Source organism: Borreliella spielmanii (assembly GCF_014201705.1).
Taxonomy (GTDB): Bacteria; Spirochaetota; Spirochaetia; order Borreliales; family Borreliaceae; genus Borreliella; species Borreliella spielmanii.
The window spans coordinates 288,357-403,699 of record NZ_JACHFA010000001.1 but is presented as its reverse complement, the minus strand read 5'-3'; the positions used below and the strand labels follow the sequence as shown (position 1 = coordinate 403,699).

Here is a 115,343-nt window from a genome sequence, read left to right as displayed (position 1 = left end):
TTTAAGGTTCATAAGAGAGCAAATAAAAAAGAGGTTGGTGCAGCAATAAAAGAACTTTTCAATGTTACTCCAGTATCGTGTAATTTGCTTAATATTAAAAGTAAAGCCAAGGTTGTGGTGTCTCGAAGAGGATATCCTATAGGTAAAGGGAAAACTTCTTCATGGAAGAAGGCATATGTTTATCTCAAAAAGGAAGATAAAATAGATATTTTTTAGTGGTTTTGGAGAAAAAGAAATATGGGTATTAAGACTTATAAGCCAAAAACTTCTTCTTTGCGCTATAAGACGACTTTATCTTTTGATGATTTGAGTAAAGGTAATGATCCTTTGAAATCTTTAACAAAAGGTAAAAAATTTAAGTCGGGTAGAGATTCTTCTGGTAGGATTAGTGTTAGAAGAAGAGGTGGTGGGCATAAGAGAAAGTATAGGGTAATTGATTTTAATCGAAGAGATAAATTTAGCATTCCCGCTCGAGTTGCTTCTATTGAATATGATCCTAATAGAAGCGCTAATATAGCTTTGCTTGTTTATAAAGATGGAGAAAAAAGGTATATTATTTCTCCTAAAGGCATTAAGGTTGGGGATGTTTTGGAAAGTGGTCCGAATTCACCAATTAAAATTGGTAATGCTTTGCCCCTTGAAAATATTCCTATTGGAAGAACTGTTCATAATATAGAGCTTAATGTAGGAAAGGGTGGACAGCTTGTAAGAAGTGCTGGGGGGTATGCTATGATACTTGCTTCTGACGGGAATTATGTCACTGTAAAATTATCGTCTGGTGAAGTGAGGTTAATTTTCAAAAAATGCATTGCAACAATTGGTGAAATTGGGAATGAAGATTATGTCAATGTTTCTATAGGAAAAGCCGGTAAAAGTAGGTGGCTTGGTAGAAGACCTAAGGTTAGAGGTGTTGCCATGAATCCTGTTGACCATCCGCATGGTGGTGGTGAAGGAAAAACTTCTGGAGGTCGTCATCCTGTGTCTCCTTGGGGACAGCCTACTAAAGGCTATAAGACTCGTAAGAAGAAAAGATATTCAGATAAGTTTATTATTAAAAGAAGAAATAAGTAGGAGAGTGTAGTGGCAAGATCTATTAAAAAAGGACCTTTTATAGAAAAGAGTCTTTATCAAAAAGTTTTATCGTCTTTTGGAAGTGAGAAGAGGGTTGTTATTAAAACTTACTCCAGATCTTCAACAATAATTCCTGAAATGGTAAGTCTTACTATATCTGTTTACAATGGGAAGACTTTTATACCGATTTATATTACTGAGGATCTTGTGGGGCATAAGCTTGGGGAGTTTTCACCTACAAGGATTTTTAGAGGGCATGCTAAGTCAGATAAAAAGGGAAGGAAGTAGAGTAGTTATGTTAGTAAATAGAAGATATACAGCAAAGGGCAAAAATTTACCCTCTTCTCCAAAAAAAGTTAGGCCAGTAGCTGACAATATACGGGGGAAGTCTTATGTTAAGGCTATTGCAGTGCTTTGTTCTATGCCTAATAAAGGAGCTAAGCTTTTAGAAAAAGTTGTTAAATCGGCAGCATCAAATGCTATGTATCACAATAAAAATCTTTCCGAGGATATGATATTTGTTAAAGTAGTTATGGTTGATGATGGGCGTCGTCGTAAAAAGATTTGGCCTAGGGCTAGAGGTAGAGCTGATAGGCTTGTTAATAGAAATTGCCATATTTTTGTTGAAGTTGATGAAAAAAAAGATATTAAAGGATAAAGCATGGGCCAAAAAGTACATCCATATAGCTTAAGAGTAAAAATTAATAAGGATTGGAAATCAAAATGGTATTTTGATAAAAAATTGTATTCTACAATTCTTCATGAAGACTTTTTAATAAGGCTTGAAATTATGAAGTTTCTTAAGGGGATTAAATTTGATATTTCTAATATAGAAATAATTAGAAATAATCCTCAAAAAGTAACAGTAGTAATTGTTACTCCAAGGCCTGGTTCTGTGATAGGGCTTAAAGGCGCTAATCTTGAAAAGATTGGTCAACTGTTAACTAAAAAAATTTTTAAAAAGATTAGCATTAAGATTAAAGAGGTTAAAAGGCCAGAGCTTGATGCTCAAATTATTGCTAATGGAATTGCAAAGCAAGTAGAAAATAGAGTGTCTTATAGGAAAGTTTTAAAATCAGCTCTTTCTACTTCTATGTTAAAAGGTGCTCAAGGACTAAAAATTAAGATTGCTGGGAGACTTGGTGGTGCTGAGATTGCAAGAAGCTTTGAAGTTAAGGAAGGTCGAGTTCCGTTGCATACTCTTAGAGCCAATATAGATTATGGGTTTTCTGAAGCTCAAACTACTTATGGAATTATTGGAGTTAAAGTTTGGTTATTTAAAGGTGAGGTTTTGGGTAGACAAACCAATTCTGATGCTGGTCAGGTAATAAATAAAAAGTCTTTTAGGGAAAGAGGCGATGCTGTTAAAAATTTTGATAAAATTTTAAATAGCAAAGAGAAAGCTAATGAAAAGCAGTCCAGGGTTTCAAAAAATAAGAAAGATGGATTGTCTAAAGACGAAGCAGGTTTTTTAAATAAACCCAGTTTGTCTTTTCCCAAAGAAAGAGTTGATTCTAATGAGCAGAATATTGGAGGATAATTAGATGTTAAGTCCAAAAAAGGTTAAATATAGAAAAAAGCAGAGGGGAAGATTATCTGGAGAGGCTCAGAAGGGCAATAAAATTTCTTTTGGGGAGTATGGACTTGTTTCTTTGGAAACAAATTTTATTACTGCTCGCCAAATTGAGGCTGCTCGTATTGCAATGACTCGTAAAATAAAAAGAGGCGGAAGAGTTTGGATAAGAATATTTCCTGATATCCCTTATACTAAAAAACCAGCTGAAACTAGAATGGGTAAGGGTAAAGGGGGTGTTGATCATTGGAATGCCCCTGTTAAACTTGGCACTGTTATGTTTGAAATGGCTGGAGTTGTGGAAGAGCTTGCTCAAGAGGCTATGTCGCTTGCGAGTTCTAAGCTTCCAGTAAAAACCATGTTTGTTGTAAGGCGAGATTTGAGGTAATTATGTTAAAAAATTTTAAGAATTTTACTCTTGAGGATATGAAAGCTAAAAGGCTAGAATTAAAGAAAGAATATTTAGATTTAAGATTTAAATCCGTTGTTGGTCATGTTGAAAATCCTTTGAAAAAAAGAGAGATTAGACGTGATATTGCAAGGCTTAACACAATGATTTGTGAATATAAATTAGGCATTAGAAAGGTTTAAATATGGCAAGAGAAAATAAAAAAGAATTAATTGGTAAAGTTGTTAGTGACAAGATGTCTAAGACCATAGTAGTAGAGATTGTTCAAAGAAAGATGCATCCAATCTATCATAAATATTTAAAGGTTAGCAAGAAAGTTAAAGCACATGATGAAAAAGAAGTTTCAAAGGTTGGCGATAAGGTAAAAATTATTGAAGTTAGACCTATTAGTAAAGATAAAAGATGGTCTCTTGTTGAGGTTTTAGAAAAATTAAAATAGTTTTGATTTTTCTAAAGGAGGTTTATTATGATTCAGATGCAAACCTATTTAACAATTGCTGATAATACTGGTGGCAAGGTGGCTCAATGTATTAAAGTACTTGGTGGTAGTAAAAGGCGTTATGCCAAAATTGGGGATATAATAACTATTGTAGTAAAACAAGCGATTCCTAATTCTTCTGTTAAAAAAGGAGATGTTTGTAAAGCTGTAATTGTTAGGACCTCTAAAGAGGTAAGACGTAAGAACGGGACTTATGTTAGGTTTGATGATAATGCTTGTGTTATACTTGATGCTAATTTGAGCCCTAGGGGTAAAAGGGTGTTTGGGCCTGTTGCAAGAGAACTTAGGGATGCTAATTTTATGAAAGTAGTATCATTGGCTTCAGAGGTGATATAGCAAAAGGGGGTTTTGTGAAGACAAAGTTGAAGATAGGTGATAGTGTAAAAATTATTTCTGGAAAAGATAAGGGAAGAATAGGTAAAATTGCTAGTATAAACAGAAAAAAAAATAAAGTTATTGTTGAATCTTGTAATATGGTTAAAAAAGTTATTAAGGCTAGGACACCCCAAGAAAAAGGTAAAATAATAGATAAGGAGGCTGCTATAGATATTTCAAATGTGATGATATTTATCAAAGGAACTTCTTCAAGATTAGGTATTAGATTTGAAAATAATGAAAAAATAAGATATCTTAAAAAAAATGGACAGAGGATATAGAGTTTATGAGTTATGTTCCTGAATTGAAGAAATATTATAAAGATAGTGTTATAAAAGAGCTTGTTAAAGAATTTGAATATAAATCTATAATGCAAGTTCCCAAGCTTGAGAAAATAGTAGTTTCTATAGGTGTTGGTGAGGCTGTTAAGAATAAGAAGTTATTAGATTCTGCAGTTTTAGAGCTTGCTCAGATTACCGGTCAAAAAGTTGTAAAAACAAAAGCAAAAAAAGCAATAGCTGGGTTTAAAATTAGACAAGGGCAAGAAATAGGTGCTAAAGTTACACTTAGAGGCAATGCAATGTATGAATTTTTGTATAAGCTTATTCATTTGGCATTGCCAAGGGTTAAGGATTTTAGGGGAATAAATGGGAATGCTTTTGATGGCAAAGGAAATTATTCTTTTGGAATATCGGAACAAATAATATTTTCTGAGATAGACTATGATAAAATAGAGAGAATATCTGGTTTGAATATTACAATTGTGACAACAGCTTCAAATGATAAAGAAAGCAAAGCTTTGCTTTTGAAATTTGGAATGCCGTTTAGTAATTAAAGGGATTTATAAGGTATATGGCTAAAAAATCAATGATTATTAAGGCTTTAAGAAAGCCTAAGTATAAAACAAGGCAGAATAATAGATGTAAGTTATGTGGTCGTCCAAGAGGATATTTGAGAGATTTTTGTATGTGTCGAATATGTTTTAGAAAGTATGCGTCTGAAGGATTAATTCCTGGCGTTTCAAAATCAAGTTGGTAAAGGGGAATTTATGGCGATTACTCATTCAGTAGGAGATATGCTAACTAAATTAAGAAATGCAAGTAGAGTTAAGCATGGGTCTGTAGATTTAAAAATGTCTAATATGAATAAATCAATATTAAATATTCTTAAAGAAGAGGGTTATATCAAGGATTTTAATTTTTTAGAAAAAGAAGGAATTGCTTTTATTAGAGTTTTGTTAAAGTATGACAACAAAAGAAATCCTGTTATAAGTAAAATAGATGCCATTTCTACTCCCGGTAGAAAAATTTATTCTTCATATAAAAAGATGCCAAGAATAAAGAATGGATATGGGATATTAATCATATCTTCTTCTCAAGGTGTTATTACCGGCAAAGAGGCTAAAGATAAAAAAATAGGTGGTGAATTGATTTGCTCAGTTTGGTAGCTTAATAGGGGGATGTATGTCACGTATTGGAAGACTTCCGATAAAAATTCCAGATACTGTTAAGATTGATGTTAAAGACAATTTAATAATAGTTGAAGGTGTTCGGGGAAGATTGGTTCAAAATATAAAAGACAGTATTAATATTAAAGTTGAAAATGGTAGCGTTATTGTTGATCGAGTTTTTAATGATAAAAAAGCAAAAGCTTATCACGGTCTTTACAGAAGTTTAATTTTTAACATGATAAAAGGGGTAACTGAAGGATTTTCTAAGTCTCTTACTATAAATGGCATAGGGTATAGAGTAGAGCAACAAGGAAATAGCCTTTTTTTAAGCCTTGGCTATTCAACTCAGTTTGAGTATGTTATTCCAGATGGTGTTAGTGTAAAGCTTGATGGGAATACTAAAATTTCTGTTGAAGGAATAGATAAGTTTAGGGTTGGTCAGGTTGCTGCGGAGATTAGAAGTTTGAAAAAACCAGAGCCATATAAAGGAAAAGGCATTAAGTATGATAATGAAGTTATTAGAAGAAAAGTCGGAAAATCTGGTGTAAAAAAATAAATTTTAGGTTAATAGTTATGAAAAAAATAAAAGAAGCAGAACAGAGAAAACTTAAGCGTAAAAAAAGAATAAAGAATAAAATAGGGCGTGGAGTAGCTACTAGGCCGCGAATTACTATATTTAAATCTAATAGGTATTTTTATGCGCAAGTTATAGATGATAGTAAGGGGCATACGGTTGCAAGCATTTCTACTATTGAAAAAAGTCTTAATTTAAGCAAAAATATTAATGATGTAAAAAAACTTGGAGAAGTTCTTGCTAAAAGACTTAAGGAGAAAAATATAAATAGTCTTATTTTTGATAGAAATGGTTATAAGTATCATGGGCTTATTGCAAGTTTTGCAACTTCTTTAAGGGAGTTTGGTATTAATATTTAAGGGAGTATATCTATGGTAGATGTTCAGACTCAGAGAAAGCAGATAGAAAAATTAATATCGCTCAACAGAGTTACTAAAGTTGTTAAGGGTGGAAGAAGATTCTCTTTTGCTGCTTTTATGGTTGTTGGAGATGGCGAAGGACATGTTGGTTGGGGCTTTGGTAAAGCCAATGATGCTAGTGATGCAATAAAAAAGAGCTTAACAAGTGCTAGGAAAAATTTAAGATTTGTTCCTATTAGGAAGGGAACATTACCCCATGAGGTTACTGGTTGCTTTAAAAAAGCTAAAATTTTAATCAAGCCAGCTACTCATGGTACTGGTGTTATTGCGGGAGGCCCTGTTCGCGCTGTAATGGAGGCTTTAGGGGTGCACGATATTTTGAGTAAATCTCTTGGTTCTAATAATTCTATGAATGTAGTAAAGGCAACTTTTAAAGCATTTGATTTAGTTTTAAATGCTGAGAAAGTGGCAGAGATGCGCGGGAAAACTTTGAAAACTTTATGGGGTTAATATATGATTAAAAGGAAATTAAGATTACAACTAAAGAAAGCTAGGTTTAATTCCTCAAGGTCCAGATCTAAGAATAAATGTTTTATTAGAAGAATGGAAAAGAATAGGGAAATTATTTCTAAAAGCAATATTAATGTACAAGTTTCTCTTGTACGAAGTCTTATTGGAAAATTAAATAAAAAGGTTAAAGTTTTAAAAGCATTGGGTTTAAATAAAATAGGCGATAAAAAGGTCCATTTTTTAAATGGACCTATTAAAGGTATGCTTAACGAGACTATTAATATGATTTTATTAAGCGAGGTAAGTAATGTTTAGTCTATTAAAGCCCAAGGGAGCGGCTAAGCGACGTAAAATTGTTGGCAGAGGTCCAGGGTCAGGGCTTGGTAAAACTTCTGGTAGAGGGCAGAAGGGGCAAAAGGCAAGAAATACTTCGCCAAGACTTGGATTTGAAGGTGGACAGACTCCTCTTTATAGAAGATTGCCAAGGAAAGGTTTTTCTAATAATGATTATAAATTGAAATATGTAATTGTTAATCTTGGAGATATAGATAAAAAATTTAATGATGGACAAGTAGTTAACTATGATACTTTGCTTGAAAATAAACTTATAAGAAAGAGAAATAAAAAAATTAAGATTTTATCTAATGGCAAGCTTACAAAAAAAGTTTCCTTGGAGGTTTCTAAAATTTCTAAATCGGCTGAAAGTCTTGTAATGGAAATTGGTGGTACTATTAAATTAGTTTAATAGTTTAATAGTTTAAAGTGGAATAAAAATGAAAGAATTGTTTTTAAGTTTATTTACTGTTAAGGATTTGAGAAATAAGTTCTTGTTTACTTTATTTATTCTTTTTCTTTTTAGAGTTGGATCGTATTTGCCGATACCAGGAATAGATTCTGTAGCTCTTAAAAGTTATTTCAAGTCACAATCAGATTTTTCAATTGCTAATTATTTTGATTTTTTTTCAGGTGGGGCTTTTAGTAATTTTTCTATATTTATGCTTAGCATAGGGCCCTATATTTCAGCATCTATTATTATTCAGCTTCTTGTTTATTCTTTTCCTTCTTTAAAAAAAATGCAAGAGGGTGATGGCGGGAGGCAAAAGACTAAAAAATATACAAAATATTTAACAATAGTTGCAGCTGTAATTCAAGGGTATGCGACAAGTCTTTATGCTAAGGGCATTCCGGGCGCTGTTACTATTCCTTTTTATAGATACATATTTATTGCTATTTTAACAGTTACCACGGGGACGTTTATTCTTTTGTGGTTTGGAGAGCAGATTAATCAAAGAGGTGTTGGTAATGGAACATCTTTGATAATTTTTTCCGGGATAGTAGTTAGACTTCAAGCAGCTTTGTTTAACTTATTCCAAAGCATGCAGGATCCTTCTCAAAATGTTAATCCCGTTTTTGTGATACTTGTTATAAGTATATTTATTTTAGTTGTTCTTTTAATTATATATGAATATAAAGCTCAAATGAGAATTGCTATTCATTATGCTAGGGCAAATTCTAATAGTACGGTTAGTTCATATTTGCCAATCAAGTTGAATCCGTCGGGCGTTTTACCGGTTATTTTTGCCTCTGTTTTGATTACTTTACCTTTGCAAATTTTAAGTGGGTTTGCGGAAACTTCTTCTATAGCTAGGCAAATTTTATCTTATTTAAGGCCTAATGGGTTTTATTATACTTTTTTGAATGTAATTTTGATAATCGGATTTACTTATTTTTATTCTAAGATTCAGTTAAGTCCCAAGGATATAAGTAATAATATTCGTAAGAATGGAGGCACTATTCCTGGAATAAAGTCTGATGAAATGGAAAAATATTTAGATGAAATTATGAATAAAACTTTGTTTTCAGGATCTATTTTTTTGTCAATTATTGCAATTATTCCATTTTTAGTGCAAAATATTTTTAGATTTCCGCACGATGTTTCTAGAATAATGGGGGGATCTTCTTTGCTTATTATGGTAGGAGTTGCACTTGATACGTTGATTCATATTGATGCTTATTTGAAAACGCAAGGATTTTCTAATAGAAATAAAAAGGATTATGCATTTTTGCAAAAAATTTAGGAGTGTTTGGTTATGAAAGTTAGAGCAAGTGTAAAGCCAATTTGTGAAAAGTGTAAAGTTATAAAAAGAAAAGGTGTATTAAGAATTATTTGTGATAATTTGAAGCATAAACAAAGACAAAAGTAAAAAAGTAAAAATTAGAGGAAATAAGATGGCTAGAATATCGGGAATAGATTTACCAAGTAGTAAACAATTAAGAATAGCGCTTACTTCTATTTATGGTATAGGTAGAACAAGAGCTTTGGAAGTTTGCAATAGAGCAAGTATTTCTCCAAGTAAAATTGCTAAAGACCTGGATAATGACGAGGTTAATCGACTTAGGAAGGTAATTGAGAGTGATTATGTTGTGGAAGGGAAACTTAGAAGTGAGGTTGCTATGTCTATTAAAAGACTTATGGATATAGCGTGTTATAGGGGCGTTAGACATAGAAAAGGATTGCCTTTGAGAGGACAAAGAACCAAAACAAATGCAAGAACTAGAAAAGGAAAAAGAAAGACTGTAGCTAATAAGAAAATAGCTAGCAAGTAAAATAGTTTTTAAGATTTGGAGGATAAGTTGAGCGCAAAATTATCAACTAATAGTAAAAAAAAAATTAAAAGAAATATAGGAGAAGGAAACGTTTATATACAAGCTACTTTTAATAATACCATAGTTACTGTATCTGATATAAAGGGAAATGCTTTAGCTTGGGCAAGTGCTGGTGGGATGGGTTTTAAAGGGGCTAAAAAGTCAACCCCATATGCTGCTCAAATAACAGCGGAATCTGCTTTAAATAAAGTGAGAGATTTTGGAATTAATTATGTTCATGTGTATATAAAAGGACCAGGTATTGGTAGAGAATCCGCAATAAGAGCTATTGGTTCGATTGGAATGACTGTAAAATCAATTTCAGATATTACCCCTATCCCTCATAATGGATGCAGACCGAAAAAAACCAGACGGGTTTAGTTAAAAGGAGTTATAATGCCTGTGGAAAAATTTTTGAAAGATTTCACTATACCTGAAAAAATTGAATTTTTGAAAAGTCAAGATGATGGATCTTATGGTAAATTTACGATATATCCTTTTGAAAGAGGTTTTGGGGTTACTATAGGTAATACTTTAAGGCGTGTGTTACTTTCTTCTATTGAAGGGTATGCGATTACTACTATGAGAGTTCAATCTAACAATAAAGACTCTTCGTCAAAGGTCGTTTCAAGTGAATTTGATTTGATTCCTGGAGTTTCTGAAGATACTCTTGAAGTTATTGCTAATATTAAAAATATTCATTTGAAACTTAGAGAGGGAGAGCAAAGAAAGATAATAAGTTTCAGTGTTAGCGGTAAGGATACTAATGTTTTAAAAGCTTCTCATTTTGAAATGGATGGAGTTGAGGTTTTTAATAAAGATTTAGTTATAGCTACTTTATCACATGATGCTAATTTAGATTTTGAATTTCAAATTAATTATGGTAGAGGTTATGTGTCTTCTGAGCAAAATTCCAAATATTTAGAAGAAGTTAATGTTATTGCTTTAGATTCCATATTTTCGCCTATAGAGAAAGTTTCATATACTGTAGAAGATACTAGAGTTGGTCAAAGATCAGATTATGATAAGCTTGTAATGGAAATTTGGACTACAGGTGTGATTTCTGCTAAAGACGCAATAAAAAAGGCTGCATTAATAGTAAGAGAATTTTTATTTCCTCTTGTAGATTTTGAAGATAGTGTTAATACGTCTGTTGATAAGTCAAAATCAGAAAATTCTAACTTGCTTGATATGGGTATTGAGAAATTGGACTTATCAGTTAGATCTTTAAATTGTTTAGCCAAAGAAAATGTTAAAACTTTAGGGGAGCTTATTAGTAAAAATGCAGACGAGCTTTCTAAGGCTAGAAATTTTGGTAAAAAAAGTTTGGAAGAGATAATCGAAAAACTTGGTTCTTATCGATTGTTTTTAGGAATGTCTAAAGAGGATGCTTTATCTGTATTAAGTAAGAATGTTAAAATATCTGAATAAAAGGAGAGTTTAGGTTGTTTCATGAAAACAAAATTAGGTTTTAATAGATTAAGTAGGAAATCTAGTCACAGGAGAGCACTTTTAAAAAATATGGTAATTTCTTTTTTAAAATACGAAAAAATTTCTTCTACTAAGGCAAAATTGTTTGAAGTTAGAAGATTTGCTGAAAGAGTAATTACAAAGGCAAAAGTTGATACTGTACATAATAGGCGAGAATTATCAAAATTTATACACGATAAATATATTTTAAATAAACTGTTTACCAAAATTTCTCCTGTTTTTAGACAAAGAAGTGGTGGGTATACTCGGATAATTAAATTAGGTAAAAGATATGGAGATGCGGCTGAAATGGCTATTCTAGAATTAGTTGAAAAGCCTTTAAAAGTTGAATAATTAATAAATTTGAGCACACTGTTTTAAAGATCAAAGTTTAAATTGCTTTTAAACAGCATAGGAGTTAAATGATATGATATATATTATTTTTTCTTCTATTTTTGCTGGCTTTATATTAGGATTTTTAGTAAGAGTTTTTTTAGGTAGATTATCTTTATTAGATTTAGAAAAAAAACTGACAAAAATAAGGGTAGAATCACAATTAGAGATAGAAAATGAAAGAAGGCAAATTATTGCTAATACAAAATCTCAAATGCTTAAAGAAAAAAACCAGCAAGATAGGGATATAAGGGATAGGAAAAATGAGATTGCTAATCTGGAAAAAAGATTATTACAAAGAGAAGAAACCTTAGATAAGAGAATATCAGCTCTTGATAAACAGCAGTCTAGAGTTGATTTTAAAATTAAAGAGTTTGAACAAAAAGAAAAAGTAATAAGAGAAAAAGAGGTCGATCTTGTCAAAAGATTGGAGAATGTTTCTGGTCTTACAAGAGAAGACGCAAGAAAAATTGTAATTGAGAAAGTTGAGCATGAGTCTAGAAGAGATGCTCAAGTTATTATTAATAAAAGTGAGCAGGAGGCTCAGTTATTAGCGGATAAAGTAGCAAAAGATATTTTAGTATCTACTATGCAGCGTATTGTTACTGAGGTAAGCTCAGAGTTTACAGTAGCTTCTGTTGAATTACCCAATGACGAGATGAAAGGGAGGATTATAGGTAAAGAAGGGCGCAATATTAGGGCCCTTGAGACTTTAATAGGGGCTGATATTATTATTGATGATACTCCCGAAGCTGTTGTTATATCTTGCTTTGATCCAATAAGAAAAGAACTTGCCAAGAGGACTTTAGAAAGACTTGTTACAGATGGCAGGATTCATCCTGCTAGGATTGAAGAAGTTGTATATAACGTTACTAACGAGATAAATAGCATTATTCAAGAAGAAGGTGAGAAAGTAGTTTTTGATCTTAATATACATGGACTTGATAAGAGACTTATTAGAGGGTTGGGGAGGCTTTATTTTAGAAGTAGTTATGGACAAAATGTTTTAAGTCACTCTAAAGAAACTGCTATAATAGGAGAAATTTTAGCTAAAGAGATGAAATTAGACCCTATTGTAGTGAAAAGAGCATGTCTTTTACATGATATTGGGAAAGGTATGGAAAGTATTTCTGATAATAGCGAAGGACATGCTATTACTGGCGCTGAACTTGCTCAAAGTTGCGGAGAGAGTGAAATTGTTGTTAATGCTATTGCTGCGCATCATAATGAAGTTAAGCCCGAGAGCCTTGAGGCTATTGTTGTTCAAATAGCAGATGCCATCTCAGCATCTCGTCCTGGAGCAAGGCGGGAAAGTTTAAATAACTATATAAATAGACTTAAAAGACTTGAAGATATTGCTTATAGTTTTGAAGGTGTTCAAAAATGTTATGCGATTCAAGCTGGTCGTGAAGTTAGAATTATTGTTGACAATGTATTGGTTAATGATGAAAAATCAATTTTACTTGCAAGAAACATTGCTAAGAAGATAGAAGCTGAAATGAGATATCCTGGAAAAATTAAAGTTACAATTATTCGTGAAACTAGAGTTATTGAATATGCAAGATAACATTATTAAAACCTTGATAATTGGGGATATAATAGGCGAGAGTGGATTAAAAAAAGTTTTTTTTAATCTTAAAAATATAAAAAACAAATATAGAATAGATTTGGTAATTGCTAATGGAGAAAATTCTTCAAATGGTTTTGGAATAACCCCAGAAATAGCAAATAATCTTTTTAGATCGGGTGTTAATGTTATTACCACTGGTAATCATGTGTATTCTAATTACAAAATAAATGCTTATCTAAATAAGCAAACGTATATCTTAAGGCCAAATAATTTTTCAGATTTGTTAGATGGACATGGTTATTGTTTTTTTACTATTAGAGATGAGAAGGTTGCTATTATTAATGTTCAAGGGGTTTTAAATATGAATTTTATTGTTAAAAATCCTTTTGATAATACAAAAAAATTGGTTAATATGCTTAGTAATAAGGCTAGAACCATTTTTGTAGATTTTCATTCTGAGAGTAATTATGAAAAAGAAAGTTTTGGCTATTTTTTAAATGGTTTTGTAACAGGTGTGGTTGGTACTCATACGCATATTATGACTCAAGATGAAAGAATATTGTCAAAAGGGACAGCCTATATTAGTGATATTGGAATGACAGGGGGATTGAATTCTGTAATAGGATTTAATCCCGACATTTCTCTTAAAGGATTACTTGAATATATCTCTTTAAGAGCTGAAATTGTGGAAGATGACATAATTTTACAAGGAGTTATTATTACTTCTAATCTAAAGACAGGCCGTGCTTTAAAAATTGAAAGGATTCAGAAATAATTTATTAAACATACTTTGTAAAAGGTATCCAGAAAAAACACGAAAAGAATTAATGGTTTTGATTTTAACAGGTAATATATATGTAAATTCTCATAAAGAAAAAAATCCTAAAATGTTAATAAATAAAACAAGTAAAATAGATTTGGTTGATAATACTTGCCAAGTATTTGTATCAAGGGGAGGCTACAAGCTTTTAGAAGCTCTTAAAGGTTTTAAACTCGAAGTTAAAAATAAAATTTGTGTTGATGTTGGCTCTTCAACTGGTGGCTTTACTGATTGTCTTTTGCAGTGTGGTGCCAATTTTGTTTATTCAATTGATGTAGGCATTAATCAACTTTCTTATAAATTAAGAGTTGATCCAAGAGTTAAAGTTTTAGAAAGAACTAATATTTTTGATGTTACGGAATTTAAAATTATGCCTAATTTTGCCGTTGTAGATGTTTCTTTTAGATCATCAATAAGTATATGCGCAAATTTAATAGACAAACTTTCTGATAATTTTATTATAGTTTTAATCAAGCCTCAGTTTGAGGTTAAAAGTTTAAATTTGGATATAAAAAACTTTAATGGTGTTGTGAATGCTAAGTATTTGAAGATAATTTTGCAAGGCGTAATTGAAAAATTATATAAAAATAAATTACAAGTTAAAAATATATTAAAGTTAAAAACCAAAGGTAAAAAGGGTAATCAAGAATTTATGTTTTTAGTTGTTAGGTCAAGTGTTTACAATATTACAAGTTCTATGCAATTGCTTAACAATATTGAATTTTAATATTTGTCTAAAGTCTTTTTATTTAATATTCCCGAGAAGTTTAAGTTTAATTCTTCAAGTATTATTGGATTATTTTCTATTGTTAAAATTATTCCAGCAATTCCTTTAATTTCAAGGCATGTTAAGGTTATTTGAGCGATTTGATTAATTATACCTTCAATTCCGAAGCTATTTTCATAAAATTCTTTAGATAAATTTATTTTAGCAATTCCTTCGCTTAGGCTTAAGTTTAACAGTTTAGTTTTTATAGGAATTAAACTTAAAAAATTATTTTTTAGTTCGTATTCATTTGGACCTTTAATTAAAGATTTTAGTGTTTCTTCAAGAATATTTTTGTCGTAATATATAGCTCTTTTTACAGTTTGTCTTAAAAAATAGCCTTCTGGGGTGACTTTTATAAAATAAAGCTTAATAAATTTTTTGTTTTTAAGGTTATTATTTCTTTGGTTTTGTTTGAGTTCTTCTTCAAGTTTTTTTATTTCTGGTGGTTGAATTAAAAAATTTTCATTTTTAAGTATTTTTATATTTGTATTTTTATTAGTGACTTTTTTAGCTTCAATTAATCTGTTATCTTGTGTTTGATTTGATTCAAATAAACTGTTATCGTAATTTTTTTCCTTAAAAATATGCATAATAAGCGAATTTTTGATTATTAATAGTGCACTAATTATTGTTAAAATAATAGCAATTAAAATTAAAAGCATGTCTGATTTGGTTGGACTTGAACTTTTTTTTCTTTTCAATATAAACACTCATGCATAATTGGCATAAATACTAATATTTGATATTATAATGGAAATATCGGAATAAATAAAGAGGTGTATTTGCTTTGCTTAGTTATAAAAAGGTTCTTATTGTTGGTAGACCGAATGTTGGAAAATCTGCTTTATTTAATCGACTTTTAGATACAAAAAGGAGTATTACTGAGAGTACTTACGGTGTTACTAGAGATTTAGTTGAAGAGGTTTGTAAGGTTGATTCTTTTAAGTTTAAATTAATTGATACTGGTGGGTTTACGATCTTAAAAGATGAGATTAGCAAAATTGTTGTGCAAAAAGTTTTAAGCTCTTTAGAAAAAGTTGATTTAATTTTATTGGTTTTAGATGTTAATGAAATTTTACTTGAAGACTATCAGATTATTGAAAAACTTAGAAAATATAGCAGTAAGGTAATTTTGGTTTTAAACAAAGTAGATACTAAAGATAAGGAATTTTTAGCTCATGAATTTCATAATTTGGGGTTTAAACGCTATTTTCTAGTTAGCGCAGTTCATTGTCGAGGCATTGCTAAGCTTAGGGATTTTTTAAAAGTAGAAGTTGGTGAAGCTAATATTGAGGATGAAGTTAATATTAAAGTTGGGATTATAGGTAAGCCTAATTCAGGTAAGTCTACTCTTATTAATCATTTATCTGGAAATGAAATTTCAATTATTTCAGATCAACCTGGTACTACTAGGGATTTTATTAAAACTAAGGTAACTAGAAATGGAAAAGTTTTTGAGATTATTGATACAGCTGGGATAAGGCGAAGAGCTAGAGTAAATGAAATTGTTGAATATTATTCTGTTAATAGGGCATTAAAAGTAATTGACATGGTGGATATTGTGTTTTTATTGATTGATGTTAAAGAAGAATTGACTTTTCAGGATAAAAAGATTGCTCATTATGTTGTTAAAAAAGGGAAAGGAATTATTATTGTGTTTAGTAAGTGGGACTTAGTGGAGGAATCCAAGGGTTATTTTGAAGCCCTAAAGAGTCGTGTAAAATTTTTTTTCCCTGTTTTAAATTTTGCTCCTATATTTAGAATTTCTGTTCATAAAAAGATAGGTTTAAATTCTATTTTTAAAGAAGCGGTTAAATTAAAAGATCAACTTGAGTTTAAAACCAGTACCCCAGATCTAAATAAAATGTTAAATTTATGGATTAAAGACTACCATTTAAATATTTCTCATAAAATAAAGTATATTACACAAGTTAGTGCTAATCCTGTCAGGTTTATTCTTTTTGCAAATAAAATAAAGAATTTCCCAAATTCTTACTATAATTATTTAGTAAATAATTTACGTAAAATTGGATATAAAAATATTCCAATTTTGGTAGAATTGAGGGAAAAAATAAGAGATTTGAAGTGAAATATATATTTTTATTCTTAATAATTAAGAGTCTAAATCTTTTTGCATTTGAGAGTTTGTTTTATGATTTTGACATAAGGACTAAGTATTCAAAATATTTTAATTCAAGCTATGTACACAAAAAAATAAGTCCAATAAAGCACTTTATTACCGAAAATTATTACATTGAAGTTTCAAGTGTGGTTTCTTCCGAGTATGTTTACTATTCTTTTTTTAATAAAAAAAAGAATGTGGATTATATTTTTCCAGGGTCTTATGTGATTAAAGTGGGCAAAGATGGCATTGAACAGATAAAAATATTTTTTATAAACAGGGGGGATACGTTTATTAGAATAAAGTCTGCAAAATTTTCTTCTAATGCTGATTTTTATTTAATAAATACTTTGATTTATAAAGATGTTAAATTGCCTTTTAATATTAAAGACATTGCAGTAATTTCTCTTGGCAATATAATGAATTATATTGCCAAGGTTATTGATTTTAGGTATTTTATTCCTGAATATTTTGATATTTATAAAAATATTTCTAATATGGCAATTAGCTTAAGGAAGGCTCTTGCATCTTTTCCTATTACTGAGGTTGTTGATGGTGCAATGGATGAGTATGGCAAAATGGTGTATATAGAAACTGGTTTGTTGCAAAAAGATCCTGTAGGGTTTAATTGTTCAGGATTTGTTAAATGGGTTGCAGATTCGATTTATAAATCAATGACAGGGCGACTTTTAAGGATTGACGATCTTAAGCTTAGGCATATTGGTGTTAGAGGTGGTGTTTTTACTAAAAATCAAGAATTTAATAAGGATCCTTTTTTTGGCCTTGATTGGATTCGCAATATTGCCTATAGGATAAATAATGTTAATGTGGATTTAAATTTATCTAAAGTTAAGGAAAATGATGTCAATAATATTAAGTTTTTTGATTATATTGACAATCGTGGCTATAAAATTGAAAATTTAGAATTTTTATTATATAGTCTAGCTTTAGATGAGCCTGGATATATTTATTTTGGATCTATTAGCACGGGTGTTAACAATTTGTCAAGTATGATGCTTCATAAGCATGTTGTTTTGTTTATTCCATTTCTTGATGAAAATAGGATTTTTAGAGTTTCTGTTAATGAAGTTAATGCTGAAACTTCAATCAAGTCTCTTCAAAAAAGATATCCAAAATCTTATATTCATTTAGTTAGAGTTAAGGTTCCTGAAAATTTACCAATAGTACCTATACCTATAAAGGCAAATAATCAATTATCATGATTAAAGCTGTAATATTTGATTTAGATGGCACATTATATCCTGAGATGGATAGAAATAAATTAATGTTTTTTGAATTTTTAACCAATGTCAAGTTTTTTTTAGCTTTTAAAAAGATTAGGAAAAAAATACGGATTTTGCAAACCAATCAATGTTCGCCTTCAAATAGAGATGAATTACTTTCCCTTCAGGTTAAAATGCTTTCTGAGTATTTAAATCTTGATGAGAGTAGGTGTGCTTTTTTATTAAATAAAATATATTATAGTCAGAGTTTTAGTGATAAATTCAAAAAACTCAAACCATATTTTGGAGTTCAAGATTTAATCTATTGGCTTAAATTTAAGGAAATAAAATTAGGGGTAATGTCAGACTTTCCTATTTTAGATCGTGTAAAAAATTTATTAGGGATTCAAGACGATTTTTGGGATATTCTTTATTCTTCAGAAGATACTGGATATTTAAAGCCACATAAAGCACCTTTTTTAAAAATCATTGAGGATTTGAATTTAAGTAGTAATAATATTTTGTATGTGGGGAATTCTTATGAATATGACATTTTGGGTGCTAAAAATGTTTCAATGAAAGCAGCTTTTTTTTCGAAAAGGAATATAAATTTCAAAGGGTCAATTGATTTTATTTTTCATGATTATAAGGACTTGAGGGAATATATAAGTATTAATATATAGAATATGGGTAAAATATTTTATGATAGATTTTGCGACTATTTTAGTTAACCTTTTTTTGGTTTCAATAGTTTTGTTTATTTATAGGCAATATGATAAACGTTCTAGAGCGTTAGATAAAATTAAAAAATTTATTGACCTTACAAAGGTTAATCTTGAAGATTTTATTGAAGATAAAACAAAAGAGATTAATGATCTTGCTGTTGATATGGAAGCTTATCAAAGATCTAGTATAGAAATAATAAAAAAGATTGAGGAAGTTCAGCAAAAGATTAAGAACAAAAGCAACGATTTTGCAGAGGTTGAAAAAAAGATAGCTTATCATGATTCTATGCTTAAGGATCTTGATGAAATGACCTTTAAAGTCCAAGAGAATATACAAAGATTACAAGTTGATGGAAAAATAGTAGATAAACTTTCAAAAACTTTAAAAGGATTTAATACTCAGATTGATTCGATTGAATCAAATTTGAATTCAGTGTTAGAAAAATTTGATAAGACTAATAAAGAAAATCTAGAGTCTATTAAAATTGCTAGTTGGGAAAAGTTTGATACTAATATTAAAGACCTTGTTTTTAAAATGGACAATTTAAATAAAGAGGTTAATCTTTATGAAAAAGATTTAGCAAATATTGAAGAGAGAAAAAAGGATATTTTAGTTAAGGGTAATGAAAAATTAGATTTAGAATTTAACAATTTTATTGAAAAAGTTGAATTTAATATTGGCAAATATAGCAAAGAGATAGAAAGTTCTTTTGTTTTTTATGAAAACAAATATAAGTTAATAGAGGATTCTATACAGCTTATTATGGAGAGTGTAAAGAATAAAATTAATGAGAAAGAAGATTTTATTTTAAATAGACTCAATGAGGAATTGCAAAATAAATTTAAAGATATTTTTACATATGTTGATGATCGTTCTAAGGAAATTCAAGATAATCTTGAGGATAAATTGATTTTAGTGGATGATGAAATTTCTTCTATGAGTTCTTCTTTTAAGGACAATGTTTATTCAAGAATTAATTCACTTGAGGAGTTAATACGAATAGAGATGGGAAAATATGAGGAGCAGGTTGACGATGTTTTTGACAAATTTAGATCTCAAGTTGAGTTGAATCTTAAAAATATTTATAAGGATTATGAGGATAAAATAAGTCAGGTTGATAAGAATATTAAAGAAAGAGTAGATCTTAGTTTGTTAGATTTGAATTCTAAAATGGAAAGTGTTCAAGTAGGTGCTATTGATCTTATGAAAAGGCTTGAGGATGATTCTAATGGAATATATCTTGAATTTAAAAATAAGTTTGAGTCAGATATTAAAGTATTTAGTGGAAGTTTTAAAGATGATATTAATCAGCTTAAAGTTCAATTAGAATCTCAACTTTTAGATGTTGATTCAAATATTCAAGACAAGCTTATTAAGCTTAATGATAATTTGATTTCTAATTTTGAAGAAATTGGTGGCAGATTTAATAATAATTATTCAAATTTAAGTGATAATATAAATGCCAAGTACACAGCTCTTTTTGAATCTTTGGATTCTAGTAGTTCTAAATTTGAAGATCAAATGGAATCTAAATATAAAGTCTTTACAGATAAATTGACGTCGGAAATGGATGAGTTTTCTTTAATTTATGGTGAGAAATTTAACACACTCTCTCAGGAATCGACTAATAATTATCAAGAATTTCAAGATTTAAACAAAAAGTTAGAAAATGAAATTGGATCTTTGTGTAATCTTTTAGAAGAAAACCAAGAAGTTTTAAAGCGAGATTTTAATACTAGTTTAATTAACATTAAAGATGAAATTAGTAAAAATATAGTAGAGTTTAAAGATCGTTATTACGATGAGGTAAATATTTTTGTTAGTCAGCTAGAAGAAAGTAAGCTTCAATATTCAAAGTGGCAAGGTGAAATGGACTTTAATTTAAAAAATATTGAATCTCAAATAAATAAAACAAATGAAGAATTTTTAAGTTTAATTCAGATTCAAAAAGATAAAGGAATAGAGCTTAGTGAGAGTGTTTTTAATGATCTGTCAGATCATATTCAAAAAAAAGCTATTGATATGCATGGTAGTTGGAAAGATGAGCTTATTGCTTTAAATAAATCATTGCTTGATATTAAGATTTCTAGTGAAGAGCTACTTTCATCTGCTACTTTAAAAATAGAAAATCTAGAAAGAGATGTTAATGATAGAATGGAATATGTTTTATTAAAAACGGGCGATATTGAGAGTTTAGTTATAGAAAAATATAAAGAATTAAAAGATATGTCATACTCACAAAGTGATGGGGCTATATTAGAAATTAAAGAATTTATTAATAGACAAGCAGAAATAGTTAAAGATAAAAGTGTATTTATGCTTGAGGATTTGAACAAAAAATTTGATGATAAGAATAATTTTATTATAAGTAAAATTGAAGAATGCGATTATAAATTAAAAGATTTCAAGATTGAATCAGAAGATATTTTAAATAATTTTAAATCTGATCTTAATGAATTTATTGAATCAAAACTACAAATTGTCTCTAATATAAAATCAGACAATCAAAAGCAAATTGATGATTTTTTAGATAAAATTTCTAAAGATATTTTAAATAGGAAAGATTCAATTAATAATGAAGTAGACAGCAAACTTAGTGATTGGCAAAGCAAATTAAATGAAATAACTGTTAAAATTGAGAATTTATTATCCTCAGGTAAGGTGGATTTAGATTTAATAGATTCTGAAGTAACCACAAAAATCAAAGAGCTTAAATTTTCCATAGAAAGTCTTGAGAGTTATTATCTTGAGAAAATAGATGAATTTAGAAACCAGGGTGCTATATATTCTGATGAGCTTTTACAGGATATAATGAACCATTTTAATAAAGAGACTAGAGAACTTGAGGAAAATTTGTCGAAAAAGTTTGCTGTAGTTTTAAATAATTCAGAGGAATTTGTTAAAGAGGTTGATAGTTTATTGCAGGATAAAAGAACCGATATTGCTTCTTTTCAGGCTAATATAGATATTACTCTTGATTCTCTTAGTGTAAAGTTTAATGATATAAACAAAGAAATTAATGAAAAATATAATGAGGTGATATCTAATTATAGAGGGTATTCAGAAAATATTTCTAGTAAACTTGAAAATGAAATAATGCATGAGATTGAAAATTTAAATAGAAGATTAACAGGTAGAATAGATAGTCTTAGCAAAGGTATGGATGAAAATCTTCAAAAACTTAAGGAGTCTTTTGATGTATCAAAATATCAGGTTGAAAAATTTGAATTGAAAGTTAAAGATCTAACAGATGATGGAGAGACAAAAATTAGTGAGTTTGTTAAAGAGATCGAACAGTATTATAAATCCAGATTAGAGGAAGCAATTGATTATAGGAGAACGATTGATAGTGATATTATGCAGGCAAAAGAGAGATTTGGAGAGATAACAAATGAGCTTAAAAATAATATTGAGAGTAAGTCTGATTTTTTAAACGATCTTTACAAGGAAAGATTTAAACTTATTGAGAGTAATTTTGAAGAGAGATATTCTACATTTTTAATTGAAAGTGAGGGGGCTATTTCAAAAATTAGAGATGAGATTTATAAAACACTTACAATAAATGATGAAAATTTGCAGATTAAGATTGCTGAAATGGATCATAATTTTGAGATAATAGAACAAAGATCAAAAGATATTTTAGAGTTTGAAAAAGAATTGCGGGATAAAATTAAAGATTGTTACGGTGTTATAAATTCTCAATTCGGAGAGATTACAGTAAGTGTTGAAGAGAATATAAAAAATCATTTTGAAGTTTGTATAAAAAAGGCAAATACCTTGATTGATAATGACATTGTAAAGTATGAAAATGAAATTCATAAGAGAATTGAATCTTTAAAATCAATTGAAAATACTTTTGATAGCATAGAGAAAAATTTAAATGACAAAGTGAATAGATGTATTGATAAAATAGATAATGATTTTAATCTTAAGTATATTGAACTTGAAGAAAGGTGTAATGAAGGGCAATTGAGTTTGGAGAGTAAAATTGATAACAAAATTAAAGCTATTGATAATTTAGCTTTAAGTCAATATGGTGAGCTTGAGAAAAAGTATACTAATATGTACGATGAGTTTTTAGAGAGATTAAATTCTTATATTACGACTTTAAGTGAAGATTTTAAGCATTCAAATAAAGAAATGATTTTTGAACTTGAATCTCAACTAAAAAATCTTAAAAATCTTGAATCTGATTTAAATAATGTTGAAAAGGATGTTATTAGATTAAAAGAAGAGTCTTATCATAATGTTTCATCACATCTTAAACTATTAGAAGAAGATTTTTTTAAAGATTTGAAAATTAGAGGTGAAGAGCTTAAATATTCTTTGGAAAACTTTGTTGCTTCATATAATGATAAAATCCAAAATTTAGAATATGATTTGTCTAAAAATTTGGAAAACAAAACAGAACTTATTCAAAGTTTTCGCTTAGATATTGAACAAAAAATGAAAAATGATAAAGAAAATTTTTATTTAGATTTTACTAAAGAATTTTCTTCTAAAAAAAAGGATATGGAGAGTGAGATAGCTTTAATGGAAACCAATATTACTGGAAGAGTGGATGAATTTATTGATTTTGTAAATAATAGGCAAAATATTATTGATTCTTGGTTTTTAAATATTAAAGATGATGTAAAAAATTGGCAAGAAAAATCTTATAGTACAATAGAAAATAGAATAAATCTTGCTGAACTTGGAATTAAATCATTTGAGAATGATATTCTTAATGTTAAGATTGGTTTAGAATCTTTTAAAGATGATTTTGAAGTTAAGGCTGAAGAGATTTTTGGCAATTTGCAAAGCGAGGCTAAAAAATTTGAACAATCAGTTCATCTTGATTTTAAAAATATTGGTGAATCATTAAATCTTAAAGTTTTAGATCTTGAAAAAATTGTTGATTTTAAAGTAGAAAAGATAGACGAAAAGGTTAATAAGAAAACCGAGGACATCTTAATTCAGGCGGAAATGAAATTTTTAACTCAGCAAAAGGATCTTGAAGATAAAATTTTTGAGTTTAATCAAAAATTGGATCAAGAATTTACAGTTTTATCTTCTAATCTTGATAAAGTAAGACGGGAAATGGTTGATGTAATTTCTAGTGATAAAGAAAGCTTTGAAGGGCAAATTGAATTAATGCATAAAAATATTTCAGAATTTTCTGAAAAAATTAGTTTATACAGGAATAATATTGAGACATCAATTGAGAATGAATATAATTCGTTTTCTAAATCTATAAAATCAGAGTTTGGATTACTTGAGGATGAGCTTAAAAAAAGCTTAAAACATTCAAAGTTGGAGATTGAGACTGTAAAGAATGACTTACAAGAACAGATTGATAAATTTGAGGTTGAATTCAAAAAAAATCATAAAGAATTATTAAAAGAAGTTGATACTAATGTTTTAGAACTTGAATCTAAAATATTAAATTGTGATATTACATTTAATAAATTTATTAGTGAGATTAAAGACAATTTGGTTGAATATAAATCTGATTTGAGAAAAGAGTTTGAAGATAGTTATGATAAATTAAATTTTCAAATTGAAAATTTTAAAAAACTAGATGCTGAGCTTGAAAAAAATAATTCAATATTTTTGGAAGCTTATTCTCTTAAGGACAAGTTAGAAAATTTATGGAGAACTTTAAAAAATGAGATAGATCTTGCTCAGGAATATAAAAATAATTTTGAAAACGTTAACAAAGAATTCTATAATATTCAAAAAGAAACATTAGGTGTTATTCAAACCTTTAATGAGTTAAAGTTAGAACAGGAATCTATTAAATCTATTAAGAATGATTTTAATAGATTTTTTGAATTTTATTCTTCGTTTGATAGTAGATATAAGAGTTTGGTTGAATCTTATGATGAAATACAAATTTATAAAGCTAAAATAAAAGAGATATCTGTTGAGCAGAGAACCATTCTTGATAATTATGAAAGAATTAGCAACAAAGAGAGTATATTAAAGAGTACTATAGAGTCCGTTGATAAAAACTTTGATTTAATAAATGAAGTGGAGAAAAGATTTAATACTTTGAGTAAAGAGAGCACTAAGTTTCAGAACAATCTCAAAGACATGGAAAATGTTGTTTCAAATCTTTTATTAAACAAAGGGTTGTCTGAAGAAGTGTTGATTAATGCTCAGAATTTAAAGGAAATGCTTTTAGATATTGAAAATAGATTGAAAAACACTTTAGCTATGAGAGAGAAGGTGGTGAAATCTGAGACAAGGTTGGAGAATTTAAATATTGCAGCAGAAGAGAGAATAAAAACTCTTGGCATTCTTGTCAAAACAGATTCTAAATATCAAGATAATGTTGGTCTTAATAATGAAACTGTTAGGAATTCTGTAATAAAATTAATGAGGCAAGGATGGAGTGCTGAAGAAATTTCTAGAGCTACTAAATTATCTATTGGAGAAGTTGAGCTTATTTTAGAGCTTGGTATAAGCAATAAGGGTGATTAAAGGTTATATTTATGAAGGCAGATTTAAATTTAATAAAAACATTACATCCTCTTGAGATTAAAGTTATTTTAAATAATAAAGAAGAAGATGATATTTCTGCTTCAATTATTATTGAAAAATTGGGGTTTAATGAAGGTCAGGCAAATAAAACAATTGAGTGGTTAAATTCTAAAAGGATTATTAAAGAGACTTATAGGAAATTAAATGTATTTTATAAAGCAACAGAAAGAGGCCTTAGTGTTTTAAAAGATGGGTTTATTGAGGATAAAATAATAAATCTAGTATCTCGAAAGGCAGTGTTGGCTTCAAATCTAGCTTTAGAGCTTGATCTTGATGTTAAAGAAGTTAGAAAAGCGTTTGGCAATTTATTAAAAGAGGGCATTCTTTCTATTGATTTAAATAAACAGATTATTATAAATTATTCAGATGGCATAGAGGCTAATTATCAAAAAATACGTATCTTGTTAGAAAGAGCAAAAAGTAGTGATCTTCTTAGAGAAAGTTTGGCAGCTGAAGAGCTTTTATTAATATCAAATTTTGCCAAGAAAAAAGGGGCAGATTCTGTATTTTTTAAAATAATAGAAAAGCTTGATTTAAAGTTTAAATTATCTGATTTTGGCCTAGAAGTAAAAAATTTTTTGATGAAAATCAAATTGACAGGAGATGAGCTTACTAAGCTTACTCCCGAAATTTTAAAAAATAAAACGTATGAGAATAAAAAATTTAGAGCTTATAATATTCATATTCCATCAGCTAAAACTTTTATTGGGCGCTTTAATTCTTATTTAGATTATATTTCTAAAATTAAAGACAAATTAGTGGGTCTTGGTTTTGAAGAGTTTGATGGGCCTTTAGTAGAAACAGAATTTTTCAACAATGATGCTCTTTTTATGCCTCAATTTCATCCTTCTCGCGATATTAAGGATGTTTATTACATTTCAGATCCCAGCATACAAAAATCTTTACCCGAACCTTACTTTTCTAATGTAAAATTAGCTCATGAAGCAGGATATGCAACAGGTTCAAGAGGTTGGAGATATAGTTTTAGTGAAGATCTTTCTAAGAGGTTAGTTTTAAGAACACAAGGCACTGTTCTTTCTGCAAAACAATTGATTAATGCTAAAAACCCAAGCAGATATTTTGGAGTTCTTAGATGTTTTAGATATGATCAAGTAGATGCAACTCACGGAGTCGATTTTTATCAAACTGAGGGGATTGTTATTGAGGATAATGTTAATATTAAAACTTTGTTGGGCCTTCTTGAAATTTTTGCCAAAGAGTTTGCAGGTGCTTCGGAAGTTAAATATGTTCCCTCATATTTTCCCTTTACTGAACCTTCGATTGAAATACATGTAAAACATCCTGTTCTTGGTTGGTTTGAACTTGGAGGAAGTGGAATTTTTAGGCCAGAAGTTACAAAGCCTTTGGGCATTGATCTTCCTGTTATTGCTTGGGGAATTGGAATAGATAGAATGGCTTTAATGCACTTGGGTCTAAATGATTTAAGAGATCTTTTTACTTATGATATTGGTGATGTTATTCTAAGGCGAGGAAATATAAGATGCCAAAGGTAGAAATTTACAAAAATCTTTTTTTAGATAAAGTAGGAAAAAATTTTACAAATTTAGAGATTTCAGAATTACTCGAACCATTTAAAGCGGAATTTGATGGGTTTGATGAAAATTCGGGAAAAATCAAAATAGAATTTAATGATACAAATAGACCAGATTTGTGGTCCTATACTGGACTTGCTCGTCAAATAAAAACGTATTTTTTTGGAGAAATGCCTTATTATGATTTTTTTTCAAAAAAAGGAGATTTTAAAAAGTGCTATGGTGAAATTTTAGTAGATAATAAAATGTCTAAAATCAGACCGTTTATTTTTGGATTTTTAGCAAAGGGATTGATTATTAATGATAGAATGCTTGAGGCATTAATTCAATTTCAAGAAAAACTTTGTCAAAGTTATGGACAAAAGAGAAGAAGAGTTGCAATGGGGATGTATAATTCTAATTTTATTAAATTTCCAATAACTTATGTTGCTTCATCTCCTAATCATAAGTTTGTTCCTTTAGGAATGGATTGTGAGCTTTCGCTTTTAGAAATAAATGAAAAGCATCCCAAAGGATTAGAATATTCCCATATTATCAAAAATTTTGATAAATATCCATTATTATTGGATAATAATAATAATGTAGTCTCTTATCCTCCAATAATTAATTCTAATAATATTGGATCTTTAAAGGTTGGTGATACAGATTTATTTGTTGAGGTTACGGGTATCGATTTTGAAGCAACTTTGTTAGCGCTATCTGTAGTAGCATGTGATTTTTATGATATGGGTTTTGAAATTTTACCTGTAAAAACTGTATTTAGAAAGCCTTTTGGTTTAGATTTTGAAGAATTAGTATGTCCTTATTATTTTCAAGAAGAAGTAGAGTTTAATGTTAGAAATGTTAATAGGCTACTTGGAAATAATTTAACATTAGAACGTATTTGTCTTAGTTTAAAAAAAATGGGTGTAAACTCTTATTCTAGAGATTTAAAAAATTATATTATCCCACCTTTTTATAGAAACGACTTTCTTCATGAGGTTGATGTAATTGAAGATATAATGATAGGAGAAGGTCTTGCAAGTTTTTATCCAGAGCTTCCCAAGGCTTTTTCAGTGGGAAGGCTTAGTGCTATAGAAGAGTTGTCAAGAGATATTAGAAATTTAATGGTAGGTATGGGATTTCAAGAAATGATTTATAATTATATGGGTTCTAAGAAAGATTTTATTGATAGAATGAATATTGATGATCAAAATTTTTTAAAAGTATCTAATCCAATGACAGAGAATTATGAATATATTAGGGCATCAATAATTCCTAATTTATTAAAATCAGAAAGTGTTAGTTCTAATTTTCCTTATCCACATAAAATTTTTGAGGTTGGAAAGGTAGCTTTAAAGAATTTGGATACTATTGAAGGAACAAGCACTTTTACCAATTTAGCTTTTTTAATGGCTGGCAAAGAAATTTCTTTTAATGAGATTAATTCAATTGTTGCAACGCTTTTTTATTATTTAAATATTGAGATTAATTTAAGAGAATCACAAGCTGCTTTTTATATTAATGGTAGGGGAGCGGATATTTTGCTTGAAGGTCTTAATATAGGTAATTTTGGTGAAATTTCGCCTTATGTTTTAAATAATTTTGGTATTTTTATTCCATGCTCTGTTTTTGAGGTTAATATCAATAAACTTATGGGTCGATCTTAAGTATTTAATATGAATTTTATCAATACTAAGATTTACATTAAAATTTTTAAGAGAGGCTTGAAATTTAGATATGTTAGAATTTGAAACCATTGATATAAAGCTGACCAAAAAGGAAAATTTCTTTCAAAAAGAGGTAGAATTTCTTGAAGATGTAATAATTGTAGGATCTGGTCCGGCTGGATTAACAGCTGGAATTTATTCTGTTATGAGTAATTATAAAGCTGCTATTTTAGAAGGCCCTGAACCTGGAGGACAGCTTACTACAACCACAGAGGTTTACAATTATCCTGGTTTTAAAAATGGAATAAGTGGTAGAGATTTGATGTTAAATATGAAAGAGCAAGCAGTAAATCTTGGAGCTAAAACTTTTCCCGAAACTGTTTTTTCTATAAAAAAAAGGAATAGTATTTTTTACCTTTATACAGAAAATTATATTTATAAAAGTAAAGCTGTGATTGTTGCTGTGGGATCAAAACCCAAAAAACTTGAAACTCTTAAAAATTCGGATTTATTTTGGAATAAGGGTATTTCGGTTTGCGCTATTTGTGATGGACATCTTTATAAAGGGAAAAAGGTTGCAGTAATTGGTGGAGGAAATACTGCCCTTTCAGAAGCAATTTATTTAAGCAAATTAGCGGATAAGGTTTATATTATTGTAAGAAAAGATTACCTTAGAGCTATTGCTATGTTAAGAGATAGTGTTACAAAGTTGCCGAATATTGAAATTTTGTATAATTCAGAGGCCACAGAAGTAGATGGAAAATCTTTTATTTCTTCGGTTAAGATTTTTAATAAAAAAGATAATGGTTTTTATAAATTAGAAGTGAATGCTGTATTTATGGCTGTTGGTTATAAGCCGAATACAGAATTTTTAAAGGGATTTTTAGATTTGGATGAAGAGGGGTTTATTATAACTAAAGATGTTGTTAAAACAAGTGTTGATGGTGTTTTTTCGTGTGGAGATGTTAGTAATAAACTTTACGCTCAAGCCATTACCGCTGCTGCTGAGGGATTTATTGCATCTGTTGAGTTGGGAAATTTTTTAAAATAGTTCTTTTTACGATATTGTTTGTTTTGAAATGAAGTTTCAATTTAATTTAATTTAATGTTTTAGAGTAGATTTAATTGCCTTTTGATTTCAAAGATTAAAATGCCCGTGGACACAGAAACATTAAGTGAATCTATTTTGCCGCTAGTTGGGATTCTTATTAAAAAATCGGAATTTTGTTTTATTAGCTTGTGCACACCTTTTCCCTCATTTCCTAAAATAAGTGCAATTTTTTTGTCGTTTATTTTGATTTTGTTTATATCTTGTCCTTTAATATCACCAGTGTATATCCAAAAGCCATGTTTTTTTAAAAAAATTATTGTGTTATTTATGTTTGCCACTGTTATTTTTTTTACATATTGACTTGCACCAGAGCTAGTGCGCAAAACCGTTGAATTGTCTTTTGCGCTACGTTTTTGGGTAGTAATTACAAGATCTATACTAAACTGTTCTGCTGTTCTAAGGATTGCTCCCAAATTTTGGGGGTCTTCTATTTCGTCTAGAAGTAAAATGAAAGCATTTTCTTTTTTTTTAAATGTTTCTAGTAGGTTTTCAAAATCTTTGGTTTGTGTTTTTACATTTTTATTTTTTTCAAGTTTTAATTTTAATGCAAAGCCCCTGTGGCCTTTGGTTTTTAGAATTTTGTCAAGCTCATTTATACTTATTCTTAGTATTTTTATATTTTGTGTTTTAGCCAGCTTTTCAATTTCTTTAGTTTTTGAACTTTTTTTTGATATATAAAGTTCAAATCCTTTATTATTTTTTATGCTTTCAATTATTGAATTGGCATGGGTTATATACATATTATACTTTGAGTAAATCTATTTCATCAGCATCTTTTAATTCTTTGCTCAAGTTTTCAAAAAGTTTGATGGCATTAGAATTTAAATTTTTAGGTGTTTTTATTTTAGTGATTAATATTAGGTTTCCAAACTTTTCGGTTTGAAGAATTGGCATTCCTGAGTTTTTAATTAAAATTTGTTCTTCATTTTCTATTCCTTTTGGAATTTGTATTTTAATCTCTTTTGAAGCGATTGTTTTTATTCTTACTTCTTTTCCAAGGGCTGCTTGAGTAAAGCTTATTGGAAGCATTGCGTAGAGATCTTTACCATTTCTTTTAAATATTTTATGAGATCTTATTAATATTTTTACATAAAGATCACCATATTCTTGGTTGTCTGGATTAACATTTCCTTTACCTTTCATTTTTATTTGTTGGTTGTTATCAATGCCTGAAGGGATGTTTAGTTGAATAGTTTCTTGTTTTGTAATGCTTCCTTTTCCTTTACAAGATTTACAAGGGTTTGATATTATTTTACCTTCACCGTAGCATTTAGAACATGTTGTTGTAACCCTGAAAAATCCTCCGCCTTGAACTACTCTGCCACTACCGTTACACATGTTACATATCGAAGGACTTGTACCTTTTTCGGATTTTTTTCCCAAACAAGAATGACAGAGTATTTGTCTTGTTATGTTTATATTATTTTTGTAACCAAAGTATGCATTTTCAAGAGATATTTCTATGTTATATCCTACGTCTTCACCTTTTGCGTGTTTTCTGTTTTTTTCTTGTCCTTTGTTTCCGGTGAAAAATGAATCAAAAATATCACCAAAGTCTTCAAAGATGTCTGAAAATCCGCTAAATCCACCCGAGAATCCTTCAAATCCTCCTCCTTCGAAAGCGGAGTGTCCAAATCTATCGTATTTGGCTTTTTTATTGTCATCTATTAAAACTTCGTAAGCTTGAGTAGCTTCTTTAAAGATAGAAGCGGCCTCTTCGTTTCCTTGATTTCTATCAGGGTGATATTTAATTGCTATTTTTCTATAAGCTTTTTTTATTTCATCTTTTGAGGCTCCTTTTGAGAGCCCCAAAATTTCATAATAATCTTTTTTCACTATTTTTTATCCTCGTCAACAACTTCGTAATCGGCTTCTTTGCCTTCTTCGCTTGTATTGCTTTGGGTACCATTTTCTTTTTGGTTGCTTGCATTTTGCTGGGAAGAATCTTTGTACATCATTTCAGCTATTTTGTAAGAAGCTTTTTGAAGTTCTTCTGTTCTAGATTTTATAAGTGAAATATCTTCTTTTTCAAGACTTTCTTTTAATTCTTTTATTTTATTTTCAATAGCTTCTTTATCTTCGCTTGAAATTTTTTCAGAATATTCTTTTAATGATTTTTCTGTTTGATAAATTAAAGAATTAGCTGTATTTTTTGTTTCAATGTTTTCTTTTAATTTTTTATCTTCTTCCGCATGAGCTTCTGCATCTTTTACCATGCGATCTATTTCTGATTCAGAGAGTCCTGATGATGATTCAATTCTAATTTTTTGTTCTTTTCCTGTTCCCATATCTTTTGCAGACACATGAACTATTCCATTAGCGTCAATGTCAAAGCTAACTTCAATTTGAGGTACCCCTCTTGGTGCTGCTGGTATTCCATCAAGTATGAAATTACCAAGTATTCTATTTTGTGCTGCCATTTCACGTTCACCTTGAAGGACTTTAATATCAACAGAAGTTTGATTGTCAGCAGCTGTTGAGAATACTTGACTTTTTTTTGTAGGAATTGTAGTGTTTCGCTCAATAAGTTTAGTCATTACACCACCTAGCGTTTCTATTCCTAGTGAGAGTGGAGTAACGTCAAGGAGTACCATATCTTTAGTTTCTCCGGTTAAAATACCACCCTGAATAGCAGCTCCAATTGCTACAGCTTCATCTGGATTTACTCCTTTGTTGGGATCTTGTCCAAATATATCTTTTACAATTTTTTGAATAGCAGGAATTCTTGTTGATCCGCCTACAAGTATTACTTCATTAATATCAGAAGCTTTAAGCCCAGCATCTTTAATAGCTTTAAGGCATGGTTCTTTTGTTTTTTGAACCAAATGGTCTACCATTTGTTCGAATTTTGCTCTTGTTAGGGTATGTTGCAAGTGTTTTGGACCGTTTGCATCTGCTGTAATAAATGGAAGATTTATTGAGGCTTCTTGAGCGCCTGAAAGTTCTATTTTAGCTTTTTCAGCGGCCTCTTTTAGTCTTTGAAGAGCCATTTTGTCGTTTGATAAATCAATAGCGCTTTCTTTTTTGAATTCTGAAATTAAATGCTTTATTATCTCATCATCAAAATTGTCACCCCCAAGATGCGTGTCTCCATTGGTTGACTTTACTTCAAAAACACCATCTCCAAGCTCCAATATTGAAATGTCAAATGTTCCCCCACCAAGATCGTAAACAGCAACAATCTCTTCGTGTTTTTTTTCAATTCCATAAGCAAGGGCAGCGGCAGTTGGTTCGTTAACAATTCTTTTAACTTCAAGGCCTGCTATTTTGCCGGCATCTTTTGTAGCTTGTCTTTGAGCATCGTTAAAGTAAGCAGGAACTGTAATGACAGCTTCTGTAACTTTTTCACCCAAGTAAGCTTCTGCTGTTTCTTTCATTTTTGTAAGAGTTGCTGCTGAGATTTCAGGCGGCGACATTTGCTTTTTTATATTAGAAATGTTTACTCGTGCATCGCCATTTAGTCCTTTTTCTATTTTATAAGGAACCATTTTTATTTCGCTTGCAACTTCTTCAAATCTTCTTCCCATAAATCTTTTAATAGAATAAATTGTGTTTTCGGGATTTGTAACCATTTGGTTTTTTGCGACTTGTCCCACAAGCCTTTCGCCTTTATTTGTGTAGGCAACAATAGATGGAGTAGTTCTTCCTCCCTCTGAATTTTGTATTACAACTGGTTTTCCATGCTCCATTATAGCTACGCATGAGTTTGTTGTTCCTAGGTCAATACCTATTATTTTGCCCATATTATAACCTCCTATTTTCTAATTAATTTTTACTTTGAGCAACTTTAACTTTTGCTGTTCTTAATATTCTGTCGTTGTAGCAATATCCTTTTTGATATACTTCTACTATTTCTGGATTTTTAAGATCTTCTTTTTCTTCAATACTTATTGCTTCATGACGACTTGGATCAAAATTTTCGCCATTTTCTCCAAATTTTTTTAAATTATATTTTTTATCAAAGATTGATAGTATTTCATTTTCAATCATACTAATACCTGTTAATAGGTTGTCAAAATCTTTAGATTTTTTTGAAGAGTTGATGGCTCTCTCTAGGTTGTCAAGAAAATTGACAACATCTTTCATTATGGTTTCATTTGCAAATTTAACAAAATTGTCTTTTTCTTTTTCTAATCTTTTTCTGAAGTTTTCAAATTCTGCTTGTTTTCTTAAATACAAATCTTTGAGATTGGAGATTTCATTTTCAAGTTCGGTAATTTTTTTATCATAATTTGCCGAAGTTAAGTTTTCTTTTTTTTGAGATTTTGTATTTTTGTTATCTTGCTTGTTGATTTTTTCAGGTTCGGTTTTAGTTTCTTTTTTTTCCATTTTTCCTCCTTTGATAAAGCATTTTATCTTTAAAAAAAATATTTTACAAATTTTTTTCTTTCTTGAAATTTATTAAAATTGATTCATTTTGAGCATTTGCAAGATATATATTTTTCTTAAGCTGTCAGCAATAGTGTTGTATTGATACATATTATTATTTAGCAAAATGTTGGTGTGTATTTTTTTGTCAAAATAAAAAAATTTTATTTTTTTTATTTATCATAATATTTTCAATATCATTTTTTGATTTTGTTTGTTTTAGTGGGTCTAAGATGCCCTTAATTTTAGGGTATTATTAAAATATGGATGAGTATTGGTTGCAAAGCTGTTAAATTTTTTTTTGTTGTAATTTGGTGTATTATTAATTATTATTTATCTATGAAAATAAGCATTGCTCAAACAAAATATAGAGTTTTAGATTTTGACAAATGCGTTGATGATTTTAAAATTAATTATAATGAAGCCTTGCTAAGGGGATCAGATGTTTTAGTTTTCCCTTTCATGTTTTTAGGCTATACCAGGTGTGGTGAGTTGTTTGGGTATTCTAAATATTCTCAAAATATATGTAAGTGCATTGACTTTATGAGAGAACGGGTTAATGATAGCACTTTAATTGTTTTTGGGTACAGTGTTTATAAGGATGGTAAATTTGTAGATATTATTTCTGTCATCAGCAATCATGAAGTTATTTTAACTGTAACACAATGCAATTCACCCGAGTTTTTTACTTATAAGGACAATGTATTTGCTGTATTAAATTTTGAGGATGATTTGTTGTTTAAAGAATCAAGTCCCAAATTTGGTGAGAATTTAAAGAAGGCACGGTATTTAATAATACCATCCAAATCTTATTTCACTAAGGAAAAGAATAATCTTAGGTTAAAACTCTTTGAAAGAGTTGCTATTGAGAATGAGCTTGATGTTATTTATTCAAATTTTTATGGAGTTGAAGATTCTGCAGTTTATGATGGGCATAGTTTTTTTATTAATAGTTCTGGTAAGCTAAAACAAGCTAAAGGATTTGAATTTGATTTCATATCTAATGACGCATTTCAAGATTTAAAATTTGATACATGTAATGAACTTTTTGAAAAAATTATTTTAGCAATATCTCTTGTATTAAGAGAATATGTTGGTTTTTTGGGATTTTCTAAAGTGCATTTAGGGGTATCTGGGGGCATTGATTCTGCTCTTGTTGCGTGTCTTGCATGTTTTGCTTTGGGAGCTGAGAATGTTGTTGGAATTTCTATGCCTAGTAAATTTTCATCAGAAGGTTCTATTTCTGATGCTAAAGAGCTTTCTAGAAAATTAGGGTTTAAATTAATTGAAATGCCAATAAAAGACTTGTTTGAGGTGAGTAGCAGGTCTTTTGAAAATCATTTTGATGTTAAAGGTGTTACTGGGGAAAATTTACAAGCTCGGTTAAGGGGACTTTTGTTAATGTCTTATAGTAATTCTCAAAATTCTTTACTTTTAAATACTGGCAATAAAAGCGAGATTGCAGTTGGTTATTGCACCCTTTATGGGGATACTTGTGGGGGGCTTGCTTTGATTGGAGATCTTTTTAAGACAGAAGTTTATGATCTTGCAAAATATATTAATGCAAAGTTCGATCAATGTATTATTCCTGTTAATATTATTTTAAAGGAGCCTTCGGCTGAGTTAAGGTTTGACCAAAAAGATAGTGATTCTCTTCCAAAATATGAAGTTCTTGATATTATTTTAAATAGATATTTAATTGACAATGAATCTATAGATTCAATTTATCTTCATTTTGAAAAAGGTATAGTTGATAAAGTTTTAAATCTTTATTTTAAAAATGAATACAAAAGAAGACAAGGAGCTCCTATAGTTAAAGTTTCTAAAAAAACTTTTGGTTTTGAACTCTCAATTCCTATTTTAAATAATATGGTTAATATGGTTTAAAATTGCGCGTAGGGCTTAGTTTTTTAAATTATTTTTTTTAAAATTTTGTTGATAATGTTTTTATGGGGAAAATTAGAGATTTAATGTTATTTAATATGTTTGAGAATAAAAAAAAATACAATTCAAAAAGTAATAAAATTTAAATTCTAAAATGTATGTTATTTATATTAAAAAATTAGAGAGTATTTAATTTTTAAAAGATATATTATTAATATTTCAAATATTTTTGGATTTCTTGAAAGGACCTTTAAAATATTTTGATTGAGTTTTTAAAAGTGTCAAAATTATTTAAGGAGCTATTTCTCTTCCTTTAAGCGGTGAGTTTTTTATATTACTTATAAAGATAGGTATTTTATGCTAAAAAAGCATTGGTAGCTATTCTTGAGAAAGGATTTTAATACGGGTGTTTTTGCCAATTCTGAACCCCATAATATCCAAAGTTTGTTTGCAGTTTCAAAGTCTATTGTAAGGTCATTTAATTTTAATTTTTCTTTGCACATTCATATTAATGGCTTTAGTGTCTATTCTTTTGCCAAACTTTTATAGGTTCTTATAAGGTCTATTTTTCTTTTGTAGGACTTTGGGATATTGCAGCGTGTTTAACTATTAGGAATAAATTGGGTATGGTTGGTGAATTTTATTGTGGCAATAAATGACATTAGATATATTAGATTCAATGTACATTTTAGAGCCCAATAATCATAAAAGATGATTCTTGAAAGATTTTTTTATTTATTCTAATAATAAATCAACAATAGACATTGTAAGAAAAGTAGCTAATAAAAAAATTAATAAGTAAGAGATTTAAAAAGAATTTGAAAGTTATTATTTATGTTTTGCAGTTTTATTGTTATTAGATTCAATGTCGAGCGTTTTGATTAGTTTGTTTAAGGTCCAGCTTGAAAATTTTATGTAAAGCATTTTAATTGGATTTTTTGTATTTTTTTTTAGCACTTTTAAGGATTCTATGTTCATTAAAGCTATTATTTCTTTTAGTGTTTTTGGCAAATTGTTGAAAATTTTAGAACCAATCTTGTGTCCTTCTAAAATAAAATTTTGAAGAGTTATTTGATCTTTTTTTTGTAGGCGTCTCATATATAACTTTAAAATACGTTCTTGTGATTTCATAATTTCTGAATTAATTTGTTCTTGTTTTTTAGTAATTTTTTTCTTGTTTTCAATAATAGGTTTTTTAGGTAGAGACTTATAAGGATTTGTTCCTGGAATATAATTTTTTGGAATTTTCATACACTTTGCTCCTATTCAACTAGCCAACCTATACATTTTATTATTTTTTTTGTTTTTATGCAATCAATATTGATATTTTGATTTTTTATGATTAGAATCATCATATGAAGGGGTTTTTAAGGGCAGTAGCTTTTAATTTATTACTTGGTATCTTAATATTATTTGTTGTTATTTTTTTACAATTTAGGAATTTAAACTTAAATATCTTTTTTTTAAAAGATGTAAAATTAGAAGTAAATAATAAGGTTGAAAATAGTGAATATATTTTAAATGATATTATTGTTAATGTTAGAGGACTTAGGATACTTTTATCCAAACTTAATCCACTTATTGTTTTAGAAACAGAGTTAAATCTTTTCCCCATCTCTTATAAAGTTCAAGAAGCAGGTATTTATGTTTATTTTGAGAATAATATTTTTCTAGGATTTTTGTTTGATTCGGAAAATAATTTTAGCATTGAATCAAATCTTTCTAAGAGTTTTTTGTTAAGCTATGAAGTTGAAGATTATTATGAAGTTTTATTAGACGAGCCTAATATTTCAATAAGACAAGGGGGGAATTTAGAGTATAAAGTCTTTTTAGGAGAAAATGTAAAAATAAGAGAAAAAGATATTTTAATTTCTCCTCAAGCAACATTTAGAATTGGCAATGCTATTTATATCGATTCACCAAAGAAAAGTATTTCAAATTCCATTATAGAGGGCAATCAAAGCAATATCTTAGATTATTCTATTATGAATTCAAAAATTAAAGAGATAGATAATAAAATTTTTAATGATACTTTAAATAATTTTAGACAAAGTGCTTATGATTCTTGGAATAATCCCGTTAATTTTAATGTTTCAAAGGGGGGATGGCTTAAATATGGTACTTATAGTTTTGATGAAAATCTAATGGTTTGCTTTTTAGCAGAATCTTTAATTAGAGGAAATCACGAGTCAATATTTTTAAGATTAGATTCTTTATTGGTTAAAAATGAACATAAACTTACTTATTTAAGTTTAAATTATTATGCTAATTCAGATCAAATTGATAAATTTTTTTCTTATTTATCAAGAAATAAAACTTTTATTGATTCTCTTGAGAAAGACAGACTTATGGTTTATTTAAAGGAAGATCCCCGTCTTTTGGAAAAAATTTTTTTATCAGAAAACGGGTCTAAATTAAATCATGCTTTAAATCTTTTAAAAGATCCTAAAAAAATATTAAGTTCTAATTTTGATTTTAACCAAACCTATAACATTCTTTCTAATTATCTTACTTTTCTTAAGATTAGTAATGATGATTCTGTTTATTTAAGCTTTAAAAAGGAGCTTTATAAATTTGTATTTACTTTATTTAGTGTTACAGATGAAGGAAAAGTGTATATTTTAAATAATAATAATTTAACTGATGTTGTTGAGTATGCATTAAAGATTTCTGGGGTTCTTAAAAGAATAGCATCTTATTTAAAAGATAATTTAATATTAAAGCTTTCATTTAATGTGATTTATCATTTTTTAATGAGTGATTATGTCAAAGGAATTCCTTATGAAAGCTATTATTTTGATATTATTGATAATCAATACATGCCTCAATTTATTTTCATTTTTAACAATGGATCTATCAGGTGGATATATTCTGCTTCTAGGGCTTTAAATAGTGAAATTACTGATACTAGGGTTGCAATTAATTTTGATCAGGAGATTAATTATTCAAGCTATATGTTTTTTGGAAATATTTTAAATCCAACTTTAGTTAGATTTAGGGAAATTGATTGGTTTACAGATTATAAGTTTTACATATATTCTGATGGTTGGAAGTATTATCCTTTGAGTAAAATTTTAGTTATTAAAGCAACACCCAAAAAAAAGAAGACCCTTAATATTTTATTAAGATTTGACAAAATTACAAAAAGAATAAATATTTATGAATAAGTCTTTATTATCAGAATTGATAATTGATATTGGAAATACTAGCATTGCTTTTGCCCTGTTTAAAAACAATAAAATTAATTTATTTGTTAAAATGAAAACAAATCTCATGTTAAGGTATGATGAGATTTATAAGTTTTTTGAAAAAAATTTTTATTTTAATGTAAATCAAGTTTTTATAAGTAGTGTTGTTCCCGTTCTTAATGAAATATTTGAAAATGTCATTTTTTCTTTTTTTAAGATAAAACCATTGTTTATTAGTTTTGATTTAAATTATGATTTATCATTTAATCCTTACAAAAGTGATAAATTTTTGTTAGGTTCAGATGTTTTTGCTAATCTTGTTGCGGCCGTTGAAAATTATTCATTTGAAAATGTTTTGGTAGTAGATTTAGGAACAGCTTGCACTATTTTTGCTGTTAGTAGGCAGGATGGAATACTTGGTGGTCTTATTAATTCTGGCCCTTTGGTAAATTTTAATTCTTTATTAGACAGTGCCTATCTTTTGAAGAAATTTCCTATTAGCACCCCAAGTAATCTTTTAGAGAGAACTACGCCTGGGAGTGTAAATAGTGGTTTGTTTTATCAATATAAGTATTTAATAGAAGGTGTTTATCGCGATATTAAAAAGATTTATAAAAAAAAATTTAATTTAATGATTGCCGGGGGTAATGCAAACTTACTTTTACCATTAATTGAGATAGAATTTATTTTTAATATTCATTTAACTGTAGAAGGCATTAGAATTCTAGGAAATTCTATTGTTTTTTAAGCTTGTTAATTGAATTCTTTATTTTTATAAAGTTTTAAATTTTTTTGTTAAATAAATTTGGGAAATTTTTTGTTTGCTTATTAAATTTATCTAAAATTAATGTAATTTCTTTATATACTTCATCATTGATTTCTGCTTTAAATGAATTCAAGTTTGATTCTACATAGCTTTCTTTGCTGAAACCCACTATAAATCCACTTAATTTTGTTTTTTTAAGCCATGAATATGTTAATTCTAAAATTGTTAAGTTATTTCTCTTTGCTATCTTTTCAAGTTTATTTATGGTTTTTAAAGTATAAGGCCAAAGTTCTTTTTTAAAAAGTATCAATTTTTCTGTTATGGTATCGGTAAATTTGCTTTTGTCTTTTATATTGCCTTTGGATAAAAGTCCTTGAGCAATTGTTGAATATGATATGGTGGCAATATTATTATCTTCACAGTAGGGAATTACATCTTTTTCTTTATTTCTAAATAAGGGATTGTATCCTATTTGGTTTACGTCAATTTTGCAAACGCTTTTTACACTTTCCATGTGTGATATTTCAAAATTACTAACACCCACATATTTTATTTTTTCTTTTGCTTTCATTTCTTCAAGAAATGATGCTATTGGTCTTAAATCAAAATCGTTTTTAGGCCAATGTATATAGTAAATATCTATATAATCAGTTTTTAAATTTTTAAGGCTTTCATTAAAATTCTTTTTATATTCTGAAAGTTCCATTGGGTAGCATTTACTTGCAATTAAAATATTTTCTCTTATTGTTGGATCCTTTGATATTATTTCGCCAATTATTTTTTCTGAAATTCCATTTCCATAAGCTTTTGCGGTATCAATATTTCTAATCCCGTGACTATATGCTTTTTTTAATATTTTTTTAGCGGTTTCTTTTTCAACCTGTTTAAAATATCCTCCTCCAAATTGCCAAGATCCCAAAATTAGTTTACTATAAGCATTTATTTTTTCTTTAAGATTGTTCATAGATTCTCCTTTTTATTTTATGATAAATTAGTGTTTTTGTTTTAATGATTTAAGTATTTATTATTTTAAAGGTTTTGTAACTAAAATTTTATAGTTTATTAATATTTTTTAGTAATTTTTCTTTATTAAAATCCCTATTTATTCCAAATCTGGTTAAAGAAAAATCGTATTTTACAGGATCTTCATTATTTTCTTTTGAAAAATAGCTTGTAATTTTTATTGCTTTTTTAAGGTTTACGTTTTTTATTTCTTTGATTTTAAATAATTTTGAGGCAATGTTTGTCATATGAGTATCCATTGGTACTATAAGCTTATTAGGGTTGAATTTATTCCAAATACCCAAATCGACTGCATCTTTGCGTATCATCCATCTTAAGAATAGAAAAAGTCTTTTACAAGAACTTCCCTTTGAAGGCTTTGGAAGTAACATTCCAAATTCTCTTCCATTTATTTTTTCCATATGCTTTATTAATTCATCTATACTGAGTATAAAATTTTGGTTTTTATAATAAATACTGTAAAGAAGATTCTCAAGTGTGTGATATTGTTCTTTTATTATCTTGAGGGTGTATAGTAGCCTTACAATGTCTTCTTCTTTGAAAAATCTATAAACAAATCCTTTAAATATTGCTTTTAAGTCTTTTTCATTTACTAGCTTAAGGTTCTCAGAAGGAGATTTGCCAAGTGGTTTGAGTACCCTCTCTATTGCTTCTAAAATTTTTTCTACTCTTCCTAGTGACAATGAAGCACTAATTAGACCTACAAGTTCAATGTCTTCTTTTTTTTCATATTTGTATAAAAATTCTAAAGGATCAGGATGTATAAATTTTTTTTTATTGTACTTTGAATATATCTCTTCTAGGAAATCATATAGTGGGCTTTTAGCTTTTATTTGCATTATTATACTCTAATAGTTCTAATAATATTTTTTTAAGCTTTTTATCGTAAAATTTGTCTTTTGCCCATTTTCCAGTTAAATCATATATTGTTGGAGCAGATCCTCTTTTAACAAGGTAAAATCTAGGATCAACCATATTTGAGTTGATATTTTGTTTTGATGCATAAGCTTTTAAATGTTGAATATGAGCTTTGATTCCTTCTGTAATATTGGAAAAAGAATTTCCTTTTGTAAGATTATTAGTGGCTCCTATGCCTGAAAAATTGTGTTGTTCTTTTGAGACTATCCCATTAAATTTTAGAGCTCCTGTTTCTAGTAACATTTGAGCATAGGCAATGTCGTAATTAATCCCTTCAATCAAAGATTCGTTTATGTAGGTTTTAGCAATAGTATTTACATAGTTCTTATCAAGGTCTGGGTTTATTTCTAGAGTATATTTTACAAGGTCTTCTAGTTGAGTTTTTCCTCTACTTATTAAAAAGGGAATATATTTTTCTTTTTGTATTTCAGTACTTATTTCGATTACCTCTTCATTACTATAAGCTTTATTTGTTAAAAAAAAGATGTTGATCATTGCAAATAGCAAAAATTTTTTTATCATTATTATTTTTCCTCTTCAATGAATTTATTAATCTCAGTAATTATAGAATTGAATCTCGATAGTATTAATTTTTTGTTTTTTAAGAAATTAAAACTTTTTAGATAATTTCTGCTAAAAATAAAATCAGAAATTTCTGCAATATTGTTTATGTTTATTAGCTTTATAGAATTTACATTACTATCTTTTGTGTGGAGTTCTTTTTCATTTTCTCGTAGAATTAGTTGCAAGTTTTTTAAATTTTTTATTGTTTGTGGTTTGCCTCCTATATTGATATATTTTGTTATATTTTTGTTTTTTGCAAGGATAAAATTAGCAATATTTGCTTGATTGCCTAGTGTAATTAACGTTAGGTTATTAAGATTCATTTTTGAATTTAAAAATTTTAAATTTTGGCTTGATTTTGTTAGTTCAATAATGTTTTGAATATCGTTTTCATTAGATGCAATATCGGCTTTTTGATTAAGGATATTGGCAGGTTCAATTAAATAGCTAATGCTTTTGTTGATTACATAGCTGAATATACTTTTATGGCTATTTTTAATAAAATCGTAGCTTTTCATGTGTTTATATTTTGGTGAATATAAATAAACAATTTTTCCCTTCTTAACAAGCCTGCTGATTAGGGACTTGAACATTGAGTCGTGAGAGTAATAAGGAAGTATAAGTAAAATAGAATCATATATTTTTTGGTTATTACTAATAAAGGCTTGTTTATATATATTGTTTTGTTTTGGTAAATAATTCATTTCGTTTATGAAAAAAGGATTAAATTCATATAAAAGAAATGGATTTTGTTTTTTAAGACCCAGCGTTGAACTTACGGGATACCAAATTGATAAGTTTAAATCATTTTTGGGGTCTTTAATTCTTATGAATCCAATTTGGTAGCTATTGTTTTCATCTTTGGGATAATTTACAAAAAGTGCTAAATATGAGAAAATGGTTGCAATAATAACAGTTAAAATAGCAGGTATTACAAGTATTGTCTTTAGCAAAATTGAAAGAAATATTCCTTTTGATTGTTTTATATTTTTATTGTTACTTCTTCTTCTTCTATTTACTATTGTTTTTATGTTTTTAAAGAAGATGATTATCATAAAGATTAAGAATATACTTCCGATATATAACATTAATGGGTTGATTTCTGTAAAGTATAAAGTTATTACAAAAAACGTACCCGGAAATATTATGAAGTAGTCTTCATAAGTAAATTCTTTTTTAAAATTAAATAAATTTACTATTAAAAATATGCTAAAGCTAGTTAAGAAAATCAGTTCATAAATTTGCGTATCCATAAAAATAACTTTTCCTTAAATAATTATAAGCATAAAAGAGTTTTTTCCAAAATAGTTTACAGAATTGATTGTTAAATAGTATTAATTTAATTTTAGATTCAGGGGTGTTTTTATTAGGAGAGCTTATTTTTGTTTAATATAAAATGTTGTGTTAAAATAGACTATGTTTACAGGCGAAAGGTAGTAACATATGGTCGGAACCTTTTTAGGAACTGGTGCTTCAAGTGGTGTTCCTATGTTAAATTGTAGCTGTAGAGTCTGTACTTCAAGTTTTAGAAAAAATAAAAGATTAAGAAGTTCTTTCTTTCTTAAGGTGTCTTCTTCTAACATCAAATTGTTGATTGACACAGGTCCTGATATTAGGCAGCAGCTTTTAAGAGAGAATATAGATAGGCTGGATTTGGTGCTTTATACCCATGAACATTATGATCACATTATGGGTTTTGATGATATTAAGTTTTATACACGAAGTGCGCCTTTAAACATTTATGCTAGAGAAACTACTATGGTTCATATAATGAATGCTTTTTCGCATAATTTTTCATCCAAACCTTCCGTAAGTGGAAAGGCTGACATTATTCCTAATGTGATTAAAGATTTTGAGCCCTTTTTTTTTAAAGATTTAAAGATAATGCCAATTCCTTTGATTCATGGGGAGACGGTTAGTTTAGGTTATAGGATAGGTAATTTAGCGTATCTTACTGATGTTAAATTTATTCCTGAAGCGTCCTATGATTATTTAAAAAATTTAGATCTACTTATAATAGATGCTATAAGGACTAAGCCTCATCCTGCTCATTTAAATTTTTCAGAGGCTGTTTGTGAGGTTAAAAAAATCAATCCTAAAATTTCTTACTTTACGCATATTGCACACGATATAATGCATGAAGAATTTGATTATTTAGAAAAAGACAATATTTATTTAGCTTATGATGGGTTAAAGATTTATATTTAAAGGGAATTTATGAAATTAATTTCATGGAATGTAAATGGAATTAGAGCTGTTTTAAAGAAAGGTTTTCTTGAATTTGTAAGAGAATATACCCCGGATATTTTATGTGTTCAAGAAACCAAAGCTTTAAGAGAACAGTTGCCAAGTGATTTAATTCTTGAAAATTATTATTCTTATTTTTCAAAGTCAAAGATTAAAGGTTATAGTGGTGTTTGTATTTACTCTAAAGTTAAGCCTATTGCTGTAAACTTACTTGGAAAAGAAATTTTTGATAATGAAGGTAGGGGGCTTATAGCATACTATAGTGATTTTGTATTGATTAACGGCTATTTTCCTAATTCTCAAGCTTTAAGAAAAAGACTTGTTTATAAACTTGATTTTTTATCTTATGTTGAGAATCTTGTTGATTCTTTTGTAAATGGTGGAAAAAATGTAGTAATTTGTGGTGATTTTAATATTGCTCATACCAAGATTGATCTTATAAGTCCTGATTCTAATAGAGACTCTCCTGGATATTATATTGAAGAAACGACTTGGTTAGATAGGTTTTTAAACAAAGGATATGTGGATACGTTTAGGATATTTAATAAGGAGCCTGGTTATTATACTTGGTGGAGCTATAGAACAAGGGCTAGGGAGAAAAATATGGGGTGGAGAATTGATTATTTTATTGTTAATGAATTTTTTAAGAGAAATGTTAAAAAATCTCTAATTTTAGACAAAGTAATGGGGAGCGATCATTGTCCTGTTTGTTTAGAGCTAGTTGATGTAGTTAGTTAAAGGGAGGAAGCTAAATTGAAAAAAAACATTGCAATTTTTTATTTAATATTTAGGGTTACTTTTTGTTTTGGCATTGATTTAAATGATTTTAATTTTTATCGTAGTCTTGAAAAAGAAGAGTTGATTTTTTTTATTAATTTGCTAAAGAGAGAGCAGCTTGTTTTGGCCAATAGTTCTGCTTTAGAGTATATTGAATTAGCTTATAAAGCGTTAAAAGAAAAAAATAAAAATTTATTATTAAAAAACGAAAAAGAATTAGCAGTAGATAGCAATAAACATTTAAGACAATCTAAGGTTTATAACAATTCAAGGCTTATCTTTAATGCTACAAAGGATTTAAATGCTTTAGTTTATATTAGTAAGGATGGATTTTTAAAGACTTTGGATGGAAGAAGTGTGGGTGTTAAGGATAATAAATTTATTATTTTAGATTCTTTTTTGAATAACGATTTTTATGATAATGTGACAAGTGAATATACTACTATTGAAATTTATAATAAAAGCATTTTAATGCCTAATTTGAATAAATTTCTTCTAGATAAGCGCTTGAATCCTTTTGTTTATCTTGAAGATTTTAATAAAAATGTTTACTTAAATGATATTCCAAAATTAAGCAAAGAAGAGTTATTATTTTTATTTTATGAGCTTTTTCCAGTTTCTAAGCTAAAGAGTTTAAAAGATTGGAATGATTTTGGATTTTCATCTATTTTAAAAGCATTAAATAAAATTTATTCTGAAAAAATAAATTCAAAAAGAGGGATTGTAAATGAATTATCAAAGAATTAAAAATTATTTTAAGTTTTTAAGTGTTTTTCTATTTTTTTTGTTTTCCTGTGTTTCTAATGAGTTAAAGTTAGATAAAAGCTTGCTAAAGGGGAAACTTGTTAATGGCTTGAGGTATTATATTTATAAAAATCAAACTCCAAAGAATGCTGTTAATATGGGGATTGTTTTTAATGTAGGGTCTCTTAATGAAGAGGATAATGAGAGGGGCATAGCTCATTATCTTGAACATATGGCTTTTAATGGCACAAAAGATTATCCGGGAAATTCTATTATTGATGTTCTTAAAAAATTTGGAATGCAATTTGGTGCTGATATTAATGCTGCTACTAGTTTTGATTTCACTTATTATAGGCTTGATTTGTCAGATGGTAATAATAAAGATGAGATTGATGAATCTATAAATATTTTAAGGAACTGGGCTTCTCAAATTAGTTTCATGAAAGAAGAGATAGATCTGGAGCGTAATATTATTATTGAGGAAAAAAAGCTTGGTGAAACTTATCCTAGCAGGATTTATGAAAAAATGTATAAGTTTTTGACAAGTGGAAGTATTTATGAATTTAGAAATCCTATTGGTCTTGAAGAACAGATTTTGTCTTTTCAACCAGAAGATTTTAAAAAATTTTATCGAAAGTGGTACAGACCAGAACTTGCAAGTGTTGTTGTGGTAGGAGATATTAATCCTATAGAAATTGAAGAGAAAATAAAAAAACAATTTATTTTTTGGGAAAATCCAACTGATAAAATCAATAAAGTAAAAGTAAGTTTAGATGTAGAGTTTAAAGATAAGTTTTTACTTTTAGAAGATTTGGAAGTAGGAGAGCCTAGTTTAATGTTTTTTAAAAAGGAAGTTATTAACTCTGTCAAGACCAAAGATGATGTTTTAAATTCTATTAAAAGGTCTTTATTGGCTGCTCTTTTTGAAAATAGATTTTCTGAATTAAATACTGCTGGGGTAAAATATTTTAAAAATGTTTTAAATAAAGATTTTTTTTCATTTAAATCAGATAAGAATACTATTGTTGCAAGATCAATTTCCTTAAACTTTAATCCAGATTATTTGAACGAAGGAATAGAAGACTTTTTTTATGAGCTTGAGAGAATAAGAAAATTTGGATTTACCCAGGGGGAGTTTGAGAAAGTTAAAGCTCAATTTTTCAAATCTTTAGGATTAAGGAAAAATAATATAAATAAAACAAATTCATGGGCTATTTTTCAAGATTTAATAGAAAATGCTATTGATGGTTCTGACAAATTTGATATGAGTGAGTATTGCGATCTTTCTATTCAATTTTTGGAAAAAATTGACTTAAAGACAATAAATAATCTAGTAGAAAGAGAGTTTGATGTGAAAAATTGTGCAATTTTTTATTCTTATTATGCAAGATTACACCCTACTTTGACTTTTGAAGATATTAATAATCTTCAAAAGATAGCTTTAAAAAGAGAGTTTAAATCTTATGAAAATTCTTCAATTGAAGGTAAATTTTTTAAGAAGTCTTTAGATAATAAAGATATTATTAGAGAAAATGAGTTTGAAAATGAAATTTCATCATTTGTTCTTGAAAATGGAGTTGAAGTTTATTTCAAATATAATGATCAAAAAAAGGGTGTAATTGATTTTAGAGCAACTTCTTGGGGTGGTTTAATCAATGAAGAGGATTCAAAACTTATTCCCGTTTTAACTTTTGCGCCTGGGGTAGTATCTGGTTCAGGATGCGGAGATTATTCTGCATTACAGATTGAAAAATATTTATCAGACAAAGCTGTTTCTTTAAGTGTTAGTGTTGGAGCTCAAGAATCATATATTGCTGGAAGTTCAGATAAAAAAGATCTTCAAACTCTTTTTGAGCTTATATATTTTGCTTTTAAGGAACCCAAAATAGATGAAGTTTTTTTACAAAATTCTATTAATAATATAAAAGCATTAATAAAGAGTAATGAAAATAGTTCTAAATATCATTTTAAAAAAGCTATTAGTAAATTTTTAAACAATAATGATCCTAGATTTGAAGATGCAAAAGAGAGTGATTTAAAATATTTTACAAAAGAAAATATTTTATCTTTTTATAAGAAAAGGTTTACTTATGCAAATAATTTTAAGTTTGTTTTTGTTGGAGATTCAGATATTCAGACAATAAAAGCTTATTCAAAGAAATATTTAGGCAATCTTAGCTTTAAAAAAATCAGTGAGTATAAAGATTTAGATTACTCTTACAGTAAAAATTTTAACAAAATAGTTGTAAGGAAGGGAAAAGATTCAACTAGCTTTGCTTATGTGATTTACCCTTTTAAATTTAATTATTTAGCAGAGACCACATTAAATTTAAATGCTTTAGCGGATCTTTTAACGGATGGCCTTATAAAAAATATTAGAGAAAAAATGTCTAGTGTTTATGCAATTCAAGCTTCTTTTGACTCTAATTCGAGGAAAAATGTAGATTCCGACGGTATTTTATCTATTTTTTTTACTACTGAGCCTAAGGAATTGGATAATGTTTTAAATTCTATTAATAGCTATATGATTGAAAGGCAAAAAATAGATTTTAATGATATAGATTTTTCTTTTGTTAAGAAAAATTATATTAAAAATACAAAGATAAATTCGGAGAAGAATAGTTATTGGATTTCAAATATATCAACAGCATTATCCTGGTATGGAGTATTTAAAAATAATTTTGGGGTTAAGTTTATAGAAACTAATTTAAGCAAAAATTTGATAAATGAATTTTTTAAGAAAATTAATCTTGAAGAAAGAGCTGAGATATTATTAATGCCTGAATAGTTTCTGTTTATTTAAAAACACTTTTGTTTTTTAGTAAAAGTAAAAAGAGAACAAGTTAAATATAATTTTTCCTTAAAGACATCCTCTAGGGGAATCGAACCCCTCTTGCCAGGATGAAAACCTGGAGTCCTGACCGATAGACGAAGAGGACAAAAGTGAGCTCAGTAGGACTCGAACCTACGACAAACGCCTTAAAAGGGCGCTGCTCTACCACCTGAGCTATGAGCCCAAAAGTCACTTTATGACCATCGAAAGTAATAATATATTTAATTTTCAATAATGTCAAGTTAAATTGGTATAAAATTGATAATTTATGCCAAAAAGGTATTTAACGATTTGAGCTGCACAGGACTTGAACCTGTAACCAACGGATTAAGAGTCCGATGCTCTACCACTTGAGCTAGCAGCCCGGTTTATTAATTTTCTAAGAATAAGAATAAGTTTTTATAAATTGAATGTCAAGGTTTATTATTGCTTTTTTTTAATTCCTCTAGTAAATTTTTTGCTTCTAGATTATTAGGAGAGATTGTAAGAAGTTTAATTAACGCTTCTTCTGCTAATATTTTATTTTTTGCATTTATTCTTGATTTTGCTAATTTTATCAATAGATTTTGGTTATTAGGAGCAAATCTTAATGCATTTTCGTATGCAAAATCTGCTTCATTATATCTTTTTAACTCATATAAAGAATCTGCAATCAAGTTATAAACTTTTATTATTCTTGCTCCTTTAGAATCAAGGCTAATATATTCTTGAAAGTATTTTAATGCATTTTCATAATTTTTTTGGAAAAAATAAGCTTCTCCTAGTGCTTGAATAATTCTTATGTCATATTTTTTAATACCAAGACCAATATTTGCCTCTTTTTCGGCTCTTTTGTATTCTCCTATAGCTATTAAGCTCCATATCAATATTGCCCTAGCATCTAAGTTGTTAGGATTTAGCCGAATTTCTTCTAACGTGTTTAAAATAGCTTCTTTAAATTTTCCTTCTCTATAGAGAAGGAGGGAGTCTTCTTTTTCTTTAAGTTGGGAGGATTGTCCGAATAATAAGCTTGAATTGGATAGTAGAATTAAAGTTATTTGTAGTAGAAAAGAAAATTTCATTCTTCCAAATCCTCCATTTCGCAATTCCCTTTAAATATTGCTCCAGAATCAATAAAAAGTTCTTTGGTTTTAATGTTTCCTATTAATTTGCCGGTTTTGTAGATTTTAATTGTTTTTAAAGCTTCAATATTACCTTTTATTTTGCCATGATTTAGTAAGTGTTGGCATTTTATTTCAGCTTCAACATTGGCTTTTTCCCTTAGGTAAATTGAGTTTGATGAGTTTATTAAGCCTTTGAGTTTTCCTTCTATTATTATTGGCTTATTACTTTCAACATATCCTTCAAATTCAAAATTTTTTTTTATTACATTTTGAGTGTTACTTTCTTCGAACTCTAAGCTATCTATGCTCATTGAAACCTCTAAAAACGAATGCTTTTAAGTTAAAGCATTCATTTTTGATTGAATTTTTTATAAAAATGGGTTTTTATAATTGTTTTAGTCGTTTCTTCTTTGACCCAAAAATCTTAAAAGATATAAGAATAAATTTATAAAATCTAAATAAAGCTTAAGTGATGCTACAACTGCCATTCTATTTTTTACTTCGGTATCGTCTTGTAGCATTTTATCCATTTTAGAAATATTTTGAACGTCATAAGCTGTTAGCCCAGTGAATATGATTACTCCTAAAATAGATATAAGAAAATTAAGGCCTGAGCTTCTGAAAAACATATTAACAAGAGATGCAATAATGATTCCCCATAAGCCCATTATCATATAGCTTCCCATTTTTGTTAGATCTGTTGTTGTAGTATATCCATAAACAGACATTCCAAGAAATGTTCCAGCAGTAATTCCAAATGTGAATACTATTGATCCTTGTGTATAAATCATAAATATAGAAGATAATGTTACTCCTGTTAGTGCTGAGTAGAGTAAGAAAAGAGCTGTTGCGGTATTGCTTGATATTTTGTTAAGAGCACCACTTATTGCATATACAAGTCCAAATTGTATAAGTATTATAGCCATGAATGACATTGAATTTGAAAATATTATTGCTTTGATTGTTTGATTTTCTGATGTTGCATATGCAAACATTGCTGAAATTAAAAGTCCAATTGACATAAGTCCAAAAACTTTGGCTAAAAACTTGTTTTTTATTAATATTTCTTGTTTTTCTTGTGTTAAATCGATCATAATAAAGCCTCCTTATTATTTTTATTAAGATTTGTTTTGATCGTTAAATTTTTTTCGAAGTTCATCAAATATAGCGCTTGGGACTTTCCCATATTTTAAGAATTCCATTGAAAATTCTGCTTTTCCTTGGGTCGAGGATCTAAGGACTGTTGAAAATCCAAACATTTCGCTTAAAGGTACTTCTGCTTCAACTTTTGAAAAGCTCCCATCTTCTAGTGAACCTGTTATTATTCCTCTTCTTTGGTTTAAAAGTCCAAACATATTCCCTTGAAACTCAGTAGGTCCTTCAAGGGTAACTTTCATTATTGGTTCAAGGATTGTAGGTTTTGCTTTTTCGTAAGCCTCTCTAAAAGCACCAATTGCTGCTAATTGGAATGCAATGTCAGACGAGTCAACAATGTGATATTGGCCATCATTTATTGTGATTTTTATATCAACTATTGGAAAACCAATTAATGTCCCTCTTTCCATTGCTTTTTGGAATCCTTTGTCACATGATGGAATGTATTCTGTTGGGATTACTCCTCCTTTTATCAGATTAACAAATTCGTATGTTTCTCCTTCTTTATTAAGAGGTTCCATAAACCCAGCAACTCGTCCAAACTGACCAGCTCCCCCAGATTGCTTTTTGTGAGTATAGTTGAATTCAGCTTTTCCTGTAATTGTCTCCCTATAAGCTACTTGTGGCATTCCGGTTTCAACTTCTGCTTTGAATTCTCTTTTCATTCTTTCAATGTAAACTTCTAAGTGCAGTTCTCCCATACCTTGAATTATTGTTTCGTTTGACTCAATGTCAACATAAGTTTTAAATGTTGGATCTTCTTTTGTAAATCTTCCAAGAGCTTTAGCCATATTGTCAGCAGATTTTTTGTCTTTTGGTTTTACAGAAAGAGAAATTACGGGGTCTGGGATAAACATTGATGTCATTGAATAGCTGATTGATGGATCACAAAATGTATCTCCTGATGCACACTCTATTCCAAATAAAGCAACAATATCGCCACTTCCCCCAAATTCAATATCCTCTGTATTATTAGCGTGCATTCTAATAAGTCTTCCAACTTTGAATTTTTTAGAAGTTCTTGAATTTATAAGTTCTTGTCCTTTTTTTAAAGTTCCTTGATAGATTCTGACATAGGTTAATTGGCCATATTGTCCGTCTTCAAGTTTAAATGCAAGAGCAACAGTTGGAAGTTCGTTGTCAATTTTAAGATCGATTTCTTTTTCATTATTATTGAGGTCAAGAGCAGTGTTTTTTATATCATGAGGTGATGGTAAAAATTTGGTTACTGCATCTAAGAGTAATTGTACCCCTTTATTTTTATAAGCAGATCCCATAAATACAGGGCATAATTTTAAAGCCAATGTTCCTGTTCTAATTGCATTGTATATTATTTCAATAGGGACATCTTTTCCTTCCATGTGTAATTCCATAAGTTCATCATTAAAGTCGGCAAGAGTATCAAGCATTATTTCTCTTTTATTTTTTGCTTCTTCTAAGAGGTCTAAGGGTATTTCTTTTTCTATTATTTCTGTTCCATCTTTTCCCTCAAAATAGTAGGCTTTCATTAATGCAAGGTCTATAACCCCAATATGTTTGTCTTCTAGTCCAATTGGGATTTGCATTAAAACGGAGTTTAAGTCAAGTTTTGACCTTAATTGATCTTTTACATTGTAGGGATTTGCTCCAGTTTTATCACATTTATTTACAAATGCAAGGCGTGGCACGTTGTATCTTTTAAGTTGTCGATCAACAGTTATTGATTGGGATTGAACCCCTGCAACAGAATCAAGAACTAATATTGCCCCATCAAGCACTCTAAGAGATCTTTCAACTTCAATTGTAAAATCTACGTGTCCGGGCGTATCAATAATATTTATTGGAAAATCTTTCCATTCAACGTGAGTTGCAGCTGATGCTATTGTGATTCCCCTTTCTCTTTCAAGCTCCATTGAGTCCATTGTTGCGCCAACTCCATCCTTGCCTTTTACTTCGTGAATTGCATGAATTTTATTGCAATAAAAAAGAATGCGTTCTGTAAGAGTAGTTTTTCCCGAGTCGATGTGAGCGCTAATACCTATGTTTCGTAATTTATTGTAGTCCATTGGACATTGTCCCTCCTGATGATATGTGAGTAAAAGATTAACTATCCTAATAATTTTACAAAATTTTTTTTTAAAAATCTATCTCATAGCATTTTATGTTATTAAATAGTTTAAACTTTAAAATATTTAATATGATGTTTACAGTTTGCTTGATTAAAGTTGTGTTAATGTATATCCTTATAGTAGGGAATATATCATTTAGTAGATTTTGATTTTATTGATTAAAATTTTTTATTTAGTGAATTAACTCTTACTTTATTATTATACTCCTAAGATAATTATTTGGAGGAATTTGAGTTGGAAACTTTAACAATATCTAATGAATTAAGCAAAATATCACAGGTAGGTTATGATTCTTCTGTGTCTGAGCTTTCTGTATTTTTTAAGGATGGGAGAGCTTATAAGTATTTCAAGATCGAACCAAGACATTTTAGCGTAATATCTAAACTTATTGAGGATAAAAGATCGGTTGGTAAATATTTAACAGAAAACATATTTAACAAGTATGACCAAGAAAAGCTTTAATTTGGTTTTTAGATAGCATTAAAAGCCCTTTTGTTTTTTTAAACAGGAGGGCTTGTTTATACTTAGCTTTTAGAGTGCTAAATTTTCTAAATTTTATTTTATAATCATCAAATATGGTTTGCTTAATTTTAAAATTTAATAACATTAAGACGATTAAGTTTTATATTTTGATTGTTATTAGATTTATTGCTATTTTACTACTTTGAATAATTTAAATAATTTAAGGACTTGAGTAAGTTTTTATGTATAAATTGTTATTTGTTTTTATTTTGTCTTGTAGCTCTATTTTTAGGGAATATCAAAACATATCTGATGAATATTATAAGCTTGCTAAATTAAATGAAGAGCTTGGTAATAATGAGTCTTCTGTTATGCTTTATGAAAAATCTATTAAATTTAATATTAATGCTGGTGATGATTCGAGTTATAATTTTATTTTAGCTTGCATTAATTTGAAAAAATACGCAGAGGCTGAGTTGAAACTTAATTCGATTATAAAAGAAGATCCAGAAAATATTTTGTTAATTAATTTGAAGGGATATTTGCTTTTTAAAAAAGATGATTTAGATAATGCTTTGATTTATTATTTGAAAACTTTAGAATTTGCGCCTGCAAATAAAGAGGCTTTATTTAATATTTTTTACATTTATCATTTAAAGAGTGATAAAAAAAATGCAAAAAAATATATTCTAAGATATAAAGAGCTAAATCATCCTATGCCAAGTGGTGTGGAAGAAATAGTTTCTTCTATTGTTAAGAGTTAATTTTTATTTTATTTTACTTACTTTTTACTTTTTTACTTTGTGATAATTATTATATAATAAGGTATGCAATATAAACCCTGTTTTATTTTTCATATTTCATAAATTTTTGTAGGAGGAGTTTGTATATGATAAGGCTTAAAGTTTTAATTTTGTGTTTGTTTGGGATTTTTGTGGTTAATGGTTTTGCAGACACTACTTTTGAATTTAATTTTGGTGGTGGGGTTGCTTTTCCCATTAATCCTTTTTCAAGCTTTTATAATGAGGCTTTAGAGATTAATACAAAGCTTAAGCAAAATTTGCCTTCAGGGTCATCCCCAATAGAAAAAGAAGAGATAGCTCAAAAGTTTTCCGATTTGGCCAATATTGCTAAAGCCGGATTAAAATATGGGACTTATGCTCAATTTGGTGCTAAGTTTGATGATTTTGTTTCTGTTGGATTTGAGCTTTTGTTTGACATGAACCTTCTTAAAGTAATAAAGCGTTCAGATGGAACTGCAAATGAAAATTTCTCTTTTATCATGGCAATAACACCGAGATTTTATACAAGATTAGATTTTTTTGTTTTAGCTTTAGCGTTTTTCACAGGTCCTAAGATTAATATAGCTACTTCTGCTGCAGACTCTGTTTTAGCAGAGTTGGGGACAATGGGTTGGGATATTGGTGCTAGACTTTCATTCTCTTTTTTAATTCTTGAAGGTTACTATGTTTGGAATATCCAAAACGCTAAATTTTCTGATTTCAAGTTTGGAATAGGATTTGAATTTGGAATTGTGTAGTTTAGTCAATTTTGTTTTAAGGATTATGCATAATATTTATTTTTGCTATTAATAAGATTTTCTTTTTATTATTAGAGCTAAAATATTTTGGCCTTGCTTTAAAAATTTTAGTTATTTTTGTGTGTATAGTGATGTTGAATTATCAAATCAAGATTATTAAGGTATTTTTAATAAAGAACGAGGGGCTAGGTGAATTTACTTAAAAAAAAATCAATAGGAATTATTGCTTGTCCTGGGGGTAGAGTTTTCGCTAGTAAAATAATAGAAGAGCTTGAAAGAATATTTATAAATATTGAGAATGATATTGTAGATAGTATATGCCAAGATTCTAAAGTCTTAAAGGAAGAAATCTTTAAGATTGAAAAGGTTTTAGCTCCTTTTTTAGAAGGTTTTAGTTTATCTACTCTTAAAAGCAAAGAGCCTTTAGAAATTCCTGTAAAATTTGTTAAATTTGCCAATGGTGAATTTAAAACTGAAATTTTAAAAACAATTAGGAATAAGGATATTTTTATTGTTCAAGATGTTGCTAATGCCTATGAAGTTGAGATAAATAGCAATGAAAAAATAATTATGACAGTTAATGATCATATAATGAATTTAATGACAACAATAGATGCTTGTATGCAGGCTAAAGCCAGTTCTGTTAGTGTTATTATTCCATCTTATCCTTATTCAAGGCAAGATAAAAAACATTCAAGGGAATGTTTAACAGCAAGTCTTATTGGAAGATTTTTAGAAGAGTTGGGTATTAGGCATATTTTAACCTTAGACATTCACTCAAAATCCATTGAAAATGTATTTAGAAAAGTTTATTTTGAAAATTTAAATGTTTCTTATGAAATTTTTAAGTCCCTTAGAGATTTGATCGATATTAGAGACTCCAATTTAGTTATTGTCTCGCCGGATACAGGTGCTGTAAGTAGGAATAAATTTTTTGCATCAACTCTTAAGAGTCCCCTTGCTTTGCTTTATAAGGAGAGAGATTATTCAAGAGTTTCAAATGATGTTAATGATTCAAATATTTCTGTAACCAAACTTTTAGGAGATGTTGAAGGGAAAAATGTTTTTATGAGTGATGATATGTTAGCTACTGGGGGCACTCTGATTAAGGCAATGAAATTGCTTAAAAGTATGGGCGCTAAAAAGATTATATGTGGGATTAGTTTGCCGTTTTTCAATGGAGATGCTATTAAATATTTTGACAAGGCTTATGAGGAGGGGTATTTTTACAAAATAATTGGAACAAATGCTGTTTGTCATAATGATGAATTAATAAATAAGCCTTGGTATTATGAAGCCAATGTTGCACATCTTTTTGCAAATGCAATATTTGCAATTTACAATAAAGTTGGTTTACAAAAAATTCTTGATAGAAGAGATGATATTCAAAAATTAATTACCAAAGGTTAGTTTGTGAATGCTCTTAGTATTGATATTGGTACTAGTGTTTTAAAGGCTGCATTAGTTAGTTCTGAAAATGGAATTTTAAGTTATATTGATGTTAGTTATTCGGATTATTTTGATGTCGATTTTGATAATTTTGACTTTAATATATGGCTTTTTTCTTTTAAAAAAGCCATATCCAATTTTAAACACAGCAAAATAGATTGCATTGCTGTTAGCGGTATTTCTCCATGTTTAATTGCTTTAAATTCAAATTTAATTCCTTTAGAAGTATTGCATTGGAATTCCCTTAAAATTAATTCCGATTTTAGGGGAAAGTCTGTATTTTTGCCCTATGTACTTAGTACGGTTGAAAGAGGAACATATTCTAAAATAAGCTATTTTGTTTCTTGTTTTGAGTATTTTATTTATTTACTTACAGGAAAGCTTTTTACAAGCTTTCCAAGCGTAGAATATATTCCTTTTATTTGGGATGATGTAGAGATAAAAAAATATGGGCTTGATAAGAATAAATTTCCTTCGTTCATAAAAATGGGGGAAAATGTTGGGGTTGTAACTGACAAAGCAGGAGTTGAATTTGGACTAAATAGTGGAATTAGTGTAATTAATGCGGGGGCAGATTATTTGAGTGTTTTGGTGGGAAGCGGAGCTTTTCAAGAGGGGATTGTGTCAAATAGAATGGGCACAAGTGAGGGGTTTAACTTTGTTTCAAGTACATATTTGCCGGGATTTTCTTTGGAGTATCCTTATTTTTTAGAAGGATATTTCATTGTTGGGAGAATTGTTCCTTTTGGATATTTGATGCAATTGTTAAAAGACAGTTTTTATAAAAAAAGTTTGACTTTTGATTTACTCTTAAAGAAGATTGTTAAAAATGCCACTTTAAATAATATATACTTTTATCCAAGCAAAATTAAACTTTTTAATGATTTATTTATTATAGATCCTTATCTTTGCAAAGATTTGAGTAAAGGAATTTTTGGTAGTGCTAAAAATCCATTAGAGATTGGTTTGGCAATACTTGAGTTTGTATGTTTTGCTTTTTATAATAGATTAGTTGAGTTAAAAGCCTGTAAAAAAGAAATTTTGAGTATTTTTGTTAGTGGATCTAATTCTGATAATTTGCTTTTAAACCAAATAAAAGCAAATATTCTTGGCAAAGATTTAAAGATTTTTGATTTTAAGCATTCAGAAATTATGGGAGGGGCAATTCAAGCATTCTATTCTTTAAGAGAATTTAACAGTTTGAATGATTCTTTTTTAAAGCTTGCAAAGATTAAGCATGTTGTTTCGCCTATTATTGAGATTCATGAAGAATATTTAGAAAAATATCAAAAATATATTAATAACTATAGTCTATTTGCTAACCGGTAGTATATAAATTTCTTTAAATTCGCTTATTCCTGATATTTTTTTAAAGTCCGCTTTTGCTTCTGACTTTGTTTTATAAGGTCCAGATCTTACCCTGTAAATGTCTTTATTATCTACTGTTGCAGAATATATTTTAGCAACTATATTATATTTGAGTAATTTTTGAATATAGTTATCTGCATTTATTGGGTCTGAAAGTGATACAAATTGTATGTAATATTCTGTATTAGGGTCATATATTTTATCAATGTTTAAATCTTTTTGGGCTATGGGTTGAGATTTTTCAATAATTTTTGATTTTTGAGAAGTATTGGGTATTTTTTGAGTTGTAGATTGAGATTTTTCAATAATTTTTGATTTCTGAGAAGTGTTAGGTATTTTTTGAGTTGTAGATTGAGATTTTTCAATAATTTTTGATTTCTGAGAAGTGTTAGGTATTTTTTGAGTTGTAGGTTTTTTTTCTTTATTTAAATCTTGTGTTAAATCTATGATTATTTCATTTTGAGTTTCAGATACCTTTAAAGATTTTTCATTTTGGTCAATGTTTTCTAAGTTGTTTTGATCTTTGGTTTCTTCTAAAACAATATTCTTTTCTGCAATATCTGAGGCCAAATTTTTGTTTGGAAAGAAGATAATTGTTCCAAGAAATATTATGATACAAACTGTTGCAATTGAGGTTAATGCTACAAAAAATCCTTTGTTATTATCGTTGTTTTCATTTAAATCTTTCATAGTTGATTATCTCCTGCATTTTTTTTTCAATTTCTTTTTCTAGATATACATAATTCTTATTATTAATTACATTGATTATTTTTAAGTTTATAATATTTTTTTTAAAAAAAATATCTTTTTGGATTTTGAGTATTTTATTTATTATATTTGAGTCAATATTTGGCATAGAATATGATAATCTATTTTTTATTATAGGAGTTTTTGTTTTAATAACAATTATATAGTCGCAAAGTTTTTCTAAATTTATTTTAAAAAGTAAAGCAGCATTGATTATTATTTTTCTAGATTGGTTTTGAATTAAAATTTTTTTTATTTTGTTGAGTATGATTGGATGTGATATGCTTTCAAGCTTTTTTAATTCTTTAATATCATTAAATACAAGATTTCTTATCAAGAGTTTATCTATTTCATTTTTAGTATTTAATATCTTTTGACCAAATGTTTTAATTATTTCTTCTTTTTTTTCATGTAAGACTAAATGCCCAAGCTTATCTGCATTTATTTCGTAAAATCCATATTTATTGGTAATTATTTTAGAAGCAGTATCTTTGCCAGATGCAATTTTTCCTGTTATTCCAATTATTAATGAATTTCTCCCCATGATTTTCCCGTTTCAATATTTGCTCTTAAAGGCGGGGTTAATGTGTAAGCGGTTTCCATCATAATTTTCAATATTTTTTTCACTTCATTTTCCTCTTTAATAGGAGATTCAATAAGCATTTCATCGTGTACCTGTAGTAATATTTTTGATTTCATTTTTTTATTTTTAAATTCATTAAACACTTTAACCATTGCAATTTTCATGATATCAGCGGCACTCCCTTGAATTATACTATTTATTGATATTCTTTCAGCGGCAGATCTTTCTAGATAATTATTGCTATTAATTTCTTTTATATATCTTCTTCGTTTTAAGATGGTTTCGCTATATCCAGTATTTCTTACAAAGTTTATTTGATTTATTATAAACTCTTTGATTTTTGGATAAGAGTCAAAGTATGAGTCTATAAATCCTTTTGCTTCTTCTTTTGTAATTCCTAGCTCTTTTGCAAGTCTAAAATCTGACATTCTATAAATTATTCCGAAATTAATAGATTTTGCTATTCTTCTCAAGTTAGGAGTAATTTCTTTTTCCTCTATTTTGAAAAGTTTAGAAGCAGTTTCTGTATGAATGTCTTTATTATTTTCAAATGCCTTAATAAGGACTTCATCTTGTGATAAATGAGCAAGTATAGCAAGCTCAATTTGAGAATAATCAGCTGAAATAAAAATATTACCATTTTCTGGTTTAAATGCTTTTCTTATTTTTCGTCCTTTCTCATCTTTTATTGGTATGTTTTGCAAGTTGGGATTTATACTGGTGACTCTACCGGTTGCTGTTTTTGTTTGTATAAAGTTTGTATGCAGTCTGTTTGTTTTATAGTTTATTAGTTCTATCAAATTATCTGTGTAAGTGCTCTTCAATTTTGCAATTTGTCTGTGCTTTATTAGGTTTTCAATTGATTCATGCTGTCCTCTTAGAGATTCAAGCACTTTTATATCAGTTGAATCTTTTTTCATTTTTTCTGGTAATTTTAGATTTAATTTTTCAAATAAAATTTCATGCATTTGTTTTGGAGAATTTAGATTAAAATCAATTCCTATGCTTTTTATTATTTCGGTTTCTATTAGTTCTAATTCTTTTCCAAGTTCTTTCCCATATTCTTTTAAATATTCTCTATCAAGATAAATACCATTTTCTTCCATTTCTATAATTACATTGTTAAAAGGCATTTCTATTTCGTGCATCAACTTATCAAGGCTGTCTTCTTTTAATTTTTTGCTAAATACATTAAATAATCTAAATGTAATATCAGCATCTTCAGATGAGTAACTTGTTGCCATTTCTAAAGATATGCCTGCGAAGTTATCATTTTTTTGTATGACATCTTCATATTTAATATTTTTATGCATTAAATATTTTTCTGCAAGAAAATCAAGTGATACTTTTGAGTTTGTGTCAATAAGGTATGCTGCAATCATTGTATCAAAATAAGGTGGTATAGGGTTAAATCCATTATTTTTTAGTATTTTATAGTCAAATTTATAATTTTGACCAATTATTTTTGGATTTGATTCAAAAAAATTATTGAATTTTTGTATTATATAATGTTTTTCTATGTAAATTTTTCCTCTGGCTTCGATTGGAATATAATAACCTTCAAATTCTTTAAATGAAATGGAAATCCCAATTAATCTTGCTGTATAGATGTCAAGCGAAGATGTCTCTGTGTCTATTGATATGTATTTAGCTTTCTTAAGGCTTTCTATTAAATTGTCAAGCTCTTTTTTTGTTGTTATTGAATGATATTTAACATTTTCTGTGTCAATTGTATTTAAGGTATCTATACTCTTAGTGGTAGATTCTTGCTTAAATAGGCTTTTTTGAGCTAAGTTTTCTTCTTCTTGTTTTAAGATATCCCTTTTATAGGTTTTTATCAGAGTAATTGCTGAATGCTTTTCAAACAAAGATATTATCTCTTCACTAAAATTTTTTAAGGCGAAATTTTCAATTTCTGGAATTTTTAAATTTTCTTCAAGACTTACAAGGTCATAGCTTAAAAAAGCATTTTCTTTTTCTTTGATTAAAATTTCTTGATGTTTTTTAGTTATTAGTTCTAAATTTGAATATATTCCTTTTAAGGTTTTAAATTCTCTTAATAAATTTGCTGCCCCTTTAGGCCCAATACCTTTTATTCCGGGTATATTGTCAGATCTGTCTCCAACAATAGCTAAATAATCTTTTATTTGAAAGCTATTTATTCCAAATTTTTTTATTACATACTCATTGTCCATTTCAACAAATCTGTTGTTTTCAATTTTAAGTATCTTTATGTGCTCTGACATTATTTGCAGCAAGTCTTTGTCAGGAGAAATAATATAGGTTAAATAGTTGTTCTGTGCAGCTTTTTTAGCAAAACTAGCTAAAAGATCATCAGCTTCGTACCCTTCAATCTCAAAGATTGGTATTTTTGCTTTTAAAAGGCCCTTTTTTATCCATCCAATTTGAGGTATTAAATCATCCGGAGGTGCATCTCTTGTTGCTTTGTAGTTTGGATATTTTTGTTTTCTAAAAGTTGGTATTTCTGAGTCAAAGGTAATAATCAAATGTTTAGGATTTTTTTCTTTTATTATGAAAAATAATGTTTTAAAAAAGCCGACAAACGCGTTTACATTTTCTCCTTGTGTGTTTAAAAGTGGATAATTTTTCATTACGTGATAATTTCTAAATATTATATTTAGTGCGTCAATTAGGTAAAGTTCTTTCATATTTTCATATCTAACATTATAGGTGAATTGATTACTGTAATATGATTTTGATGTTTTTTAATTTTTGGAATTTTTCTTTTTACATTTATAATTTGTTGTAAGAGTTTATAACAAATTTGATATTTAATGTATATTTCTTCTCTTAGTAGGTTAATTTCTTTAATTAAATAGTCGAAATTGTCCAATTTTTGGTTTTTAGAATATTTCAACCATGCATTTATTGTTTTATAATAATTTTTGATTGATTCTAAGATCAAATCTTTTTTAGGATTGGTTACATTTAATATTTCTATTTCTTCTTTTTGCAATTCAACACTTTCTATTATTAACACTAACTGTAATTCTTTTAATTCTAATAATAAATTACTAAAATATTTTTTTAAAATTTCATTAGCCGACAATATTGATTCCTAATTTATTGTGAGCAACATTATTTTCTTTTTTCCCTAATTTTTTCCAGGCAAAGTTTAATATTTGCAATTGTTTTATAACATTGTCAATTTTATGTATTTCTTTTTTTAAAAGAACATTTTCTAGTTCTTTATTTAGAAATGAGTATATTGAGAGCAAGTTTGCAGAGATATTTCCACCTTGTTCAAAATTTAAAGTTGACATTAATTCAGTAATGATTTCTTGTGCATGAAAGATTTTTTCATTAGCTTTAATGCCATTTTGCCAATTTTCATCTTGTATAAGTTCTTTGGCAACTTTTAAATCCTGTATTGCTTTGTCATAAAGCATTATCAATATTGATAAGGGGTTTGATGTATTTATTTGTGTTTGTTTATATATATTTTCTTTTGCTATCAAAATTTCCTCTAATCTAAAAGTTTAATTTGTTCTATTATTTGTTCTTTTTTAAAAGGTTTTGTAATGTATCCTCTAGCTCCAAGAGATAAAGCTTTTTGTATTAGCTCTTGCTTTCCAATAGCTGTAACCATTAATATATTGACTTTTTTAAGCAATTTTTTATTAATTTCATGCATTCTCTCAAGAGCTGTAATTCCGTCCATCCCCATCATTGTTATATCGAGTGTTATTAAATCAATATTATTTTGTTTTTCAAATTCTTTAACAGCCTGAATTCCATCTTCGGCTTCTAAAAATTCTTTAAATCCCAATTGTTTTAAAATTTTTATTAGGTTTTTTCTCATGAAAAGTGAGTCATCAGCTACTAAAGCTTTTTTGTCTTCTTCCAAATGAGCACTCCTTAATCCATTTTAACATATTTAAAATATCTTTAACGACAATTAAAATATAATTCACATTTTTATAATATTGTTTTTTTTACTTAATTTTTTTATTTAAAGATTATTTTACTTTGAAACATTATTAAAAATAATACTGTTTTTGTGTTCTTTTGTAGTTTGTATAATAAGAAAGATGGTTTTTGCTTGTGAATTTAAATTGTTTGATAAAATAATAAAGAATATGTTAAATTTTACCCTATGGGCAGTAAAATCCAGCAAGAAATTGCAAACTTGAAAAAGCTGATCAGAAAGTGGGATAAAGAGTACTATGTAGATTCTTTACCTAGTGTTGAAGATTTTGTATATGATGAGCATATTTTAAGGCTTCAAGAGTTAGAAAGTAAGTACCCCGAATATAAGACTTTAGATTCTCCTACTCTTAAATTTGGAAGTGATCTTTTAAATGACTTTAAAGAGGTTGAGCATTCTATTCCTATATTAAGTCTTGACAAGGTTTATGATCTTAATTTGCTAAAATCATGGATAGATAAGATTGATTTTAACAATTCTTTTAATATTTCTGTTGAGCCCAAGATTGATGGGTGTTCTATTGTTCTTTATTATAAAGATGGTATTCTTGAAAAAGCTCTTACTAGAGGTAATGGAAAATTTGGTAATGATGTTACTAAAAATGTTAGAACCATTAGGCATATTCCTTTATTTCTTGATGAAAAGGTTGATTTAGTGTTAAGGGGCGAGGTTTATATTACTAAAGAAAATTTTTTCAAAATAAATAAATTTTTGGAAAAGCCTTATACTAATTCTAGAAATTTGGCTTCGGGAATACTTAGAAGGGTTGATAGTAAAGAGGTTGCTAATTTTCCTTTAAATGTTTTTATTTATGATTTTTTGAATGCCGGATTGGAGTTTAAAACTAATAATTTGGCTACTGAGAAACTTAAGAAGTTAGGGTTTCAAGTTAATCCTTTGATTAGGTTTTTTGATCAAAAAAGTTCAATTAAAGAAGTTTTAAATTATATAGCAGATATAACAAAAAAAAGAAATTCTTTTGAGTATGAAATAGATGGAGTTGTTCTTAAGGTTAGTGATTTTGCTTTAAGAGAAAGATTGGGATATACTTTGCACCATCCGAAATGGGCAATGGCTTACAAATTTGAATCGCTTTCGGGTTTGAGCAGGGTGAATAGTATTGTTGTTCAGGTTGGACGTAGTGGTAAAATTACCCCGGTTGCTAATATTGATAAAGTTTTTGTTTCAGGGGCTTTTATTACTAACGCAACATTGCATAATCAAGATTATATAATGTCTATTAATTTAAATGTTGGTGATATTGTTAAAGTTTCAAGAAGAGGAGATGTAATTCCTGCTGTTGAAATGGTGATAAATAAATTTTCAACAGGATTTTTTAAGATTCTTGATAATTGTCCAGCTTGCAAAATGGCTTTAGTAAAAGAAGGGGCACATTTTTTTTGCACAAATAATAATTGTCCCTCAGTAGTAGTTGAGAGAATAAAATATTTTTGTAGTAAAAATTGTATGGATATTGAAGGGTTTTCTGATAAGACCATTTCTTTTCTTTTTGAGAAAAAATTTATTTCTTCAGAAATTGATCTTTATATATTTGATTTTTATAAACTTCTTAAATTTAAAGGATTTAAAGAAAGAAAGGTGAATAATTTGATAAATTCAATTAAAGCTAGTAAAAAAAAGCCATTTAGCAAGTTACTTCTTAGTATAGGAATTAAAGAGTTGGGGGAAAATACAATAAGGTTATTATTTCTTAATAATTTTAATTCATTCTCAAAGCTTTTTAAACTTTGTCAAGATAGAGATTTTGCTTTTTCAACATTGTTGAAAATTAAAGGCATAGGAGAAAAAATTGCTTTAAATATTATTGGAGCTTTTAATGATTCAATAATGATTAATAAGTTTAAATTTTTTGAAAATTTAGGATTTAAAATGGAAGAGTGTGTTTTGATTGATGATAAAAATAAGTTGTTACTTGGTAAAAAGTTTTGTATTACTGGATCTTTTGGTGATTATTCTAGATCTATTGTTATTGACAAGCTAGAAAATAAAGGGGCAATTTTTCAAACTTGTGTAACTAGGAGTTTAGATTTTCTTATTGTAGGGAAAAAGGCCGGTACAAAGCTTAAAAAAGCTTTGAATTTAAATATAAAAATTATGTCTTTTGAAGACATAAAAAGTTACTTAGATTAAGTTAGATTTTAAAGGTTTTAAGTTGTTATTTATGTTATTTAATTATTTTTATTTGCTTAAATTCAGGTTTTAAACTTTTATACATAATTCCTAGTTCATGGATATTTTTAACTTCTATTAAGTTTCTAAAAAATTCTTCGTTATTTTTTAGAGTGGGGTTAATGAAATATTTTTCAAATTTATATTTTGAAATTATTTCATGATTTTTTAAAGCCTCATTTAAATTATTAGTTGGATTTATTTCAATATAGTATGTGTTTTCTTTTTTAAATTCAAATTGATCTCCTTTTTCTTTAAATTTATAGTTATTAAAGTATATGTCAGGGTAGATTTGAAAATCCGCTGTTTTGATCATAGTTGTTTTTGGTGTACTTTTAACATTTTTTTCTAGATCTTGGCTTTCGTTTTTTTCTATAGGTTTTAAATAATTCTTTTCTAATTTAACATCTTCTTCTAAGTCGTCATTTTTGTTTGGGATACTTGGAACGAAAGTCTCTTCTTGTAAAGATTGTTGAGAAATTTCTTTTTTTTTAAAATTATTTAATTCTTTTTGAAGCTTTAAAATAGTCTCCTCATTCTCTTTTATTTTATCTTCTAATTCTTTTAGTTTGTGTTTATCAGTTCTTAGTTTTTTTTGATTTTCTTTGTTTATTGCTTCATTTGCGCTAACTTTAGCCTTTAAGCCATTGATTATTTTTCCTATTAAAGATAAGTTTTCTTCAATTTCTTCTAAGTTTTTATTTGAGTCATCTTTTTTTTTAAAGTTTCTTAATTCTCTTTGTAAGTCCAAAATAGTATTTTCATTATCATTGATTCTGTCTTCAAGCTCATCAAATTTTTTTTCATTAATAGCATAATATTTTTCGTTTTCATAAAGTTTTTCTTTTAGGTTATTTATTATTCCTTCATTAGAAGGGTAGTTATCCCCATTTGTTTCTTCAGCTTCATCATTATATTCATAATTTTCTTCAAAATCATCATCATCTTCTTCTTCAATGTTTTCAATATTTATTTTTTCATAATTTTCATTTTCTATAGGTCTGGATCTTTTGTTAAGGAGCTTTTTTATTTCTATTATTTCGTTTTTTAATTTATTGGTTAAAATTTCATATTTTTTCGCTTTTTTTTCGATCGATTCTATTTTTTTATTTTCATTTGTCAATGCTTTTTGATTTTTGGATTTTAAAAGCTTTTCTATATTTCTAATTTTACTTTCATAATTTTCAATTATAGACTTTATATCATTTTCGTCCATTCTTTTTTTAAACAGTTTTTTGTCTCTTATATTTTCTGGCAACTTTAGATCTTTACCCTTTTTGGGGTCTTTATAAGAAACTATGTTTTTGCTTGAATTTTTTAAGGCATTTATTTGATCGTTTTTATTCTCAGCATCTTTAAATTCTTCACTTAAATCTTCTAAGGGAATTTCAATGCTAGAGTAGTTTATTGTATTATTGGCTGCCCCAAATAATGATATACATAAAAGTATTATAAAATACTTAAAGCTTCGATTTTTTGTTTTATTCATAAGATCCTTGTTTTTATTTAGAAAACATCTATAATTTATAATGTTATCATAGTTTGTCTATTTATCAAAAGCAATAAAATGCTATTGAAGGTAGTATTTTTATTGATAAGTAGTGCCAATTTCAAATTGGTTTTAAGTGAATTTCTTATTAAGTTGCTTTAAGATTGTTGCATGTTGGTAAGGTAAGCTGTTTTTGAAGTTTTATTTTTCAATCTTTTTTTATGTAATAATGGGTTCTTACTAATTTATTTTTTTTGTTTAGTTGGAGTTTATAAGTTTGACAAATGTGGATGCAAGTGAATTTTGGGCTTTGCCAGTTTGCTGCAATGTTAAGGATTCTTTTATTGAAGATTTTAGCTTTGTAGATGAACATGTAAGTTCAATTTTTAGTATCAGCTATAAAGATAATATAACTTTAAAGTTTAGAGATTTTGTTGATTCTAATGAATTTAATTTAAAGCTTTTTGATAATAAAATAAGTTTTGAGGGCCAAATTCCCCTGGTTTTGTATTCAGATAATTTGGATTATTTATTAAAAGCTGAAAAAAGTGTTCTTTTTAATCTAAGAATTGGCGATGGGAGTAATAATTACTCCTCTAGATTTGAAAAGAAAGAATCTGAAACTTGTAATGTTTTGAATTTTTGTTATAAATTTAGTGATTATAATAGTTTTTCGGATGACTTTATTTTAGTTAAAATATTTTTTGATTCTGAAAACTTGATTATTGATGCTAATGTAGATAATATTTCTTTTTTGAAATTTTTTATTAGTGAAAATTTTGGCGTAAATAAAGACAAAATAAAAATCAATTCTCTTAATAGTTATTGGTCTAGTTCTATTTTTCCCATTTCTTTTAATGCAATTTTACAAGGTATTGTAATTTCAAAAAAAATTAATAAAACGGTTAATGTTGTTTACTATAAAAGGCATTTTGGAATTTTAGATAATTTAAATTTAACTTTTACAGTTTCTAATTGTTTGTTGGCAAATAACAAGCTTTCAAAGATTGTTTTGGAAATTTTTATAAATAGACCTTTAAATTTTTTGTATAAGTTTTATTTTAAATTTATTAATAATATTTTTAAAAATTTGTTTTTTGATGGGTTTTTAGAAATTTTTTTTGTTGAGAATAAAAGCGATTTCATATTTTTTTATGACAATCTTTTAGCATTTGAGATTTCTGTTTATAATTTTATTTATTCCAATTTTTATAATATTGCTTTAACAATGTCTTGTGAGCCAATAGGGTATTTGCTTACACAGATTAAAGGCGATTACAGTAGTTTTTTTAAAATTTTTAAAAAATTGGATTTAAAGAATTCTTTAATAAAGAAATCTTCTGTTTTAAGTGTTAACAAGAATTATGATATTTTTGATACTAGCCGCAGGGGAGTTGGTTTTGCGTATTTGAATTCAAACGCTTATTTTTTAAGTGGAGAGCAATATGTTGTTGCACTTTTAAATAAAGATGAATTAAATATATTTTTGCCTTATAGTATTATTGACAACAATTTAAGTAACTATTTAAAAAATAGTTTAGCTAAAACCTTGGGTTTGGCCTATAACAATGTAAATTTTTTTATAGATGAGAGCATATTAGATTTTGTTAATTTTTATAATCTTCTTTTTAAAGATCCTTATTTAATTGAAAAAGCAATTTTAGCTATTAAGGATAATTTTTTTTCTTTGACAAGTACAGGCCTTGTAAATGAATATCCTGTTATTTTTAAAGAAAAAATAGTTACTAGGCATGTTCATGATTGCAGGCTTGGGTGTTCTGTTGAACTTAAATTTGAATTTTATTCTCTTAACGCGGTTTTTAGCAATGTAAGTTTTTTTGTAGAGCAAGGCAAGTTTGCCAGGCTTAAGTTAAATAATAAAAGAATTAGTACAATATTTGGGTTGGCGGTTGATTATGTGTTTCGCAGTGCTAATGTAAATTGCGATGTTAAAGATTGTTTAAGCTTAGAGTTTATTGAGGATGGCGAGTTTATTTTTTCTTTTAGGAGTTTTTTTATTGTTTCTGTTTCTGCAATTCGAACTGCTTTGATTCAAATATTTGATTTTAATACAAGCAGTACGCCTCTTGATTTTGAAGAAATTTTAAATAGTTGGAGTGTAAAAATTGATATTGATTAATTTCAATCTAAATGGAGAGAGTATTTCAAAAAAAATTAGTCTTTCTTTGGAAACTAGAAGTCTTTTAGATTCTATCTTTTTTGCTAAGAGTAATAGTTTAGAGTATATTGTTAACAATAGATTTTTTTTAATTTTATTGGATTTTAGACTTGTTTATTCCAATTTGGTTCCTGCTTTTATTTTAAATGGTCGTAGTGTAGTTACTCTTGAAGGACTTAAAAAGAAAAGTTTTTATCAGCACATGCAAAAGATTTTACTAGAAGACGATTTTAATTTTTGTAGTAATTGTTTTGAATCTAATGTTTTGTTGTTTTATTACTTTTTAGAAAACAAAATTGTAAGCAAATCAGATATTTTAGGCTATAGAAATTCATTAAAATGCAATTGCATGGATGTTGATACTTTTTTATCTCTCTATTTGAAAGCTGAAGAATTGTACAGAAAAAATGGCTAATGTTAAAGTTTATTATCCTGAAAGTTTTAATATACTATCCAATTTATTTAACAAAAATTTAAATAATTATATCATTTATAATGAGCTAGATTTTAAAAAAAATCCTAATCTGTTTAACAAAGAAACACCTATTGATAATTTTTTTATTGTTGGTAATTTTGAAAAATTTAATAGGGTGTCTTTAAGGGGTAATTTTCTTGAGATGGGACCGTGTGTTACTTACAACGAGATACTTCAGATTGGCAAGAAAAATATTCCAAGTTTATTTTATGAATTTATTTCAAAATTTAATGATAAAATATATTTAAATAGTATTAATCTTGCAAATGGATTTTATTATAAAAACACTATTTTTGATATTTATCCTTTATTATTAAGCCTTGATGCGCAAGTTGAGTTTAAAGATGTTTTGACCAAAAAAACTTATGTTTTTAGTGCGTATAATTTAAATAGGGCTGAGTATATTGCAAATCGAAGCACTATTCTTGTTACTAAATTTAAATTCCCAATGATGAATTTGTGGAATAGAAGCTTTTATCATAAAGTATTTTTCAATACCGTGTCTTTTGACATTTTAGAAGAAACGGACGTTATTTTTATATGTATTCTTTTAAATATCAAAAGGGATGTTATAAATGATTTTTTGTTAAAAATATTTTATGATGATAAGATGATTGTAATAAAGGATTTTCAGGTTTTGCTTTTGAACAAGTCTTTGCCGCTTTCATTTTCTGAGATAGAAAATTCTCTTAAAATGTTGGATAAAAATATAAGAGATTCTAAAAATTTTAATATAGGAGAGAGAAATTTAAAGCTAATAAAGAATTTTTATTTAGACATATTAATGAATTTTAATTTTTAATGCTTGGAATAAGTTTAATTACTATCTTTATTATGCTATATTTCTTATATAAATGGAATATATAATTTATTTTTATGTATTATAATGTAAAAAGTTAATCAAAAATAATATTCATAATGAGGGGTTTCTGTACTTATGGTAAAAAAAGAAGCAATTATTAAGGCTGTAAATGGTTTACATGTTAGGCCTGCGTCAACTTTTGTAAAAAAAGCTAAAGAATATTCTAGTGAGATAACAATAGAGTCTGATGGAAAGTCTGTTAGCGGAAAAAGTTTATTTAGGCTTCAAACTTTGGAATTGTCGTCAGGTAAAAAGCTTTTGATATGTGCTGAGGGTGAGGATGAGGAAATTGCTGCTTCAGAGCTTGCAGAGCTTATCGAATCTTTTAAGGAATGAATTTTAGAAGGATTTAAGTTATGACTTTATCGGGTAAAAGAATATCCAAAGGAATAGGCATTGGAGAAGTTCTTTGTATTAGAAAAAATTTTGATAAAATTATAAGTAAAGAAAAAATCGACTTTTCTCAAGTTGATAGCGAGATATCAAAATTCAATAAATCTAAGTCAAAAGCAATTGAGGCGCTTAAAGATCTTGAGAGAAAAGCCGTGCTTCAATTTGGAGATGATAAGAAAGGTATTTTTGAAGGTCAAATATTGATCGTTGAAGACGATGAATTTTCTGAGCTAGTTGTTGAGCTTATTACAAAGGAAAATTATAGTGCTGCTTATTCTATCTATTTAGCGTTTGAAAATTTGGTTAAAAGTGTGGAAGACTATAAAGATCCTTATTTAAAAGAAAGAGCATCTGATTATAAGGACATTAGAAATAGATTAATTTCTACCGTTTTAGGTCAAGTAACCGATTTTTCTGAGATTAATAAAGATATTATTCTTGTTACCGAAGAATTAACACCGTCTGATACCATGCAATTTGACTTAAATTATGTTAAAGGATTTTTAACTGCAGTTGGAGGAGAAACCTCTCATGCTGCTATTTTGGCAAGAACAATGGGACTTCCAGCGCTTGTTATGACTTTGTTAGATATTGATGCGCTAAAGGATGGTGATAAAATAGTCATTGATGCAATATCTTCTATTGTTATTAAAAATCCTTCTTATGATGAGCTTGATCTTTATAAAGATAAGATTTTGCGACAAGTAGAGATGGAAAAAGAGCTTTTTTCTTTAAAAGATAAAGATGCTGAAACAAAAGATGGTATAAAAGTGTTTTTAAAGGCAAATATTGGAACGCCAGTTGATATTGCCTATGTTAATAAATATGGCGTTGAGGGAATAGGTCTTTTTAGAACAGAATTCCTATATATGAAATCTTTACAACCCCCAACAGAAGATGAGCAGTTTGAAACTTATAAGAGAGTTATAGATACAATGGAAAAAAAAGGGGTTGTTACTATTCGTACTCTTGATGTTGGTGGGGATAAAGAAATTCCCTATCTTAATTTTGAGAAAGAAGAGAATCCCTTTTTGGGTTTTAGGGCACTTAGGATGTATAAGGAATATGAGGAATTGATCCAAGCGCAGTTTAATGCTATTTTTAGGGCCAGTCATTATGGGAAGATAAGAGTAATGGTGCCCATGCTTACCAGATATGAAGAGATTGAAACGATCGAATATTTTGTGAATAATGCAAAAATCAACCTGAGGTCTAGAAATCTGCCTTTTGATGAAAATTTGGAAGTGGGTTGTATGATAGAAGTTCCTTCTGCAGCTTTAATTTCTTCTAAACTTGCCAGTAAATTGAAATTTTTTAGTATAGGGACTAACGATTTAACCCAATATGTTTTAGCTGTTGATCGTGGTAATCAAAAAATATCAAATTTATATGATAAGTATAATCCTGCTGTGTTGAAATTAATCAAAAAGGTTCTTGACGATGGAGTTATTTCTGGAATTGATGTGTCTGTTTGTGGTGAGCTTGGGGGGGATGATGCTGGAGCATTACTTCTTGTAGGTCTTGGATTTAGGTCTTTGAGCATGATTCCTAGTGCTACACTTAGAATTAAATATTTGCTTAAAAAATATACAATAATGGAATTGGAAGAATTAGCAAATAGGGTTTTAAATAGTGATTCTGAACAAGAAACTTTAAGTTATTTTGATAAATTTATAGGAGATTAGTTATGGGGTTTTTAGATTTTTTTAAAAAAACTGCTACATTGGATTTGATTGCTCCGATTAGTGGAAAAGTTATGTCGATTGATAAGGTTCCTGATGAAGCGTTTGCTGAAAAAATAGTTGGTGATGGAATTGCAATTCTTCCAACAAGTAATGAGTTGCTAGCGCCTTGCGATGGTAAAATAGGTAAAATTTTTAAAACTAATCATGCCTTTAGCCTTGAAACTAAAGAGGGTGTTGAAATTTTTGTCCATTTTGGGATTAATACTCTTAATTTAAATGGTAAGGGTTTTACAAGAGTTGCTGAGGAAGGCACTAATGTTAAGCAAGGTGAGGTTATTATTAGGCTTGATCTTGAATATTTAAAAGAGCACTCAGAATCTGTTATTACTCCAGTTGTTATCGCAAATTCTGATGAAGTTTCAAGCATAGAATATTCTTTTGGAAAGCTTGAAAATGAGTCTGAATATATTTTGATGTCGTCAACTGTTTTGACAGAAGAAATTAGACATAAAATATCTCAAACAAAGCCCGTTGTAGCAGGCAAAGATTTAGTGTTGCGAGTTAAAAAATAAAAGAGAGAGAGCTTAAAGCTCTCTTTTTTTATTTTAATCATAAAAAGTCTTTTTCTAGAAATTCGTTTATTATGTTTATGAATTTTCTTGGATTCTTGCTAGGCATTCCTGAAGTTAGTAAAGCTTCCTCAAAAAGGAGAATGCTTGTTTTTTCTAATTTTTCAGGCTCTAGGTTTTTCAAATTTTGAACTATTTTATTATTAGGGTTTAGTTCAAGTATTGGTTTGATTTCTTTTACTTCTTGTCCCATTGACAGCATGATTTTTTGCATTTGGTAAGTTGGATCATTGCTATCAACTATTATTGCCGAAGGCTCTTTTATTAATGTTGCCGAGAGATTGACTTCTTTTATCTGGTCCTTGAGGATTTCTTTTACTCGTGTAAGGGTATCTTTAAACTCTTCTTCAATTTTTTTGAAATTTTCATCTTTTAATTCATTGCTAGTTTCATTTTTGTTTATTGCTTTTAGTTTTAATCCTTCGTATTCTGGAATTAGATTTAAAATAGCTTCATCAAGTTCATCGTCCATGATTAGGATTTCAAATCCTTTTTCCTTATAAGCGCTCACTATTGGGTTTTCTTTTAATATATTTTCTTTACCACCTGTTATATAGTAAATGCTTTTTTGGCTTTCATTCATTCTTTCTTTATAGTCTTTAAAAGAGACAAATCCATCTACATTTGAAGATTTAAATCTTATTAATGAGATAAGTTTTTCTCTGTTTTCAAAGTCAGAATAAACGCCCTCTTTAATGCATCTACCAAATTCTTTAGAAAACTCTGAAAATTTTTCAGGATTTTTTTTGCTTAGCTTTTCAAGTTCGCTTAGTATTTTTTTTACAGAAGATGATTTTATTTTAGATAAAATTTTATTCTGTTGTAAAATTTCTCTACTTACATTGAGCGGTAAATCTTGGCAGTCTATAATTCCTTTTATAAATCTTAGATAGTTTGGAAGCAAGCTACCTTCAGAATCTGTAATAAAGATTCTGTTTATAAATAGTTTTACTCCAGGTTTGGTGTTTGGATAGTATAAATCATAAGGAGCTTTACTTGGAATATAAAATAAATTGATATATTCTAAATTTCCTTCAGCTTTTGTATGAATATGCATCAACGGATTTTCATAATCAAAGGTTGTATTTTTGTAAAATTCGTTATATTCTTCTGCTTTAATTTCGTTTTTATTTTTTGTCCAAAGAGCAGTGGTCTCGTTTAATTTTTCTTCTTTTTCTTCTATTCCTTCTTGTTTTCCATCCTTCATTATAGGTTCGCTGTATTTTATATAAATGGGATAATTTATGTGATTTGAATATTTTTTGATAATTTCTTGAATTTTCCATTTATTAGCATATTCAAGTCCTTCTTTATTGAGATAAAGCTTTATTTCTGTGCCCCAATCTTCTTTTTTTGTTTTTTCTATTTCATATCCCGTTTTACCGTCACTAGACCAAACATAAGCATCGTTTTCTAGTGCTTTTTTTGATGTAACTTCTACTTTTTCTGATACTATGAATGCGCTGTAAAATCCGACTCCAAATTGGCCAATTAGACTTGCAGATTTTTTTTCATCTTGTTTTAAATTGTTAATAAATTCTTTAGTTCCTGATTTTGCAATTACACCAAGATGATTAGTCAAATCTTGTTCATCCATTCCGATTCCATTATCCTTGATAAGGATACTTTTATCATCAAATGTTATTTCTATTTTTGGTTCTAGAACAATGTTTTTGAATTTTTCATTTGTCAAGCTTAAAAACTTAAGTTTATCAATAGCGTCAGAGGCATTTGATATTAATTCTCTTAAAAATATTTCTTTATGGGAGTAAAGAGAGTGAATGATTAAATAAAGCAAATCATTTACTTCTGTATCAAATTGTTTTTTCATGCAAACTTTCCTTTTCAATTTAATCTTTACTTTTTTTATGATATAACATAATCTAAAAATAATAAATAAAGCAATTTGTTTAGAATGGAAAATTAGAATCAAGGAGAATGCAATGGATGTAGGAATTTATGGTCTTGGTGTTATGGGTGGCAATTTAGCCCTAAATATTGCTGATAACGGTTTTAATGTTTCTGTTTACAATAGAGATAGTGAAAAAACTGAAATTTTTGTTAAACAAAATTCTCATAAAAAGATAAATGGCTTTAAAGATATTGAATCTTTTGTTAAAAGCTTGAAAATCCCAAGAAAAATCATTTTAATGGTGCCAAGTTTGGCTGTAGAAAAGGTTGTTGAACAAATTTTACCCTTTTTGAGTAAATCGGACATAATTATTGACGGTGGGAATTCTCATTATAAGAGTACAATGAGATTAGAAAAAGAATTGTTTGCCAAGGATATTTATTTTGTAGGACTTGGAATTTCTGGAGGAGAGAAAGGAGCAAGATTTGGTCCTGCACTAATGTATGGAGGAAGTAAATCAGCTTATGAAATTCTTGAACCCATTTTAAGTAAAATTGCAGCTAGAACTAAAAACAATGATGTTTGTGTGGCTTATATTGGAGAGAATGGTTCTGGGCACTATGTTAAAATGATACATAATGGGGTAGAATACGCTGATATGCAGCTTATCAGCGAGGTTTATTTTTTCATGAAAAAAGCTTTCAATTTAGATAATTCAAAAATTTCTGAAGTTTTTGAAAAGTGGAATGAAGGCGATCTTTCGGGGTATTTACTAGAAATAACTTCTAAGATTCTTAGGTATAAAGAAAATAATGAATATTTAGTTGATAAGATTTTAGATGTTGCAAATCAAAAAGGCACTGGTGTTTGGACATCTATTGATGCTCTTGAATCTAGCATACCTGTAAATTTAATTATTGAATCTGTTTTTTCAAGATTTATGTCCGGGTTAAAACACGAAAGGATTATTGCTAGTGATTTGCTTAAGATGGATACTGTTTCTTTTGATTTTGAGCTTAGTGATTGGATTTTGGATCTTTATTATGCTCTTTTAGTTTCAAAAATAGTAGCTTATGCTCAAGGTTTTATGATGCTTAAGACCGCATCTGTGAATTATAGTTGGGATTTAAATTTAGGTAAAATTTCTTTAGTTTGGAGAGAAGGTTGCATTATTCGCAGTAGTTTTTTAGACAAAATTAAATTAGCTTATGATAAAAATCCTCATCTTATTAATTTGCTTTTTGATGATTATTTTTTAGATTTATTAAAAAATAATCACAAATCTTTGAGAAGAATAATTTCAAAGGCTAGTGAAATTGGGATACCTTTACCAGCATTTTATGCCAGCCTTTCGTTTTTAGATTCTTATTCCACTAATTACCTGCCTTCTAACTTAATTCAAGCACAAAGAGACTTTTTTGGTGCTCATTCTTTTGAAAGATTAGATTCAAAAAGAGGCGAATTTTTTCATAGTACTTGGCAATAAATTTAATAAATCAGTATGCTGATTGCGAATTTAGATATAGTATTTAGCAAATATTCCCCCAGCAAAGTTTGATTTTATTCCCGAATAAGTTCTGTGATGCGCAAGGGATCTTGTGTTTGAGATGAATTCTATTGAAGGCGCTATTTTGATACCTATTTCTAAATTTTCTGTAATGTCATAAAAAATAACCAATGGAATTCTTATTCCAAATCCCAATTCTATATGTATTAATTTAGACGTATGAGATGATAGGCTTAGATTTCCCCCTATTCCAACTCCTAAATTTAAATTTTTTATCAAATATATTGTAAAAATGAAATCAAGTGCTGCTATTGCTAATAAATTAAAATCATAAAATTTTGATTCAAGTTTAAATCCCGATAAATTTATTCCATTGCTACCGCCATAACCTATTTCAAAGTCGATGAAAGGCAATGACATTATTAAGTTAATAATTGGATTTCCAATACTTGCTCCAAAGCCAATTCCCCTATTTAGATATGAATCTTTTGCAAAACTATTTGTATATGTATTTACAATCATGATTAATAATATAAAAATTTTTTTCACCACTGTCTCCCAAATTTTGTCTTATTATTATAGTATTTTATTTTTTAATTTTAAAACAATAAAAATAAGTCTTTGACTATTTAAATTTTTCTGTCAAAGTTTTTTCAAGAGGTTTGATTTTTTAACAATTGTTCTTTTTTTAAAAAATAACAACTGTTATTTTTTAAAAAAAGAATTTTACATTAAGTAAACCAGAATCTTAGTCCCAATCCTGCGAATACTTCCCATCTAAATCCAATACCATTGCTCCAAATATTCATCCCAAGTCCTGGTGCTATTCGTAAAAATATGTCGAATTTTTTTCTAAATACCGCAAGATTTAAAGCTAAAGGCAATCTTGCCCCAATGCTCACTGGTCCAGAGCCCGATTGACTGCCGCTAAATCTTGAAAACCATATTGTTCCGTATCCTCCAGCTCCAACTGAAAAATCTAAAATATTAGCGGCTCCCGGGAATGTATATATGTAGAAAATATAGTCCAATGCTATAAACAGCGTTTTCCAGTCTGAGAATAAATTATTTACTCCACTATAAAGACCAATGTCAAGATCAAAGCTTTCTATATTAATTTGGAAAGCAATTGGGAATGGGAGTATAATTCCTGTACCAAATTTACCCCTTGCAGATTTTTTTGAATTAGCAAACCCCGAGATTGGAGCTAATAAAATAATAATTAACATAATAATTATTTTTGTTCTCATTTTTTGTTATCTCCTAAGCTAACATACTAGCTTTTTTAAAAAAATTAGTTCAATATTTTTTTTTATCTAAAAAGTGAAAACTATATCTTAAAGGTGCCTTTTATCCCGATAGAAAAGTTACCTTTTATTGGAAATATTAAATTTCCATTAGGTAATTGGCCAATAAAAATTGAAGGTGTTGTTTTTATTATAATTTCAATAATGTCATAATAAGCCTCATATCTTATTCCTAAGGGTAAACCTATCCCGATTTTATATGTAATCCCAGAAAAATCATTTGTTAAATTTGAGCTTGTAATTTTGCCTATTTCACAAAATAAGCTAGATCCTAAGAAGAAGATAAAGTTTGAATTTTTAATTCTTAAGTTTAAGAACATGTAGTCAAAATATGCTTTAAATAGCAATACCAGAGGTGATTTTGGAAAAAATTCCGAAACACTTAGTATTGTTACCCCCACTCCAATATTAAAGTTATTAATGCTGAATTCTATTGCGGTAGGATAAGGTAAAATAAAGCCAAATTTTATTTTAGTTTTTGGTTTTAAGCTGTCTATTTTTAAATCAGTTGCACTGTTTTTAAATTTTTCGTTTGTGAAAATATTTTCAACATTGAAAAATAATGTAATAATTAGCAATAAACTGGTTAGTTTGTTTTTATTTTGCATTGTTAACTTTTTTATTCGAAATTTAAATTAAACCGCAACTTTATATCTAAAATTATAAAATAGAATTCTTTTAAAATTATGTCTTTTCTTAGTTTATTAAAAATTAAATTTTATTAATTTCTAATTTGTTAATTTGTATTTATTAATATATGAGTTAATATTAATCTTGATATTAGTATTCTATTTGCGATTTAAATTGCATTTAAAGGGGTGTTTTAGGTATGGATTCAGATATACAAGACTCTTTAAGTCAGTACCTTTTATTTAGTTTAGATGAACTTTATGCTATTGAGATTAAGTATGTTGTTGAGGTTTTGGAATATACTAAGATATCAAAAATTCCAAGGACTCCCAGCTACATGGCAGGAATAATAAATAATAGGGGTAAAATCGTCCCAATAATTGATATTCGAAAACAATTTGGAATGGGTGATCGTGTTGTTGATGAGGATGATAAAAAGAGAAGCAAGGGAGTTAATGTCTCAAATATTATTATATTGACTTTAGTTTACGAGGGCGATGAATTTAATCTTGGAATTTTAGTAGATTATGTCAACGAAGTTCTTGAATTAGATCCATTTAGCATTGATGATGCTCCTAAGATTGGATCAGGGTTTAATTCAAAATTTATTTCAGGAATTGGTAAGAGTAATAATAAGTTTATTATTATTTTAGATGTAGAAAATTTATTTGATGTTAGAGAACTTTCCAGGTTTAGAAATACAACAATATATGATCCCGAATATCAGCAGCAATAGGAGTTTTTAGTCATGATTTATAGGCCTGAGGGAGAGCTTGTAATAAATAGTATTTTTAAGGTAAAAGAAGACTTATTGAATATTTTTAAAAAAATGAAAGAGGGGGATACTCTTACTATTGATCTTTCAAATGTTGAAAAAATAGATATTACTTTTATACAAATTTTATATGCATCTAATAAATATGCTAAGAATAAAAATTTATTTGTAAAAATTGAGTATCCATCCGATGAGGTTTTAAGCTCATTGATATATGGTGGGTTTTTGACAGATATTGAAGATGTTGATAGCTTTGATTTGGGATTTAATTTAGTTGGATTTTAGATTTAAGGAAAGCTTATGGATAGTAGTGATGTGATTGATAAATTTAAGAATTCCTTTAAGGAAGAATCAATAGAAAATGTTTCAGATATTGAGCAAGCGCTTCTTAATCTTGAGGTAAGCTCAGATCAAGACATTATTAATTCTATTTTTAGAAATTTACATACTATAAAGGGAAGTTCCGGTATGTTTGGATTTAATTTTACAGCATCGCTTGTCCATGAAATAGAAACAGTTCTTGATGTTGTAAAAGATGGTAGAGTGATTTTTAATCAAGCTGCTATTGATGCTACTTTAATGTCAGTTGATTTTATTAGGGAGCTTATTGAAGGTGATGAAGCAATTTCTGAGATTGACTTTAACAAGCGTAAACAGGTTTTGTTAAATGAAATTAAAAAGGTTCTTGAGACTTCTGATGTTAAGGGTGATTTTCAAGAAGCTTTAAAAAATGATTTTTCAAAGTCTGGCAACAGTTCTGTTTTAGAAGAGGTTGCTAGAGTAGATCCAGACAATAAATTTGATGATGAGGCTTTGCGATCTGAATTTAAGAGTTATAAAATTCTTTTTTCTCCTGCTAAGGGTATTTTGTTTCATGGGCATAAGCCTATAAATTTATTGAGCAAGTTGATTAATTTGGGCAATGGCTATGTTAGAGCTAAAGTAGATAATATTCCTGATTTAGAGCTTATTTCTCCTGATAATGTTTATGTTGATTGGGAGATAATACTAAACACAGAAGAGAGTAGAGAGAGTATTGAAGATATATTTGTATTTTTAGATTCTCAATCAAAAATTGATATTCAAGAATTAGATAAATGTTTTGAAGCGGATAAAGGCGATAATGTAGGGCTTAAAAATTTCAATTTGTTGGGTTTAGATAGAAATGCTAAAGATCTTGCTAATTCTTCATTGAGAAAATCTGATTTTGTTGAAAAATCCTTTTCTAATGGAGATAAAAATAAATTTAATGTTCAAGATGATACTGTTAGAAGTAAGGTTAATATTGCTAGTATTAAGGTAGATTCTAAAAAGCTTGACCATTTAGTAAATCTTGTTGGAGAACTTGTTACAATACAATCAAAACTTTCAAAAGAAGCTGAAAATAGAAGTAGCAATGTTTTAAATTCAATATCAGCAGAATTTTCTTTATTGATTAATGAGTTAAGAGATTATACAACAGGGCTTAGAACAGTTCCTATTGAGATTTTATTTGTAAAATTTCAAAGAATAGTAAAAGATTTATCTGCTAATCTTGGTAAGTCAATTCTTTATCATGCTTATGGGGGTGATACTGTTCTTGATAAAAGTATTATTGAAAAACTTAATGAACCTTTAGTTCATTTGATTCGCAATTCAATAGATCATGGAATTGAATCGTCTGAAGAGAGAGAAAGATTAGGAAAGGATCCTAAAGGCATTATTAAGCTTTCAGCGTTTCAATCTGGGGATTCTGTTATTGTTGCTATTGAAGATGATGGAAGAGGTCTTGATAAGGATAAAATACTTAAAAAGGCCATAGAGCGTAATATAGTTTCTGACTCATCTGCCAAAACTTTATCAAATATTGATGTTTATAATTTGATTTTTGAGCCTGGATTTTCAACTGCAAGTTCTATTACTGACATATCAGGTCGTGGAGTTGGGATGGATGTTGTTAAGAAACAGGTTGAATCCTTGAGAGGAAATGTTGTTCTTGAAAGTGAGCTTGGTAAATATACTAGAATTAAATTAATTTTTCCATTGACCTTGGCTATTATTGAGGGTTGGCTTGTTAGAGTAAAGAATGAACACTTTATTGTTCCTCTTTCTAATGTTGAGTCTTGTTTAGAATCTAATAATTTAATTTCTCAAATAGATGGGGTTGAAACTAAAAGTAATGTAATGAATTACAGGGGTAGTATGATTAGTTTTATTCGGCTTAGAGAGTTTTTTCAGGTTTCTGACGAGAAGAGTTTTAATGAGCAAGTTGTTGTTGTGAACACAAATAGTGGGAAGATGGGCATTGTGGTTGACGAAGTTTTAGGACAACATCAAACCGTTATAAAAGCTTTAGGTAAAATTTATTCTCGAGTGGAAGGTGTTTCTGGGGCCACTATACTTGGTGATGGAAGTTTGGCTTTAGTTGTTGATATAGATGCAATAACTAAGCTTATAAGATAAGATAAAAAAATCTAAAATACAGATTTTTTGGTTTTAAAGGTAAAAATATTAAAATATAATAATGAAGATATTAGTAATTGATATTCAAGGTCTTATAAAACAGGTTTTTATTAGGGCTTTTTCTAAAGATAATGATGTTGAAATATTAAATGCTGGTTTTAATTCTTTGAATCTTATTAATGTGTTTTTACAAAAGTTTCCAGACTTAGTTATTATTGATGAGAGTACGGCAAGATCTAATTTTGGAAATTCTTTAAACAATGTTCTTAATAATATATCTCTTCCAATTGTATTTATTGCGCAAAATGAAATGTTTCCAAATTTTGGATGTCTTGAGCAAAGTAAAGAAAAGGTTAAGTTGATAATAAATAAGCTTAATTTTAAGCTTACAGTTGATTTATTTCGCAGCAAGTATTTAGCTTTAATAAAGCTGGAGTTGAAAAATTTAGGTAAAAATAAATTAATATTTTCATATGAGGCTAAAAGAATTCCCGCGCCTGATTTTTCTAGTCATTCTAAAGTAGAGTTGAGGAAAAATGATTTAGATGATTCAAGTATAAGGAAAAGCTATAGAGTTTCTGATGTTATTAATTTTGCCCCCAAAAATGATCCAGATGTTATTATTAAATATCAAGGTCTTCTCAATAAGCACAAAACTGGCAAGATTATCGTTGTGGGCTCTTCAACAGGAGGCACAGAGGCGTTAAGAATTTTTTTAAGCTCTTTTAAAAAAGATTCGCCCCCAATTATTATTGTTCAACATATGCCTGGAGGATTTACAAAATCTTTTGCGAAAAACTTAAATAATGAATTTAATATTGATATTAAAGAAGCTGAAGATGGAGACATTCTGCGTCCAGGTCTTGTAATAATTGCTAATGGAAGTTATCATTTGATTGTAAAATATGTTAGTGGAAATTATTTTGTAAATTTATTAGATGGACCTCTTGTTAGTAGGCATAAGCCTTCTGTAAATGTACTTTTTAGGTCTGCTGCAATGTATGCAGGTTCTAATGCTATTGGTGTTATCCTTACAGGTATGGGAGATGATGGTGCTGTTTGTATGCTTGAAATGAAAAAAAATGGTGCTTATACTATTGCCCAAGATCAAGAAACATCTGTTGTTTTTGGTATGCCAATGGAAGCTATAAAAATAGGAGCTGTAGACAAAATCCTTCCTTTAAGTAAAATAGCCGATCATGTTCTAAGGAGATCTTAGTAATGGATAATGACAATAATGATTTTTTTGCCAATGAATATTTGGCTACCTTATTTTATAAACTTGAAGCTTTTGATGAGAGCGCAAGGCATATTTATTCAAATTTAAGCAAATCAATTCCTAAATTAATAGAAAAAGTTTCTAAAGATTCTAAAGATTTAGCTTTTAGTATTGATTTGATTTCTAATCTTGATCTTGAGAATGATACTTCTTTGAATAATTTTATAGCTAAGATTATAGGAGCATTAGATGATTTTGTTGCATACTTTAATTCTTCAACAACGTCTCTTGAATCTCAATTTAGTATAATACGGAGTAAGGTTAAAGATATAGAAATACTTGAAGATGTGATTGAAAAAATGAAAAAAAGCTCTCTTGATATGGAAATAATGTCTATTAATACGTTAACAGTTGCTATGAGAGCTGGTAAGGCTGGGGGAGCTTTTTCTTATATTACTAGTGAGATTAAGGTTTTAACTCAATCTATGATTAAGCAGGCAGATCAACTTACTAGTAAGGGGCGCGAAGTTAAAATTGGTCTAGATAGGGCTAAAAATCAAGTATACGAAAGCAATACGGCTGAAAATAAAATTCTTGAAGAGTTTAGAGATAATTTAATGAAGAAAATAGATGATTTTTCAGATGGAATAGGAAGCGTTATTGCTCTTTATGACGATATTTTAAAGGTTTTATTAGAGTTTAAATTCAAACTTGTAAATTCTATTTCTTATCTTCAGTTCCAAGATAGGCTAACTCAATCTTTGCAACATTTAAATATTATGTATTCTAATATTGATGTTTTTAAATTTAAAGACATAAGTGAGATTCAAAAATTAAAAATTTTATCAGTTTTTACTGATACATCAAAAGTTATAGTAAAAGATCTTCTTGAAAAGCTTGAAAAAAATTATACTGTTTTTGAGAAATTTATTGATGCTTCTCTTAGTTCTATTCAAACTATTAACGATTTAAGGTCTGATAATTCCTTATACATAGATATCCCCAAAATACTAGAACAATTTTCTAGTATTTTATCTGATCTTCTTAGAAGAATTGATGATGTTGAGAAAAATAATTCCAATTTTTTGAATTTATATTATGAACAGGTTAAGCTTATAAAATCATTAGAGCTAATGTTTTCAAATATTTCAGCTATTTCTACTAGGTTTCAAAATATTAATATAGCGTCAAAGATAGAAGTTGTCAAAAGATCGGAACTTAAAGCTATGGAGGGGAATATTTCAGAAATGTCGAAAATTATCAAAGAAATTGATTCTAATATTACCAAGGGAATAGAATTTTTGGATCAAATAATCTTTTTTCTTGAAAAAGTTGTTAAGGATTATGATAATAGATTTTATCTTGAAAAGAATTATTTTAATAAATTTAAAAAATTATTTCTGGAAATTAAAAATGATATTTTCGATATTAAGAACGTAGCTATTGATAATATTTTGTCTTATGAAGTTTTTTCAATTGAGTTTATGGAAGTATTTGAAGAAATGAAATTAGAAGTCTACAATGTTAGAAATTTGAAAAATTCTCTTTTGGATATAGACAATTTTTTAAGCAATATGGAAAGCAAAATAAATTTTAATCTTAATTTAGCTTTATCTAAAGCTGGAATTCAATCTGTTGAAGTTGAAGATAAAGAATTTGTTAATAGAATTGCTAATCGATTTACTTTATTTATTCATAAAAAGCACTTATTGTCTTTAATAGAGGAAGCTAAGGATGTTCATTCATTTGATGAGGGTAGTGTAATTTTGTTTTAATTTTTATATACTTTTGGGAGGGTTTTAGGAGAAAATTAGATGAAAAAAAGAATTTTGGTTATTGATGACAATAGGGCAATAAGGCAAAGCGTTGCTTATATTTTAGAACAAAACGGTTTTGGAGTCTCAGAAGCAAAGGATGGTCTAGAAGGGGTTTTAAAGTTTAAAGAAGCAGTTGGGCAAGGAGATAAAGATTTTGATCTTGTTATTACGGATATTAACATGCCTAATTTAGATGGTATTGGTGTTATTAAGCAAATAAGAGAATTTGGTAGTTTTGTTCCCATACTTGTTCTTACCACTGAATCTGAGCAATCTAAAGTTGATGAGGGTCGTAAAGCTGGTGCTACTGGGTGGCTTGTTAAGCCTTTTAATCCTGAAGCTTTAATGAAAACAATCTCGAAGATATTTTAGGTTTTGATTTTTTAATTAATTTTTAAAGTTTTATTATAAATTTAAATGATTTTCAATATATTCTTTCAGAATAAAGATGGCATATTGAGGAGATATTTTATTTTAAGAATGTTAAATTTTATTAACCGAAAAAAGTGTCAAGTTTTATTAGTATAAATAATTTATGAAACTAAATTTTATCCAAAAGACCAGTCATTGTATGGTAATGCTTGTTAATTTTGAAGTTTTTAAAAAAGCAACTAGAATACCGGTAGTCGGAGTCGAACCGACACGAAGTTGCCCCCATCAGATTTTGAGTCTGACGCGTCTACCAATTCCGCCATACCGGCATTAACTTTTATTTTACTATAACAGTGCCAAAAAAATCATTATTTTTATTGAAAACTTTTTCTAAGTTTTCAATATTATTTCCATTTACTATGTAAAGGGTAAGCCCAAGTTTTGAAGAAAGTTTTGTTGCTATTGGGTCAAAAGGCAAATTTAATCCGGGATTCCATTTTTGACCTACAATGTTTTGTAATTGTTTCCAATTTAATTTTTTAAAAGCCGTTGCATTTTTAAATTTTTTTGGATCTTTATCATAAACTTGATTTACATTTGTTATATTTATGATATCTTTTTTATTAAATTTTTCTGCAAGTTTTACGGCAATGTAATCTGTTGAAAACCCCGATTTCCAACCCGAAGCGATTAGTATTTTCCCTTTAAAAGAAAAATTTTTTAAGGGATTAGTGATAATTTTGTCTTTACAAAGTGGATTCATTACTTTACACAGAAATTCTGCGTTTAACTTTGTTGACATTATTCCAATCTCATCAAGCTCGCGAACTTTAAAATTAGGATTTATTTTTTTGTAGGCGTCTTGGTATTCTCTTGCAACTTTTCCTCCACCAACTATTAAAATGATTTTTCTTTTTTCATTTTCTAGCAACCATTTAAAAACAAAGTTTTTAAAGTTTTTAATGAATTCTATGTTGATTTGATTTGAATTTATTATTCCTCCCCCAAGACTTACTATTTCAAGCATTCAAGCTCCTTATTTAGGTTAATGTTTTTTAAATTTTTTACTTTTAATAATATATCAATTTCTGCTAAACTTTTCATTAAAAATGAGTTTAAAACAATACAAACTTGTTAATTATATATTACAATTTAATTGTTATGCAAAAAATTAAAAGAATTTGTTGTTAAGTGTTTTAGCTTTGATTTTACTTAGCAGTTTTTATTTTGGAGGATATTGTGCATAAGTATAAAGTTTCTGTTATTATTTGTTTTTTTAATTCGGCTGAAACTCTTGATTCAATGATAAAGGACGCTGTTAATCAGACATTAAAAGATAAAGAAATTATATTAATTAACGATGGTTCTTATGATAATAGTTTAGAGATAGCAGAAAAATATGCTAATAAATACAGTTTTGTTAAGATTTTTAGTCAAAAAAATATGGGTCTTTCTGCTTCTAGAGACAAGGGACTTTCTGAAGCTCAAGGAGAGTATGTTATTTATTGGGATGGTGATGATTCTGTAGAGAGTACTATGCTTGAAGTTTTATATAATAGGGCAAAGGCAGATAATTCCGATATTGTTTGTTCTCAATTTTATGTTTATTTTCTTGCAATAAATGTAAAAAGAAAATCCCTACTTCCTTTTCCTAATTATCCATTAACAGGTAAAGAGGCGTTTAAAAATTTGCTTTTTACTGTTTATGCGACTTTTGGAAGGAAAAATTTTGTTGTCGGAACATTATGGGATAAGTTGATTAGACGAGAATTAATCTTAAAGAATAATATTCGTCAGCAAAATGTAGTATTTGAAGATATAGTTTTTGTTATGCAAATTTTTTTAAAAGCTTCTAAGGTTTCTTTTGTAAATAATTATTTTTATACCAATTTCCAAAGAATGGGAAGCATGAGTTCTTCTATTAGTGTTTTGCATAAAGCTAAATTGTCCCTTAATATAATAGAAACTTTATTAAAAAGAGAAGGTGTTTTTAACGAATATCAACATTTATATAAAAGATTTTTTTTGCAATTTTATTATTTTATTTCTTTTAAGCAAATTTATATTATTAGTTGGAATATTCCCGATAAGCTGGTTTACAAGGCTTATAAAGAAAAGCTTATTTCTGTTCTTGATGAGATTAAAAGATTATCTGAATTTCAAGATTGTTATGAATATGTAAAAAATTTTGGATTTAACGAAATTCAAATTTTGCCTAGGATTATGCTAAAAATTTGGAATTTTAGCTCAAGACTTTATGTGAATTTTTCTATATTTATTTATAATTTATTCATAAAAAATTGAATTTATATTTTTGGGGTAATTAATTTTTTTCCTATTTTAACCTTTGATTTTAAGGAGTATTTATGACTATTGAAGCTATTAATGTAAAATTTTCCTATAGGGGAAAAGAAGTTTACTCAGATTTAAATTTAAACATTAATACTCCCCAAGTCTATTTACTTCTTGGTAAAAATGGAGTTGGAAAAACAACTTTACTTAAACTTGTAAGCGGACTTTTAGAGCCATTAAAAGGAAAGATTTTGTTTAACTCTTTAGCAGTTTTTCCAAGAGATCCTTTGAATTTAGTGAATTTATTTTTTATTCCGGAAGAATTTTCACTTCCTAGACTGTCTTTGGCCGAGTACAGTAAAGCCCTATCTAGATTTTATCCAAATTTTAATAATGCAGATTTTGAAAAATATTTATTAGATTTTAATCTTGATATCTCTCTTAATCTGTCTTCAGCTTCTTTTGGGCAAAAGAAAAAAAGTATTATTGCATTTTCTCTAGCTACAAATGTTTCTTGTTTATTGTTTGATGAGCCAACAAATAGTCTTGATATTACTTCAAAGAATGTTTTTAGAAACGTGCTTTCTAATTTAAATAATAGGATCATTTTTATTACAGGTCACAATGTAAGGGATTTGACAGGAGTTGTAGATTATTTAATTATTGTTGGAGAAAAGTCAATTCTTTTTTCCAATTCAATATCTTATATTAATAAAAATTATAAGATTAAAATTATTAGCGAACTTAATGGGAATGAATTGTATTATGAAAAAAATAAAGATGGGTTTAAAGCGCTTTATTTTGAGAGTAGCAATGGAACTGAAGCTGTTGATATTGAATTTTTCTTTTTATATGTTACTGAAAATAAAAAAGGAGAGGCAATAAAAAATGTTTAGCTTAAAAAGATTTTTAAATTTATTTTATTTTGATTTTTTTTATAATAAAAAATTTTATGGTTTATTAATAGTTAAAATTTTAGGAATTATATTTATATCTTATTTTCTTGTTAGATTTTATTTTAATGTTACACCAATTGATTTTTTAAAATTCTTTGTTCCTAAAATTTTGATTTTAACCTTAATTGTATCGATGTTTGCTATGTGTGATTATTATAAAGTAATTCACGATCCATTTAGAAATATTCTTTATTTATCTTTACCTGTTTCAACTTTTGAGCATTATTTTTTCAATTTAGTTAAATATTTAGTTGCGTTACCGTTGATTTTAATATTTTTTTATTATTTAGGGTTTAATATTTTATTATTTTTAGATAGTGCATTTTTTTTAAAAGGTAAGAGTGCTGTATTCTTAGAATTAAGATATCTTTCTGATTTTTTCTTTTTTAGCTATTTTAATTTTTTATCTATTTTTTCAATCTTCATGTTTTTTAGAATAGCTTTTAAAACACATCCTTTTGTTAAGGTTTTGATATTCTTTTTAGGGACTATTGTTTTATTGTTTTTCTTAACGTCTTTTGTGCATTCGGTTTTTAAATATTCACCATGTTCTTCAGATTTAATTTTTTCTTTAGATAGATTTTTAGGTGATCTTTTTTTTAAAATAGTTTATAGTTCGGTATTTTTTTTATATTTAGCTTCATATTTTAAGATAGTAGAGTTTGGAAGTATTAGAAAAAAAAGCAATTTGTTTGCTATTGTAGGATTTATAGTTTTTTTGGCAATGTTTAATTATTATTATTTAACCAAAGGTTCATTATATTGCTTTGTTAAGTATGATTAAAATAGTTTAAAAAATTTAGAGCAAGGGCTTAGAAATAGCTTTTTAGCTAAGCATTAATAATTTTTATTTTAGTTTAATTTTTGTTTGTTTTAATGCAATTAAGTATGTTTTATATGTTATTTGTGCATTCTTCCTTAAGTGTAAGCTTAATTGGTTTGAAATTTAAAGGTTTAATTTGGGGTATAGATGAAAAAAAACTTGAAAATTTTAGTAATAACAGGGGGTGTGATCTCTGGGATTGGTAAAGGAGTTACATCGGCAAGTATTGCAAGGTTGTTTAGATATGATTTTAGGGTTACTCCTATTAAATGTGATGGATATTTAAATACTGACCCTGGGACTATTAATCCTGTTGAGCATGGGGAAGTTTTTGTGCTTGATGATGGGGGAGAGGTTGACATGGACTTTGGTCATTATGAGAGGTTTTTAAATCTTAATGCTAAGTCTAATTGGAACATTACAATGGGCAAAATATACAAAAAGATACTTGAAAATGAGCGAAAGGGTAAATATTTAGGAAGAACAGTTCAACTTATTCCTCATGTTACTGATGAGATTAAGTCTACAATTTTTCAGATTGCAAGTTCTGAGAATAGCGAAATGTTGATAATTGAAATTGGTGGAACTGTGGGTGATATGGAAAATATTTTATTTATTGAAACAGTAAGGCAAATAAGACATGAGATTGGGAGTGGCAATATCGCTTTTATTCATTTAACTTATGTGCCAAGTCCAGCAGGAATTAATGAGCAAAAATCCAAACCTACTCAACAGAGTGTTAAAACTTTAAATAAAGCAGGCATTTTCCCCGATTTAATTATTGCAAGAAGCTCTCAAGTATTGACAGATCAAATCAAAAAAAAAGTGGCAATGTTTTGTAATGTTGAGAGTACTTCTATTATTGATAATGTTGATGTTTCTACTATTTATGAAATTCCTATATCTTTTTACAAACAAGGTGTGCATGAGATTTTAAGTTCTAAGTTAAATATTAAGGTTGATCCAAAAATAGAAGAGCTTTCAAGGCTTGTAGGAGTTATAAAATCTAATTTTTTTATGCCTAAAAAAATTATTAATATTGCTATTTGCGGTAAATATGCTGAACTTGATGATTCTTATGCATCGATTAGAGAGTCTTTGGTTCATGTTGCAGCTAATTTGGACCTACTTATTAAAAGCACCATAATTGATTCTAATGATTTAAATAAGAGTCGTTTGAAAGAGTTTGACGGTATTATTGTTCCTGGTGGTTTTGGAGGTAAAGGATATGAAGGCAAAATTACTGCTATTAAATATGCTCGTGAGAATAATATTCCCTTTCTTGGAATTTGTCTTGGTTTGCAGCTTGCTGTAATAGAATTTGCTCGTAATGTTTGTGGTATACTTGATGCTGATACGGAGGAAAATCTAGTAAAAGACAAACCTTTAAAAAATCCTGTTATTCATTTGCTTCCCGAACAAAAGGAAATTAAGGATAAAGGTGCTACAATGAGACTTGGGGGATATCCTGTGATTCTTAAAAAGAATACAATAGCCTTTAGGCTTTATGGTCAAGACAGGATAATCGAAAGATTTAGACATAGGTATGAAGTTAATAATGATTATTTAAATTTATTTGAAAAAAATGGGCTTATAGTATCTGGATTTTCAAGTGATTTTAAAATAGCGAAATTAATAGAAATTCCTAAAAATAAATTTTTTGTGGCTTGTCAATTTCATCCAGAACTTATTACAAGAATAGAAAATCCAGCCAAGCTTTTTTTAGGGCTAATTAAAGCTTGTATTTAAGGCCTTATTTGTTTAGTGAGTAGGCAGGTTTTCAAAATTAATGTTTGTAGTGCTTTCAAATTGCAATATTTTATAGCTTAAAAATAATTTAGAAAATGTGGTTAGCAATATTATTATTAAAAGATCAAAAAAAGCATTAGCTATTGTCGAATTAAACGGTCTTTTTTCATAGATTATATCGTTTATTACTTTAGGTAAGCTAAATGCAAGCCAAGTTATACTAGATATTAGTATTGCAGATAATATATTGTAATTTAAGCTTGTTAAGTTTCCAAGAGAGTTATTAGTTAGGGTTATTAAATTGTTAAATAAATTAATAAGAGCGTTGATTAAAAAACTTTGTAATAAATGATTGAAAGCTAAAACGACGATAATAATTATTTTGTATTGTTTGTTTTTAGTATTTAACGTGTTGTTATTGTCAATTATTTTTTTTAATAATATTTTGCGATATATTATTTCTAGTAATATTTTAAATAAAGTCATGCTGACTATTAATATTAGATTAATATTTGAAAACATAAATTTAATTAACATAATTTTCCCCTTCATTTTAGGCAATGAGTTAATTATAATTAGTATATACTAAAGTATTTTGATTTATTTAGTACTATTCGGATTTTATTGTATTTTTATAATAGTTTTAGTTTTTGGCAATTTTTATTAGGAGGATTGAATGAAAGAAGAAGACATTAGAAAAACAATTTTAATGAAAAGACTAGTTAAATATTTTTTTGATGAGCTTAAGTATAGAATGAAGATTCCTTGTCTTAGGATAAGCAATAAAGAGATGAGTACTAAGTACATACTTCTCAATCTTTTTAGGAAAATTGCAAATCTTCCTTTTAATAAGCAATATGAGATAGAAGAACAGTTTGCTCTTGAAGTTGGTGAGAGAGTTGTGCTTACGGATGCTGTTTTGATTAAAAGAATTGATCATGAAAGATGTGTTATTATTGGGATTGTTGAAGCAAAAACGGATCAAGTTGATCTTGATTATGAATTTAATAGATTCTTTCTTCAAGACAAAAAAACCAATGTTCTTTTTTGGCAACCCAAAAAAGTTATTCTTAAGCAAGATGATAAATTATTTACAGCAGAATCAGATGATATTTTTAATTTTGACAACGATTTTAACTTGCCAAAAGTTAAGGCTAAATTAGAAGAATTTATAAATATTTTCTTGTGTTTTTTTTCTTACAGAGATGCTCTTTTTGAGTATAATGAAGCTAGCGGGCGTTACTCTTGGATAAAAAGAAGTAAATAAAATTTAATATTAGTTGTAAATTTAATTGAATAAGGAGAATGATTTGTATCTTTAAATGGTTTTATGGTTTAAGGTGAAAGCCTAAGTTTATATCAAAGTATCAATTTTACTATTTAAATATAGAAATATTTTTTTATTTGTCAATGTATTTGATTTGATATTAAAGTTGGAATAATGTGTCAAATTAAATGCTTAAGCATCTATTCAAAAAAATTTTTTTATGGTAGAATCCCTTTATGAAAAAATTTTCGATTTTTAAAAAAAAGAAAAAAAAAGTTTTTGATTCAAGCCTTTTAAATGCTGTCAGCGATGACAAAAAGGATTTGAGTACGTATGAATATAAAGTTCCTGTTAAGGAAATGTTAAAGGGATTTTATCATACCAAAGCTTCCATTGCCGCTTTAAAGGTAGGATTTGAGTCATTACAAAGAATTTTGTTTTCTGGAATAGATGATTTTGACAATATATTTTCTATTCTTATTAAGATTACAAATAATGCTCGTGATCAGATAAGCGTTATTTTTAGTGATATTAGTAAAAATAGTAAGGAAAAGCTAAGCCAAATATCTTCTGTTATTGTTGGAATTCAGGGAAGCTTAGAAACAATAAGTAGTTTTTTAGGCGCTACCAATATGATTTCTCTTAATGCAAAGCTTGAGGCTGCAAGGGCTAAAGAGTATGGTAAAGGATTTTCTGTTGTTGCAGATGAGATTAAGCGACTTTCTGATCAGGCAAAAGGTGTTATGAATATGATTTCTGTAAAGGAAATTGAGGAGGTTTCTAAAGATTTAATTTCTCATAACCTTATGGATTTGCAGATTGATATTGATAAGTTCTTTGCTGAGATTCTTGAACAGCTTAATTATCTTGATAGCATATTTAAGCGCTTTACAAAAAGTCAAGAGGAATTTTCTTCTTTAGTTGAAAATCTTGATAGCATAGATGCTAATATGACTTATTATTCAAAGAATTGTGATTCTTTGATTGGTTCTGATACTTTTATGCTTTCTAATGATGAATTTTTAAAAGAGTTAGAATTTATTATCTCAGAACAATTTTCTTGGATTAATAGTTTAAGATTAATTGTTGAGGGACAAAAGTCAATATTCATTCAAACGGATGCTTCCAAGCATGGGTTTGGATTGTTTTATAAAGGATTGTCTCCTAAGAATGATACTGTTAAGCAATTGTGGGAAGAAGTATATATTCCTTATTTAAATATTAATAAGTTTGCAGCTGAAATTTTGATTATATTTAGGGTAGAAAATCGCGGTGACAGCGGCTTAAGACAAGCTAAAGATTTTTTGGCTCAATCAGAGAGTTTGTCCGAAGAAATTGTCAGAAAACTTGAGCACATTAAGAAAGTGGTGATTGAATTGGATAATCAAGGAATTAGTATTTTTTCTTAATCATTTTGATAAAAGTTGTTGTGATAATTTAGATTTAAAATTATTATGGCTTTTAAATTTTTATTTATTTGACTAAGGTTTGTTAAAAATCAAGTTTTATTTTGATAAAATAATTTTAGGTATGAGTTTTAGGTCTAAGTTTATTCATCTACATGTTCATTCTGATTATTCTCTTTTAGATGGGGCTGCAAAAATATCAGATATTGTATCAAAAGCAAAAAAATGCAATATGTCTCATATTGCATTAACGGATCATGGGAATCTTTTTGGAGCTATTAAATTTTATAAAGAAGCTAAAAAAGCAGGCATTAAGCCAATAATTGGCATTGAAGCTTATATGGCAAAAACTTCTAAGTTTTTAAAAAAACATGATGATCTTGGAAAAATGTCTTACCATTTAATTTTGCTTGCCAAGAATGAGCTAGGTTATAAAAACTTATTAAAGTTAACAAGTATTTCTTATCTTGAAGGGTTTTATTATCGTCCAAGGATAGATAAAGAGGATCTTGAAAAATATTCAGAAGGTTTAATTTGTACTTCAGCTTGCATTGGGGGACTTATTCCAAGGCTTATTTTGGCCAATAGATTTGAAGATGCTAAGAATGAAATTCTTTGGTTTAAAAAAGTTTTTGGCGATGATTTTTATCTTGAGCTTCAAAGGCATGGCATTAAAGATCAAGACATTGTGAATGAAAGGTTGGTTGAGTATTCTAGAGAGCTTGGAGTTCCTTTAACAGTAGCTAATGATTCTCATTATGTTAATAGAGAAGATGCAGTTGCTCAAGACATCATTGTCTGTATTGGAACTGGTGCTAAGAAAAGCGATGAGAATAGATTGAAAATGGAAACCAATGAATTTTATATTAAATCCCAAGAGGAAATGTGTGAACTTTTTAATGATTTGCCTGAAGCTTTAGAAAATACTGTAAGGATTGCAGAAAAGTGTGATGAATTTAAAATAACCTTTCCAGGTCCTATTTTGCCTGATTATCAAATTCCTATTGAATTTGATACCCTTGGTGAATATTTAGAATATCTTACTCTTGAGGGGTTGAAATTTAGATATAAAACTTTGACAAGCAAAATAAAAGATAGAGCTTTTTATGAATTAGGTGTGATAATTAGGATGGGTTTTGAAGGCTATTTTTTAATTGTTTGGGATTTTATTAAATTTGCTCATGATCATGATATTCCTGTTGGCGCTGGGCGTGGTTCTGGTGCAGGTTCAATTGTAGCTTATGCTCTTAGGATTACCGATATTGATCCTTTAAAATATAATTTACTTTTTGAGAGATTTTTAAATCCTGAGCGTATTTCTATGCCCGATTTTGATATTGATTTTTGCTTTGAAGGCAGAGATGAGATTATAAAATATGTTACTAATAGATATGGAGAAGATAAGGTCGCTCAAATAATTACTTTTGGGACTCTAAAGCCTAAGGCTGTAGTTAAAGACGTAGCTAGAGTTTTAGACATTCCATTTGCTGAGTCGAATGAACTTACTAAGTTTATTCCCGAAGGTCCTAAAGTTTCTTTAAAAGAAGTTTTAAATGACAATTCTTTGAAAGAGTATTTTACTAGCAAGCCTATTTATAAAGAATTAATGGATGCTGCATTGGTTCTTGAGGGAATGAATAGACATGCTTCAACTCATGCTGCAGGAATTGTAATTTCTAAAACCCCTTTGACCGATTATGTGCCTTTATATAAGGATTATAAGCAAGGCTCTGTTTCTACTCAATATACAATGGATTTACTTGAAGAATGTGGACTTGTTAAAATGGATTTTCTCGGCTTGAAAACATTAACTTTAATAAAAAATGCAGAAAATCTTATTAGAAGTGTAAATCCAGATTTTAGAATAAAAAATATTCCAGATAATGATGTTAAGACTTTTAAGATGCTAGGAGAAGGGAAAAGTGCATCCGTTTTTCAGTTTGAATCTGAAGGGATGCAGCAAATTCTAAAAGATACAAAACCCGATAATATTGAAGATTTGATAGCCTTAAATGCTCTTTATAGGCCAGGCCCTATGCAATTTATTCCTCAATTTATTGCTGCTAAAAAAGGTGTTAAGAGAATTAAATATCCCCATCCAGATTTAAAGGAAGTTTTAAGGCCAACTTATGGAGTTATTGTTTATCAAGAACAAGTAATGGAAGTTGCAAAAATAATTGGAGGTTTTTCTCTTGGCAAGGCCGATATTTTAAGACGTGCTATGGGTAAAAAGAAAGAAGACGAGATGAATGAAATGAAGGTTGACTTTTTAAGAGGCGCTGTTGAGAAAGGGTATGACAAAGAAATTGCTAGTGAAATTTTTGAACTTTTAAAGCCTTTTTCTGGGTATGGATTTAATAAATCGCATGCGGCAGCGTATTCTTTAATAGCGTATCAAACCGCTTATCTTAAGGCTAATTACCCTGAGTATTTTATGGCTGCCAATTTGACAAATGAAATTAATAATAACGATAAGCTTTCTTATTACATTGAAGAGTCAAAAGCTATAGGTATAAATGTGCTCAAACCCGATATAAATCGATCATTTAGAGAATTTCGTGTAACTGACTCTGGAATTTCTTATGGGCTTAATGGGATTAAAAATCTTGGAGGAATTGTTGTTGACTTAATAATTGATGAGAGAGAGAAAAACGGTAAATATAGTTCTTTTGAGGATTTTGTCAGACGTGTAGATGATAAAGTAATTAATAAAAAATTTTTAGAATCTGCAATAAAATCAGGACTTTTTGATAGTTTGGATAAGAATAGAAAAACGTTATTTGAAAATCTTGATCGCTTGATTGAAGTTGTTTCAGAAGATAAAAATAATAAAAAGCTTGGTCAAAATAGTTTGTTTGATGTTCTTGGAAGTCAAGAGTCAATTCAGCAAAGTTTTAATTATCAAGTTTTTGAAGAATATTCTTATTCTGAGCTTTTAGGATTTGAAAAAGAGCTTTTAGGATTTTATGTATCAGGCCATCCTCTTGATCCTTATAAAAAGGCAATTAATAATTTTTCCAGTTTAAATGTTTTAAAAGATCTTGCTGCTAAGAAAGATAGCACTGTTCAATTTTCTGGTATTTTAAATTCAGTAAAAATTATTCAAACCAAAAGGAATAATTCAAAAATGGCTTTTGGCGTTATTGAAGATTTTAAAGGCTCAATAGATATTGTAGTTTTTACAGAAAGCTATGAAAGATATAAGAATTTTTTAATTGAAGGTAATGTTGTTGGGGTTATAGGTAGGCTTACGTTTAATAGAGACAAATTTTCGATTGTAGTTGAAAAAGTTGTAAATATTGAGAGACTCTCAGAAGATAAAGTAAATAATATTCATATTAAATTTTTAAATAATAAATTAAATGATTTACAATTGCTTAATTCTTTAAAGGAAAGTATAAGTGATTTTGAGGACAATTCTGGATTTTCAAATGTTTATTTTTATTTAAGGGAAAATGGCAAAGATTTAAAATTAAAAATGAATTCAATTTTAAACTTTGGGCCAGATGAAGATAAGCTTGATAAATTGAGAAGGTGTGCAATAGTTGAAGATGTTTGGGTTGATTAGGAGGTGCTGTGTTAATTGTTTTAATAGAAACTTTAATGGTATTTTTACAGATTTATAGGATTCTAATTTTAATTAGGATCATTCTTAGTTGGCTTGTGTCTTCAGGAATGAATACTAATGTGTTTTTTAAATTTATACATACTGTTACAGAACCATTTTTATCTTTTTTTAGAAGAGTTCCTTTTTTTACATTTGGCATGTTTGATTTTTCTCCAATTGCAGCTTTAATAACTCTAACTATTTTTGAAAGAATGTTGGCTTACGGAAATTATAAACTTTCTACATTTATTATTTTATTTATTGTTGAAGTTTGGGGGATATTTAGAAGTATTTTTATTGCTATAGTTTTCTTTTTATTATTGAGATTATTGTTATTGCTTTTAAATTTGTTCCAAGGTTCAGACTTTTTTAAAACAGTTGATTCATTTTTACTTCCTTTATCTACTAGGATAAGTGGTGTAATTACTGACAAACATATGTCTTATACCTCACGTTTGATTGTTGGGAGTGCTTTAATGATAGCATTTATAATTATTATTGAGCAAGTTGTATTTGCTATTAGAGTCTTAGGAACATATTTGCCTTTTTAGGAGATTAAAATGTTTTTACATGAGTTTGAATATGAGCTTAAAGGTATAGGTGGTTTTGGTGAGAAGGGGGTTGAAAGGTTAAAAAATCTGCAAATTTTAAATGTTAAAGATCTTATTGAGTTTTTTCCTGTAAAATATGAGGATCGTCAAAATATACAAACTTTTCCAGATTTTTCTAAGATGAAAAGTTGTGATATGATGACGGTGTTCACTGTTGTTGGGCATAAAAAATTTGGGGATAGTTCTAAAAAGAATTTAAAGTTAACGGCTAGAAGTGTAAATGATGAGCCTTTTGAAATTTTACTTTTCAATAGGGCTTTTTTAGAGAATGTTTTTAAAATAGATAAAAAATTTTATATTTATTCTAAATTTACTTATAACGATTATAGCGGTTTATGGAGTTGTTCTAATTTTGATAGTGAAGTTTTTAGTGATAATCCCGAAAGGTTTAAAAAAATTCTTCCGGTTTATTCTTTGACAGAAGGATTAACATCAAAGAAGATTTCATTATATGTAAGAGAAGCTCTTGAATATTTTTTTAAGTTTGGTCAAACAGACATTCCTAAATTTTTGATAGAAAAGTATTCTTTGTTATCGCTAAGTGAGGCTTTAAAAGAGATTCACTTTCCAAGTTCATTAGAAATGCTTGAAAAGGCAAAAAAAACTTTAATTTACAGGGAAATTTTCTTGTTGCAGTTTTTTTCAAGATATAGATCTTCTAAGGTTCTTTTCCGAGAAAAAAAACATTTATCAAGAGATTTGCTTGAAAGAGTTGTTTCAAGTTTGCCTTTTGAACTTACAGAAGGTCAAAAAATTTCTATTGATGAGATATTCTCAGATCTTAACTCTTCTAAACCAATGAATAGATTGCTTCAAGGTGATGTTGGAAGTGGAAAGACCCTTGTTGCCTTGCTTTCAGGACTTCCTTTAATTGAAGCTGGATATCAGGTAGCATTTATGGCACCTACTGATCTTTTGGCTCGTCAACATTATGATAATTTATCCAATATATTGTCCCCTTTAAACATTTCAGTGACTCTTTTGACCGGTAGTTTAAAAAAGAGGGATAAAGAACAAGCGTTGGAAAGTATTAGAAGTGGAACTTCTGGTTTGATAGTTGGAACACATGCTATTTTTTACGAAAGCACAGAATTTAAGAGATTAGCATATGTTATTATTGATGAGCAACATAAATTTGGAGTTTTTCAAAGAGAAGAGCTTAAAAACAAAGGAGAAGGAGTAGACATGCTTTTAATGTCTGCAACTCCTATTCCTAGAAGTTTTGCTTTAACACTTTTTGGTGATCTTGAAGTTTCTTTTATTAAAACCTTGCCTAAGGGGCGTTTGCCTATTACTACTTATTTAGCAAAGCATGGCAATGAAGATAAAGTTTATGAGTTTTTAAGAAAAGAGCTCTTAAAGGGTCATCAGGTATATTTTGTTTATCCATTAATTTCATCTTCAGAAAAATTTGAATTAAAAGACGTTAATAATATGTGTTTAAAATTAAAAGAAGTGTTTAGCGAATATGTTGTCGATATGCTTCATTCTAAGTTGCCGGCTGATTTAAAAGAAGAAATTATGAAGAATTTTTATTCTAAAAAAGTAGATATTTTGGTGGCTACTAGTGTTATTGAGGTCGGAATTGATTGTCCAAATGCAACCTGTATGGTGGTAGAGCATGCTGAGCGTTTTGGACTTTCTACGTTGCATCAAATTAGAGGTCGTGTTGGTAGAAGTAATTTACAGTCCTTTTTCTTTTTACTTTATAAAGAGCCTTTAACAAGTGCTGGAAAATTTCGATTGAAAACTATAAAAGAAAACTTAGATGGATTTAAAATAGCAGAGGAAGATTTAAGGTTAAGGGGGCCTGGCAATTTATTTGGGCTTGAGCAAGCAGGATATTTAAAATTAAAAATAGCTAATTTTGTTGATGATAGAGATATTATAGTCTTGATTAGAGAAGAACTCGACTTGTTTTTTGATGATAATTCTGCTTATGATAATCTTGATATTGATCTGCTAGATAATCTTTTTTGTTCTTATTTAAATGCTGGAAGGAGTATTTAGTTTGTATACTTATCAATTAGGTTAATAAGATTTGTTTTGTTATGATTCCAAAATTCAAGAAGCTTATATTGTAAATTATTAAAATATTTTTTCTGAATAAGGCATGGCTTAGGTCCTATGTATAAGTAGTGCCAAGGCTCTGCTTTATATCCTGTTTCTATTTCGTATCCTTTTGGGTATGAAAGGGAAAATCCATATTTTAGGGAATTTTCATAAAGCCATTTTCCTTCTTTTGTGTTTAGTAAATTATCATCTAGATTTATAAAATCTATTGCTGTTCCCATATGATGCTGAGAGTGTCCTGGAATTGCTGATTGCATTTCTGCGACTTTTTTTCCGTAAGTTTTTACATTGTAATCAAATAAAAATTTTTGGTATTCTTGTGTTCTGTAAGCGGATTTGATTTTAATTTCAATTCCATTTCTTTTTGCATCTTTTATTAGTTGAATTAAATCTTTGATTAAGATTTGTCTTACTCGAAGAGTCTTTGTTCCAAGATTCTGAAGATCTTTAAAATCATTAATATTTACCAGATCAAGTACTTTATAATTTTCAGGAATTGCTATTTTTTTATTTATTAAAGTTAAGAGGTTGTTTTTTTCTGCATCTACCAAAGGCTTTATTTCTTTTAAGAACTGAATAGGATTTTTTTCAATAAAATTTTTGTACTGTTCGTTTATTGGTTTAGTAATCTCTAGTAATATTTTTAAGTCTTTTTCTGAAATATTGTTGGCTAACAAAGCTAGGTTAATAAATAGAAGCAATAAAACATAGAGTGATTTCATATTATTTTATTATACTATATTTTAGTATAATAAATAGTTAATTCTAATTATATATGTATTTTCTAGATTAGGTTAAATTTAGTTAAAAGTAATAAATAAAGGGGAGTATGTATAGGGAATATGGTCAAAAAGTTTAAAAATTATGATCAAATAATAAAAGAGTTATTCATTATAGCTATTCCTACAGCTTTTGAATCGCTTTTATTTCAAATGGTAACTTTTTTTGATAATTTTATGATCTCCTATTTAGGTTCTTTTCATGTTACAGGGGTTTCTTTAGCAAATAGAGTAACTTTTCTTTTTTTTATTATTGTGTTTGGACTTGGTACAGCTTTAAGCTCTTACGTGTCTCAAGCAATTGCAAAAAAGAAATTTCTTCAAATAAAACAATCTTTTGCTTATATGTTATCAATTGGAACTACAATAGGAATAATTTTTTTTATATTTTCATTTTTTTTCCCAAAAAACATTATTAAACTATTTACAACCAATCAAAATTCTTTAAATTTTGGATCAGAGTATTTAAAAATTATTTCTTGGTCTTATATATTAATGGCATATTCTTTTTTATCGGCTATGGGGTTTAAGAGCGCTAAAGAAGTAAAAATACCTTTATATGTTACTTCTATTGTTGTTTTAATAAATATTGTTTTTAATTATATTTTTATTTTTGGTTTTGGCATGGGAATAAAAGGTGCTGCATATGCTACTGTGCTTGCTAGAATTGTGGAGTTTGTTTTTTATTTTTCATATAGTCTTTTAAATAAAAATTCATATTATCGGATAAAGTTTAGCGATTTTTTTGCTTCAAAAATAGTTGTTAGAGCTAATTTAAAGCTTATTATACCCGTTTTATCCCATGAGATTTTTTGGGTCTTGAGTATAACTATTTTACATGCATTTTATGCTCGTGTTGGAAGCATTGAATATGCTTCATTTGCTGTTGCATCAAATCTTTTTGACATTTGTTTTGTATTGCTTCATGGTATGGGACTTGCAACAGGCGTTGTTATTGGGCATTTAATGATTTACGATAAGAAACATGTTAGATCGGTTGGATTTTTTTTATCTTTTTTAGGATTTCTTTTAGGCATTTTTGTAGTTATTTTGCTTATTGGGATATCCGGTTTTGCACCTTATATTTTTAGTAATTTAAATTCTCCTGAACTTGTTAGTGTATTTATTTATGTTTTTGCAAGTATTGTAGTTTTTAAAGCTTTTACGGCTCAAGTTCTTGTTGGAGTTTTTAGGGCTAGTGGCATACCAAATGTTTGTTTTTTTATTGAATCAGGGGTAATTGTTTTTTATACGCTCCCAATTGCTTATTTATTAGTGTTTTATACAAATTTAAGTTTACCAATAGTGATTTTTATTGTAAATGGGGAAGAGATAATTAAAAATGTATTTATCATAATTGAATTTTTTCACGACGATTGGATACGAGAGATTGATTATGAAGAGCTTGATTGAGTATAGGGTAGCGTGATATATTTGATCTTAATAAAAATTTAGTGGTCTTAGTGAGTCTAAAATTAATGCTGATTTAAAAGCAACTCCTTTTGTTTTATTTTAGCGCTTTATTATTTATTTTTGCAAAAATTTTGACTTTTTATTTGGAGAAGTTTATGTATTCATTAAGTGCGTCAAAAAAAGATAAAATTTATAAAGATCTTTTAAAAATTGCAATTCCCACTGCTATTGAGTTTTTTTTATTTAATTTTATTTCCCTTACCGATAATGCTATGGTTTCATATCTTGGCGACTATCCTGTTGCAGGAGTTTCTCTTGCAAATAAATTTTTTGAATTGTTTGTTACTATTGGGTTTGCTATGGTAGGAGCTTACAATATAATTGCTACAAGGCAATACAATCAGGGTGATTTTAAGAGTTTTAAAAATACATTTTTTATTAGTATATTAACTATTATTTTATTTTCTTTCCCGTTCATATTGATTTCTAGAGTGAATCCTTTTTTTTTACTTAGATTGATTTCTAATGATGTGCAGGCAGTTTATTATGGGGCGATTTATTTAAACATAGCTATTTTTTCTTTCGTATTTGCAATCATAAAAGGACTTGTTGCTAATGCTCTTAAAGTTGTTGAAATTGTTAAATTTCAAGTTTACATTTCTATTTTTTCAGTGCTTTTAAATCTAATATTAAATTATATTTTTATTTTTGTTTTTCATATGGGGGTGGTTGGAGCTGCTATTGCAACAACAGTTATTCGTACCTTAGAGCTTATTATTTATCTTATTTATACAGTGTTTAACAAGAATTCAATTTTAAACCTTAAGCTTAATGATTTAAATATTAATGTTAAGTTGTTTGTTCAGTTAATTAAATTTTTTATTCCAATCCTTTTAAATGATTTTATTTGGTTTTTTGGTTATCTTGTATTGACGTCAATTTTTATAGGAATTGATACACATAGATATGCTGCTTATAGCATATCTTTTTCTATTTATTTTATTATCTTTAATATAATTAATTCCTTTTGTATTTCTTTGAATATTATGATGGGTTATGAAATGCATAATAGTAAAAAAGAAGTCATGAAAGTTGCAATCTATTTAGGTAAAATTGGCTTTAAGCTTGCTTTTTTAACATCTTTTGTATTGTTTGTGTTTTCATTTTTTGCTCCTTATATTTTTTATACATTAAAATATTCGCATCTTATAGGAATTATTTTGAGGTATTCTTCTGTTTCTGCTTTTTTTATGGCTCTTGCTTTTCAGTATCTTTTTGGATTTTTTCGTGCAGGAGCATCTCCAAGTTTTGGCGCTATTATGGAAGGTTCTGTAACATTTGTTTATACTATTCCTATTGCCTTCGTTTTAGCAAATTATACAAATTTACCTTTTGAAATTATTGTTTTTATTCCAGCTCTTGAGGATGCAATCAAACTTGCTATTTCACTTCCTTATTTTTATAGTGAAAGGTGGATTAAATCTATTAAAACAAGTTGGTAGGTTTGATATAATCTTATTGTGCGTTTAGACGAAATTAAAAATTTGAATTTTTTAGTCATGGGGTTAGGGCTTAATGGAGGAGGAGTAGCTCTTGCTAGATTTTTATTAAAGCATGGAGCAAAGTTAGTAATTACTGATCTTAAAAGCGAGGCAGAGTTAGCTTTAAGTATTGATTCTTTAAGAGATTTTAATGATCAAATTAGGTATGTTTTAGGTAAACACGATGTAAACGATTTTAAAAAAGCCGATATTGTTGTAAAAAATCCCAGTGTTAAACCCAATAATAAATATTTAAAGCTTGCAAAACGAGTTGAAACGGATATTAGTTTATTTTTAATATTTAATAAGAACCCTATAATTGCAGTAACAGGTACTAAAGGCAAATCAACTCTTGTGTCTCTTTTGTATCGGGTTTTGAAAAAAAAATATCCAAAAGTAAAACTTGGGGGGAATATTGGTGTATCTCCTTTAAGTTTTTTTGACCAACTTGATGGAAGATCTCCTTTGATTTTAGAGCTTTCTTCTTGGCAGTTGCAATCTTTAGAGAATTTTAATCCTATTCTTAGCATTATTACAAATGTTTACAACGATCACCAAAATTATTATTCAAATTTTGATGATTATATTGTCGATAAGTCAAAAATTTTTATAAATCAAACTTCAGGAATTGTGATTATTCAGGATAAGGCTTATTACAAATATTTTTCAAAGTTTGAATCAAAAGCCAAAGTTATTTTATTTTCCGAATTTAATCCTTGTGATTTTGATCAAGATATTTTTTATTCTAATAAGGGCGAAGTATATTTTAATGACAAGTTGATTGGAAGTTTTTATGAGTCAAAAACAGTTTTAATGACCCCCAAGCTTATTGCTTTTTTTGTTTCGTATTATTTAAATATAGACCTTAATCATGCGCTTCAGATTTTAAATAATTTCAAAGGCATTGAGCATAGATTAGAGTTTGTTAAATTGGTTCAAAATGTATTGTTTTATAATGATACAGCTTCAACTATTCCTGATTCTACGGTTTTGTCTGTTAAAAGTTTAAAGACAAATGTTGGTTGTATTAACTTAATTGTTGGGGGAACTGATAAAAATCTTGATTTTTCAAGTTTTAGCAAGATTATAAATCTTGTAAAAGCTTGGATATTGATAAAAGGAAGTGCAACTGTAAAAATTATTAATATTTTGAAAAAAAGTAGCATACAATATTTTGTATTTGATTCTTTAAAAGATGCAGTAAATTATGCTTTTAAAATTTCAAGTCCGGGTGACATTGTGTTATTTTCTCCTGCTAGTGCTTCTTTTGAGCTTTTTAATAATGAGTTTGATAGGGGCTTGCAATTCAAAAAATTAGTTAATATGCTTGCTTAAATTTTTTTTCTTATTACTTTATAATAAAAGTATCTAAGTTTTTCAAGATTTGCATAAATCTTATAAATAAAATTTTTGTAAGTAAAATCATAACAGCCAACTCTGTGAATAATATTTCCCCCAAATCCTGTTTTAAATCCAAAAAGACCAAATAAGGGATGATTTTTATTTGCAATTGGGGGGATTCCTAATAAATCGTATTCTTTTATTTCTAATTTTTTTAAAATTTGTATTGCTTTAAATTGTACTGCATAATTGGGCATTAAATTTCTATATTCTGTACTAGAAGCCCCATAAAGATAAACCGCTTTTTCTTTGTAAATTCCTACTATTATTCCGGAGATAATTATTTTATTGTAAAATGCAATTATCAATTTTATTTGAGCATTTTTGTCTTGTTTGAATATTTTAATGAGGTTTTGTATATATTCTTCTGAGTGAATAGCAAATTTATCTCTTTTGCTAGTTTCTTTATAGAGTTTGTAAAATGTATTTAAATGTTCAAATTTATCATCTATTATTATATTCAGATTTTTTTTTGTGCTGAGCTTTATGTTATATCTTGTTTTTTTTTTCATGTTAAGCAAAATATTCTCAAGAGAATTATTTAAGTTTAATATTGTTGTATTTGAAGGCTGTATGTCGTCAAATGATTTTTTTAGATATTTGATTTTAATTTTTAGTGGAGAGTATGTGTCATTTAGTGTTCTTTGATAATAATACATTAAATCAAATCTTAAAAAAATTGTATTTTTATGTAAGTAAGGTTTTATTTTTATGCTAAATTCTTTAATATTTTTGCTAATTTTATCAATATTAATGTTTTCAAGAGTTTTGTTTGAAAATTCTGGATGGGGAATGTATGCTAAGTAAAAATTTTTAAACAGTCTTCTTTGCATTACAACAATTTTTCCAAGAACATCACTTTTAAATGCTAAGGCTTTCCAATTACTGTTTTTTGTTGTTTTTATTAATGCCCACAGTTCGCTTTGAAGATAATTTTCTTCTATTTCTTTTATTTCTATTTTTTTAATAATCATTAAAAGCTCTTAACAAACTATTCCGTTCGGTATATCTTTAGATAATATTTTGTTCTTAGAATGTTCTAATATTAAGTTTATTCCGTTTATTTTAAGCTCTCCGTTTTCTGTTACTATGTTAGCTTTTGAAAATTTATTTATGTCAATTTTAGGCGGGCAGATAGGATCTTTATTTTTGTCGTTTTCAAGTATTATTCTCTCCCCAGCAGTAGGATTTTCAATTGAATCTTCTACGATTATAACTTTAAAATTTTTATTTTTGTCTTCAGCAGCTATTAGCATTCCTTCGGATTTTATTCCCCTAAACTTTGCAGGCTTTAAATTATCTACTATTATTATATGTTTGCCTAAAAGCTCTTCTTCTGTATAATGCCCCTCAAGACTACTTACTATTTGTTTCTCTCTATTAGTTCCGGCATCTAGTTTTAATATGAATAAGTTTTTAGCCTCGGAATTTCTTTCTATTTTATTTATTTTTACAACCTTTAAGAGTACTTTTTCTCTAAATAAGTTTTCTGGTTGTTCTTTTTCGTTCATGTTTTTTTCTCCTGAATATTTTAGCCTTAAATCATTGATTTTTTTTTGCTCTAGTTTATTAAATAATATTTCTACGAATTCAATTTTTTTAATTCCCGATTTAGTTCCAAGAATTTTGGTAGAAAATTGATAGCTATTACCAAAGAATTTTTGTATCTTTTTGCTTGTTTCAGGAATGAATGGCATCATTAAAATAGACAAGTCCCTGATTAGGTATATTAAATTTAAGATTAGCTCTTTTGTTTCTTGTGGAGCACTGTCTTTTTTTTTCCAAGGCTCGTTGTCTTGAAATATTTTGTTTCCAAAAGATGAAATTTGAAGGATTTCTTTGAGTGCAGATTTTAGTTCTGTCTTTTTAAAAAGATTTAGTATTTTATTGTATTTTGGTGTTATTTGTTTCCAAAATTTATGTTGAATTTCTATTGTTTCTAATATATCTCCAAAGAATTTTTTTTGAAATGTTAATACTCTGTTGACAAGATTTGAAAAATTATCAATAAGCTCTGTATTTACTCTTTCCATAAGATCTTGCCACATAAATTGAAAATCAGATTTTTCAGGTCTGTTGTAATAGATATAAAATCGCCAAACATCAGAAGGGATTCCTGTGCTAATAGCATCGTTTCCAAAAATCCCTGTTCCTTCTGATTTTGAAAATTTAAGATTTTCGTAATTTAAGTACTCGCTTGATGAGAGTTGATTTAATATTGTCCAATTTTCTTTACTTCCAATTTCTATGCAAGGGAATATAATTGTGTGAAACAATATATTGTCTTTTCCAATAAATTGGACAAGATTTACTTGTTCATTGTTTTTCCACCAAGATTCCCAATTTTTTACAATGTTTTTGGTAATTGAAATATATCCTATTGGGGCATCAAACCAGACATAAAATACTTTATTTTCATAGCCTTTTTTAGGAACAGGAATTCCCCATTTTAGGTCTCTTGTAATTGCTCTTTCTTTAAGACCATCTCTTAAAAAAGCATTAGTCATTTTAAGTGCATTGGTATTCCAATTTTTGTTGGTAGTTGAATTTTTTATCCATTTTTCTAGTTTTGTTTTTATTTTGGGAAGATCTATATAAAGATGATTGGTTTTTTTTAAAATAGGTTTGTTTTTACAAATTATGCATTTTGGATTTATTAGGTCTATTGGATTTAAAAGCTTAGAACAGTTTTCGCACTGATCCCCTTTAGCCGTGCTTTGGCACTTTGGGCATTCTCCTATTACATATCTATCAGCTAAGAATATTGAATCTTTGTTGCAAAAAAATTGTTCAGTTTCTCGCTCTTTTATATAACCATTTTTTTCTAATTTTAGGAAAAAATTTTGTACAATTTCTTGATGGTGCTTATTAGTTGTGCGACCAAAGATATCAAATTCAATATTGAACCATTTGTAAATTGATTTATGTATTTCATAATATTTGTTGCAAAGTTCTAAAGGGGCGGTCTTCTCAATTAAGGCTTTAGTTTCTGTAGCTGTTCCATATTCGTCTGTTCCACAGACATAAAGAGTTTCAATTCCCGACATTTTTGAATATCTTGCAAAAGCATCGGCTGATAATACTTGCACTAAATTTCCAAGATGAGGAATGTTATTAACATAGGGTAGAGCAGCTGTAACTAGATTCATTTTTTTCATTCAGGTTCCCCTTTTTTAAGCTATTAATATTGTAATACGGATAGGATAATTTTTTTCAATACCTTTTATAAAAATTATTTCAAAATTAACTCAGTTTTGGTTTTTTTTATAAAATAATGTTATAAATATTTTTGTACTATAAGGAGTATGAGTTTATGAACAATTTTTTAATAAAATTTTTTCTTTTTTTATTAGTTTTTTCAAATAGTTATATTGCTTTTTCTAGAAATATCAATGTTTTAATAGTAACTGCTATGGACTCTGAGCTTGAGCAGATAAATAATCTTATGTCTAACAAGGAAGAAATAGTACTTAAAGAGTATGGTCTTAATAAAAAGATTTTAAAGGGGAAGTTGTCTAATCGTAATGTTATTGCTATTGTTTGTGGGGTTGGAAAGGTTAATGCAGGTGTTTGGACTAGCTATATTTTGTCAAAATATAATATAAGTCATGTAATTAATTCTGGGGTTGCTGGAGGTGTTGTTACTGATAAATACAAAGATATTAAAGTGGGGGATGTGGTAGTGTCCTCAGATGTTGCATATCATGATGTTGATTTGACTAAATTTGGACACAAAGTAGGACAGCTTATGGGATTGCCTCAAAAATTTAGTGCCAATAAAAATTTGGTTAATAAAGCTACAGAAGCTGTTAAATCAAATATTGTAGGTGTTAATGCATATTCAGGGTTAATATTATCAGGAGATCAGTTTATTAACCCAACTTATATTAACAAAATTATAGCAAACTTTAAAGATGTAATAGCTGTTGAGATGGAAGGTGCAGCAATAGGGCATGTTTCTCATATGTTTAATGTACCTTTTATAGTTATTAGATCCATATCTGATATTGTAAATAAAGAAGAAAATGAACTTGAGTATAGTAAATTTCTTAAGTTAGCTGCTTTTAATTCGGCTAAAGTTGTGCAAGAAATTTTAAGAATTCTTTAATAAATTGTGTTATTATTCCCTAATAAGGTGTTTTGTTTAAAAGATTATGTTTTTAAGAAAGCAGAAATATTCACAAAAGAGAATAAGCTTAAAGGCAGTATAGTTTTTCCCGAAAGCAGTGATTCTAGAGTTTTGAGGGCAGCTGTTGTTGTTTTGCAAAAAAATCTTGCAAATTCAATTATTTTGATAGGGAAAAAAGATCCTGTTATGAATTCTTTAAAAGAATTTTCCAGTTGTAATAATATTTTAGAAAGAATAGAGGTTGTTGATCCTAATTCTTTTCCAGATATTGAAATGTATTTGGATGAGTATTGGAGTTTGCTAAAGTCAAAAGGAGCTACGAAGCAAAGTTTAAAGACTCAAGTTTTAGATGAAATTACTTTTGCTATGCTTATGGTAAGGCTTGGTTATGTTAAGTCTTGTGTTTGTGGTGCTATTTCGACTTCTGCTAAGGTTCTGTCTAATGCTTTGAGAATAATTCCTAAGTTGGATGGTGTTAAGATTATATCATCTTTTATGATTATGGATACTTTAAATGTTGCTCGCAATGTTGATTTTTGTTTTGGGCATGATGGAATTTTATTTTTTGCAGATTGTTCTGTAGTAGTTAATCCTAATTCTTTAGAGCTTGCTGAAATTGCATTGCAAAGTGCTAAATCTTTTAAAGATATTTTAAATGTAAAGCCCAAGGTTGCTCTTTTAAGTTTTTCAACAAAAGGATCTTCCAATGCTAGAGAAACTGAAAAAGTAAAGAATGCTTTAAATATTGTGAAGAATAAAGAGGGCGATTTGCTTATTGACGGAGAGCTTCAACTTGATTCAGCCATAATTAAAAGTGTTGCAGAGAAAAAATGCAGAGAATCTTTGGTAGCAGGGTCTGCTAATGTTTTAATATTTCCCAATTTAGATGCTGGGAATATTGGATATAAATTAGTAGAGAGATTTGCTTTTGCTAAAGCCTACGGTCCTTTTTTACAAGGTTTTGCTAAGCCTGTTAGTGATCTTTCAAGGGGTTGCTCTGTTGATGAAATTGTATTTGCAAGTGCTTTAATGATAAGCAGTTAAAGTATTGGAAATTTGTATAAATTCTTCAATAGAAATGTTTTCAGGTCTTTTGTCTAAATATTCTTTTAAAAAATTTTCTTTTAAAATAGTTTTATTTGCGATGAAATTAATAATGGTGTTTTTTAGCTTCTTTCTTCTGTTTGAGAAGACAGTTCTAATCAATTTGTTGAATTCTTTAAAGTCTTTTATGTTATTTTTTTTAGGAATTAATTTTAGTGTTGTAGATTTAACTTTAGGTGCAGGATAAAAATTATTTTCTCCTATATCTATTATTTTAATTACTGTGAAGTGCGATTGTACTAAGACTGTAAATGAAGAATAGTTTTTGCTATTTATTTTTGCAGTTATTCTGTCGGCCAATTCTTTTTGTACTGTGAGTACCATTTCTTTTAAAAAATTTTCTTCAATTAATTTAGATATTACTTTTGATGCAATATTGTATGGTAAATTTGAAAATATTTTATCAATGTTTTTATTTTCGGTTGGGTATTTTTTAAAAAAATCTCCTTTTATTAATTTAAAGTTTTTTAATTTTCCAAATTTTTCATTTAATATTTCTGAATATTTTAAATCAATTTCAAATGCGGTTAAAAGATTGGTTTTTTTTAATAAAATATCAGTCATTGCGCCAAGGCCCGGGCCAATTTCCCAGATTTTTTCATTTTTTTTTATATCTAAGCTTTCTATTATTTTTTGCCTTATACTTTCGTTGATTAAATAATTTTGTCCCCAAAGTTTTCTTGGAGCTATCTTTCTTTCTTTTAATGTTTGTTTTATGCTAGTTATGCTGTTGTAGTTAATGTTCATAGATAAAAGAGATAGTAGCATATTATTCTTGATATTGTCAGCTATTTTTGAATTATTTTGAATTTTTTTTAGTTTCGTTATTATAAATAATGTAAGTTATAAGGAGAATGCTTAATATTAAAAATATGGGTATTTGGTGGTGTTTGACTATAAAGAATTTGCTAAAAAATATTGTTACTATTTTTATTGTTTGGAATATGTAAGCATTTGTAAGATCAAAGAGAAAAAATAAATTCAAGTTTAAAAAGTAAGTTATTAAGCTTAATATTGTTATTGCCAAGAAAATTAATGTTAATGGAATAATTATTAAGTTTGATAGTATTGATATTGGTGTTAGATCAAAATTGTTAACATAAATTATTGGTGAAGTGAATATTTGAATAAAAAACGTTGTAAGCATTGATGATGTTAGTCTTTTAAGATTATATCTATTTTTTAGATACATCGATGCTGATATCCCTATTGTTGCAAGATAGGAGAGTTGAAATCCTATTGAATTTAGTGTTTCGGGGAATGCAATAGCATTTATTATAAAGCTAATAGATATGCAGCTTATTAAATTAATCTTGCCGTAAATTAGTTTATATATTATAAGAGATTCTGTCATTAAAAATGATCTTAGTGTTGAGGGTGTAAATCCAGTTAATATTAGATAATTTAATAAAATCATGCTTAGTATTAAGTATTTTAATTTTTCATTTGTGATTATTAAAAGCAAATAGTAACTTATTAAACTCATTAGATAAAAATGTAATCCAGACACTACTAAAATGTGGGCAATTCCCGCATTTTGAAATAATGTTTTTTCATATTTTGTTATTTCTGATTTGATATTCAAAATTATTGTTTTTGAAAAATGGGAATAACTAGGATTTAATGAGGTAAAAAAATTATTTAAAGCATTTGTATATTTTCCTTTAAGTTTGGAGAAAAAAGGTCTTTTAATAAGTTGTATTTTTTGGTTTTCAATTTTAATGGTATCTCCTATTTTGTAAATATTTTCAATATTCTTGAAGTTGAATTTGTGAGTATTTGCGTTATTGTCAATTACTTCGATAAGGGTTTTTGAATCTTTTTTTAAATTTTTAATGTTTACTATTTGATAAGTATTTTTTTTAAATGTTTTAAAATTTAATCTAGCTTGAAAGCTTAATAGCAATATTGTGCAAAAAATAAAACTAAATGCCAAGTGTTTGTTATTTTTTATTATAAAAAATAATGCTAGCATTGTATTGAAATAAATCAAATTGAGTTTTAAATAGTATTGAATTGATAAATTAAGTGAAATTAGGATAAATATTAAAATCATTTACAATATTCTCATTTTTTAATTATAAATAATTATCTTTTGAATTTTAATTTGTTTTGATTAATCAATCAATAATTCTTCATTGACAATTAATAAGTATTTAATTACAATACTTTATGCAATTGTTAAAAAATAAATATTCATTCAAGCTAGCTTTGCTTGATCTTTTTTTGGTCTATATAGTTATTTATCTTGCATCTCCTTTTGAAAATGTCGATTCAGAATTTTGGAATGTTAATGAAAATCATTATTATTTTTGGATTTCAAGATCTTTTTTAATTGTTTTTATAATTTATTTTTTTAAACTTACCAGTTCTTGCGATGATTTTAGAGTGGAGTTTTTTATTCCTAAGTTTAAATTTATTTTTATTTGGGAATCTGTTTTAATTTTTATTAAAACAATATTGATTGCAATGATATTCATTTTTTTAATAGCTTTTCTACTTGAATATCTGTTGCCAGAATCGGCATTTGCCTATTATTTTCAAAACAATGTTGGGTTTAATTGGAAAATTAGTAGTAAAAAAACATTATTCTTAATGACTTTTACCTCTTTATTTACAGGAGCTTTTGAAGAGCTTTTTTACAGGGCTTTTGTTATTACTAAGTTTGCACAAATGGGATTTCCTGTTTTAGTCGCCGTTTTTCTCAGTAGCATATTTTTTGCTTATGGGCATTTGTATTATGGAATTTTAGGATTTTTGGTTACATTTATATTAGGAATATTTTTTGCTTTTATCTATTTAAGGTATAAAAATGTATATTATATAATTTTTATACATAGTTTTTATAATATTATTGTTAGCAGTCTGTTGCTTGTTTTAAATTAATTTTAAATTGATTTGAGGGGTATTTATGAGAGATACTGTGCCTAAGCGTTTTAAAGAGGTGGTAACTCTTTATAGTGAGCTTGATATTTTTATATACAAGGAAGGAGATTCTAAAAGCTTTAAGAAGCAAATATACTCTGATTTTTGGAATGAAACAAAAAGAATAGCTTCTGGGCTTTTGCATTATGGCATCAAAAGGGGAGAAAAGGTTGTAATTATTTCTGATTCTAGAAGGGAGTGGATAATAATTGATGTTGCTACTTTGGGGTTAGGTTGTGTGGATGTTCCAAGAGGGAATGATTCTTCTGAGGATGAATTAACTTATATTATTAACCATTCTGAATCTACTTTTATTTTTGTTGAAAACAATAAACAGCTTCAAAAAGTTTTATCCAAAAAACATGATCTTAGATTGGTGAAGTGTATTGTTGTTATTGATGATGATAAATCTTATGAAGAAAAAATGGGTAATATTACTATATTTTCTTATAAAAAATTACTAGAGCTTGGAGCTGAGTATTTAAGAGTTAATCCAAAATCATTTGATATGGAGATTGAAAAAGGTTCTTCAAAAGACATTGCAACTATAATATATACTTCTGGTACAACAGGTATGCCAAAGGGAGTAATGTTGAGACATGAATCTTTTATTTTCCAATTAGACAGACTTTATGATTATCTTCCAACGCTTAAGCCTGGTAAGATAATGATTTCTATTCTTCCCCTTTGGCATTCTTTTGAGAGGGCTTGTGAATATATAGTTGCTTTAAAGGGTATAGCAATTGCGTATTCAAAGCCCATAGGTCCTGTTTTGTTAAAAGATTTTTTACTTTTAAATCCCCAGATGATTATTTCTGTACCTAGAATTTGGGAAGGTATAAGAATAGGTATTATTAAAAAGGTATCAGAATCTTTGATTAAGAAGCTTATGTTTGGAGGGTTTTTAAAAATTGGAATTGTTTATGCAAAGCTTAAGGAAAAATTTTTAGGTTTTTCACCTGTTTATAAAAAACCCAATTTGTTTATTTCGCTTTTTTTAAAGTTATTTTTATTTGTTGGGATGATTTTAATTCTCCCTGTTAAATTATTAGGTGATATTTTGGTATTTAAAAAAATAAAAAAAGCCCTTGGACAAAATTTTGAATTTGGAGTTTCTGGTGGCGGGGCGTTGGTTGATTATGTTGATTATTTTTTCAAGGCTGTAGGAATTAAAGTTCTTGAAGGTTATGGTCTTACTGAAACGGGCCCCATTTTAAGTGTTAGACGTTTTAAAGGCCCTGTAGCAAGAACCGTAGGGCCTATTTTGCCAGATGTTGAATACAAAGTGGTTGGAATTGATGGAAAAGTTTTGCCTTATGGAGAAAAAGGTGAGCTTTGGGTAAAGTCTCCACAGGTAATGAGTGGTTATTTTAAGGATAAGGCTAAGACTAGTGAAGTTTTAACAGAAGATGGTTGGTTTAATAGTGGAGATTTAGTTAGGTTGACAATTAATAATGAAATTTCAATTGTTGGTAGAAGTAAAGATACAATTGTTCTCCGAGGGGGAGAAAATATTGAGCCCGAGCCTCTTGAGAGGGTTTTAGGCAAGTCTTTATTTATTGAAAATATTATGATTGTCGGTCAAGATCAAAAATTTTTAGGAGCTATTATTGTACCTAATTTTGACAATCTTGAAAAGTGGGCAAATTCTAGTGGGGTGTCTTTTTCTTCTAGAGGTGATTTATTGGCTAATGAGGATGTTAATAAACTTTATTCTAAGCATATCTCAGATACTATTAATACAAAATTAGGTTTTAAAAGTTTTGAAAAAATAGTAGGTTTTACCCTACTCCAGGATTCTTTTTCAATTGGGGAAGAGCTGACCAATACTCTTAAGTTAAAAAGATATTATATATCTCAAAAGTACGAAGATAAAATAAGATTAATTTTTAGTAAAAGTGATCTGGATTTAAACGGATATTAGACAAGAAAATTTTATAAAATTTTCTTGTCTACATTTTTAACATATAAGGAATATTGAGTAGGTACATGCAATTTTTTATTGTTTGTAATATAGCTTTTAAAAATTCGATTCTTGCGGTTGTTAAATCAATATTAAATGTGTCTATTACTCTAACTTCTTGATAGTATGCGCTAAAATGCTTTGCAAGTGAGTATGAATAGCTGGTAAGTATTGAGGGGTTTAAATCTTTTGCTGCCTTGATTATATTTTCTTCTAATTCTGATATAATTTTAACAATTTCCCATTCTTTTTCATGTTTTAAAAGTTCAAAATCAATTTTTTCCATTATAGGAATAGAAAGAGCATTA

The 115,343-nt window shown here is 28.0% G+C and carries 109 protein-coding genes, 3 tRNA genes and 1 pseudogene (2 of these 113 cut by a window edge); 77 read left to right on the top strand and 36 right to left on the bottom strand.

Annotated features, from left to right (window positions below):
- From rplW to HNR35_RS01720, 27 genes are all read left to right on the top strand, one after another.
- Positions 1–216: the 3' portion of a 50S ribosomal protein L23 gene (gene rplW, locus HNR35_RS01850; protein WP_006434016.1), read on the top strand. The gene continues 81 nt to the left of window position 1, outside the view; 216 of the gene's 297 nt are visible here — the last part of the coding sequence; the start codon falls outside the window, past its left edge; it ends in the stop codon at positions 214–216.
- Positions 217–237: 21 nt separating this feature from the next.
- Positions 238–1,071: a 50S ribosomal protein L2 gene (rplB, locus tag HNR35_RS01845; protein WP_183223528.1), complete on the top strand. Its 834-nt coding sequence runs from the start codon at positions 238–240 to the stop codon at positions 1,069–1,071.
- Between the two features lie 9 nt (positions 1,072–1,080).
- Entirely contained in the window at positions 1,081–1,359 is a 279-nt protein-coding gene (gene rpsS, locus HNR35_RS01840; RefSeq protein WP_002557073.1) for a 30S ribosomal protein S19, read from the top strand.
- Positions 1,360–1,366: 7 nt separating this feature from the next.
- A complete protein-coding gene (gene rplV / locus HNR35_RS01835; RefSeq protein ID WP_183223527.1) occupies positions 1,367–1,729 on the top strand; it encodes a 50S ribosomal protein L22 in 363 nt (120 codons plus the stop codon).
- Positions 1,730–1,732: 3 nt separating this feature from the next.
- Entirely contained in the window at positions 1,733–2,611 is an 879-nt protein-coding gene (gene rpsC / locus HNR35_RS01830) for a 30S ribosomal protein S3 (RefSeq protein WP_183223526.1), read from the top strand.
- Between the two features lie 4 nt (positions 2,612–2,615).
- Positions 2,616–3,032, top strand: a complete 417-nt coding sequence (gene rplP / locus HNR35_RS01825) for a 50S ribosomal protein L16 (protein ID WP_004789534.1) — start codon at positions 2,616–2,618, stop codon at positions 3,030–3,032.
- Between the two features lie 2 nt (positions 3,033–3,034).
- Complete coding sequence (rpmC, locus tag HNR35_RS01820; RefSeq protein WP_004789447.1) at positions 3,035–3,235, top strand: 50S ribosomal protein L29; 201 nt, start codon at positions 3,035–3,037, stop codon at positions 3,233–3,235.
- A gap of 2 nt (positions 3,236–3,237) precedes the next feature.
- Entirely contained in the window at positions 3,238–3,492 is a 255-nt protein-coding gene (gene rpsQ / locus HNR35_RS01815) for a 30S ribosomal protein S17 (RefSeq protein ID WP_002557078.1), read from the top strand.
- A gap of 27 nt (positions 3,493–3,519) precedes the next feature.
- Positions 3,520–3,888, top strand: coding sequence for a 50S ribosomal protein L14 (gene rplN / locus HNR35_RS01810; RefSeq protein ID WP_004789515.1), 369 nt, complete (start codon positions 3,520–3,522; stop codon positions 3,886–3,888).
- Positions 3,889–3,902: 14 nt separating this feature from the next.
- Positions 3,903–4,208, top strand: a complete 306-nt coding sequence (gene rplX / locus HNR35_RS01805) for a 50S ribosomal protein L24 (RefSeq protein WP_006433948.1) — start codon at positions 3,903–3,905, stop codon at positions 4,206–4,208.
- Positions 4,209–4,213: 5 nt separating this feature from the next.
- Positions 4,214–4,762, top strand: coding sequence for a 50S ribosomal protein L5 (rplE, locus tag HNR35_RS01800; protein WP_006433863.1), 549 nt, complete (start codon positions 4,214–4,216; stop codon positions 4,760–4,762).
- Between the two features lie 17 nt (positions 4,763–4,779).
- A complete protein-coding gene (locus HNR35_RS01795) occupies positions 4,780–4,965 on the top strand; it encodes a type Z 30S ribosomal protein S14 (protein ID WP_004789520.1) in 186 nt (61 codons plus the stop codon).
- 10 nt (positions 4,966–4,975) lie between these two features.
- Complete coding sequence (gene rpsH, locus HNR35_RS01790) at positions 4,976–5,374, top strand: 30S ribosomal protein S8 (protein WP_006433957.1); 399 nt, start codon at positions 4,976–4,978, stop codon at positions 5,372–5,374.
- A 16-nt stretch (positions 5,375–5,390) separates the two neighbouring features.
- A complete protein-coding gene (gene rplF / locus HNR35_RS01785; RefSeq protein ID WP_183223525.1) occupies positions 5,391–5,933 on the top strand; it encodes a 50S ribosomal protein L6 in 543 nt (180 codons plus the stop codon).
- Between the two features lie 17 nt (positions 5,934–5,950).
- Positions 5,951–6,310 (top strand): 50S ribosomal protein L18, encoded by a 360-nt coding sequence (gene rplR, locus HNR35_RS01780; protein ID WP_183223524.1) that lies wholly within the window; start codon positions 5,951–5,953, stop codon positions 6,308–6,310.
- 12 nt (positions 6,311–6,322) lie between these two features.
- The gene (gene rpsE / locus HNR35_RS01775) at positions 6,323–6,820 is read left to right on the top strand and encodes a 30S ribosomal protein S5 (protein WP_183223523.1); all 498 of its coding nucleotides are present in this window, start codon (positions 6,323–6,325) and stop codon (positions 6,818–6,820) included.
- Between the two features lie 3 nt (positions 6,821–6,823).
- A complete protein-coding gene (rpmD, locus tag HNR35_RS01770) occupies positions 6,824–7,135 on the top strand; it encodes a 50S ribosomal protein L30 (RefSeq protein ID WP_183223522.1) in 312 nt (103 codons plus the stop codon).
- Positions 7,128–7,565 (top strand): 50S ribosomal protein L15, encoded by a 438-nt coding sequence (gene rplO / locus HNR35_RS01765; protein ID WP_183223521.1) that lies wholly within the window; start codon positions 7,128–7,130, stop codon positions 7,563–7,565. Before rpmD ends, rplO begins: the two co-directional genes overlap by 8 nt.
- 28 nt (positions 7,566–7,593) lie before the next feature.
- On the top strand, positions 7,594–8,898 hold the full coding sequence (gene secY, locus HNR35_RS01760) for a preprotein translocase subunit SecY (protein ID WP_183223520.1): 1,305 nt from the start codon (positions 7,594–7,596) through the stop codon (positions 8,896–8,898).
- Between the two features lie 12 nt (positions 8,899–8,910).
- Positions 8,911–9,024 carry a 50S ribosomal protein L36 gene (gene rpmJ, locus HNR35_RS01755; protein WP_004790059.1) on the top strand — a complete coding sequence of 38 codons (114 nt, stop codon included), beginning with the start codon at positions 8,911–8,913 and terminating at the stop codon, positions 9,022–9,024.
- Positions 9,025–9,049: 25 nt separating this feature from the next.
- The gene (gene rpsM / locus HNR35_RS01750; RefSeq protein WP_183223519.1) at positions 9,050–9,427 is read left to right on the top strand and encodes a 30S ribosomal protein S13; all 378 of its coding nucleotides are present in this window, start codon (positions 9,050–9,052) and stop codon (positions 9,425–9,427) included.
- A gap of 27 nt (positions 9,428–9,454) precedes the next feature.
- Positions 9,455–9,847, top strand: coding sequence for a 30S ribosomal protein S11 (gene rpsK, locus HNR35_RS01745; RefSeq protein WP_002557092.1), 393 nt, complete (start codon positions 9,455–9,457; stop codon positions 9,845–9,847).
- Positions 9,848–9,862: 15 nt separating this feature from the next.
- Positions 9,863–10,897: a DNA-directed RNA polymerase subunit alpha gene (locus tag HNR35_RS01740; protein ID WP_006433942.1), complete on the top strand. Its 1,035-nt coding sequence runs from the start codon at positions 9,863–9,865 to the stop codon at positions 10,895–10,897.
- A 21-nt stretch (positions 10,898–10,918) separates the two neighbouring features.
- Positions 10,919–11,290, top strand: coding sequence for a 50S ribosomal protein L17 (gene rplQ / locus HNR35_RS01735; protein ID WP_006433990.1), 372 nt, complete (start codon positions 10,919–10,921; stop codon positions 11,288–11,290).
- 73 nt (positions 11,291–11,363) lie between these two features.
- Positions 11,364–12,896, top strand: coding sequence for a ribonuclease Y (rny, locus tag HNR35_RS01730; RefSeq protein WP_183223517.1), 1,533 nt, complete (start codon positions 11,364–11,366; stop codon positions 12,894–12,896).
- The gene (locus HNR35_RS01725; RefSeq protein WP_183223516.1) at positions 12,886–13,674 is read left to right on the top strand and encodes a TIGR00282 family metallophosphoesterase; all 789 of its coding nucleotides are present in this window, start codon (positions 12,886–12,888) and stop codon (positions 13,672–13,674) included. Before rny ends, HNR35_RS01725 begins: the two co-directional genes overlap by 11 nt.
- A complete protein-coding gene (locus tag HNR35_RS01720; RefSeq protein WP_183223514.1) occupies positions 13,655–14,446 on the top strand; it encodes a TlyA family RNA methyltransferase in 792 nt (263 codons plus the stop codon). Before HNR35_RS01725 ends, HNR35_RS01720 begins: the two co-directional genes overlap by 20 nt.
- On the opposite strand, the gene HNR35_RS01715 is transcribed toward HNR35_RS01720, so the two are convergent.
- Positions 14,443–15,189 carry a GerMN domain-containing protein gene (locus HNR35_RS01715; RefSeq protein ID WP_183223512.1) on the bottom strand — a complete coding sequence of 249 codons (747 nt, stop codon included), beginning with the start codon at positions 15,187–15,189 and terminating at the stop codon, positions 14,443–14,445. The genes HNR35_RS01720 and HNR35_RS01715 overlap by 4 nt on opposite strands.
- Before the next feature lie 86 nt (positions 15,190–15,275).
- On the opposite strand from HNR35_RS01715, the gene der reads away from it, so the two are divergent.
- The 7 genes from der to trxB all read left to right on the top strand — a co-directional run bounded on the left by der (position 15,276) and on the right by trxB (position 29,337).
- The gene (der, locus tag HNR35_RS01710) at positions 15,276–16,577 is read left to right on the top strand and encodes a ribosome biogenesis GTPase Der (protein ID WP_183223510.1); all 1,302 of its coding nucleotides are present in this window, start codon (positions 15,276–15,278) and stop codon (positions 16,575–16,577) included.
- Positions 16,574–17,833, top strand: a complete 1,260-nt coding sequence (locus HNR35_RS01705; protein WP_183223508.1) for a hypothetical protein — start codon at positions 16,574–16,576, stop codon at positions 17,831–17,833. The genes der and HNR35_RS01705 overlap by 4 nt, the downstream gene beginning before the upstream one ends.
- Positions 17,830–18,516, top strand: coding sequence for an HAD family hydrolase (locus HNR35_RS01700; RefSeq protein WP_183223506.1), 687 nt, complete (start codon positions 17,830–17,832; stop codon positions 18,514–18,516). The genes HNR35_RS01705 and HNR35_RS01700 overlap by 4 nt, the downstream gene beginning before the upstream one ends.
- Before the next feature lie 19 nt (positions 18,517–18,535).
- Positions 18,536–25,024: a SpiroCoCo family coiled-coil protein gene (locus HNR35_RS01695; protein WP_183223504.1), complete on the top strand. Its 6,489-nt coding sequence runs from the start codon at positions 18,536–18,538 to the stop codon at positions 25,022–25,024.
- A gap of 11 nt (positions 25,025–25,035) precedes the next feature.
- Entirely contained in the window at positions 25,036–26,598 is a 1,563-nt protein-coding gene (gene pheS, locus HNR35_RS01690; protein WP_183223502.1) for a phenylalanine--tRNA ligase subunit alpha, read from the top strand.
- Complete coding sequence (gene pheT / locus HNR35_RS01685) at positions 26,586–28,286, top strand: phenylalanine--tRNA ligase subunit beta (RefSeq protein ID WP_183223500.1); 1,701 nt, start codon at positions 26,586–26,588, stop codon at positions 28,284–28,286. Before pheS ends, pheT begins: the two co-directional genes overlap by 13 nt.
- Before the next feature lie 70 nt (positions 28,287–28,356).
- Positions 28,357–29,337, top strand: coding sequence for a thioredoxin-disulfide reductase (gene trxB / locus HNR35_RS01680; protein ID WP_183223498.1), 981 nt, complete (start codon positions 28,357–28,359; stop codon positions 29,335–29,337).
- 59 nt (positions 29,338–29,396) lie between these two features.
- Here the strand turns inward: trxB and rlmB are convergent, their stop codons facing one another.
- From rlmB to grpE, 4 genes are read right to left on the bottom strand one after another with little or no spacing between them, the layout of a single operon-like run.
- Complete coding sequence (gene rlmB, locus HNR35_RS01675) at positions 29,397–30,137, bottom strand: 23S rRNA (guanosine(2251)-2'-O)-methyltransferase RlmB (RefSeq protein ID WP_183223496.1); 741 nt, start codon at positions 30,135–30,137, stop codon at positions 29,397–29,399.
- 1 nt (position 30,138) lies between these two features.
- Positions 30,139–31,233, bottom strand: coding sequence for a molecular chaperone DnaJ (dnaJ, locus tag HNR35_RS01670; protein WP_006433970.1), 1,095 nt, complete (start codon positions 31,231–31,233; stop codon positions 30,139–30,141).
- On the bottom strand, positions 31,233–33,140 hold the full coding sequence (dnaK, locus tag HNR35_RS01665; protein WP_006433939.1) for a molecular chaperone DnaK: 1,908 nt from the start codon (positions 33,138–33,140) through the stop codon (positions 31,233–31,235). The genes dnaJ and dnaK overlap by 1 nt, the downstream gene beginning before the upstream one ends.
- Positions 33,141–33,162: 22 nt before the next feature.
- Complete coding sequence (grpE, locus tag HNR35_RS01660) at positions 33,163–33,726, bottom strand: nucleotide exchange factor GrpE (protein WP_006434012.1); 564 nt, start codon at positions 33,724–33,726, stop codon at positions 33,163–33,165.
- A gap of 378 nt (positions 33,727–34,104) precedes the next feature.
- Here grpE and nadE point away from each other — a divergent pair, with 378 nt between their 5' ends.
- Complete coding sequence (gene nadE / locus HNR35_RS01655) at positions 34,105–35,652, top strand: NAD(+) synthase (RefSeq protein WP_183223494.1); 1,548 nt, start codon at positions 34,105–34,107, stop codon at positions 35,650–35,652.
- A gap of 292 nt (positions 35,653–35,944) precedes the next feature.
- Positions 35,945–36,451: pseudogene (locus HNR35_RS05935) on the top strand (FIG domain-containing protein); the annotation flags it as partial.
- A 26-nt stretch (positions 36,452–36,477) separates the two neighbouring features.
- Here HNR35_RS05935 and HNR35_RS01650 read toward each other — a convergent pair.
- On the bottom strand, positions 36,478–36,900 hold the full coding sequence (locus tag HNR35_RS01650) for a hypothetical protein (protein WP_183223492.1): 423 nt from the start codon (positions 36,898–36,900) through the stop codon (positions 36,478–36,480).
- Positions 36,901–37,004: 104 nt separating this feature from the next.
- On the opposite strand from HNR35_RS01650, the gene HNR35_RS01645 reads away from it, so the two are divergent.
- On the top strand, positions 37,005–38,816 hold the full coding sequence (locus tag HNR35_RS01645; RefSeq protein ID WP_183223490.1) for a hypothetical protein: 1,812 nt from the start codon (positions 37,005–37,007) through the stop codon (positions 38,814–38,816).
- Positions 38,809–39,585, top strand: a complete 777-nt coding sequence (locus HNR35_RS01640) for a type III pantothenate kinase (RefSeq protein WP_183223488.1) — start codon at positions 38,809–38,811, stop codon at positions 39,583–39,585. The genes HNR35_RS01645 and HNR35_RS01640 overlap by 8 nt, the downstream gene beginning before the upstream one ends.
- Before the next feature lie 34 nt (positions 39,586–39,619).
- On the opposite strand, the gene HNR35_RS01635 is transcribed toward HNR35_RS01640, so the two are convergent.
- From HNR35_RS01635 to HNR35_RS01620, 4 genes are all read right to left on the bottom strand, one after another.
- Positions 39,620–40,567 (bottom strand): aldo/keto reductase, encoded by a 948-nt coding sequence (locus tag HNR35_RS01635; RefSeq protein ID WP_183223486.1) that lies wholly within the window; start codon positions 40,565–40,567, stop codon positions 39,620–39,622.
- A gap of 88 nt (positions 40,568–40,655) precedes the next feature.
- Positions 40,656–41,465, bottom strand: coding sequence for a TIGR02757 family protein (locus HNR35_RS01630; protein WP_183223484.1), 810 nt, complete (start codon positions 41,463–41,465; stop codon positions 40,656–40,658).
- The gene (locus HNR35_RS01625) at positions 41,449–42,066 is read right to left on the bottom strand and encodes a glucosaminidase domain-containing protein (protein ID WP_183223482.1); all 618 of its coding nucleotides are present in this window, start codon (positions 42,064–42,066) and stop codon (positions 41,449–41,451) included. Before HNR35_RS01625 ends, HNR35_RS01630 begins: the two co-directional genes overlap by 17 nt.
- Before the next feature lie 2 nt (positions 42,067–42,068).
- On the bottom strand, positions 42,069–43,361 hold the full coding sequence (locus HNR35_RS01620) for a hypothetical protein (protein ID WP_183223480.1): 1,293 nt from the start codon (positions 43,359–43,361) through the stop codon (positions 42,069–42,071).
- 190 nt (positions 43,362–43,551) lie between these two features.
- On the opposite strand from HNR35_RS01620, the gene HNR35_RS01615 reads away from it, so the two are divergent.
- From HNR35_RS01615 to HNR35_RS01600, 4 genes are read left to right on the top strand one after another with little or no spacing between them, the layout of a single operon-like run.
- Positions 43,552–44,316, top strand: coding sequence for an MBL fold metallo-hydrolase (locus HNR35_RS01615; protein WP_006433936.1), 765 nt, complete (start codon positions 43,552–43,554; stop codon positions 44,314–44,316).
- Positions 44,317–44,325: 9 nt separating this feature from the next.
- Positions 44,326–45,093: an exodeoxyribonuclease III gene (xth, locus tag HNR35_RS01610; RefSeq protein ID WP_183223478.1), complete on the top strand. Its 768-nt coding sequence runs from the start codon at positions 44,326–44,328 to the stop codon at positions 45,091–45,093.
- Positions 45,094–45,108: 15 nt separating this feature from the next.
- Complete coding sequence (locus tag HNR35_RS01605) at positions 45,109–45,879, top strand: hypothetical protein (RefSeq protein ID WP_183223476.1); 771 nt, start codon at positions 45,109–45,111, stop codon at positions 45,877–45,879.
- Positions 45,860–48,664, top strand: a complete 2,805-nt coding sequence (locus HNR35_RS01600; RefSeq protein ID WP_183223474.1) for a M16 family metallopeptidase — start codon at positions 45,860–45,862, stop codon at positions 48,662–48,664. Before HNR35_RS01605 ends, HNR35_RS01600 begins: the two co-directional genes overlap by 20 nt.
- A gap of 156 nt (positions 48,665–48,820) precedes the next feature.
- On the opposite strand, the gene HNR35_RS01595 is transcribed toward HNR35_RS01600, so the two are convergent.
- The 6 genes from HNR35_RS01595 to fusA all read right to left on the bottom strand — a co-directional run bounded on the left by HNR35_RS01595 (position 48,821) and on the right by fusA (position 53,012).
- Positions 48,821–48,893 (bottom strand) — tRNA-Lys (locus HNR35_RS01595).
- A gap of 108 nt (positions 48,894–49,001) precedes the next feature.
- A tRNA-Lys gene (locus tag HNR35_RS01590) sits at positions 49,002–49,074 on the bottom strand.
- A 48-nt stretch (positions 49,075–49,122) separates the two neighbouring features.
- Positions 49,123–49,770: a tetratricopeptide repeat protein gene (locus HNR35_RS01585; protein ID WP_183223472.1), complete on the bottom strand. Its 648-nt coding sequence runs from the start codon at positions 49,768–49,770 to the stop codon at positions 49,123–49,125.
- Positions 49,767–50,123 carry a bactofilin family protein gene (locus HNR35_RS01580; RefSeq protein ID WP_006434017.1) on the bottom strand — a complete coding sequence of 119 codons (357 nt, stop codon included), beginning with the start codon at positions 50,121–50,123 and terminating at the stop codon, positions 49,767–49,769. Before HNR35_RS01580 ends, HNR35_RS01585 begins: the two co-directional genes overlap by 4 nt.
- Positions 50,124–50,207: 84 nt before the next feature.
- Positions 50,208–50,906, bottom strand: a complete 699-nt coding sequence (locus HNR35_RS01575; RefSeq protein ID WP_006433919.1) for a Bax inhibitor-1/YccA family protein — start codon at positions 50,904–50,906, stop codon at positions 50,208–50,210.
- A gap of 24 nt (positions 50,907–50,930) precedes the next feature.
- Positions 50,931–53,012 carry an elongation factor G gene (fusA, locus tag HNR35_RS01570; RefSeq protein WP_183223470.1) on the bottom strand — a complete coding sequence of 694 codons (2,082 nt, stop codon included), beginning with the start codon at positions 53,010–53,012 and terminating at the stop codon, positions 50,931–50,933.
- A gap of 297 nt (positions 53,013–53,309) precedes the next feature.
- Between fusA and HNR35_RS01565 the strand changes: the two genes are divergently transcribed.
- From HNR35_RS01565 to HNR35_RS01545, 5 genes are all read left to right on the top strand, one after another.
- A complete protein-coding gene (locus tag HNR35_RS01565) occupies positions 53,310–53,537 on the top strand; it encodes a KTSC domain-containing protein (protein ID WP_004789464.1) in 228 nt (75 codons plus the stop codon).
- A 242-nt stretch (positions 53,538–53,779) separates the two neighbouring features.
- Positions 53,780–54,301 carry a tetratricopeptide repeat protein gene (locus tag HNR35_RS01560; protein WP_183223468.1) on the top strand — a complete coding sequence of 174 codons (522 nt, stop codon included), beginning with the start codon at positions 53,780–53,782 and terminating at the stop codon, positions 54,299–54,301.
- 125 nt (positions 54,302–54,426) lie between these two features.
- Complete coding sequence (locus HNR35_RS01555; protein ID WP_183223467.1) at positions 54,427–55,077, top strand: hypothetical protein; 651 nt, start codon at positions 54,427–54,429, stop codon at positions 55,075–55,077.
- A gap of 189 nt (positions 55,078–55,266) precedes the next feature.
- Positions 55,267–56,487, top strand: a complete 1,221-nt coding sequence (locus HNR35_RS01550; RefSeq protein ID WP_183223465.1) for a ribose-phosphate diphosphokinase — start codon at positions 55,267–55,269, stop codon at positions 56,485–56,487.
- Between the two features lie 3 nt (positions 56,488–56,490).
- Positions 56,491–57,855 (top strand): FGGY-family carbohydrate kinase, encoded by a 1,365-nt coding sequence (locus HNR35_RS01545; protein ID WP_006433893.1) that lies wholly within the window; start codon positions 56,491–56,493, stop codon positions 57,853–57,855.
- Here the strand turns inward: HNR35_RS01545 and HNR35_RS01540 are convergent.
- The 6 genes from HNR35_RS01540 to HNR35_RS01515 are packed head-to-tail and all read right to left on the bottom strand — an operon-like array spanning position 57,838 to position 63,092.
- Positions 57,838–58,584: an SPOR domain-containing protein gene (locus HNR35_RS01540; protein ID WP_006433901.1), complete on the bottom strand. Its 747-nt coding sequence runs from the start codon at positions 58,582–58,584 to the stop codon at positions 57,838–57,840. The genes HNR35_RS01545 and HNR35_RS01540 overlap by 18 nt on opposite strands.
- Positions 58,568–59,185: a dephospho-CoA kinase gene (gene coaE / locus HNR35_RS01535; protein WP_006433949.1), complete on the bottom strand. Its 618-nt coding sequence runs from the start codon at positions 59,183–59,185 to the stop codon at positions 58,568–58,570. Before coaE ends, HNR35_RS01540 begins: the two co-directional genes overlap by 17 nt.
- On the bottom strand, positions 59,167–61,893 hold the full coding sequence (gene polA, locus HNR35_RS01530) for a DNA polymerase I (RefSeq protein WP_183223462.1): 2,727 nt from the start codon (positions 61,891–61,893) through the stop codon (positions 59,167–59,169). Before polA ends, coaE begins: the two co-directional genes overlap by 19 nt.
- Positions 61,890–62,294 carry a hypothetical protein gene (locus HNR35_RS01525; protein WP_006433892.1) on the bottom strand — a complete coding sequence of 135 codons (405 nt, stop codon included), beginning with the start codon at positions 62,292–62,294 and terminating at the stop codon, positions 61,890–61,892. Before HNR35_RS01525 ends, polA begins: the two co-directional genes overlap by 4 nt.
- Entirely contained in the window at positions 62,284–62,703 is a 420-nt protein-coding gene (fliS, locus tag HNR35_RS01520) for a flagellar export chaperone FliS (protein ID WP_006433954.1), read from the bottom strand. The genes HNR35_RS01525 and fliS overlap by 11 nt, the downstream gene beginning before the upstream one ends.
- Positions 62,704–62,711: 8 nt before the next feature.
- Complete coding sequence (locus HNR35_RS01515) at positions 62,712–63,092, bottom strand: response regulator (RefSeq protein ID WP_006433913.1); 381 nt, start codon at positions 63,090–63,092, stop codon at positions 62,712–62,714.
- 249 nt (positions 63,093–63,341) lie between these two features.
- Here HNR35_RS01515 and ligA point away from each other — a divergent pair, with 249 nt between their 5' ends.
- On the top strand, positions 63,342–65,324 hold the full coding sequence (gene ligA / locus HNR35_RS01510) for an NAD-dependent DNA ligase LigA (protein ID WP_183223460.1): 1,983 nt from the start codon (positions 63,342–63,344) through the stop codon (positions 65,322–65,324).
- A gap of 34 nt (positions 65,325–65,358) precedes the next feature.
- On the opposite strand, the gene HNR35_RS01505 is transcribed toward ligA, so the two are convergent.
- Positions 65,359–66,852, bottom strand: a complete 1,494-nt coding sequence (locus HNR35_RS01505) for a hypothetical protein (protein ID WP_183223458.1) — start codon at positions 66,850–66,852, stop codon at positions 65,359–65,361.
- A 277-nt stretch (positions 66,853–67,129) separates the two neighbouring features.
- On the opposite strand from HNR35_RS01505, the gene HNR35_RS01500 reads away from it, so the two are divergent.
- From HNR35_RS01500 to crr, 6 genes are all read left to right on the top strand, one after another.
- On the top strand, positions 67,130–68,992 hold the full coding sequence (locus HNR35_RS01500) for a hypothetical protein (RefSeq protein WP_183223457.1): 1,863 nt from the start codon (positions 67,130–67,132) through the stop codon (positions 68,990–68,992).
- Positions 68,979–69,446: a hypothetical protein gene (locus HNR35_RS01495; RefSeq protein ID WP_006433952.1), complete on the top strand. Its 468-nt coding sequence runs from the start codon at positions 68,979–68,981 to the stop codon at positions 69,444–69,446. The genes HNR35_RS01500 and HNR35_RS01495 overlap by 14 nt, the downstream gene beginning before the upstream one ends.
- Positions 69,439–70,308: an FAD binding domain-containing protein gene (locus HNR35_RS01490; RefSeq protein WP_183223455.1), complete on the top strand. Its 870-nt coding sequence runs from the start codon at positions 69,439–69,441 to the stop codon at positions 70,306–70,308. The genes HNR35_RS01495 and HNR35_RS01490 overlap by 8 nt, the downstream gene beginning before the upstream one ends.
- A 135-nt stretch (positions 70,309–70,443) precedes the next feature.
- Entirely contained in the window at positions 70,444–70,704 is a 261-nt protein-coding gene (locus tag HNR35_RS01485) for an HPr family phosphocarrier protein (RefSeq protein ID WP_002557145.1), read from the top strand.
- A gap of 20 nt (positions 70,705–70,724) precedes the next feature.
- Positions 70,725–72,446 (top strand): phosphoenolpyruvate--protein phosphotransferase, encoded by a 1,722-nt coding sequence (ptsP, locus tag HNR35_RS01480; RefSeq protein ID WP_006433859.1) that lies wholly within the window; start codon positions 70,725–70,727, stop codon positions 72,444–72,446.
- A gap of 2 nt (positions 72,447–72,448) precedes the next feature.
- Entirely contained in the window at positions 72,449–73,018 is a 570-nt protein-coding gene (crr, locus tag HNR35_RS01475; protein WP_006433945.1) for a PTS glucose transporter subunit IIA, read from the top strand.
- A gap of 37 nt (positions 73,019–73,055) precedes the next feature.
- On the opposite strand, the gene htpG is transcribed toward crr, so the two are convergent.
- Positions 73,056–74,906 carry a molecular chaperone HtpG gene (gene htpG / locus HNR35_RS01470; RefSeq protein ID WP_183223453.1) on the bottom strand — a complete coding sequence of 617 codons (1,851 nt, stop codon included), beginning with the start codon at positions 74,904–74,906 and terminating at the stop codon, positions 73,056–73,058.
- Between the two features lie 112 nt (positions 74,907–75,018).
- Between htpG and gnd the strand changes: the two genes are divergently transcribed.
- A complete protein-coding gene (gene gnd / locus HNR35_RS01465) occupies positions 75,019–76,413 on the top strand; it encodes a decarboxylating NADP(+)-dependent phosphogluconate dehydrogenase (protein ID WP_183223451.1) in 1,395 nt (464 codons plus the stop codon).
- A gap of 30 nt (positions 76,414–76,443) precedes the next feature.
- Here the strand turns inward: gnd and HNR35_RS01460 are convergent, their stop codons facing one another.
- From HNR35_RS01460 to HNR35_RS01450, 3 genes are all read right to left on the bottom strand, one after another.
- A complete protein-coding gene (locus HNR35_RS01460; protein ID WP_183223449.1) occupies positions 76,444–76,983 on the bottom strand; it encodes a BAPKO_0422 family outer member beta-barrel protein in 540 nt (179 codons plus the stop codon).
- Positions 76,984–77,165: 182 nt separating this feature from the next.
- On the bottom strand, positions 77,166–77,684 hold the full coding sequence (locus tag HNR35_RS01455; RefSeq protein WP_183223447.1) for a DUF3996 domain-containing protein: 519 nt from the start codon (positions 77,682–77,684) through the stop codon (positions 77,166–77,168).
- An 80-nt stretch (positions 77,685–77,764) separates the two neighbouring features.
- Entirely contained in the window at positions 77,765–78,349 is a 585-nt protein-coding gene (locus tag HNR35_RS01450; RefSeq protein ID WP_183223445.1) for a BAPKO_0422 family outer member beta-barrel protein, read from the bottom strand.
- Between the two features lie 221 nt (positions 78,350–78,570).
- On the opposite strand from HNR35_RS01450, the gene HNR35_RS01445 reads away from it, so the two are divergent.
- The 6 genes from HNR35_RS01445 (at position 78,571) to HNR35_RS01420 (ending at position 84,996) form a co-directional block, all read left to right on the top strand.
- A complete protein-coding gene (locus tag HNR35_RS01445; RefSeq protein WP_183223443.1) occupies positions 78,571–79,107 on the top strand; it encodes a chemotaxis protein CheW in 537 nt (178 codons plus the stop codon).
- A gap of 12 nt (positions 79,108–79,119) precedes the next feature.
- A complete protein-coding gene (locus tag HNR35_RS01440; protein ID WP_006433907.1) occupies positions 79,120–79,431 on the top strand; it encodes an STAS domain-containing protein in 312 nt (103 codons plus the stop codon).
- 15 nt (positions 79,432–79,446) lie between these two features.
- Positions 79,447–81,588 (top strand): chemotaxis protein CheA, encoded by a 2,142-nt coding sequence (locus HNR35_RS01435; RefSeq protein WP_183223441.1) that lies wholly within the window; start codon positions 79,447–79,449, stop codon positions 81,586–81,588.
- 61 nt (positions 81,589–81,649) lie between these two features.
- Positions 81,650–82,807: a CheB methylesterase domain-containing protein gene (locus HNR35_RS01430; protein WP_006433874.1), complete on the top strand. Its 1,158-nt coding sequence runs from the start codon at positions 81,650–81,652 to the stop codon at positions 82,805–82,807.
- Positions 82,808–82,809: 2 nt separating this feature from the next.
- Positions 82,810–84,582, top strand: a complete 1,773-nt coding sequence (locus HNR35_RS01425; RefSeq protein ID WP_183223439.1) for a BB0569 family chemotaxis protein — start codon at positions 82,810–82,812, stop codon at positions 84,580–84,582.
- A 39-nt stretch (positions 84,583–84,621) separates the two neighbouring features.
- Positions 84,622–84,996 carry a response regulator gene (locus HNR35_RS01420; protein ID WP_002557158.1) on the top strand — a complete coding sequence of 125 codons (375 nt, stop codon included), beginning with the start codon at positions 84,622–84,624 and terminating at the stop codon, positions 84,994–84,996.
- Between the two features lie 245 nt (positions 84,997–85,241).
- Here HNR35_RS01420 and HNR35_RS01415 read toward each other — a convergent pair.
- Together HNR35_RS01415 and pyrH are read right to left on the bottom strand one after the other, a co-directional pair.
- Positions 85,242–85,325, bottom strand: a tRNA-Leu gene (locus HNR35_RS01415).
- 8 nt (positions 85,326–85,333) lie between these two features.
- The gene (gene pyrH, locus HNR35_RS01410) at positions 85,334–86,023 is read right to left on the bottom strand and encodes a UMP kinase (protein WP_006434015.1); all 690 of its coding nucleotides are present in this window, start codon (positions 86,021–86,023) and stop codon (positions 85,334–85,336) included.
- Between the two features lie 200 nt (positions 86,024–86,223).
- Between pyrH and HNR35_RS01405 the strand changes: the two genes are divergently transcribed.
- From HNR35_RS01405 to pyrG, 4 genes are all read left to right on the top strand, one after another.
- Positions 86,224–87,300 carry a glycosyltransferase family 2 protein gene (locus HNR35_RS01405; RefSeq protein ID WP_006433876.1) on the top strand — a complete coding sequence of 359 codons (1,077 nt, stop codon included), beginning with the start codon at positions 86,224–86,226 and terminating at the stop codon, positions 87,298–87,300.
- A gap of 62 nt (positions 87,301–87,362) precedes the next feature.
- Entirely contained in the window at positions 87,363–88,184 is an 822-nt protein-coding gene (locus HNR35_RS01400; RefSeq protein WP_006433967.1) for an ATP-binding cassette domain-containing protein, read from the top strand.
- A complete protein-coding gene (locus HNR35_RS01395; protein ID WP_006433992.1) occupies positions 88,177–89,028 on the top strand; it encodes a hypothetical protein in 852 nt (283 codons plus the stop codon). Before HNR35_RS01400 ends, HNR35_RS01395 begins: the two co-directional genes overlap by 8 nt.
- A 186-nt stretch (positions 89,029–89,214) precedes the next feature.
- Positions 89,215–90,816: a glutamine hydrolyzing CTP synthase gene (gene pyrG / locus HNR35_RS01390; protein WP_183223437.1), complete on the top strand. Its 1,602-nt coding sequence runs from the start codon at positions 89,215–89,217 to the stop codon at positions 90,814–90,816.
- Between the two features lie 12 nt (positions 90,817–90,828).
- Here the strand turns inward: pyrG and HNR35_RS01385 are convergent, their stop codons facing one another.
- A complete protein-coding gene (locus HNR35_RS01385) occupies positions 90,829–91,353 on the bottom strand; it encodes a DUF1761 family protein (RefSeq protein WP_183223435.1) in 525 nt (174 codons plus the stop codon).
- Between the two features lie 139 nt (positions 91,354–91,492).
- Between HNR35_RS01385 and HNR35_RS01380 the strand changes: the two genes are divergently transcribed.
- From HNR35_RS01380 to recG, 5 genes are all read left to right on the top strand, one after another.
- Positions 91,493–92,083, top strand: coding sequence for a hypothetical protein (locus HNR35_RS01380; protein WP_183223433.1), 591 nt, complete (start codon positions 91,493–91,495; stop codon positions 92,081–92,083).
- 236 nt (positions 92,084–92,319) lie between these two features.
- The gene (locus HNR35_RS01375; RefSeq protein WP_183223431.1) at positions 92,320–93,492 is read left to right on the top strand and encodes a methyl-accepting chemotaxis protein; all 1,173 of its coding nucleotides are present in this window, start codon (positions 92,320–92,322) and stop codon (positions 93,490–93,492) included.
- A gap of 79 nt (positions 93,493–93,571) precedes the next feature.
- Positions 93,572–97,057: a DNA polymerase III subunit alpha gene (gene dnaE, locus HNR35_RS01370; protein ID WP_183223429.1), complete on the top strand. Its 3,486-nt coding sequence runs from the start codon at positions 93,572–93,574 to the stop codon at positions 97,055–97,057.
- Positions 97,058–97,092: 35 nt separating this feature from the next.
- Positions 97,093–97,647 (top strand): YggT family protein, encoded by a 555-nt coding sequence (locus tag HNR35_RS01365; RefSeq protein ID WP_095456370.1) that lies wholly within the window; start codon positions 97,093–97,095, stop codon positions 97,645–97,647.
- Positions 97,648–97,656: 9 nt separating this feature from the next.
- On the top strand, positions 97,657–99,717 hold the full coding sequence (gene recG, locus HNR35_RS01360; protein ID WP_183223427.1) for an ATP-dependent DNA helicase RecG: 2,061 nt from the start codon (positions 97,657–97,659) through the stop codon (positions 99,715–99,717).
- Here the strand turns inward: recG and HNR35_RS01355 are convergent.
- Positions 99,714–100,502 (bottom strand): M15 family metallopeptidase, encoded by a 789-nt coding sequence (locus HNR35_RS01355; protein ID WP_183223425.1) that lies wholly within the window; start codon positions 100,500–100,502, stop codon positions 99,714–99,716. The genes recG and HNR35_RS01355 overlap by 4 nt on opposite strands.
- A gap of 120 nt (positions 100,503–100,622) precedes the next feature.
- On the opposite strand from HNR35_RS01355, the gene HNR35_RS01350 reads away from it, so the two are divergent.
- The 3 genes from HNR35_RS01350 (at position 100,623) to murD (ending at position 104,848) form a co-directional block, all read left to right on the top strand.
- On the top strand, positions 100,623–101,972 hold the full coding sequence (locus tag HNR35_RS01350; protein ID WP_183223423.1) for an MATE family efflux transporter: 1,350 nt from the start codon (positions 100,623–100,625) through the stop codon (positions 101,970–101,972).
- A gap of 155 nt (positions 101,973–102,127) precedes the next feature.
- Entirely contained in the window at positions 102,128–103,474 is a 1,347-nt protein-coding gene (locus HNR35_RS01345; protein ID WP_183223420.1) for an MATE family efflux transporter, read from the top strand.
- An 18-nt stretch (positions 103,475–103,492) separates the two neighbouring features.
- Positions 103,493–104,848, top strand: coding sequence for a UDP-N-acetylmuramoyl-L-alanine--D-glutamate ligase (gene murD / locus HNR35_RS01340; RefSeq protein WP_183223419.1), 1,356 nt, complete (start codon positions 103,493–103,495; stop codon positions 104,846–104,848).
- Here the strand turns inward: murD and HNR35_RS01335 are convergent.
- Entirely contained in the window at positions 104,845–105,888 is a 1,044-nt protein-coding gene (locus tag HNR35_RS01335; protein ID WP_183223417.1) for a lipid II:glycine glycyltransferase FemX, read from the bottom strand. The two genes, murD and HNR35_RS01335, sit on opposite strands and share 4 nt — an antisense overlap.
- Positions 105,889–105,897: 9 nt before the next feature.
- On the bottom strand, positions 105,898–108,072 hold the full coding sequence (gene metG / locus HNR35_RS01330) for a methionine--tRNA ligase (RefSeq protein ID WP_183223415.1): 2,175 nt from the start codon (positions 108,070–108,072) through the stop codon (positions 105,898–105,900).
- Positions 108,073–108,227: 155 nt separating this feature from the next.
- Here metG and HNR35_RS01325 point away from each other — a divergent pair, with 155 nt between their 5' ends.
- Positions 108,228–109,022, top strand: a complete 795-nt coding sequence (locus HNR35_RS01325; RefSeq protein ID WP_183223413.1) for a 5'-methylthioadenosine/adenosylhomocysteine nucleosidase — start codon at positions 108,228–108,230, stop codon at positions 109,020–109,022.
- Positions 109,023–109,049: 27 nt separating this feature from the next.
- Positions 109,050–110,087 (top strand): phosphate acetyltransferase, encoded by a 1,038-nt coding sequence (gene pta, locus HNR35_RS01320; RefSeq protein ID WP_183223616.1) that lies wholly within the window; start codon positions 109,050–109,052, stop codon positions 110,085–110,087.
- Here pta and rsmA read toward each other — a convergent pair.
- Positions 110,070–110,915 carry a 16S rRNA (adenine(1518)-N(6)/adenine(1519)-N(6))-dimethyltransferase RsmA gene (rsmA, locus tag HNR35_RS01315; protein WP_183223411.1) on the bottom strand — a complete coding sequence of 282 codons (846 nt, stop codon included), beginning with the start codon at positions 110,913–110,915 and terminating at the stop codon, positions 110,070–110,072. The genes pta and rsmA overlap by 18 nt on opposite strands.
- A 31-nt stretch (positions 110,916–110,946) precedes the next feature.
- Positions 110,947–112,203: a ComEC/Rec2 family competence protein gene (locus HNR35_RS01310; protein ID WP_183223409.1), complete on the bottom strand. Its 1,257-nt coding sequence runs from the start codon at positions 112,201–112,203 to the stop codon at positions 110,947–110,949.
- Positions 112,204–112,319: 116 nt separating this feature from the next.
- Here HNR35_RS01310 and HNR35_RS01305 point away from each other — a divergent pair, with 116 nt between their 5' ends.
- Both HNR35_RS01305 and HNR35_RS01300 read left to right on the top strand, forming a co-directional pair.
- The gene (locus HNR35_RS01305) at positions 112,320–113,033 is read left to right on the top strand and encodes a CPBP family intramembrane glutamic endopeptidase (RefSeq protein WP_006433974.1); all 714 of its coding nucleotides are present in this window, start codon (positions 112,320–112,322) and stop codon (positions 113,031–113,033) included.
- Positions 113,034–113,058: 25 nt separating this feature from the next.
- Entirely contained in the window at positions 113,059–114,996 is a 1,938-nt protein-coding gene (locus HNR35_RS01300; RefSeq protein ID WP_183223407.1) for an AMP-binding protein, read from the top strand.
- A gap of 28 nt (positions 114,997–115,024) precedes the next feature.
- Here the strand turns inward: HNR35_RS01300 and argS are convergent, their stop codons facing one another.
- Positions 115,025–115,343 carry the 3' portion of an arginine--tRNA ligase gene (gene argS / locus HNR35_RS01295; RefSeq protein ID WP_183223405.1) on the bottom strand. Its footprint extends 1,442 nt past the window's final position, so only the last 319 of its 1,761 coding nucleotides appear in the window; the start codon falls outside the window, past its right edge — the gene reads right to left on this strand; it ends in the stop codon at positions 115,025–115,027.

Coding starts and splice junctions, on each gene's coding strand:
- rplB (WP_183223528.1), top strand. CDS start 238: ATGGGTATTAAGACTTATAAGCCAAAAACTTCTTCTTTGCGCTATAAG.
- rplV (WP_183223527.1), top strand. CDS start 1,367: ATGTTAGTAAATAGAAGATATACAGCAAAGGGCAAAAATTTACCCTCT.
- rpsC (WP_183223526.1), top strand. CDS start 1,733: ATGGGCCAAAAAGTACATCCATATAGCTTAAGAGTAAAAATTAATAAG.
- rplP (WP_004789534.1), top strand. CDS start 2,616: ATGTTAAGTCCAAAAAAGGTTAAATATAGAAAAAAGCAGAGGGGAAGA.
- rpmC (WP_004789447.1), top strand. CDS start 3,035: ATGTTAAAAAATTTTAAGAATTTTACTCTTGAGGATATGAAAGCTAAA.
- rpsQ (WP_002557078.1), top strand. CDS start 3,238: ATGGCAAGAGAAAATAAAAAAGAATTAATTGGTAAAGTTGTTAGTGAC.
- rplN (WP_004789515.1), top strand. CDS start 3,520: ATGATTCAGATGCAAACCTATTTAACAATTGCTGATAATACTGGTGGC.
- rplE (WP_006433863.1), top strand. CDS start 4,214: ATGAGTTATGTTCCTGAATTGAAGAAATATTATAAAGATAGTGTTATA.
- HNR35_RS01795 (WP_004789520.1), top strand. CDS start 4,780: ATGGCTAAAAAATCAATGATTATTAAGGCTTTAAGAAAGCCTAAGTAT.
- rpsH (WP_006433957.1), top strand. CDS start 4,976: ATGGCGATTACTCATTCAGTAGGAGATATGCTAACTAAATTAAGAAAT.
- rplF (WP_183223525.1), top strand. CDS start 5,391: ATGTCACGTATTGGAAGACTTCCGATAAAAATTCCAGATACTGTTAAG.
- rplR (WP_183223524.1), top strand. CDS start 5,951: ATGAAAAAAATAAAAGAAGCAGAACAGAGAAAACTTAAGCGTAAAAAA.
- rpsE (WP_183223523.1), top strand. CDS start 6,323: ATGGTAGATGTTCAGACTCAGAGAAAGCAGATAGAAAAATTAATATCG.
- rpmD (WP_183223522.1), top strand. CDS start 6,824: ATGATTAAAAGGAAATTAAGATTACAACTAAAGAAAGCTAGGTTTAAT.
- rplO (WP_183223521.1), top strand. CDS start 7,128: ATGTTTAGTCTATTAAAGCCCAAGGGAGCGGCTAAGCGACGTAAAATT.
- secY (WP_183223520.1), top strand. CDS start 7,594: ATGAAAGAATTGTTTTTAAGTTTATTTACTGTTAAGGATTTGAGAAAT.
- rpmJ (WP_004790059.1), top strand. CDS start 8,911: ATGAAAGTTAGAGCAAGTGTAAAGCCAATTTGTGAAAAGTGTAAAGTT.
- rpsM (WP_183223519.1), top strand. CDS start 9,050: ATGGCTAGAATATCGGGAATAGATTTACCAAGTAGTAAACAATTAAGA.
- HNR35_RS01740 (WP_006433942.1), top strand. CDS start 9,863: ATGCCTGTGGAAAAATTTTTGAAAGATTTCACTATACCTGAAAAAATT.
- rplQ (WP_006433990.1), top strand. CDS start 10,919: ATGAAAACAAAATTAGGTTTTAATAGATTAAGTAGGAAATCTAGTCAC.
- rny (WP_183223517.1), top strand. CDS start 11,364: ATGATATATATTATTTTTTCTTCTATTTTTGCTGGCTTTATATTAGGA.
- HNR35_RS01725 (WP_183223516.1), top strand. CDS start 12,886: ATGCAAGATAACATTATTAAAACCTTGATAATTGGGGATATAATAGGC.
- HNR35_RS01700 (WP_183223506.1), top strand. CDS start 17,830: ATGATTAAAGCTGTAATATTTGATTTAGATGGCACATTATATCCTGAG.
- HNR35_RS01695 (WP_183223504.1), top strand. CDS start 18,536: ATGATAGATTTTGCGACTATTTTAGTTAACCTTTTTTTGGTTTCAATA.
- pheS (WP_183223502.1), top strand. CDS start 25,036: ATGAAGGCAGATTTAAATTTAATAAAAACATTACATCCTCTTGAGATT.
- pheT (WP_183223500.1), top strand. CDS start 26,586: ATGCCAAAGGTAGAAATTTACAAAAATCTTTTTTTAGATAAAGTAGGA.
- trxB (WP_183223498.1), top strand. CDS start 28,357: ATGTTAGAATTTGAAACCATTGATATAAAGCTGACCAAAAAGGAAAAT.
- rlmB (WP_183223496.1), bottom strand. CDS start 30,137: ATGTATATAACCCATGCCAATTCAATAATTGAAAGCATAAAAAATAAT.
- dnaK (WP_006433939.1), bottom strand. CDS start 33,140: ATGGGCAAAATAATAGGTATTGACCTAGGAACAACAAACTCATGCGTA.
- grpE (WP_006434012.1), bottom strand. CDS start 33,726: ATGGAAAAAAAAGAAACTAAAACCGAACCTGAAAAAATCAACAAGCAA.
- nadE (WP_183223494.1), top strand. CDS start 34,105: ATGAAAATAAGCATTGCTCAAACAAAATATAGAGTTTTAGATTTTGAC.
- HNR35_RS01650 (WP_183223492.1), bottom strand. CDS start 36,900: ATGAAAATTCCAAAAAATTATATTCCAGGAACAAATCCTTATAAGTCT.
- HNR35_RS01645 (WP_183223490.1), top strand. CDS start 37,005: ATGAAGGGGTTTTTAAGGGCAGTAGCTTTTAATTTATTACTTGGTATC.
- HNR35_RS01640 (WP_183223488.1), top strand. CDS start 38,809: ATGAATAAGTCTTTATTATCAGAATTGATAATTGATATTGGAAATACT.
- HNR35_RS01635 (WP_183223486.1), bottom strand. CDS start 40,567: ATGAACAATCTTAAAGAAAAAATAAATGCTTATAGTAAACTAATTTTG.
- HNR35_RS01630 (WP_183223484.1), bottom strand. CDS start 41,465: ATGCAAATAAAAGCTAAAAGCCCACTATATGATTTCCTAGAAGAGATA.
- HNR35_RS01625 (WP_183223482.1), bottom strand. CDS start 42,066: ATGATAAAAAAATTTTTGCTATTTGCAATGATCAACATCTTTTTTTTA.
- HNR35_RS01620 (WP_183223480.1), bottom strand. CDS start 43,361: ATGGATACGCAAATTTATGAACTGATTTTCTTAACTAGCTTTAGCATA.
- HNR35_RS01615 (WP_006433936.1), top strand. CDS start 43,552: ATGGTCGGAACCTTTTTAGGAACTGGTGCTTCAAGTGGTGTTCCTATG.
- xth (WP_183223478.1), top strand. CDS start 44,326: ATGAAATTAATTTCATGGAATGTAAATGGAATTAGAGCTGTTTTAAAG.
- HNR35_RS01600 (WP_183223474.1), top strand. CDS start 45,860: ATGAATTATCAAAGAATTAAAAATTATTTTAAGTTTTTAAGTGTTTTT.
- HNR35_RS01585 (WP_183223472.1), bottom strand. CDS start 49,770: ATGAAATTTTCTTTTCTACTACAAATAACTTTAATTCTACTATCCAAT.
- HNR35_RS01580 (WP_006434017.1), bottom strand. CDS start 50,123: ATGAGCATAGATAGCTTAGAGTTCGAAGAAAGTAACACTCAAAATGTA.
- HNR35_RS01575 (WP_006433919.1), bottom strand. CDS start 50,906: ATGATCGATTTAACACAAGAAAAACAAGAAATATTAATAAAAAACAAG.
- fusA (WP_183223470.1), bottom strand. CDS start 53,012: ATGGACTACAATAAATTACGAAACATAGGTATTAGCGCTCACATCGAC.
- HNR35_RS01560 (WP_183223468.1), top strand. CDS start 53,780: ATGTATAAATTGTTATTTGTTTTTATTTTGTCTTGTAGCTCTATTTTT.
- HNR35_RS01555 (WP_183223467.1), top strand. CDS start 54,427: ATGATAAGGCTTAAAGTTTTAATTTTGTGTTTGTTTGGGATTTTTGTG.
- HNR35_RS01540 (WP_006433901.1), bottom strand. CDS start 58,584: ATGAAAGATTTAAATGAAAACAACGATAATAACAAAGGATTTTTTGTA.
- coaE (WP_006433949.1), bottom strand. CDS start 59,185: ATGGGGAGAAATTCATTAATAATTGGAATAACAGGAAAAATTGCATCT.
- polA (WP_183223462.1), bottom strand. CDS start 61,893: ATGAAAGAACTTTACCTAATTGACGCACTAAATATAATATTTAGAAAT.
- ligA (WP_183223460.1), top strand. CDS start 63,342: ATGGGCAGTAAAATCCAGCAAGAAATTGCAAACTTGAAAAAGCTGATC.
- HNR35_RS01505 (WP_183223458.1), bottom strand. CDS start 66,852: ATGAATAAAACAAAAAATCGAAGCTTTAAGTATTTTATAATACTTTTA.
- HNR35_RS01490 (WP_183223455.1), top strand. CDS start 69,439: ATGGCTAATGTTAAAGTTTATTATCCTGAAAGTTTTAATATACTATCC.
- HNR35_RS01485 (WP_002557145.1), top strand. CDS start 70,444: ATGGTAAAAAAAGAAGCAATTATTAAGGCTGTAAATGGTTTACATGTT.
- ptsP (WP_006433859.1), top strand. CDS start 70,725: ATGACTTTATCGGGTAAAAGAATATCCAAAGGAATAGGCATTGGAGAA.
- crr (WP_006433945.1), top strand. CDS start 72,449: ATGGGGTTTTTAGATTTTTTTAAAAAAACTGCTACATTGGATTTGATT.
- htpG (WP_183223453.1), bottom strand. CDS start 74,906: ATGAAAAAACAATTTGATACAGAAGTAAATGATTTGCTTTATTTAATC.
- gnd (WP_183223451.1), top strand. CDS start 75,019: ATGGATGTAGGAATTTATGGTCTTGGTGTTATGGGTGGCAATTTAGCC.
- HNR35_RS01455 (WP_183223447.1), bottom strand. CDS start 77,684: ATGAGAACAAAAATAATTATTATGTTAATTATTATTTTATTAGCTCCA.
- HNR35_RS01450 (WP_183223445.1), bottom strand. CDS start 78,349: ATGCAAAATAAAAACAAACTAACCAGTTTATTGCTAATTATTACATTA.
- HNR35_RS01445 (WP_183223443.1), top strand. CDS start 78,571: ATGGATTCAGATATACAAGACTCTTTAAGTCAGTACCTTTTATTTAGT.
- HNR35_RS01440 (WP_006433907.1), top strand. CDS start 79,120: ATGATTTATAGGCCTGAGGGAGAGCTTGTAATAAATAGTATTTTTAAG.
- HNR35_RS01435 (WP_183223441.1), top strand. CDS start 79,447: ATGGATAGTAGTGATGTGATTGATAAATTTAAGAATTCCTTTAAGGAA.
- HNR35_RS01430 (WP_006433874.1), top strand. CDS start 81,650: ATGAAGATATTAGTAATTGATATTCAAGGTCTTATAAAACAGGTTTTT.
- HNR35_RS01425 (WP_183223439.1), top strand. CDS start 82,810: ATGGATAATGACAATAATGATTTTTTTGCCAATGAATATTTGGCTACC.
- HNR35_RS01420 (WP_002557158.1), top strand. CDS start 84,622: ATGAAAAAAAGAATTTTGGTTATTGATGACAATAGGGCAATAAGGCAA.
- pyrH (WP_006434015.1), bottom strand. CDS start 86,023: ATGCTTGAAATAGTAAGTCTTGGGGGAGGAATAATAAATTCAAATCAA.
- HNR35_RS01400 (WP_006433967.1), top strand. CDS start 87,363: ATGACTATTGAAGCTATTAATGTAAAATTTTCCTATAGGGGAAAAGAA.
- HNR35_RS01395 (WP_006433992.1), top strand. CDS start 88,177: ATGTTTAGCTTAAAAAGATTTTTAAATTTATTTTATTTTGATTTTTTT.
- pyrG (WP_183223437.1), top strand. CDS start 89,215: ATGAAAAAAAACTTGAAAATTTTAGTAATAACAGGGGGTGTGATCTCT.
- HNR35_RS01385 (WP_183223435.1), bottom strand. CDS start 91,353: ATGTTAATTAAATTTATGTTTTCAAATATTAATCTAATATTAATAGTC.
- HNR35_RS01380 (WP_183223433.1), top strand. CDS start 91,493: ATGAAAGAAGAAGACATTAGAAAAACAATTTTAATGAAAAGACTAGTT.
- HNR35_RS01375 (WP_183223431.1), top strand. CDS start 92,320: ATGAAAAAATTTTCGATTTTTAAAAAAAAGAAAAAAAAAGTTTTTGAT.
- HNR35_RS01365 (WP_095456370.1), top strand. CDS start 97,093: ATGGTATTTTTACAGATTTATAGGATTCTAATTTTAATTAGGATCATT.
- recG (WP_183223427.1), top strand. CDS start 97,657: ATGTTTTTACATGAGTTTGAATATGAGCTTAAAGGTATAGGTGGTTTT.
- HNR35_RS01355 (WP_183223425.1), bottom strand. CDS start 100,502: ATGAAATCACTCTATGTTTTATTGCTTCTATTTATTAACCTAGCTTTG.
- HNR35_RS01350 (WP_183223423.1), top strand. CDS start 100,623: ATGGTCAAAAAGTTTAAAAATTATGATCAAATAATAAAAGAGTTATTC.
- HNR35_RS01345 (WP_183223420.1), top strand. CDS start 102,128: ATGTATTCATTAAGTGCGTCAAAAAAAGATAAAATTTATAAAGATCTT.
- HNR35_RS01335 (WP_183223417.1), bottom strand. CDS start 105,888: ATGATTATTAAAAAAATAGAAATAAAAGAAATAGAAGAAAATTATCTT.
- metG (WP_183223415.1), bottom strand. CDS start 108,072: ATGAAAAAAATGAATCTAGTTACAGCTGCTCTACCCTATGTTAATAAC.
- HNR35_RS01325 (WP_183223413.1), top strand. CDS start 108,228: ATGAACAATTTTTTAATAAAATTTTTTCTTTTTTTATTAGTTTTTTCA.
- rsmA (WP_183223411.1), bottom strand. CDS start 110,915: ATGCTACTATCTCTTTTATCTATGAACATTAACTACAACAGCATAACT.
- HNR35_RS01310 (WP_183223409.1), bottom strand. CDS start 112,203: ATGATTTTAATATTTATCCTAATTTCACTTAATTTATCAATTCAATAC.
- HNR35_RS01305 (WP_006433974.1), top strand. CDS start 112,320: ATGCAATTGTTAAAAAATAAATATTCATTCAAGCTAGCTTTGCTTGAT.
- HNR35_RS01300 (WP_183223407.1), top strand. CDS start 113,059: ATGAGAGATACTGTGCCTAAGCGTTTTAAAGAGGTGGTAACTCTTTAT.